We start from the raw sequence: 115,343 nt of genomic DNA on the forward strand, positions 1-115,343 counted from the left end.
TGTTTTATAATAGGCATGGTAGTCCTTCACAAATTGTGGAGCATCGGCAGGCAACGGGTCTACTACACCTCCTCCAAGAGCAAATGTACCGTTTCTATAATCCTCCGTACGCTGAGCATTAAGCTGGCGCCGCAATTCATGCCGTGCATCGGCATTCATAGAATCGAAATAACCGTTAGCATTGACCCGGCTCATGTCGTACATGGTTACCGTAACTGTAGCCTTGATGCGAGTATCGATAGCCGCTGCATTAAGCGCCATGCCTCCCCATCCACAAATACCGAGAATGCCGATGCGCTCTGCATCTACATCGTCACGGGTGGAAAGATAATCGACCGCTGCACTGAAATCTTCCGTATTGATGTCCGGCGAAGCCACATAACGGGGCTGGCCGCTACTTTCTCCCGTATAGGATGGATCGAAAGCAATCGTCAGGAATCCACGTTCTGCCAATGTCTGCGCATACAAGCCCGAAGCTTGTTCCTTCACGGCACCAAATGGGCCACTGATGGCAATGGCAGGCAATTTACCCGTCACATTCTTGGGTACATACAAATCGGCGGCAAGTGTAATGCCGTAACGGTTGTGGAAAGTTATCTTTTTATGGTCTACTTTATCACTCTGTGGGAATGTCTTGTCCCACTCTTGAGTCAGATTCAAATTCTCTTCCATAAATTTATTATCATTATTAGGATTATTTTCTGTTGCAGACAAATGTCCTGCAGCACAAAGGCTAATAACCATCGCCGCACATATGTTTTTTACCATGTTCTTCATCTCTACTTCTTTAAGTTTCGGTTGGAAATTCATTTCTTAATCCATTGCTTGACAGTTTCCCGGCTCGCTCCATTCAGCAGCCTGCCTTTTCCCCAGTTTATGCCGGGGTAATTCGTCTGCAATTCCTTTTCTGCATTAGAAATACTGCTGCTTCCCGAAGTGGCGAATGGAATAACCGTTTTACCTGCAAAATCACCGCTTTCTATAAATGTATTGATGATTCTTGGAGCCAAATTCCACCAAATAGGAAAACCTATATAAATGGTATCATACTCCGCGAGACTTCCCAATTTAGAATACAATGCAGGACGTGATTTGGAATCCGACATCTCCACACTGCTGCGCGAAGCTTTGTCGTGCCAGTCCAAATCAGCAGCCGTGTACTTTTTCGCAGGCTGTATTTCGTAGAAGGTCCCATCAACAGCTTCTGCCACCAACTTGGCAGCCCTTGCCGTTGTTCCCGTTGCCGAGAAATAAGCTACCAGTGTCTTACCACCTTTTTTCTGTGCGTTAACAGTAATAGACAACAGCATAACTGCCATCATAAACAACACCAATCTTTTCATACGATATATTATTTAGTTGAAACATATAAATCCAATTGTTATAGCGATACAAAAGTAGCGGGTATTATTATTACATAGGTATCCAGATTACTGATTATATAACCCAAATTACTGATAGATGTCCGAGAAGAGAAATAAAAAATCCCGTAAAATCAAGGTTTTACGGGATTTGTCATACTTTGAATCCTTTTTGTCTTTGGAGCTCTGCGGAGAGACAGGGATTCGAACCCCGGGTGCCTCGCAGCACAACGGTTTTCAAGACCGCCGCAATCGACCACTCTGCCACCTCTCCTAAAACTTCCTTTTCGGGAAGTGCTTTCCTCTTTAAAGCGGTGCAAAGGTACAAATCATTTTTAATTCTGCAAACTTCCTTTCTCTTTTTTCATGAATTAATAGTACTTTTGCACCATGATATATCCGCAGAACTTTGAACAGAAAATAGGTTTCGACCAAATACGCCAATTGCTGAAAGAAAAATGCCTCAGTACACTTGGCGAAGAACGGGTGATGGACATGGCATTCTCCGACCACTTTGGAGAGGTAGAGGAGCGTTTGGACCAAGTCACTGAATTTGTACGCATACTCCAAGAAGAAGACAACTTCCCGGCACAATACTTTTTTGATGTACGCCCGTCACTGAAACGCATACGTGTGGAAGGCATGTATCTAGATGAACAAGAACTCTTTGACCTACGCCGTTCACTAGAAACCATACGTGATATTGTACGCTTCCTACAGAAAAGCGACGATGATGAGGAAGAGGGCGCTTCCCCCTACCCTTGTCTGAAAAGACTGGCAGGAGACATCACCGTTTTCCCACAGCTCATAGCAAAAATAAACGGCATCCTCTCTCCTTACGGAAAAATCAAGGACAATGCCTCTACAGAGTTGGCACGCATCCGCCGGGAACTGGCAAGTACTATGGGAAGTATCTCCCGCTCACTGAACAGTATTCTACGAAATGCCCAGTCCGAGGGCGTTGTGGACAAAGACGTAACGCCCACCATGCGTGACGGCCGTCTGGTCATTCCCGTTGCACCGGCACTGAAACGGAAAATACGCGGTATTGTACACGACGAGTCGGCCAGTGGTAAAACCGTATTCATCGAGCCTGCCGAAGTAGTGGAAGCCAACAATCGCATACGAGAACTTGAAGGTGACGAACGCAGAGAAATTATCCGCATCCTGACGGACTTCTCCAACCAGCTGCGCCCCTCCATCTCCGACGTACTGCTATCATACGAGTTCCTTGCCGAAATAGACTTCATACGTGCCAAAGCATTGTTTGCCGAGCAAATATCCGGACTCAAACCGGCTCTCGAAAACAAGCAACTACTGGACTGGACAATGGCGGTACACCCACTCTTGCAACTTTCTCTCGCCAAACATGGCAAAAAAGTCGTACCGCTTGACATCGAACTGAATGAAAAGCAACGTATCCTCATTATCTCCGGTCCGAACGCAGGCGGCAAGTCCGTCTGCCTAAAGACAGTAGGCTTATTACAATACATGCTGCAATCCGGACTACTCATCCCGATGCACGAACGCAGTCATGCCGGAATATTCAGCAGTATATTCATCGACATCGGTGACGAGCAGTCCATTGAAGATGATTTGAGTACCTACTCCTCCCACCTTATGAACATGAAAATCATGATGAAAAGCTGCAATGAACGGAGCCTCATCCTGATTGATGAATTCGGTGGTGGAACGGAGCCCCAGATAGGAGGCGCCATCGCCGAAGCCGTATTGAAACGCTTCAACCAAAAACAGACGTTCGGTGTCATCACCACACACTATCAGAACCTGAAGCATTTTGCCGAAGACCATGAAGGTGTAGTAAACGGCGCCATGCTCTATGACCGCCATCTGATGCAAGCACTGTTCCAGTTGCAGATAGGCAATCCGGGCAGTTCGTTCGCTGTAGAGATTGCCCGCAAAATAGGTCTGCCGGAAGATGTCATCGCCGATGCCTCGGAAATTGTGGGCAGTGAATACATCAATGCCGATAAGTACCTGCAAGACATTGTGCGCGACAAACGCTATTGGGAAGGCAAACGCCAGACAATACGCCAGCGTGAAAAGCACATGGAAGAGACTATCGAGCGCTATCAAACCGAAATCGAAGATTTGCAGAAATCCCGGAAGGAGATTCTGCGCAAAGCGAAGGAAGAAGTGGAGCAACTGATGCAGGAAGCCAATGCACGCATCGAGAACACCATACGCTCCATCAAAGAAGCCCAAGCAGAAAAAGAAAAAACACGCCAGGCCCGCCAGGAGTTGACGAACTTCCGTGAATCAATGGAAGCGCTTGCCAACAAGGAACTGGAAGAAAAAATCGCCCGCAAAATGGAAAAGCTGAAAGAGAAGCAGAACCGGAAAAAGGAAAAGAAAGCGGGCAAAGGAAAAGAGAACGGACTGTCTGCCCAGGCTTTGGCAGAACAGCAGGCGCGGAAAGAGGCAGAACGCCTTGCAGCCATCACCCCCGGCTGCAACGTCAGAATAAAGGGCCAAACCTCTGTGGGCGAAGTAATGGAAGTGAATGGCAAGAATGCGGTCATCGCGTTCGGCAGCATCAAGACTACCGTAAAGCTGGACAGGCTGGAACGTACCAACGCGCAGCCTAAACAAGCTGATGTGTCCACCAAAAGCACTTTCATCAGCGCCCAGACCCAGGACAGCATGTACGAGAAGAAACTGCATTTCAAACAAGACATTGATGTCCGCGGCATGCGTGGCGACGAAGCCTTGCAAGCCGTTACCTATTTCATTGATGACGCCATCCTTGTCGGCATGTCACGCGTGCGTATCCTTCACGGAACGGGAACAGGCATCCTGCGCATGCTTATCCGTCAATATCTGGAAACTGTCCCCGGAGTGCGCCACTTTGCCGACGAACATATACAGTTCGGCGGAGCAGGCATCACCGTTGTGGACTTGAGTTAATGGATAATTGACAGTTGATAATTGATAGTTAAAGCTAAATCATAAATCTGAAATATATGAAATCAATCAAAGAACTCTACCGTATCGGTACCGGTCCATCCAGCAGCCACACCATGGGACCGCGCAAGGCAGCTCAGATATTCCTGGAAAGGCATCCCGAAGCAGCCGCATTCCAAGTAACCCTATACGGAAGCCTCGCCGCTACCGGCAAGGGACACATGACCAATGTTGCCATCACCGAGACACTGCAACCCGCAGCACCGGTAGAAATAATCTGGGAACCCAAAATATTCCTGCCCTTCCATCCCAACGGCATGAAATTCGTTTCTTTGGACAGCGAAGGCAAGGAGACCGACCAATGGACTGTATTCAGTGTCGGCGGCGGTGCCCTGGCAGAAGAGAATGACGGAGCATCATCCGTAAACACCCCGGATGTATACGAAATGAACAGTATGACCGAAATACTACAATGGTGTGAACGTACCGGAAAAAGTTACTGGGAGTACGTCAAGGAATGCGAGGAAAGCGACATTTGGGATTACCTGCAGGAGGTATGGAAAACCATGCAGGCTGCCGTAAAACGGGGATTGGATAGTGAAGGAGTCTTGCCTGGCCCTCTGAATCTGCGCCGAAAGGCTTCTACCTATTATATACGTGCCAGTGGCTACAAGGCTTCCCTCCAGTCGCGCGGACTAGTATTTGCCTATGCCTTGGCAGTAAGTGAAGAAAATGCGTCAGGTGGGGTCATTGTCACTGCACCTACCTGCGGTTCGTGTGGCATTGTACCGGCAGTGCTCTATCATCTGCAAAAAAGCCGGGAGTTCAGCGACACACGCATACTCCGTGCCCTTGCCACAGCCGGACTGATAGGAAACATCGTGAAGACCAACGCTTCCATTTCGGGAGCGGAAGCCGGATGCCAGGCAGAGGTAGGCGTAGCATGTTCCATGGCATCAGCCGCAGCCAACCAATTGTTTGGAGGCAGTCCGGCACAAATAGAATATGCCGCTGAAATGGGATTGGAGCATCATTTGGGAATGACCTGCGACCCGGTTTGTGGGTTGGTACAAATCCCGTGCATCGAACGTAATGCCTACGCCGCCGCACGTGCCCTGGATGCCAACCTTTACTCCTCCTTCACCGATGGCATGCACCGCGTATCATTCGACAAGGTGGTGGAAGTCATGAAAGAAACCGGAAACGACCTGCCCTCCCTCTACAAAGAAACCAGCGAAGGAGGACTGGCGAAGGATTATAAGCCGATGTAGTTAGAGATTACGGATTACGGATTAAGGATGAAGGATTAGGGGTGTGCAATCATATTGAACCTTAATCCTTCATCCTTAATCCGTAATCCCTAACCCCTCATCCCTAATCAAGTTTTACCGGCCAATGCGTATCATCCCTATTACCGCTCACATCTTTTGTCTGTAGCAAGCCGCCTTCTTCCGAATAGAACAATTGATACTCTGCATTTCCCTTTTCAACTTCAATGACAAACTGCATAGGCACTACCGGATACTCCAAAAGAACAATCTCCTCTATCTTCCAACCGGCATACTCACTGGCGCTGAAAGAGGTCTGTACTGTTCCCGGAAGATTATTCCAAAGCAATTCGGTTTCCGTCAGTTGCCATTCCGCCTGATTATTGAACCATACATCCTTTTCCTGCCCATCCACTTTACAATCTGCAACGAAATAGCCCCCTTTCTGTTCCCATTCCACATGGATTGCGGAAGGGTATTTGGACTTCAATGCTTGTGACATTGCTTCGGGCACTTTGACATCATCCTTGTCGTCATCATCACTGCATGCACCAAGTGCCAAGGCGGCGATGAACATCATCGCCAACATTTGAATCTTCATTCTCATCATTTCTCTATAAAGTTTAGGTTAATAGTTACTGGAGAATCAATCGTCCATGCTGACGAACTTTCCCTTTTTGTTGAACTTCAAAGAGTAGTCATTACCCAATTCAATTTCCACACCGGTACGTCCGCGTTCGATTTTAGTAATAATCTCTCTCGGGAAGTTAGCCTTCACATACTCCTTTACCGGAACCGGAATCAATGCTTCGGGAACAGCGGACTTCTTGCAATCCACTTCCAACCAATTTCCTTTCTTGTCGAAGTCTATTTCCGTACGGTCTGTCAACAGCACTTCATATTTTTTAGTCTGCAATATTTCACTTTCAATCTTGATGTGTGAAATGTGCGGTTTCGAGAAATACTGGTTGATAAAATTGCGTGCCGTCAGCGGAAGCTGCTTGGTATCCTGAGTGATGACATCACCGGCAAAGGCAAACTGAACAGCTACAAGAGCCAACACAAGAATAGACAATACTTTCTTCATAATCGTTATTTTTTAATGTTACTAATAAATTTCATATTATTCACACTGCAAATAACGGTAGAGAATTAGGAAAGATTTGGGAATAACCGCAGTTAACAGTAAATTTTACTTTCTTTAACCAGACGGAAAGTATGCATACCGTCCTGCCATTCATACGTGAGCTTCAATGAAGACGACAACGCAATGGAACGCGCTATGGCAAGCCCCAGTCCGGTGGAGTCCTTCTTGCCATCCATGCCATGATAGAAACGCCGGAACAACTTCTCTCCATCCAAAGGGGCATCCCCCGTATTCCTGATGACCAGAGAAGCGGGAGTAGTAAACACCTGCAACTCTCCCCCTTCCCTATTGTGCAGCAACGAGTTCTTCACCAGATTGGAAACCAGTATTTGCGCCAGCGAATGGTTGCAACGGATGATAAAAGGCTGCTCCTCCCGTTTTCGTATCAGTCTCACCTGCTTATGTTCATAGATATCCATCAGGTCGGGCAAGAGTTCATCCAATATCTCATCCACCGAAACATCTTCCATCTCGGTATACTGCCCGTTCTCTATACGGGAAAGCAACAGCAGGGACTTGTTCAGTTTTACGGCACGCCCCAGCGTGGCATATATCTCGTCCAGCTGCTCCATTTGCTGTTCCGTCATCCCTTCACTCTCAGCCAGCAGTTCCACTTTTCCCCTCACGATGGCAAGCGGTGTCTGCAACTCATGCGAGGCATTCTCGATGAACTGCTTCTGCTCCTCGTATGCCTTGTAGCTGCGGTTGCCCATATCCAATGCAGCATCGCTCAACTGGCGGAACTCCCGTATCTTCGTCGGGTTGTCCAATGGAGGCACCTCCTTGCCGGGCTGAATGCAGTGCAGCCAGTCAAGCAACCTATGTAACGGACGGAACACTCCCTTCAGCACCAACTGGATGCCGATGGAAGTACAGATGAGAAACAACAGGAACAGCGCTCCCAGATACCAAAGCATAGCCTCCACCATGTCATCCCGCTCCAAAATGGAAATCATCAGTTTCAACTCATAATATTGCCCGTCGGGCATACGGAAAGCGGTACACATGACACGCACCGGTTCGTCTTCATCCTCCAGTTCGATATAAACCGTAGCATCATAGAACACTTGTCTGTAATGCCGCCCTTCCTCTTCGGATATAGGGGTGAACTTATAGAAAGACATCAACGAGCCTTCCGTTTCGAGTATCGAGGGGTCGTGAAGCGCACTCTCCATCAATATCTCACCGTAATTCTCCAACGTATCGTCCGTCTCATCCACCACCTCGTCAATGATTGCGTAATAGAACAGCACACCCCACACTGCCATCAACAGAAACAGCAGCAATGCAAGTTTGCGGTAGGTGTAGCTCAGCAGCTTCATCGTTCGGAGAGTTTGTAGCCGAATCCATAGACAGCCTTTAATTCTATGGTAGCCTCAGCTTGTTTCAATTTCTTACGCAGATTCTTCACTTGCGAGTAGATAAAATCCAACGAATCCGCCTGGTCTATATTGTCTCCCCACACCGACTCGGCAAGGCTCATTTTATTGATGACCCGGCCGGGGTTGACTACAAAATAATAAAGCAGGTCGAACTCCTTGCGGTTCAGCTGCAAGGGCTTTCCGTTTATCTCTACCTGCCGTTTGTCGGGGTAGAGCAAAAGATTTCCAAGGGTGACGGTCACATCTCCCTTCGCCTGCCGCCGACGTATCAATGACTTGACACGTGCATTGAGTTCTGCCAGATGGAAAGGCTTTGTAAGGTAATCGTCGGCTCCCAGTTCCAGCCCGTCCACCTTGTCGTCCAGCGAGTCTTTGGCCGAGATAATAAGCACACTGTCACTGCGGTGCAGCTGTTTCAGCTCACGCAGCAAGTCCAGACCGCTCCCGCCAGGCAACATGATATCCAGCAGAATGCAGTCGTAATCGTAGTCATTGATTTTATCCAATGCCGAAAAATAGTCGGCAGCGGTCTCTACAACAAACTTTTCTTTCAAGAGCGAAGTGCGGATGGTTTCCCGCAAATCTTGCTCATCTTCTACAATCAGGATTTTCATACCGGCAAAGATGGTCTATAAAACTGGAAACAATCTGGAAAACTATCCACTAATCAATGCTGTCTGTCTGATAGTCCTCCATCAGTTCTTCTTTTGCCATGGAGATTTTCCCGTCAGCCGTAATGGTCAGTCTGATGGGAACATAAAGGTCGGATTGCGGATAGCAGACGCTGGCCGCGTATATGATTCCTTGCGGAGTGGTCTTGTCATAGACCAGCCCCTCAAGAATAGAGTACTTCATGAACTTGGCATCCACCAACGAAGCAAAATTATCTTTGGTGAACACTTTATCCACCACCTGCTTCCCGCCGCACGTGATGCGCAAGGTGATACGGTTATCCACAAATTTCTCCCCCTGCTCGTTTTTCACTATCGGCAGAGATTCATCCGGCCGGCGCACTACAGAAGACTGATACTCTTTTCCCTTATACGTAAAGGATGTTTTTACATCAGACACCTGCATGCGCTGTGGGCCGGCAATTTCTGTACTATCCTGCATCAATACCTGCGTACCGTCTTTCTTATTCTTGTCTTGAGACGAACAAGCAGTGAAGAAGATGACCGATGCACACACTAAAATATAGACTATATTCTTCATCGTTCTGTTTTTTAGTAGTTGACCGGACAAAAATAGTACAAATTGAATGCAATAGAAAATTTATTTTCTTTTAGATTCCATTTTTGCTTTTCTATCCTGCACTTTCTTGCTGTATGCAGCATATTGTTCTTCCGTCATAATCTTCTGGAGTTGTGAATCATAAGCAATACGGGCAGTCTTCATCTCTTCACGCTTCTTTTCCATCTCCGCTTTTTTCTGCGCGCGTTGCTCATCCGTCAATTGATGGCGCTTGCCATCTCTCTTATGATGCTTGTGTGCTTTGGCACGATGTATCGGCATATCTCCCATTTTCTCAACCAATGCCAGATTTGCCTCCAGCAGTTGTTGTTTCTGCGTATCGTTCAAGGAGTACTCTTTCACCATCCGTTCCGTCATGCGCTCGGCACGGACTTTCGGTTCGGGCATTTTATCACTGTGGCGGGCATGTTGTGCCATTGCCATGCCACCCATCAGGAAGGCGGCCATCCATATCAGAACTATTCTTTTCATCATTTTTCTCTTTTTTTAATTAATACCTTATGTTAGTTATACCTATTGTGTTGCAACGTATCTATGACAAAAACAAAAGCGGGAAGTTTAACCGCAACTTCCCGCTTTAACATAATAAATGAGGTTGAAAAGAATATTAAGGTTCGTCCAGATACTGTACGATAAGACTCACCTGCTTCGGCATGAATGTCCGTGTCCTTACATTGTACCCGGTATGCGCCAAGGCTTCATACAGTTCATGATTCCGTTTTATCCACCGCGTCAGGGTGCGGATGGCGCAACGTGCAGTAGCATTGGGGCAATAGAGGCATGCCAAATCTTTCTTTTTATAAGTCGTGATACGAAAGCCATTTTCTGTTTCCATAGCAGTTTGTCTGATTTTTAAATGATTGATGTAAAGATACGATATTCAAAAGGCGAAGTCAAGTATTTCAAGGAGAATATGAACCTTTTTCTGAGAAAGTTCATATTCTCCTTATTTACAGAATGTTTATCCTAACGGATTTTCTCCCTGGTCGCCATCGGAACCGCCGCCATCCGGATTTGGTTTGGAGCTACCCCCGCCAGAAACGGTGCCGTTGCCCGACCAATCCATCTTCTCTACGCTGGCGCGGGTCAGCATGTCCCTAAAGTAGAAGCCCGGGGTGAAGATAATCTTGCGGCGATAAATCGTGCTTGCCGTCACGTCTTCCAGTTTGTCCTGGCTCTTGGCATTGATGCCGGGACGGAAACAGCCGAACTCACCCAGCTGTACTGAAAATCCCTTGTTGATATCCATATTCAAGGTGTCGATCAATCCGTCCAGCACCAACTTCACCACACCGCGAGGCGCCATGCCTATCTTGGAAACCTCGTCGCATAAATCCTTAAAACCTACCACACCCAAAGTTTTCATCTGCGCCACGTACTTTTCCGTTTTTGTCTCGTCAAAACCGAATACTCTCTTTTTTACTTCATAATTCAAAGCCATAGTTTTTTAATTTTAAGTTGATTAATAAAAGTCGGTCTTGTTCGCTCGTCAGTCTGCAAAACCAGTTTCTTTGTGACCACGATGCAAAGATACAATAGGCAGAAAACGGGGTGGTGCTTTAACGGAGGTTTAAGGAGGTTTTCGTAGGATAAAAAAGGATATTGGAGAAAAAGAAAGGAACTGATAGACAATGACTAAGAAATTTTATTCCTTAATCATACATTGTTTTTATCCTTTACGGCATCTTTAATTGACAGCGTAAAAAAGTTCAGGTTCTTTTCTCTCTGAATTTGCGCTTGCAAACTCCAAACTCTTTTTTCCGAAAAATGGATAGTGGTAGTTTCGTGAGCCGACAGGACATAGGGCAATGCACCTTCCACATGAAATACATTGACTTTCATCTGTCTTTATGGGGTTCTCCGACGCAATGGCACGTGTCGGGCACTCTTCCTGAATAGGACGGCACGCCTACGACCAACAATGCATTGCGTCCCAATCTCAAACCGGGGGATTAAAACATTACTCGTAATGTCATGTTGGATATTATCGGCGTGCAGCTGCTTGACGATACCCTGCACGATGGCTTTGGTAGTAAATGTAGCACTGAAAAAAACAGAATGGACTTTATGTATCTCCATAAATCTTAATTTATCCGATTAAATTTCTAATAACCGTAAATTTATTGGTATCCGTTCAAGGTCAGGCAGAAGAAGTCACTGTCATCATACGGATAATCGTATTCGATGGGGAGTTCTTCTTTCTCTATTTTCTTGAATCCGGCTTTCTCATAAAACAGATGTGCTCTGTCCGTATTCTTGGGGGTGTCGAGAATGATTTGCCTCCAGCTTTTTCAATATGCGGAATAACAGCCCTTTATCCATATTGAGCTCACGGGATATGTCCTTTGCATTTCGATTCGGATACAAATACACATCTTGAATTTTACCTCTTTCTGGCATACACCACACTCGGCCCCATCCCATGCCTCATCAGCACCCCTTCTTCTATAAACCTATTCAAATCGACAACAGCCTGCTTATAACTACGTCCTGCCAGCCGTGCATACTGGGAGCGATTGATGCAGGGATACTGCTGCAAATACTCATCCAGCAACTGCCAGCGCTGCTCCACGCCCAACGCCTCATCGGCAGACGAAGCAGGCACCGATGCCGATTGCGGACAACGCTCCAACTGCATCTTACCTTTCAAATCCTTATAGAACTCCCTGCCCAGACGGAAATTCAACCCGCGCAAAGCGATGGAGGCAGCACGAAGCTCTTTCTTGTCCGTCGCCTGGCGGGTACAACTCAAAGAGGGGGTGAAGTAACCCAGTTCGCCCAGCTCCACCGTCCAGCCATTGGCAAGGCAGTCGCGCAACTCATCCATAAAGCCTGCCATCGCTCCTTCCAGCAGGCTGCGGCTGAGACCGGTGAAAAGATGTACACGCTCTATAAATTCCTTGCGGTCGATGGTGCCCTTGGGGACAAAGCGGGCATAAAGGGATTGTTGCTCGCCGGTCTGGCGGACGTCGGGTTTCTCGAAAAAGGTCGTAATACGCACTCATATATATTCTGTTTTTAAATGGTCCTGCAATTCCGTCATTTCTTCTTCCACGGCATTAAGGAGAAGAAATGCTATTCTTTAATCATTCCACCATGGAGAAAATATCATTCCACCACGGAAGAAAAATCGTTCCACCATGGTAGAACGATTTTTTCCACACGATGGAACGATTTAATAGTAGCATACAAATATACTAATCGAAAGGAGGAAAAACAAGAAAATTCCCATAAAAAACATATCTTTACGCTGGAAATGAAACATATAAAAAATACACACCAAACTCACTTTAGAGTCATGAAGAAAATATATCCCAAAAAATGGTTGGAACTGCATCCGTACAAGCAGACAAACAGCGTTGACCAGTACTACGTCGGCATTGCAAACGAAATCCACAAAAGACTTTACTCTTCAACGATAGCCGACGCCTTCGAAGAAGAGGAAAACATACGCTATACAAGCCTCTGCCTCGCCGCATGGTTTGAGGACGTCATCTCCCAGACCGGCATCTGGCAGGCATTCACTGCCGAGTGCCGGAAGCGATACGGAGCCTATCTGCCCTTCTACCCCATCAAAGGCGATTATTTTCCGGATGAAATCAATCTGGAGGACATACGCTTTCTGCTTTGGCACCATATACAATATCTGTGCCGGGGAATAAGCGCCATCAACCCCGAGAATCCCGGAATAGAGCAGACTGCACAAGAGATATACGGACTGCTTGCAGAGGAATACGAAACCGCTCCCGAAAATGAAAGGATGCAGGAATTTCTATACCACTCTGCCATGGGAGAAGAAGACTTCTTCCGCTACCGGGAGATACTGGATTGGTTTCACTACCAATGCTACTTCAACATCGAAAATGTCGCCCAATGCCGGGACGAAGCTGAACGGTTGCTGGATGATGAAAAGATTACTCCCGAAATGGCAGAGACCCTCATATATGCCACACGCACCTCACTGACGTTCAAAGGCCGCCGCAACCTGCTGTCGCTGACCTCACCGGAATGGCTGGCTCTCATCGGAAAAGCCCATCCCGAACATCAGCTTTGGGGCAAGGTGAAGGCACGGGAAAACAGTTGCTATCTGCTGGAGAAAGAAGACGATGAATTTCTGTACGTCAAAGATTTGTGCAGTGAGGACGAAGGCGAATTCAAGATAACCAAGAAGTCCTTGAACCTTTCGGCCATCCGTAGCCGAGAGGCAGGGAAAAGCACCCTTATCTGCGAACTGATTTATTTTGGCAACGCATGGTGGCAGTGCGGCATGCTTCTCGAAAACAAGTACGACCAGAAAATGGCGGAATATGTGGACGACTTGACGAAACAGAAAGAAAAGACGAATGAAAAGGCTACATTCCATGATTTCATAAAAGCATCCGGCGGGAAATCTTTTGTATTCTGCCAATCGCAAGAGGAAATCTCTGATTTTCTGCTGAACAAGATGGGATACGGCTTGAAAGAAGACCTGGACATACCACGCATACATACAGAAACCGGAGCCATGCTGATGGCCAACCCGCACACCGGCCTACATATCCAATTCAAGCTGTGCGAATGCATCAAATCTCCGGACAACCCCAATTATAATAAGGAGGAAGCAGAGAAAAACGCCATTATGTTCATCGTCAACCCAGACATTATCCCCTACCAATTGAGTTGCATCCTGCAAGACGAAGGCATGCTTCCGGATGCTTATCTGAACAGTTTGCAAAGAAAAGAATACGGGCAAGAGTTCATACGCAAGAATGCACACTTCCTGACTGATTATTTCCATTATCGGTGTCGGGAGAAAGACTTTGATTAGTTGAAAATGGGGGGTGAATACCACTTTTGACACATTTCCAACTACCAATTATCATAGTGCTTTCCAGAACTTCTGGAAATCCTTATACCGTCCGTAGCACACTAACTGGTCGCCGGCTTGTATCTGGTCATTTTCCGGCAGTTCGTTCAGTACATTGTGTTCCACATACGAGACGCCCAGGCAATTCTTCAAAGTCTCGGCACGTTTCAAGGCGAGCATCTTCAGGCCAAACTCCTTATCGAGATTCAATTCATTGGCATAATAGCCAATGAACTTGTCCGGAACGGTGAACTTGACTACATAATAATCCGGTGCCACGCGGAAGGTCTCCATATCGGCACCGAATTCCAGCAACTGTACCAGTCCGCGTGCGGCATCCTCCTCGGGAGTAAGAATGCGTTCCAGCTCAAAGGCCTCGAGCACGGAACGGTGGACAGCGTCAATGGCGCGGGCATAGATATGCTGCACCTTCTTCTGCTTCAGCAAAGCCACTACACGGATGGATGCACCGAAATTCTCGCCGATGGCAACAATCACCACATCCACACTGTTCAGCGGCAATACGGACAAGGCCTGCTCGTCCGTAGCGTCGATGACAAAGGCTGTGGCAATCTTTTCCTTCAGACTATCCACCCGGCCGACGCTCACGTCCGCACCTATCACTTCGTGCCCCAGTGCAGAAAGCTCTTCTGCCAGCACGTGACCATAATTCCCTAAACCGATAATAATATACTTCATCTTATTTAATTGATTATAATCTGACCACTCGGATACTGATACTTCGTATGCTTCTTCTGCTTGATGATGCCAAGCATCAGCGTAATTAGTCCCACACGCCCCACAAACATCAGCAGTGCCACCAGCAGCTTGCTGTCGTCTCCCAACCGCGGGGTAAGGTTCAAACTGGACCCCACCGTGCTCAATGCCGACACACACTCGAAGGTAATGGCCAAAAGCGACGTACCCGGCTCCAGAATGCTGATGATGAAAATAAACAGCAACAAGACGCCGAACGACATCACCACCGTGGCATTGGAACGACGGATAGAATCGTGTGACAGCTCACGGCCAAACACCTCTACCCGTTCCGTGCCGCGCAACACAGCCACCAGATTCAGCACCACTACCGCAAAGGCATTTACCTTGATACCGCCTGCCGTAGACTGTGAACCGCCTCCCACCCACATCAGAAACAGATATATAAGCAATGTCTGTACCCCCAAGCCTGCCAAGTCCACACTGGTAAAGCCTGCCGTACGGGGACACGTGGCATTGAAAAACGCCTGCGTCCACTTGTCTGCCACCGACATGCCGGCGAAGGAGGCATTCCACTCAAAGACAGCAATGCCCACCGTGCCCAGTACCAGTAGCAGGAAGGTGACTATCAGTACAATCTTTGTATTCAGGTTGTACAGATGGTAAAAACGCTTGCCGTCCCAATGCCACGTACGCAGAAAGTGCCACAGACGACGCAGATGGTAAAGAATAATATCCTTGAAATTCACCAGTATGGGGAAACCGATACCCCCCAAAATAATCAGCAGAGATATATAGATGAAGAACGGATTGTGCCCCGTCATCACCAACGGATTACCCAGATTTCCGGGCAACGTGGAGAATCCCGCATTGCAGAAAGCGGAAATGGCATGAAAAGCGGAAAAGGCCAGCTCTTCCTGAAGGTCCATCCCCATCGTCCCGTGGATGTCTCCCCAGATAGCAAGCATCCCTATTCCTTCAATCACCAGCGTAAAGGCCAGAATATAGACCAGGGTGGAGAGCAAGGAATTCAAGGAATTGGAACTCACCATGTCGCGCACCACCAACTGATTGTACAACGAGGTATTACCCATGAAGAACATGGCAAAGAAGCTCGTCAGTGTCATCACTCCCAGACCGCCTATCTGAATCAGCAGAATGATTACCACAAAACCGGTCGGGGTAAAAGTGGACGCCACATCGACAGACGTCAGCCCCGTGACGCACACCGCACTGGTGGATATGAACAGCGAGTCGACCCACGATATGCCGTTCATCGTGCAGCGCGGCAACATCAACAGCCCCGTGCCTATCATTATGATTATCAGGAAACTTGCAGCCAGAATAAGCGAAGGGTTCGTACGCCGCCCCAACAACCGTACCAGCCCGTTGGAAAGGCTGAAAAAGGAAAACACCAGCAGCAGGACAAGATGATAGGCCTTGCCATGCAGAAATTCCCAGAACTGCAAGATGGCGCCCTCCTCCTCCGGACGATGGAAAATGACCGGAATAAGGGTCAGATAGAGCAGAATGGTCAGTATCCAGGTGAGCTTACTGAACGTGCGCCGGGTATCCTTGTATTCCAGCAAAATGCGAAGGGTGACATCTACCAGAAAAACAATCCACACCCCATGGTACAAGCGTTGGAGCTGATGCGCCTCGACCTCTGAAATCGTAAAGCCATGCTCATAGACCACGCCGACAATCAGCAGGATGGAGGCCAAATAAGTGATGGAAGTCATTACTCCCACTGTCATCCGTACGTAAGGGTGAATCCATTTATTTTGATACAAAAGGAATTTATGATAAATCTTCATAAATGCATCGATTAATGAAACGCGGCAAACTTAGACAAATATACCTTGATATACAAAAAACAAAAGGAAAAAGAAATTGGTTCAAAAATAATAGCTACATTTGGGCATTGAATTATTAATAATTTTAACCACTATGAGCAACAAAAAGAAAAGATTCATTCTCCCGGAAGAGGAAATCCCACAGTACTGGTATAACATACAAGCCGATATGGTGAACAAGCCCATGCCACCGCTTCACCCCGGCACCAAGCAACCGCTGAAAGCAGAAGACTTGTATCCTATCTTTGCCGAGGAACTCTGCCGCCAGGAACTGAATCAGACCGACACGTGGATTGAAATCCCCGAAGAGGTCCGCGAAATGTACAAATACTACCGCAGCACTCCGCTGGTGCGCGCTTATGGATTGGAGAAAGCGCTCGGCACACCGGCACATATCTACTTCAAGAACGAGAGCGTCAGCCCGATGGGCTCGCACAAGCTGAACTCCGCCATCCCGCAGGCATACTATTGCAAGCAGGAGGGAGTGACTAACGTGACCACCGAAACCGGTGCCGGACAATGGGGAGCTTCCCTGGCATATGCCGCCCGCCTCTTCGGACTGGAAGCCGCTGTCTATCAGGTAAAAATCAGTTACGAGCAAAAGCCCTACCGCCGCAGCATCATGCAGACATTCGGTGCGCAGGTTACCCCGTCTCCCTCCATGTCTACCCGCGCCGGAAAAGATATACTGACCGCCCATCCCAACTATCAGGGCTCGCTGGGAACAGCCATTTCCGAAGCCATAGAGCTGGCACAGACCACTCCCAACTGCAAATATACCCTCGGCTCCGTATTGAGCCACGTGGCCCTGCACCAGACCGTCATCGGACTGGAAGCCGAAAAGCAGATGGAAATGGCGGGTGAATATCCCGACACCGTCATCGCCTGCTTCGGAGGAGGTTCCAACTTTGGCGGTATCGCCTTCCCCTTCATGCGCCACAACATCCTCGAAGGAAAGAAAACACGCTTTGTCGCCGCCGAACCTGCTTCATGTCCGAAGCTGACACGCGGCAAATTCCAATACGACTTCGGAGACGAGGCCGGATACACTCCGTTGCTGCCCATGTTTACACTGGGACACAACTTTGCCCCTGCCAATATCCATGCCGGCGGCCTACGCTATCACGGTGCAGGTGTCATCGTATCACAACTGCTGAAAGACGGTTATATGGAAGCGGTGGACATCAAGCAGCTCGAATCATTCGACGCCGGTTGTCTGTTTGCGCAAGCAGAGGGCATCATCCCCGCCCCCGAGTCCTGCCATGCCATTGCCGCCACCATCCGCGAAGCAAACAAATGCAAGGAAACGGGTGAAGAGAAGGTGATTCTGTTCAACCTTTCCGGTCACGGACTTATCGACATGGCATCCTACGACAAGTATTTGTCCGGCGATTTAGTGAATTACGAGCTGACGGATGCCGACATCCAGAAGAATCTGGACGAGATAGGCAATCTGGCTTAATAGATATTCGCCATACTGACAAGCGGTTCATAGAGTTTCTCTATGTCCTGCGAGTCCATCTCAATCTGTACCTGGTCCCCCGGAATCAAACGAGTTCCTGCGGGGACCAGATTTTTTCCATCCCGATGTACATTGATAATGACGCAACGCTCCGGCAGGGACAGTTCGTCCACCAGTTTCCCGTCCAGATAAGAATCCGTCATAATCTCCACTGAAAGCGTATAGCGTTTCTCTTCTTTAAAATCGGGAGCATGAATCATATCTTCATAGAGGGAGACGTTGGAAGGCTTCATTTGCAGAAGTTCCGTAAAATAGTAGGTCAACCCACCAACAACCACCGAAGGGTAAAAGACCTCAAAATGCCCCGTAATCTCCGTAATCAGCACAATGGCCGTGAGCGGTGTACGGACCACGGCCACCAGAAAAGCCGACATGGAAACAAGCATGATATAACTGACATTCTCTTGCCCGATGACACCGTACCTCACTCCTACCAGACCGACAATCTGCCCCAACAACCCTCCCGTAACCAGCGTCGGAATGAAACTGCCGCCCGGCAATCCGGAAGAGACAGAGAAAACTGAAAAGACAAAATGCAACAACATGACGGCCGTCACCCACATAATCTGCGTACTGCCATTCTGTGCCTGGGCCAGCAGAAACTGCTCCCCGCCTCCGGTCAGATTGACCTGCATCAGCGAAATGATGTAGGCCACCAGCACCAGATATAACATCTTGACATACGCCGGAGAATTGACTTTGGCATACACATGCCTGAAAGCATTCATGGTGGAGGAGTAGAACTTCCCGCATACGGAGACAATCACCGCCAATATCAAGAAATACTTCACCTGGACAAAGAAGGCGAAAACCGGTTCCGTTACCTCTATCAGATGGTAAGGATTCACGGGAAAGACCATGCTTGCCACGGCTCCTGCCACAACACCCGCCAGCAAGGTAGTGATGGCCGTCTTAGGGGCATCGAAGCGTTCAATGGATTCTATTACAATGAGCGAGGAAGCCAGTGGCGCTGCAAAAGCCGCAGCGAGCCCCGCTCCCGCTCCGGCTGCCAGCAACTGTTTCTGTTCGCCTTTCAGGATATGGGTCCAGCGGGATACCAGGCTACCCACATAGGAGCCTATCTGCACGGAAGGCCCTTCGCGCCCCAAAGACAGCCCCGCCGAGAAGGACAAAATGCCCCCTACGAACTTGGATACCATCTCGATGAAAGGATGCCGGTAAGTGATGCGCCCGTTAATCACGCCGCGTGTCTGCGGAATACCTCCCCCGCCGATAAGCGGCATTTTCCCCACGAGCCACATGACGAAGACGAGAATGCCCCAAGAAAACAGAAAGAGTGGAATGTGCCAGTACCAGGCCGGATGCGAAGCGAAAAAAACACTGCGGAGGTGGAACAGATAATAGAGAAGATAGTGATAGGGCACAGCGACCAGTCCCGTCAGCAAACCGACGAACATGCTGACGAAATACAACCGGGCATCCACCAGCTTCAACTTCCAGATGTGCCAGCCGCGTACTGTTTTCCAGTTCTTGACCCTCGTCCAAAGACGTTCTGCCTTATCCCATAGTTCCATAACAAAACAACTCCCGTTAACTTGCGCTTTACAACAACAAGCAACGGGAGTTGTTTTATACAGAAACATTATTTACCAAAATCTGTTCTTTGCAGGATTATACTCAAATCCCACGAGCTTCAATTTTCGTACAATGTCCTCTTTCTCTACGTTCATATCCTCGCAGAGCGCGTCCAGCGAAGGATAGAAATCACGCAGTTTCATGTTGATGAAGCTGTACAGCATCACCGGGTCCTCAGGTAATCTCATAGTTACAATCTTTAAATTTAAACTAATACCGGGGACAAAATTACAATAAAAAAACAAAATAGAGATAATTTTAGTGTAGAATATACAACCTACCCACCGCAAACGATTGAGGGCCATGTTTACGGAGCTTCCGTCTGCTCTATCTTCAGGGAGACCTTCTCGATAATCTTTCCAAGCTCCTCTTCCAGCGGAATCACATTGAAGTCGCCCCAGAAATCGGCGTCATACTTGAAGTCGGTTTCAGAGAAGACGGTATGCACCGGCAGCCGTTCCGCACGCGGGAAGCGCGTCACGTTCTCCCCGTCAATCCGGCAGGTCACCATCTCGAACCAGGTATACAGAGTGGGATTACTGAAGAGCATGCGTTTTCTCTTCATCTTGAAGTAAAGGTCGCCACGGATGTGGTGGACATAATAGGTACCGTTCCAGGGTTTGTATGAGACGGTATAGACAAGTTTCTCCGTTGTCAGCCTGATTTTCGGAGCCTGGCGTATCACGAAAAGCCGTGTGGCGGCCTTCACATACCGGGGATGAATCTCGAAGCGGGCACGCAGCAAGGCGCTGTTCTCCGAGTCTATATAGAGTTCTCCGCAGAACAAAGGCTCCTTTACCCCACGTTTCTGCTCAAAATAGACGACGTTGGCAGTACGGTCGTCCACCGATACGATGTCGCCCGAAGTATAGGTATAAAGTTCCTCGCCGGATTCCAGCAAGAGGAAGTCTGGAAGATTCTTCATGATGTCCAACTGCAGACATGCCTCCACCCCGGAGCTGATTTTGGCAAGCACACTGTCCGTCTGCTCCCGGTTATCTATCTTGCTCATCTTGAGCAGTTTCACCTGGTCTTTCTGTCCGGGTTCCATCGTCGGTGATTTGTAGACCTTGAAAACGGCCTCCGTCAGGCTCTGGAACTTGTTCTTCAGTTGTACACCTTCCCGGTAGAAGGTGGTCAGATAGACCGGAGAAGTGGAGCAGTTCCTATCCCGGTGCTCTATCATCTCGCGAAGCAGCTTTTTAGGCTCCACCAAGCGGATAAGCACTTCTTGCAAGGAAATGACTTTCGGCTCAAGGCTCAGGACATTGCTGCGTCCTTCCAAAGCAGAGGCTTCCACCGTTTGCCCCACATAACCCAGATGGGAGAAGGAGAGCATGCAGCGCCTCAACGAGTCGGGCAGGTTGAGCCGGAATTCACCGTTCTGGTTGGTAATGTTACCCAGTGAGGTTCCTTGTGCGATGACCGACGCACTGACGACGGGCTCTCCCGTCTCCTTGTCCAGCAGGATTCCGGCAATGGTGGAATATGCCGGTCGGGGCGGCAGGGGTACCGTTTCTTCCATACTCTTCCTTTCTGCCGCCCGTGTTATCAATATATGGTTGCCTAATACCTTCAATTCGAGGTTCCGGCTGCCGGTTATCCTATGAATGGCCTGCCTCACGGAACACTCCTGCTTCCTGACCCTCACCACTGAGTCGTTATGGATGACCTTACTATCATAGATAAACAGATAGCCGGACTGCTCCGAGACTTTCCCCAACAGCGCATAAACCGTTCCCTTCATTCCAGGCAGCCGGACGATGCGGTCCAGCACATCGCCTCCGTCCGCTCTTGCACTGCCTGCCAGGAAGAAAATGAAGAGTGGCAAATGGAGAATGAAGCATTTCATTGAATTCATTGTTCCGACAATATCAGTCTATTGCCCTGACGTGTACACTTCAAGTCGAACGTCCAGCATATCAGCTCGGCCACAGACTCCGGGGAGTTATTCGAAAATTCGACCGTCAGCCGCCGTTTGCCCAGGGTTGGCGACGCGGCTTCTATCTGCCAGCCGGCAGACTCCTTATTGATGGCACGCAGCACATCCTCCAGGCACTCGTCCTTGAAACGGATGTTGCTGGTGTAGCGGTCAAAGAGCTCCGGATTCTCCGTCTCGCTGACGAGCAGACTGCCCCCCTGCAAGATAACCGTTTCTCCCGCCTCTACAAAGACCGTCTGTTCCTCTTGTTTCAGCAGCACCTTCACCTTCCCGCGCTTCACGGACAAGCTGAAGGGGACCCCTTCATTGCTCCTGACATTGAAAGCCGTGCCCAGTACCTCCACACGCACCCTTGCCGTCTCAATCGTAAAAGCCTGCTCGGGTTTCTTTGCCACATCAAAGAAGGCTTCGCCCTGCAGGTTCACTTCCCGCTTGTCTTCCGCAAAATGTTCAGGATACTTCAGCGTGCTTTCCTGCGCCAGATATACCACCGAACCGTCTTCAAGGGTCTTGACCAGTGTGGGCTTCTCCCGGTTCTCCTCCGTCAGCAAGCTACGACTGTCCCCACCTTGTTCCGGTACGGCCCACCATGCGGCAAAACATACGATTCCGGCAATCACGGCTGCCGAAACGCTCCCCCACTTGAGGTAAAGCCTGCGGTGCGTTGCCGAAGCGTGTTCCGCATCTGCCGGCAGCAGGCAGTCCGTTTCGAAGCGGGCATAAAGCCGTACCCATGCCTCGTCGGTCCTTGTCTTCTTTTTATCTACTTCCATCATTGTGTCCGGATATAATTATCAATTTCATTTCGTAAGGTTCGGAGTACCTTGGTCATTTCCGCTTCCACCGTCTTGACGGACAACGAAAGCGACAAGGCAATCTCTGCATATTTCTTCCCCTCCATGCGGTGCATCCTGAAAATCTGCTGCCGGCGCCGGGGCTGCTTGTCGAGCGTATGCCGGATGAGAGTCCGTAGTTCCTCGTACTCCAAATGCGCGTGGGGGTCGGACGAATAGCCCGGCCCGGACTCCGTACGGACAGATGCCCGATAGCGCTCCTTGACCTCCTGATGCTCACAAAACTGCACGGCTTCATTTCTCACAGAACGGTAGAGATAGCTTTTCACGGACTGGAATACTTGTAACCGCTCCCGGTTCTTCCACAGCACGTAGAACAGCTCCTCCACAATTTCCTCGGCAGACGCCGTATCACCCGTGATGCCCGCAGCATACCAGCAAAGAGGGGAATAATACCGGCGGAAGATTCCTTCGAACGCCTTTATATCGCCCTCCTTTATTCTGGCCAGTATCATCAGTTCGTCCAGCATACACGGTGTTTTTTCTCGGTTGCTCCAAATATAAGGAAAACTATCAGATAATCAATTGGATTGTTTCCGCAATTTATTGACTGCATTCTCCAGGGATTCCGTAGGTTCTATGATATTGTAGTTCCTCCAGAAGTCTTCGTTCCAATACTCATCCACCAGGTCGTAGAATACCTGCTTCCGTTTGAAGGTGTTCTTGTTGGAGATGCCGGAGAGAGGGCTTTCCGTCCTGTCGGTCACCACCATTTCGGAGAAAGCGGTGTAGCTGGAGGAGAACAGTCTTTTTTTCCAGTCGCATTTAAAGCGGATGACATTCCGTATATAGTTCAGGTAAGTCTTGGTCCCCTGCTGCTTGTAGGTCACCAGATAGGCGACTTCCTGCGGGCGGAACCGCAAGCCGACGGGCTTCTTATGCAGAATGGCCTCCACTGCCTTCACCCGGTTTGCCATGTCCAGGCCAAACTCGGCACGTGTAAAGGAGAGCCGTTCGTAGTCTATATACAGTTTCCCGATGAACAAGGCATACATCAGGCTGACCCGCGGACGGAAGCTGACTACATACTGCATGCGGTTATCCAGATTGACGGGGTCCTCCATACGGAATTCATAATAGTCCAGATTGTCCGTGCTCAACAGCGCATCGCCATTCTTCACAATGTCCAGATAAAGGGACAAATTGGGGCCTCCCACCACTTTCACAGCCAGCGTGTCACTCTGCTTTTGGCTCAGCAGGCGGCGGCCTTTCAGCAGCTGCACCTTGTCGCGGTCCACATCGCGGGAGTTATAATCCGTCTTATAGACATCCATCACTGCCTCGGACACGCTGATATAGCGGCGGCGCTTCTGCACGGTTTCCCGATAGAAGGCGGTCAGCATGTTGTCATTGCCAGAATAGTTTACTGGAATTTTCTTGATGGCCTCTTCCACTATGACGCGGGGATTATTGCCATAGACCACAATCTCGCTCAAAAGATTGGGAGCCGGTATCATCCAGATGGTCAGCCCGCCCGTTTTTTCAAGTTCTTCCAGAGAGAGGTGTGTAGTGAGATAGCCGATATGGGAGACTTCCAGTCCACGGAAAGCTTCCGCTTCCGCTACTTTCAAGGAGAATGTGCCGTCGGCATTGGTCACCGTTCCGATATTGTTGCCGACAACAGAGACGTTCACGTTTTCGAGTTTCTTCCTGCTGTCCTTATTCTTGACCGTACCGGTGATGACGAGCTCGTTCACTGCCGCGTCCTGCGCCATCAACGGGGTGATACCCGAAGATAAGAATGCAAACAAACACCCAAGTGTAAATCCTACAAAGTTTTTCATAAGGCATGTTTTTAAGGGGTTTCTATTAATAAGAGCGGTGAGAAAGATAAAACCCTATGGAATGGAGAGAAAAACACCAAAAAAGTAGTACGTTGATAATCAGAGAGAAATTTTGCCAAGACATTGCCATAGGTTTGGCAAAACTTTGCCATGCCTATGGCAAAAGTTTGCCAACGCGGTGGCAAAGTCTTGCCAATAGTAAGGCAAAACCTTGTCAAACTGTTGGCAATAGCTTAGTTGAATTGTTGGGGCTTCCGCTGGCTCAGAATAACGTAGATGATGACCGGCGCACCGATAATGGGCGTGACGGCATTCAAGGGGATAATACCCGCTTCGCCGGGCAAGACGCAAATCAAGTTGCAAAGCAGTGCCACTGCACCGCCACTCAGGATGGTGACCGGCAATAGGGAATTGTGATTGGCTGTCCCCAATATCATGCGGGCCACATGCGGCACGGCCAGGCCGATAAAGGCGACCGGACCACAGAAGGCGGTGGTGACAGCCGTCAAGAGCCCGGTGATAATCAAAAGCCAGTTGCGCACACAGCGGATATTTACACCTAGATTTTCGGCATAGCGCTCTCCCAGCAACAAGGCGTTCAGGGGCTTTATCAACAATAATGAGCCGAACAGTCCCACAATGGTGACCAGCGCAAAGGCCGGCATCTGCTGTAGGGAAACTCCACCGAAGTTGCCCAGCCCCCATATCATATAGGACTGCACCCCCTCTGCCGTAGCAAAGAAGTTCAGCAGGGCAATGGCCGAAGAAGCGATGTAGCCTATCATGATACCCGTTATCAGCAGCATGACATTGCTCTTTATCAGCGTGGAAAAGAAAAGGATAAGTGCCATAATCAGCATGGCTCCGATAAATGCGCCAAGCAGTACGGAGAAGAAGCCGGACAGACTGAACACCCCTGCCGTGATGCTGCCGCCAAACAGCAGCATGACGAAGGCCACTCCCAGACTTGCCCCGGCGTTGATGCCCAGAATGGATGGTCCTGCCAGCGGATTCTTGAAAGCCGTCTGCAACATCAGTCCGCAGACAGCCAATGCGCCACCGCAAAGCAGCGCCGTCAGCGCTTGGGGCAAACGGGATTCCCAAAGGATGAAGCTCCAGCTTGCCTTCTCCCCCTCTCCACCGAGCAGGATACGGAAAACATCGGCAGGCGGAATCGAAACCGACCCCACCAGCAGATTGCCCGCAAAAAGCAATAAGATTACTACTCCCAGCCCGATACCATATTTCCAGCCTTTACTCATAGTTACATTATTTAGCACACAGAGACACGGAGGCACAGAGTTTTCTATTACTTTCACAAAAGTTCCGTATCTCTGTGTTCATCACTCCTTCAGTCTGCAAAAATAGCGCAAGCCTCCCAAATCTCCTATTTCGGGATGCAGAATCTGTATTAGGTCGGATAACAAATAATCGGGACGGAACGGAGTCTCCTCGTAGAAAGGAACTTTCGCCGTATTACAACCATAGACATTCCGGGTCTTGAAAGCCTTAAAACCGGTGTAGCCGATATAATCCGCCTCCAAATCAGCGTAGGTCATATCGCGGTCACGGTTGTACTTCACCAACCAGACGTCGGCATCGCCCGCCTTGTCGAAAACGGTCTCGAAAGCCAGAGGAACAGAGCCGCTGTGGGTATCGTCGGCAAAGGCGTAACGCCCGCAAGCATCCTGAAAAAGCCTTCCTATGGTGCTACGCCCTCCCGGTACGTACCATGCCGAGCCGCTTTTCAACTCACTGACAACGGAGAACGAGGTGGATGAAAGTTGCGCACGCATCTTGAGGCGTTGGTAACAACTGTCCACTTCAGCAAAAAGGCTGTCGGCTTGTGGCGCAACCCCGAAGAGCAGTCCGTAGAAACGCATCCACTCGGCACGTCCCAAAGCGGAGGTTTCCATGTAGTCGGCACATTCGATGATGGGAATATCCAGTTTCTCGATACGGCCATAACCGCCACTGTTCTCGAACGGAGACAGAAGGATGGCATCGGGATGCAGGTCGATGATGCGCTCCATATCGGGATTCATACCGTCGCCACAATCGGCGATGGCACCCCGGCGGCAGGCTTCGTGCACGGCGGGTAGTTTGATGTACTTCAAGTCGCAGACACCGCCGATGCTACCAAACACACCCAGATTATCCATCAGTCCGCAGTGGACGGAAGAGTAGATGACTGATTTGGAGAGCGGGGTACGTACCACAGTACCTGCCGGAAGATGTGCCGGGAGTTCGCGGTCTTTCGGGACCAGTATATAGGTATGTAGCGTGTGCAACGTATCCCAAGGATTGCGCAAGGTGGCAAGGGTATAGCCGGGATAGGACACTAAGGTAAGATTCTCTGCATAACGTAAGGGAATGGTGTCACCGTTGGCCAAAGCAGAGGCAGTCTTGCCCCTTCCTCCGCAGGAGGAAAGAAACAGGACTGCGAACAGACAGATAAGTAAACTATTTCTTTTCATTGATATTAATTGAAGAAGATAGCAGAATTAGGATTCATACCTCCTGCATCGAACTGCTCTATAAAGGTACCGTCTTTCTTGAAACGATAAATGGTGCCGTTCGTGGTATATTCAGAAGTACCAATATAGAAATCACCGTTATTATCATTTACTTCCAACATATAAATCGTAGAAGTTTTCAACTTTTCCGGTATATCCTTCAAGAAAGAAGCTTCATCCATCTTTCCAGTCTTTATATTATAAGTAAAAAAAGAAGCGGTAGGATTGGTGTAATTTGAATAAGTCAAATAGAGAATATCATCAGTAGCACACATACGGGTGGCACTGCCTAATTCCGTCACCTTATTGTTGGCAGCAGGGTCTATCATCTGTAATGAATAGCCAATATCAACATAATTACCCCATGAAATCAAAAAAACCTTATCATCCTCTTCAACCAAAGCATTGGGGTTCAAACCTACCGTCAACGTCTCTTTCAACTTGAAAGTACGCAAATCTATCACCTTTACGTCATTGTGATAAGTGCTCCAATCAGCAGTACAGCTATTCGCCACATAAAGCATATCCTCGCAGATTGCCACACCTTCCAGATTGTCGCCAAGTCCGGTCAATTTATCCACTACCTCCAACGTTTTCGCATTGATTTTAGCTACAGCTCCTCCGTAGAAGGAAGCATAGATATATCCATCCTCAGCATCGATATAACGAATGCCTGCACTGAGGTCGTTGTCGTCTACAAACGAAACACGTTTCAACTCCACACCCGCAGCATTCAGCTTAGTCAGATAATTGGAACCACTTACAGCTATATATATTTCATCTTCATACTCAATCATACTCTGACCAAGGTCACCCAACTTGGCGTTGTTTTGAGTCTGGTAAATATCACTGATGAAATCCGCATCCTTATTGGGTGCATAAAAGGCAAGTCTTGCGTTATTAGCTCCCCAACCACCCTCATTCAGAATATAAACACGCGTCTGCGGCAGTGTCACCTTCGACCCGCCGTCATCCAGAGAATCGTCATCGTCGTCACTACAAGATGCCAAAGAGGCACCCAAAGCAAGCATGCAGAGCATACCGAATAATAAACTTCTTACTTTCATAATCACAGTTGTTATTGTTTATAATTAGTTTTTGTTGTTCATAAATAGATTATTCAAAACTTGAAAGTACCCGTCAACCGCCACGAACGACCCGGCATAGGATAATATTTTATCACGTCATACTGTTCATCGGTCAGATTTATAATCTCGGCCTGCAACAGAAGCCGGCAACCGCCCAAAGCAAACTCATGAGAGAGGCTCATCGTATGCTCCAGATAGCCCTCAATCTCATTCTCCGGAATGTTCTGCGACAAATAGTAACGCTTTCCCACTCCTACCGCCGAGTAGCCCACATTCACCCACGGCGTTTCTACAATGGCGGACGCGTTTCCGCTATGAAGAGGAGTATAAGGCAATTGGTCCTTATAGTTCTTCGCGTCGGAATCGGTCAGGTCAATGGCCTTTTGCCATGTATATCCGCCCGACATAATCAGTCTTATTTTCTCCGTCAATGGAACGGTTGCCGCCAAAGTGGCATCCACACCTGCGGCATGCACCTTGCCGTAGTTCGCCATCTTCCACGCATAGGTGGTGGGAAAAGCCACAATCTTATCCGTCACATCATTATAGTAACCGTCGAGCGTAACGGAGATATAGTCGAACACAGACAATCCGGATTTGCTCCATGTGATACCGACATTATATTCGTCTGCCTTCTCGGGTCGCAGATTACGGTTGCCCAGCCGGTAGTAATAGAGGTCGTTGAAAGTGGGCAGACGGAACGTACTCTTATACATCAACCGGAAATACAGCGACTCGTCCTGCCAAGGCTGCATACTGACTGATAAAGAGGGGGCAAAGCGATGGAAGTCATCGGGGACCGTACCTTTCTCGGCATGCTCCGAAGTGGCAGTATGCACCAGCGAAGCCGTGGCCGTGAGCCATCCTTGCCGGTAGCGTGCATTGAAGGCACTGATGGAAGTATATCTTGTAGGGAAAGGACATTCCGGCAAACTGTTGCGCAACTTGTTTATCACCCCATCCTGCGCCAACGAAAGGGTCAAAGCTTCCAAAGGACGGTAGAGAACGGTCGCGGAAATATAATATTCGTCTTGCCGGTGATTTTCCCGATAATATCCGTCGGCATATTCCTTGCCCTCATCCTTATATTGGTTCCAGCCATGATTATACTTTGCCTGTGCCTGCAAACTCCACCGGGGCGAAAAATGCTTCCTATAACGTGCCTGCACAAAAGTATTCTCATCCCAAAGCGTTTCATCGGAAAGGGGATTATAGAGCGTAACCGCCCCTGGAAGTCCCCGGCGGGAATAGAAGTAATAACCCTTCACATCCAGTTCGCTGTCATCCTTGAAAGTATGATAAAAGGTAGCTTCGCCCTGCCAGGAATAGATGCCGGAGTTGTTACGTTTCTCTTCCGTCACGTATTTCCCATTGACCAGCGTGAAAGGGTAATTACCGTCTGCCCTCATATAACCGGCATCTACCGCCACGCGTGTACGGCAGCCCAGTTTCTGCCACCAGCGCAGCGAGGGGCTGACCATGCCGAACGACCCTCCGCGCACCCGTGCCTGAAAAGCGGCATTGCGCCCGTCATCAAAATGAGGTTTTTCCGTCTCTATGCCCAGCACACCGGCCGACGCATACAAGCGGGCGGACTGCAACAAGTCCTCCGACTGCCCGATGGCGAGCGAAAGCATGGAAACATTGTCCAGCGAAAAACGCCCGATATCTATCTGCCCTGCCTGACAATTACTCACCGCCACCCCGTCATAACTGACAGCTGTATGGGCTGCTCCCATATTGCGTATGGAAACCGTTTTCAGTCCTCCAATGCCTCCATAGTCCTTTACATTGGCTCCGGCAAAACGGCGTACAGCATCTGCCATATTCTGTATTCCCAGCTGGCTGATATCCTGCCGTGACATCGTCTGTATGGGTACGGCAGAAGTCACTTTATTGGGCGACCTGCGTGCTGTCACTGTCACTTTCTCTATCTGATGCACTTTCCCCGTAATCGTATCTCCCCCCACCTCCTGGGCAGAGAGCCGGAGTATACTTGCACCCAATGAAACAGCACAGACCAGTAATACCTTAGTCCTTCCTGACATAGAATAAATGAAGATTATCTTAAACCATTTGCGCACTGCCCACTTTCCTCGAATGGACAATTTTTCGACTTTGTTTTGCAGGTCTTCTGACTCGTTCCCGGTACATCGCCTTCCCGTTCTTCCCGAAGAACAGTGGCACAAGTATGATACACCGAGCATGGAACTCACAGCAGCGGGACTGTTCGGGACTTTCACCCGATTCCCTTTTCATCCGCTTCTCCGGATAGAGAACGCGGAACAAAACGTGGACAAAGATAGGATAAATAAAAGAAGTTTCAGTAAACAATAAAACGAATATTACCGTTTTAACAGTCATTTTTTTAACTTTGTAACATAATAACCCCAAAATCGAGTTGCCATGAAATATAAGTTATTGGTTCTTGATGTAGATGGAACGCTACTCAATGATGAAAGAGAAATTAGTAAAAGGACATTAGCTGCTCTGCTAAAGGTCCAGCAAATGGGAGTGCGCATAGTTTTGGCATCCGGTAGGCCGACTTATGGATTGATGCCACTGGCCAAAACCCTCGAACTCGGCAATTATGGAGGGTTTGTTCTCTCCTATAACGGTTGCCAGATAATAAAAGCACAGAACGGAGAAATATTGTTTGAACGACGCATCAATCCGGAAATGCTGCCTTATCTGGAAAAGAAAGCCCGCAAGAACGGCTTTGCCATCTTCACCTACCACGATGATACCCTCATTACGGATAGTCCGGACAATGAATATATAAAGAATGAAGCCCTGCTAAACAATTTGAAGATAATCAAGGAAGATGAATTCTCTACTGCCATAGACTTCGCACCTTGCAAGTGCATGCTGGTGAGTGACAAGGAAAAAGCTCTGATAGGGCTGGAACAACATTGGGAAAAACGCCTGGCAGGTACTCTGGATGCTTTCCGTTCCGAGCCTTACTTTTTAGAGGTGGTGCCCTGCGGAGTCAATAAAGCGAATACGTTAGGCGCCCTATTAGAGCATTTGGGAGTAACACGGGAAGAAGTCATTGCCGTTGGAGATGGCGTATGCGATGTGACCATGCTCCAATTGGCCGGCATGGGGGTAGCTATGGGACATTCACAAGATTCTGTAAAGGTCTGTGCAGACTATGTGACCGCATCGAATGAAGAAGATGGAGTGGCCCTGGCCGTAGAAAAACTAATATTGGCAGAAGTGCGTGCAGCAGAGGTGCCTCTTGATTTACTGAACGAACGGGCACGACACGCATTGATGGGAAACTTGGGCATTCAATACACATACGCTTCGGATGAGCGCGTAGAAGCAACCATGCCGGTCGACTACCGTACCCGCCAACCCTTCGGCATTCTGCATGGCGGTGCCACCCTTGCCTTGGCAGAAACCGTTGCCGGGCTCGGCTCCATGATTATCTGCGAACCTGATGAGATTGTCGTGGGAATGCAAGTCAGCGGAAATCATATTTCTTCTGCACACGAAGGAGATACCGTAAGGGCAGTGGCAACCATCGTTCATAAAGGGCGTTCATCCCATGTGTGGAATGTGGACGTATTTACTTCCACCAATAAACTGGTTTCCTCTATACGGGTAGTGAATAGTGTTATAAAGAAAAGATAAAATAACTGTTATAAACTACGTAATGTAAATGCATGAAAATCAAAAGGGAACGAGGGGGTTAACCAATTCCTCGGTTTTATCCTTACTTTTGTAAACTATATTAGAGAGTTATCCCGAACAACAAAAAGAAAACGATGCAGATACGCAACAATACATTGATAACGGAATGTTCAGCTTATGATTTCAAGGAAATGTTGGAACGTAAGAAAGTGAAGTCATGGCTTAAATCCGTGTCGGCTTTTGCCAATACGGAAGCATCTTCTTTCTTCACTACATTCTATAATCTGAATTGGGGAAAGAACGAAAGAATACCCGTAGAAGAAGTGGCCGAAAGGGTAAACAGTCCCCTCAAAAAGTATCCTGCAAACGAAGAAAGTTCGGTCGAAAAGTTCGGTGTAAATGCGAAAATGTTCGGTGTAAACGACAAAAGTTCGGAGACAAGGTTCGGAGAGAGCACAGATGCCCCTAAAAACATAGGAAAGACAGCACAGAAGATTATCGATTTCGTCATTTCCGATCCTCCTATGTCAGCCGAAACTATGGCTTACAAGATTGGTATAAGTTCTCGTGCCGTAGAAAAACAAATTGCAAAATTGCGGTCTATGGGTATCTTATCTCGTGAAGGTGCGGACTTTGGTGGCTATTGGCGCATTGTCATTAATCCTCAAACTGAAAAATAAGTATATAAGATTGACTTGAAATTCAAAAACACAAGAGGCGTGCAACTTAATGGATTACACGCCTCTTTTTTCTATAAAATCACCTATTGCAACTTACTTCACTTCCTCAAAATCAGCATCCTGCACATTATCGCCATGCTTTGTATTATCCTGAGCACCGCCTTGTTGACCTGCATTCATATCAGGACCAGCCTGTGCACCACCCTGAGCACCGCTCTGGGCATACATTTCAGCACTTGCAGCCTGGAATGCCGTATTCAGTTCGGCCATGGCAGAATCTACGGTAGCCAGGTCTTGAGCCTTATGGGCATCTTTCAGCTTCTGCAAAGCAGCTTCAATCGGAGCCTTCTTGTCGGCAGGGAGCTTGTCGCCGAGTTCCTTCAACTGATTTTCGGTTTGGAAAATCATAGAGTCGGCCTGGTTCAACTTGTCTACTTTCTCACGCTCTTTCTTATCTGCTTCGGCATTGGCTTCGGCTTCGGCTTTCATCTTTTCGATTTCTTCCTTGCTCAAACCGCTGGAAGCTTCGATACGGATAGCCTGTTCCTTACCGGTAGCCTTATCTTTGGCAGACACCTTCAAGATACCGTTGGCGTCGATATCGAATGTCACCTCAATCTGAGGAATACCGCGACGTGCCGGAGCAATACCTGTCAGGTTGAACTGGCCGATTGACTTGTTCTGTGCAGCCATCGGACGCTCACCCTGCAATACATGGATGGTAACCTCCGTCTGGTTGTCGGCAGCAGTAGAGAATGTCTCGCTCTTCTTGCAGGGGATGGTAGTGTTGGCATCAATCAGCTTCGTCATCACACCACCCATAGTCTCGATACCCATAGACAGCGGAGTAACATCCAGCAACACAACGCCCTTAATTTCGTCCGTCAAAACGGCACCCTGCACGGCAGCACCTACGGCTACTACCTCATCCGGATTCACACCCTTGGAAGGAACTTTACCGAAGAAGTCTTCTACCAACTTCTGTACAGCCGGGATACGTGAAGAACCACCTACAAGGATTACTTCATCGATGTCCGCATTGTTCAGACCAGCATCGCTCATAGCCTTCTTACAAGGTTCCAAACAAGCTTGAATCAAGTTGTGAGCCAGAGCCTCGAACTTGGCACGGGTCAACGTCTTCACCAAGTGCTTGGGCACACCGCCTACCGGCATGATGTACGGCAAGTTGATTTCAGTGCTTGTAGAAGAGGACAGTTCAATCTTAGCCTTTTCAGCAGCTTCCTTCAGACGTTGCATAGCCATCGGGTCTTGAGTCAGGTCGGCACCTTCGTCGTTCTTGAACTCCTGAACCAGCCAGTCGATGATTACCTGGTCGAAATCATCACCACCCAGGTGAGTGTCACCGTTGGTTGACAATACTTCGAACACACCGCCACCGAATTCGAGGATAGAGATATCGAATGTACCACCACCAAGGTCGAATACGGCAACCTTCATGTCCTTGTGAGACTTGTCAATACCGTAAGCAAGAGCTGCGGCAGTCGGCTCGTTCACAATACGCTTCACTTCAAGACCTGCAATCTGACCGGCTTCCTTCGTAGCCTGGCGTTGGGAGTCTGAGAAGTATGCGGGGACGGTAATTACAGCTTCTGTCACTTCTTGTCCCAGATAATCCTCGGCAGTCTTTTTCATCTTCTGCAGAATCATTGCAGAGATTTCCTGCGGGGTATAGAGACGTCCGTCGATGTCTACACGCGGAGTATTGTTGTCACCCTTTACTACTTTATAAGGCATACGGCCGATTTCTTTCTGTACCTGGTCCCAGTTTTCGCCCATGAAACGTTTGATGGAGAAAACCGTACGGGTGGGGTTCGTGATAGCCTGACGCTTGGCAGGATCACCGATTTTACGTTCGCCACCATCAACAAATGCTACTACTGAAGGAGTGGTGCGCTTGCCTTCACTGTTTGCAATTACTACAGGTTCGTTACCTTCGAATACTGCAACGCAAGAGTTTGTTGTTCCTAAGTCAATACCAATAATTTTTCCCATGATCGTTATTTTTTTATTTGTTATTATTCTGTTTCGACGTCCGCCTCAGTGGCAGACGCCAATAAAAAGACAAACGTTGTGCCAAATTGTTCAGAGCAGCCGCAGATTTATACTTGTGGCAGTTTATCTGTCAGTTTGGCAGAATTAAAATCATTTTTTCTGTCGGAAATTACCATTTGTTAATTTCCATTCCATTCAAAAGCTCTACTTTTGTCGCCCGAATCAGAGATGATAAAACATGAACAACATTAATCATTTCCCTTGCATACCTTTAACCGTTCCTCCATGGAGAAAATATTGTTCCACCGTGGAGAAAATATCATTCCACCACGAGGGAAATATCGTTCCACCATGGTGGAACGATTAAGGATTAGTTAACATTGGGCTTAATCGTAGCAACGGAAATGATTGGTTTTCACATATTAAAGAAATAAATAAGATGAGTATGGAAAAGATGAGAGACAGTATCGACTTCAAGAACACGGACATCAAGACATTGTTCCGCAAACTATTGCTCCCTACTGTACTGGGGATGATTTTCTCCGCACTATTCGTTATCACCGACGGCATCTTTGTCGGAAAAGGAATCGGCAGTGATGCTTTGGCGGCGGTCAACATTGTGGCACCGCTATGGTTGTTTTCTACGGGTGTGGGACTTATGTTCGGCGTCGGCGCCTCTGTGGTAGCCTCCATTCATCTGTCACACGGAAAGGTCAAGGTGGCACGCATCAATATCACGCAGTCGGTAGTCATATCTTCCTTGTTGCTGATGTGCACCTCCACCCTATTCTGTTCATTTGCCCCGCAGGTGGTAAAGCTGCTCGGAGGGTCTGAACGGCTCACGCCATTGGCTGTGGAATACATGCTTTGGTTTGTGCCTTTCTCTCTGTTCACGGCATTGCTCAATTCGGGTATGTTTTTTCTGAGGCTGGACGGTTCGCCCAACTTCGCCATGATGTGCAATGTGGTGGCTGCCGTTCTGAACATCCTATTGGATTATCTGTTCATCTTCCCCTTTGGCTGGGGAATGTTCGGTGCTGCACTGGCAAGTGCCATAGGTACCACGGTAGGTGCATTGATGATAGTATTCTATCTGATGCGCCGCCGGTGCGCACTGCGCTTCCACCCCATTAAGATGAGCCGGAAAAGCATGCAACTGATGCGCCGCAACATTGGCTATATGTGCCGATTGGGTTCCTCCGCCTTCTTGTGCGAGGTGGCGATTGCCTGCATGATGTTTGTCGGCAACCAGGTGTTCATCCATTATTTGAAGGAAGACGGAGTGGCGGCATTCAGCATTGCCTGCTATTTCTTTCCTATTATATTTATGGTATATAATGCCATTGCGCAGTCGGCGCAGCCGATTATCAGTTATAACTACGGCCTGAACGAGAGCCAACGTGTCTGCCGCGCCTACTTGCTGGCACTGAAAACGGCCATAGGCTGCGGTGTATGTTTTGCCCTGGTCACAATATTCTGCAGTCCTGAAATTGTCGGTATGTTCATAGACCGCAGTTATCCGGCTTATGACATAGCGGTAAAAGGGTTGCCTTTGTATGCCACCGGCTTCGTGTTCTTTGCCGTCAACATCGTATCCATCGGCTATTTCCAGAGTGTGGAGCGTGCCAAATACGCCACAGTTATCACCCTGCTGCGTGGTTTTATCCTGCTGACAGCCTGCTTTTTCGGACTGCCCCTGCTATTGGGAGACCGGGGAATCTGGCTTGCCACTCCTCTTGCAGAAATGCTGACAACCCTCTTTATCCTCGTGATTTACATATCCGGGAAAAAGGAACATAAAGAAAAATCCGTATCTTTAGACAAGATGGGCTGCACCCCAACATAACTTTTTCATGCAAGCATAAAAGTCCTGTCTTCGGTTTACACTATCTTTGCAGCATGGAAACTATGATAAAGAAATTCTGCAAGAAGTATAAACTACCGGAAAACACTTTGCACGAACTTCTGTCACACATGGCAGAAGTTCGTTTCAGCAAGGGAGAACTCATTATCAGCGAAGGGGAAAGGAACAGCAACTTCTATCTTTTGAAGAAAGGCATCTGGCGCGCCTACTACCTGACAGACGGCACGGAAAACTCCCTTTGGTTCGCCGCACCGGGCGACACAGCTTTCTCATCGTGGGGATATGTGGACAGCGAGGTTTCCCTCATCAACATCGAATCGGTGAATGAAAGCATCGCCTATTGTATCAGTAAGCCTGAGCTGGAAGCCCTTTTTTCGCATTCCATAGACATGGCCAACTTCGGCAGAAGAATCTTTGAGCGGGAAATTCTGTCGGTAGACAGTTCCACAGTAGCCTACGGCACCCCTCCCACTGCCAAAGAAAGGTACATGACGCTGATGGAAGAGAATCCGGAACTGCTGCAGGATGTACCGCTCAAGTATCTGGCTTCTTATCTCTACATCACTCCGCAATCCCTGAGCCGGATACGCGCAGGATTAAAGAAAAAGTAAAAGACCTTTTTATGTCAAGATGCAAAAAAGGCTCTTAGCAGATTATTTCTGTAAGAGCCTTTTTTATTTCAACCTATCTTGTCAGTTCTTCACCAACACCATCACCAGGTTATTGTCAGCATCGTACAGCCCGATGCCTCCGCCTGCCAGCTTGCCAAAAGACTGAACGGAATTCAAGGCTTTCAGCACACGGCCTTCCACCTCCATATCAGGGCATGCCATCATGGTACTGATAACTTGCGGGAAAGAGATTGCCGACGGGTTTTCATCATCAACCTGGAAAGCGCCGTTAATCAGATTGCAACCCGCATTGCCGTGCAAGCGCTTTTCTGCAATATTAAATTCAATGAACGGCTGCTTCTCCATTCCGTCGGGAATAGCCTCGCCCGCAGCCTCACTAATTATCCACTTTCCTTCCAAATCAGACAACTTGGAAACGGATTCTTTCTTCTGCAACACGACTATGGGACGATTGGAAGCACCGCATAAAGCTATATTTTCCTTTCCCAGCTTCTTATACTTTTTCACTTTGTTCAAAGCCGACAACACATTATTTTCTACAGTCATATCCGGACAAGCCATACGGGTACTTGCCAAAGCGCCAAGGTCAATCGTGCCGGGCTTGGCATTCACGTCAAACGAACCCATCATACGGTTGCAACCACTGTTGCCAAATACTTTTCCAGTCTTTGTGTCAAAACCGATATAGGGAAATTCCTGACCCGGAGCAGGGACTACGGCAGTACCATTCACTTCAATAATATTCCACTCACCGCTGATGGAAGAAAGAGTTGCAGCATTTTTGGTTGATGCACAAGAAGACAAGCCCATCAACACGCTTGCCATGCATAGGGAAACAAATACTTTTTTCATTGTTATTCGTTGTTTAAGTTAATTTATTCAAGGGGCAAATATATAGAAAATAACCCAAATGCAAGTAATTTGTTTAATATTTGAAGCATTTGCCCCAAAGTATTTAGCAGGATTTTAATGTTTATCTAAGAATTAACCCTTATATTTGCTCTCCGTATTTTTTATAAACCTAATATAATAATATAGTACAAAGAAATGGGTAAAGTTCTTATTATCGGTGCAGGCGGTGTAGGTACCGTTGTTGCGCACAAAGTGGCTCAAAATCCTGATGTGTTTACAGAAATCATGATAGCCAGCCGCACCAAGTCCAAATGTGACGCTGTTGTCAAGGCAATCGGTAACCCGAACATCAAAACCGCCCAGGTAGATGCCGACAGCGTGGACGAACTGGTAGCACTCTTCAATAGTTTCAAACCCGAAATCGTCATCAACGTAGCCCTCCCCTACCAAGACCTCACCATCATGGAGGCTTGTCTGCAAAGTGGAGTCAACTATCTGGATACCGCCAATTATGAGCCGAAAGATGTTGCCCACTTTGAATACAGTTGGCAATGGGCCTATAAGAAACGCTTCGAAGATGCCGGACTGACCGCCATCCTCGGTTGCGGTTTCGACCCGGGAGTGAGCGGCATCTATACTGCATACGCCGCCAAACATCATTTTGACGAAATACAATATCTGGACATCGTAGACTGCAATGCCGGAAATCATCATAAAGCATTCGCCACCAACTTCAATCCGGAAATCAATATCCGTGAGATTACACAGAACGGCCGCTATTATGAAAACGGAGAATGGGTGACAACCAAGCCGCTGGAAATCCACAAAGACCTGACTTATCCGAACATCGGTCCGCGCGACTCCTACCTGCTTTATCACGAAGAACTGGAGTCTCTGGTGAAGAATTTCCCCACCATCAAGCGTGCACGCTTCTGGATGACGTTTGGACAAGAGTATCTAACCCACCTGCGCGTTATCCAGAACATCGGCATGGCACGCATAGACGAAGTGGAATATAACGGCATGAAGATTGTTCCGCTGCAATTCCTGAAAGCCGTCCTCCCCAACCCGCAAGACCTGGGCGAAAACTACGAAGGCGAAACATCCATCGGTTGCCGCATCCGCGGACTAAAGGATGGCAAAGAGCGTACCTACTATGTATATAACAACTGTAGCCACCAGGAGGCCTACAAGGAAACCGGTATGCAGGGCGTAAGCTATACCACCGGTGTGCCCGCCATGATTGGTGCCATGATGTTCCTCAAGGGATTGTGGAAAAAACCGGGTGTATGGAATGTTGAAGAATTCAATCCGGACCCATTCATGGAACAGCTCAACAAACAAGGCCTGCCTTGGCATGAGATTATCGACGGAGACTTGGAAGTTTGAAATTAATGATTAAACATTAATCATTATCCACTAATCATTAAACATTAACAAAGTGAATATAGGAGATAAAGCACCCGAAGTATTGGGTATCAACGAAAAAGGTGTAGAAATCCGCTTGAGCGACTATAAGGGAAAGAAGATTGTACTTTACTTCTACCCCAAAGACATGACATCCGGCTGCACGGCACAAGCCTGCAACCTGCGGGATAATTATGCCGACCTGCGCAAAGCCGGTTATGAAGTCATCGGCGTCAGTGTGGACAGCGAAAAGTCACACCAGAAATTTATTGAGAAAAACAATCTGCCTTTTACCCTGATTGCAGACACCGACAAGAAGCTGGTAGAACAATTCGGAGTATGGGGCGAAAAAAGCATGTATGGCCGCAAATATATGGGAACGTTCCGCACAACTTTCATCATTAATGAAGAAGGTATTGTAGAGCGTATCATCACTCCGAAAGAAGTGAAGACCAAAGACCATGCGGCACAAATTTTATAATCATTAAACATTAACAACGTGGCAAAAAAAGACGAACTGAATTTTGAAAATGGCAGCAATCTGGCATCGGGCGAGAAACTGAAAGCCTTGCAGGCTGCCATGGACAAGATAGAAAAGAGCTTTGGTAAAGGCTCTATCATGAAAATGGGCGACGAAAGCGTCGAACAAGTAGAAGTTATTCCCACAGGTTCCATCGGCCTCAATGTGGCTCTTGGCGTGGGAGGATATCCCCGCGGACGTATCATCGAGATTTACGGCCCGGAATCTTCCGGTAAGACAACCCTTGCCATTCATGCCATCGCTGAAGCGCAAAAGGCAGGAGGCATTGCCGCATTCATTGATGCAGAACATGCTTTCGACCGCTTCTATGCAGCAAAACTGGGTGTGGATGTGGACAATCTGCTGATATCACAGCCGGACAATGGCGAACAAGCACTGGAAATCGCAGAGCAACTGATCCGTTCCTCCGCTATTGACATCATTGTAGTGGACTCTGTGGCTGCCTTAACCCCGAAAGCTGAAATTGAAGGCGATATGGGTGACAACAAAGTAGGTCTGCAAGCCCGACTCATGTCACAAGCCTTGCGTAAACTGACGGCAGCTGTCAGCAAAACACGCACCACTTGTATCTTCATCAACCAGTTGCGCGAAAAAATCGGTGTCATGTTCGGCAATCCCGAAACAACTACCGGCGGTAATGCACTGAAGTTCTATGCCTCCGTACGTCTTGACATCCGTGGAAGCCAAGCCATCAAGAACGGCGATGAAGTAATCGGCAAGCAGACCAAAGTGAAAGTTGTGAAGAACAAGGTAGCTCCTCCTTTCCGTAGAGCGGAATTCGACATCATGTTCGGTGAAGGCATCTCCCGTGCAGGCGAAATCATTGACTTGGGTGCAGAGCTTGGCATCATCAAGAAAAGCGGTTCATGGTTCAGCTATAACGAGACGAAAATTGCCCAGGGACGCGACGCCGCCAAGCAGGTCATCCTTGACAATCCGGAACTGGCAGAAGAGCTGGAAGGGCTTATCTTTGCAGAATTGAGAAAAGACAAATAACAAAAAAACTTGCCAATAGAAAAACAAAACATTCTATTGGCAAGTTTCCCTAAAAAGGTTACCGCTTCCTATTCCATTTTTTCCAAACGTTCTTCCAAAGCCTCCATGCTTTTTTCAAAACGTTTCCATGTATCGGTATCCATTTGTTCTTTCAGATACTTGTTGTCTTTCAGTTTAGCTACATTTTCCAGCCCTTTCAATGCCAGTTCTTGCGAATGCTTCAATTCTCCAAGCCAATCGCGGTTCTTCAGCTTCTCTATCTCCGCCCAGTTTATATCCGGAAGCTGTATATTCACATTGTTCCCATTCCAGCTGGTATTCTGATACATCATGATATTCTGTATATCCTTCAAAGTCATATCACCTTCCAAATAAACAAATTTCAGAGTGGCTGCACCATCTACAATCATAATCAGCTCCTTCACCTTTTCCCCTTTACGGCTCATGTAGAATTCAGAACTGGAGACTGTTCCCTTCTGCTTCATCAGCAATTCATATCTGGAAGACTGCACCAAAGAACGAAGATCCTTACGCATTTCTTTCTTTACATTATTATCCATTGTAGAAAGTACCTGCACAGAGTTCAACTGTCCGGACACTTTCCCAATATAAACATCTTTAGTAAACAAGTTGGGATTCGTTTCTATCATTGCCTTGGATATGTAGACGGACGACACGCCTTTCATATCTCCATACTTGTTGAATAGGTTCTTCTGTGCCTGGCAAAGCAAAGGCAACATCAGCAGTACACCTGCCAAAATAATTTTCATTGTTTTCATATCAGATTATTGTTGAATTTCTTTTCTTACTTCCTGGTTCACCTTCGTTACGTCTATCCGCGTTTCCTCTATCTGCTCAATTCCCTTGTTCAGATTCGCAGACACCTCGATTAAAGTGGCCTGCAATGCCTTATAAGCAGCTTCCGGATCAGAGAAAGTGTCCTGAGGTGTAGGAGGACGCATATCCTCTCCCATGTTCGTAATGCCATAACCTACACCTACAAGAACCAGAATGGTGGCAGCAATACCTCCTATCCAGCGCCAATTACGTTTGGCCTTGTTCCGGTGGAAAAAACGTTGTTCCTCTTCAGCCTTTTCATCAATCATCCGGCTCAGTTTATCCTCCAATCCGGCGGGAACATTATCCACCACTTTCCCGGGAAAAAAGCTGAGAAAGAGTTTCTTGTCCTTCTGCAAGTGCTCGGGCACTTCTTCGGTTCTGAAAGCTTCCTTCAACAACTCTTCTTCCTGCTCGTTGGTATTCCCTTCATAAAATTCGGCGAGCAGCCTTTCAATTTCCTCGACTGTCATAGTTACTCCATTTATTAAATTCCTCACGTATCTTTTTTCTTGCCCGGGACAACAGTACACGGACATTGGTAGCATTCAATCCCGTGACCTGCTCTATCTCTTCATAAGAACATCCCTTGACATCACGCAACGTTACTATTTTCTGCTGTTGCACCGGCAGATGGGCAATGATGTGCCTTACCTGCTGCGCTTCATCCCTCACTTCAAAGTTATCTGCTTGAGACATATTATGCACTTCGGCCAACTCCACACTCTGTCTGCTCAAAGTATACTTTCCCGAACGAAGCAAATCAAAGCACATATTTTTCACCAGAGTAACGCTGAATGCTTCCGGATTACTGATAATGGCCAGTCCTTCCCGCTTGTCCCACAACTTCAGATAAGCTTCCTGCACCAAATCTTCAGCATCGGCAGCATTCTCCAATAGTCTATAAGCTATGCAGTACAACTTGCGATGATATGGCAGAAACTCTTTTTTAAAACTTTCAGCGTCCATGGGCTATTTATCAATAGTAGATTCCTGTTTATACCCTTCAGACGTAGGAGGAAAGGATTTTGTTACACGGCCAGGAAGAAAAAATGGAAAAAAAATGAAAACACCAATAGCACCAGCCCAAGAGTGCGTTTATTTCAAGACATCAGCAATCCGCTTTTTAAGATTCAATTTTGCAATGTCTTCAGGCTTCAGCTCAAGCTCCACCAACACCTTCGCTGTGGAGAGTCTGTATTCCTGCTCTAACGTATCATAATTTATCTGTTCCTTATGAATGGAATACAACAAAGCAAAATCGTAGTTCAAGGCACGTGAGACATTATACAACGTATCCGTATCAATACTTTTTCTCGTAAGCATATAGTCTACACTTTGAGGCTTAACTTTCAGTCTTCGTGCAAGTTCCGCCTTGGTAACCTGCTGTTCAAGCATCACGTTCTTGATTATCTCTCCGATGTATATATTACTTTTTTCCATTTATATGAAGGTACAAATTAATCATTCATATTATAAGGAACACCAATACCAATTTGTCTGTATGTATCGTTCTTTTTATTCATAATTCGTTTGTTTTATCAAATATTTTATGATACTTTTGCAACATATTCATATAAACAAACAAATAATATCTGCTATCATGAATTTACTGACATGTATTCTCATAGCCATCCCTATCGGCATTATTTTTATTATGCTATGGATATACAATGACTACCGGAAATATAAGAAGAAAAATAAGCTGGCCATTTTGCTGTTTCTCCTATTTCCAACCACTTTATCTGCACAATACGTTGATGCGGGATGCCAAGTATCCTTTAAATGGCTGGAGAACCAAAAAGGAAAATTAGAGTATACAAAAGATGGGGTTGCTTATAAGTTTATTCCAAACGACTCCCAATGGGAAATTATAATTTGCAACAACTCTTCAGAAGATATCCGAATAAACTGGAAAAATATGCAATTCATTGTGGATGGAAGAAGCTCAGAAGTCAAATACCCCATACTGGCAGAAGCGGAAACTCCCTTTGCAATTATAAAAAGCCAGGCAGAAACAAGCCAAAAGATTGGTGTGACAACTTATACGGCAAATAACTCTCAAATATACAACAAGAAAGATATTCGGAAAGGAAGGAATTCCTCCATTACCATTATCCTTCCCATATCTATCGGTAAGCACCCTCAATTCTTCACCTCTTTCGACTTTATCATCAAAAAAGTGAACTAACTATGACTTCTCAAGATATAAAAAAACAGCTGAAAGAACCACATTTCTGGAACATTGTATTAACTGGTCAGCACGCCGAACCGAGGACAAAAGCAATGCTGGAAGCAAAAGGTATCATAACCTGGCTTCCACTTGCTCCGGTCCGGCGTCAATGGGGAAGGATATTAAAAGAAATACACACCCCGGTTATCCCGAGATGTGTATTCGTCTATATATCCAATGAGGAAAGAAATACGTTGCAAAAATCCTACCGACTTCTTCCACCGGAAGTTATACTTCAAGAACTGCCGGACCGATGCAATCAGAACAAGTAGATATATGCCAACGTGCTCACACTAATCACTATCCACAACAAGGTGCCTTGTATCAAGGGCTTGATGCCTACTGCCTTCAGTACATCACGTGACAGAGAGGCACCGATAAAGAACAGAGTGATAGTCAGCGTCTTGCGAGCCAAAGAATTGATTCCCTCCCCAATCATGGCACCCGTTTCGGTAGTGCCCAGCACATAAGTATTGAAAATCATAGCCAGCACAAAGAAGAAGATGAACCAGGGAATACTGATTTTCTGTCCCTTACTCTTAAAGATGAACGAAGTTACCAGAGCCAAAGGAATAATCCATAAGGCACGTGTCAGCTTTATAGTCGTTGCCACCTTCAGGGCCTCCTCGCCATATGCGGCACCTGCCCCCACTACCGAACTCGTATCATGTATGGCAATGGCCGCCCATGTGCCGAACTCATGCTGGCTCATGTTCAAAGCGTGGCCTATCACCGGGAAAACAAACAATGCAATGGCATTCAATATAAAGATGGTGCCCAATGCCACAGACATCTCGCTATCCTTTGCCTTCAACACCGGCCCCACAGCCGCAATGGCACTGCCTCCGCAGATAGCCGTACCGGAACTGATAAGATAGGAAGTGTCACGGTCCACTTTCAAGAACTTACGCCCTATGAGCCAGCCTATGAGCAATGTCCCCACTACAGAAATAATCGTGAACTCCATTCCCTCCTTACCCGAAGCCAGGGAAGCCTGCAGATTCATTCCAAATCCTAACCCTACCACAGAGTATTGCAACAGGTACTTTGAAGTCTTCTTATTGAACTTCGGATGTGCCTGCCCACACAGCAACGCAAAGGCCAACCCTAAGAACAACGCCAACGGCGGAGTGACCCACGCCGAATAGGCATGCATACCGGGCACATAATCCAGCAGCAGAAAGAAGGAGAGGACAACCAGAAGAGATACATAAATAAATTTATTATTACTTTGAAGAAAAGGCATATTAATGCTTTTAGCCAAAACTCGATTTGAAGCCATACTGTTTATTTTACTATTATTACTAATGTTTATTCCTTAATTTTCCGGGTGCAAAGGTAGTTCTATTTTAGTACACCCGCCAATCGTTTCTACTTATAGACTATAACTTATTGTTATCGGGACATAAACATATAGTTCATAAAGGCTTGTGACAATCCTACTTCCTGCCCTTGCAACTGGACAAAGCAGAAGTCGCGAAGCATGGGCATATCCTTTATCTCGACCACGCGGAAAGTGCCTGCAGCCAGTTCCTTGCAGATGGAACGGATAGACACGATTCCCATGCAATCGGAGTTTTCAAGAAAGAGCTTGATGCTTTCGGTACTACCCAGGTACATCAGTACATGGAGTGAGGCAAGCTTGACGCCGTGCTTCTGGAGCGAGCGTTCTATCACGTCCAGCGTACCCGAACCGCGCTCACGAAGCACTAAAGGAATAGCGGGCAAATCCTGGGGAGTAATCTCTTCGGGCAATTGTAAACGGCTTTTGGAATGGACTACCGCTACCAGTTCATCCTCAAGAAAAGTAGTATACTTCAGATTGGGAAGGCGGAAAACCCCTTCCACCAATCCCAAGTCAATGCGGTGTTCCTGCAAAGCGGCTTCTATTTCCCGGGAGTTTCCATTGAGCAAGGACAAGTTGACCTGCGGAAACTTGCCGATAAAACTGCCCAGCAACGGAGGAAGCACATACTGCGCAATGGTAGTGCTGGCTCCCAACTTGAGTTCTCCAATATATTCGTTATGTAACAAGTGCATTTCATATTCCAGCCGTTTATAGTCCTCCAATATCCGTTCGCAATGCTCCAAAAGCAGCCGGCCTGACTCGGTCAAACTGATTTTACTTCCCTGCCGGTCGAAAAGCCTCGTCTGATAAGTGGCCTCCAGCTCCTGGATATGCTTGGTTATAGCCGGCTGACTTACAAACAACTCTTGCGAAGCCTTTGTAAAACTCAAGTTCTTGGCAACAGACTGAAACACTTTTAAACGGAAATCACTCATATACTTCTTATATCTTATAACTCGTCAGACTTGATGCCGAAAGCATGCGCCAAAGAATAAAACACCGGCTCCAGGCGGCAATACACCGGGCTCAGAGGTTCCTCCGTAATGAAGTACACAGCTTTGCCCCGTTCTTCCTCATTCTTGTCTTTGAAGAAACCCGCCAGCTTCTCCTCCACTCCATTACCATATACCTGATGGAAAGGCAACAGCATCAAACACTTCACATCTGCAGAATCAAGTGCCAGGTTCATCAGGTCAAGAAACAACTCTTCGGTAGAGACTAAACCGGAAGAGGTGACGGAAGAAAATGTAAATTCGCCCAGTGGCGTACGGCATGCCTGGTGATTCAGTTTATTCACATCGGATGGTTCACAACACTTCAGCACGTCCGCTGCAGGAGTATGCACCAACAACACTTCTACCTCATTTTCTTGTTCTCTCAAGCCGGCATCCAATGCCAGATAGCTCAACCATGCCGGCAGGTCAACATCGGGTAGCTTCCTTCCCAACTTACCTTCCAAAAAGTTCTTTGCACCATATACCACTTCATTCAGAAATGCAACATCTATCAATATCACATTTGCCGGAAACTTTATCTTATCCTCCATTATCTCCTATCTTAATACATAATTATACATAATGCTCCTCTGCAAGCGGAGCTCCGAAAACCTACCACACAGAAAGCACAAAACTTTGAAGCAGTAAAAGTACGACAAATTTATCAATAACTTGTATCATCCCAAGCAATTAATCTATATCTCCGAAGCGGAAAGAGAATATCCTTCCCCCGCAACACGGAAACCTTGGAGCTGGAACACGAAGACTTAGCTACTAAAACATATAGGCCCTCACTACATAAGATGTGCATCTCGTACTACATGAGATGTACACCTCGTACTACATGAGATGCACATCTCATGCATGACATCCTTATTTGCCCTTCTCTTTAACCAATAGAGTTTAATACGAAAAGGAACTTTGCTCCAACTTCTTATCTAAAGAAGTAGAAAGAAACAAAACGACTGATTTACAGACAATTTGTCATTTTACATATTTTATATGCAGACAATTTGTCCGAAATGTGCCAATGGCAAATCTTTTGCGCCTTCCCAAGTGTTATGAAACTGATAAAATAGAAAGGAGAACAAAATATGAACTTTAACAACTTTACCATTAAAGCGCAAGAAGCAGTGCAGGAGGCTGTGAACCTGGTACAAAGCCGTGGACAGCAGGCCATCGAGCCCGTGCATGTACTTCAAAGCGTGATGAAAGTAGGTGAAAATGTCACCAACTTCATCTTCCAGAAGCTGGGCATGAACGGTCAGCAGATAGCACTTGTACTGGACAAGCAAATTGATTCTCTGCCCAAGGTATCCGGCGGAGAGCCATACCTGAGCCGTGAAACGAACGAAGTGTTCCAGAAGGCCACCCAATATTCCAAGGAAATGGGTGATGAATTCGTCTCCCTGGAACCGGTACTGCTGGCTTTGCTGAATGTGAAAAGCACTGCATCCACCATTCTGAAAGATGCCGGGATGACGGAACGCGAACTGCGGGAAGCCATCAACGAACTGCGAAAAGGAGAAAAAGTAACTTCACAATCCAGCGAAGACACTTACCAGTCATTGGAAAAGTATGCCATCAATCTGAACGAAGCAGCCCGCAGCGGCAAACTGGATCCCGTCATCGGCCGTGACGAAGAGATACGGCGTGTCCTGCAGATTCTGAGTCGGCGTACCAAGAACAACCCGATTCTTATCGGTGAACCGGGTACCGGTAAAACAGCTATCGTAGAGGGACTTGCCCACCGTATCTTGCGTGGAGACGTCCCCGAGAACTTGAAGAACAAACAAGTCTACTCCCTGGATATGGGTGCACTGGTGGCTGGCGCCAAGTACAAAGGCGAATTTGAAGAACGTCTGAAGGCCGTTATCAACGAAGTGAAGAAGTCGGAAGGAGACATTATCCTCTTCATTGATGAAATCCATACCTTGGTGGGTGCCGGCAAGGGCGAAGGTGCCATGGATGCCGCCAACATCTTGAAACCCGCCTTGGCACGCGGTGAACTGAGGAGCATCGGGGCCACTACCCTCGATGAATATCAGAAGTATTTCGAAAAGGACAAAGCGTTGGAGCGCCGCTTCCAGATTGTCATGGTGAACGAACCGGACACGCTGAGCACCATCTCCATTCTGCGTGGTCTGAAGGAACGTTATGAGAACCATCACCACGTACGGATTAAGGACGATGCCATCATCGCCGCCGTAGAGTTGAGCAACCGTTACATCACCGACCGTTTCTTGCCGGACAAGGCTATCGACCTGATGGACGAAGCCGCCGCCAAGCTGCGTATGGAGGTCGATTCCGTACCGGAAGAGCTGGACGAGATTTCGCGTAAGATAAAGCAGCTGGAGATTGAACGTGAAGCCATCAAGCGCGAAAACGACAAGCCCAAACTGGAACAAATCGGCAAAGAACTTGCCGAGCTGAAAGAGCAGGAAAACTCGTACAAGGCGAAATGGCAAAGTGAAAAGACCCTTGTCAACAAAATCCAGCAGAATAAGGTGGAAATAGAGAACCTGAAGTTCGAGGCCGACAAAGCAGAACGGGAAGGCGACTATGGCCGGGTGGCCGAAATCCGTTACGGCAAACTGCAAGCGCTGAACCAGGAGATTGAAGAAACGCAGCAAAAACTGCACGAAATGCAGGGTGACAAGGCCATGATTAAAGAGGAAGTGGACGCTGAAGACATCGCCGACGTAGTATCCCGCTGGACCGGCATACCGGTAAGCAAGATGCTGCAAAGCGAAAAGGACAAACTGTTGCATCTGGAGGCGGAACTGCACCAGCGGGTTATCGGGCAGGACGAAGCCATCGAGGCCGTATCCGATGCCGTACGCCGCAGCCGTGCCGGACTGCAAGACCCGAAACGTCCTATCGGCTCATTCCTTTTCCTGGGAACCACCGGTGTAGGTAAGACGGAATTGGCAAAGGCGCTGGCGGAGTTCCTCTTTGACGACGAGACGATGATGACCCGTATCGACATGAGCGAGTATCAGGAGAAACACAGCGTTTCCCGTCTGGTAGGAGCGCCTCCGGGATATGTGGGCTACGATGAAGGTGGACAACTGACAGAAGCCGTAAGGCGGAAACCGTATTCTGTCGTCCTATTCGACGAAATCGAGAAAGCGCATCCGGACGTATTCAACATCTTGCTGCAAGTGCTGGATGACGGACGTCTGACGGACAACAAAGGGCGTACGGTCAACTTCAAGAATACGATTATCATCATGACCTCCAACATGGGCAGCGGCTATATCCAAAGCCAGATGGAGAAGCTCAACAGTAGCAATAAGGAGCAAATCGTAGAGGAAACCAAAAAGGAAGTGATGAATATGCTGAAAAAGACCATCCGCCCGGAATTCCTGAACCGTATCGACGAAACCATCATGTTCCTGCCACTGACAGAGCCCGAAATCAAGCAGATTGTGGTGCTCCAAATCAAGAGTGTGCAGAAGATGCTTTCCGGTAACGGTGTGGAACTTGTTCTGACAAATGCCGCCATAGACTTCCTTGCCAATGCAGGTTATGACCCTGAATTCGGCGCCCGCCCGGTGAAACGTGCCATACAGCACTATTTGCTGAACGACTTGTCGAAGAAGCTGCTGTCCCAGGAAGTAGACCGCAGCAAGCCTATTACAGTGGATGCCAATACCACTGACGACGGACTGGTTTTCAGAAATTAAAAGCAATCCTTATCCCCCCAATAAAAGAGGCGATTCCCGACTATTGAGAATCGCCTCTTTTATTTTGTATTTCAATCCTTCTCCGATTACTCGGCCTTGCTTTCCTCCTTCGTTTCTGCCGCAGGAGTTTCTTCAAAATCCGTCATACCGCTTGCCACCAGCAAATTATACCAAACAATCAATTTCTTGATGTCGGACGGATATACGCGGTCGCGATCGAAGGTAGGCAATACCTCTGCCAGGTAAGCACGCAAATCGTCGGCAGTAGCCTTCTTTAAGTCCATCACTACGGCAGCGCCGTTTTCCTTTTTCTTCATGGAAAGAAGCACTTCCTTCAAAGGAACATCTTCCGTATCTGTATACATGGCGATATCGCCCAAAGAAGTAATCTTCTCATTACCATAGGCAGGGAAACGTTTCTTGTCTGCAAGCGACTCTACAATCAACATATTTTTTCCCTGAGAAACAAGCTTATACAATCCCGGTTTACCGGAAATGGACAAAATAGTCTTCAACATAATATATTCTGTTTTGATGATTAGTAGTTATTTTTTTCGGGGGGCAAAGATAATGTAAGCCGAAGACAATACAAAATAAGCTTGCTTATTTTTATTGTTAAGGAGATGCCTATTTGCGTAACAGATAGTGCATTTTTTCAGATAGCGAACCGATTAGCTCTAAAACTTGCGGAATCAATGGGGTTTCGCCATCATTTACAATGACAAAATCTGCATATTTACGCTTTTCTTCGTCATTCATCTGGCTACGGATACGCTTTTCTATCAATTCGCGCGAGGAAGCATCCCGCCGGACGGCACGTAAAATGCGCACCTCTTCGGGCGCATAGACCATAACAATAGCATCCACTTCACCCGCAAACCCCGCTTCGACCAGAATGGCCGATTCTATACCGACAATGGGAAAAGCGGTGCGGCATTGTGTCCACCGCCTGAAATCCTCCTTTACACGAGGATGCACAATACAGTTGATTTCTTTGGCATGCTCCGGACTGCCGAAAAGATAAGACGCCAACAAAGGCTTGTTCAGCGTGCCACCGGCATACACTTCCGCACCAAGCAAAGCTGACAGTTCCTCGCGGATAAATGAGTCGGAAACCATCAACCTCTTCGTTTCCAAATCCGAGATATAGACGGGAACACCCAATACCTCCAGCAGCCGGGATACCGTACTCTTTCCGCTACCGATACCACCGGTTATACCTATCTTAATCGCCATAATCAGGAGAAACTTGCTCTATCAGAAAATCCACTTGTGCCGGATTGAAGCGTACCTGGCTCACCCCTTTCGGCAGATTCTTAATCTTTACCGTATACTTGTCGGAACCCAGACGGAGCAGTTCCTCATAGGACACGTAAATATGAAAATCATCAGCGTTAATCTGCCTGAAATGACTCAGACCAACCTGAAACGTGACCTGCACCTTGGAAGGGAAAGCGCGCAGCACCTTGTCGGCAGGAAAGTTAACGCCACGCAACGGCACCTCCACTGTCTTTTCCGTATAAATATCCACCGGAAGCATCATCTCAATGGAAGAAGGCACAAACTTCACACCTTTCTGGATACGCAGGGGGACTTGCTGCCTCAAGGTATCCGATATATCTTCCAGCTTCACCGGTTGCGTATAGGCAACAGCAATCGTATCCAGCACGCCTTGCGGCGCATACACCAATACGGAATCGGGACTGAATATCGTATCCGAAAGATAATACTCACGTCCGGCACTCAGCGTGCCGCGCAGCTTCACCGGCACCAGTTTGGAGGCTCCCGTCGAATAGATGTACTCCAATGTATCCGGCTTCATGGAAAGCAGGCGGGTAGAGGCATTCAGCTGGTTCAGCACTTTCTTTTCAAACTGCGAGGGATATATCCTTACTTGATTATCCACGCCCTTATAATCGGCATAATCGAGAATAACGGGATAAAAGCTCTTTCCCAACATATAGTTGAGCAGTACCGTTCCCTTATCCTTTACCTTGATACGGAGTTCTGAAGCAGGTTCAGAGGTAATCACCACATTATTGGGCACTCCCTTCAGCCGCACCGGTATAGAAAAGTCCGCCTCATAGTCGTTGTTCAAGGTCTGCAAGAGCCAGAAGCCACCGGCTACAAAGAAAAAAAACAAAAAAATGAAGAACTCCCTGCTTTTATCGCTAAGCAGAAAGTCCTTCACTTCTCTTGATATCTTCAGATATGTACGTTGTATGTTCCTACGTTCAAACATAGGCTCACATTTCTATTATTTAGATGCCTGACTGCTGTTCGCATCAGCAGCTGCAGCAAAAATAGAATTCTTGTCTATACGAATCTTAACGTTAGAAGCGATTTCAAGCACCACATCATTGTCGTTGATTTCCTTGATAACACCATGGATACCACCAGCTGTGATTACTTTCTGATTCACTTGAAGCGATTTACGGAAGTTTGCTATTTCCTTTTGCTTCTTGTTTTGAGGACGAATCATAAAGAAATACATAATAACGAACATGGCTATCAGCATAATCCACATCATGCTACCACCACCGGCAGGGCCTGCAGCGGGAGCCTGCAGGAAGAATACAGTCATTAAGTTCATAAATACTCAGTTTTGGTTTCTATTATTAAACAAAGGTATTAGTTTTTCGTTAACTTACCTTCTTTTTTTAATTGATTAACTATTCCATCCAATGTACCGTTCACGAAGCTGCCACTTTTGGCCGTGCTGTAAACTTTGGCAATATCGACATATTCGTTCAACGAAACACTCACCGGAATGTTCGGGAAACTTAATATTTCGGCCAAGGCACACTGCATGATTACAACATCCATAAAGGCTACACGGTCCAAGTCCCAATTACGCGTATTCTCGCTGATGAGGTGACGGTAATAGTCACAGTTCAAGATGGCACGGCGGAACAAACGGCGTGCAAATTCCTGGTCTTCCTCATCCTTGAACTCTGGTAGAAGTTCCTGATTGGCACCATTCTTCTCTTCAAAGCGCTTGATGGTTTTCAGTACGAAAGTATCCACAATCTCCTTGTCGTCATTCCAGTAGAGGCTCTGGTCTTCGAGCACATTGTCCAAGGCTTCGTTGTTGAAGACAAAAGTCTTATACAGCTTTCTCCACAATTCACGGTCGTATTCGTAAGAATTGTCCGAAGAAGCCATATATTCCTTATATATATCTGATTCCACAATTTTCTCATACAATCCCTTGACAAAGTCTTCATCATTGGCCCACGTGCGCTTTTGGTTGGCAATGAATTCCGTCAATTGTTTGTTCACTTCCAACTGGGCTATGAACTTGTTTTCCACAAATTTCATGTTGGGATACAGCTCCTCGGCAGTGGGAGCCAGCTTAGCTTTTGCCGCATCAATACGTTTTTGTGCGTAGTTCGTCAAAGCTATCATCAGCATCAGCAGGTAGTTGTAGAGGTCGTATGCCTTTGAAAGGCTAAAGAACAATTCTTTCTCCGCTGAGTCTAAATTTTTACTGCCATTCTGATAATAAGCATATACAATCTGTATAATCTTAAGACGAATAAGAACTCTGTTGATCATAATTCTAAAGTAAATACTAGTGTTTTAACAAGGCGCAAAAGTAGGCATTTTTAATGAGTTTACATAAATAAATCACATTTTTTAATGCAGATATTGATTATCCGGTCTTTTTCTTTTGACAGTTTAAAAAAAATCGTCAATTTTGAGCCCGATAAAGAGCTAAAAGCTACGAGATACGAGTTTTAAGGTGATAATATCAAAATTGAGACCTATTATAATATGGAAGACTTTAAGAAGAAAAACGCAGCGGACATGAATGACAAGGAGATTGTATTCTCCCAATCCATCAAAGCAGGTAAGCGCATCTACTATTTAGACGTCAAGAAAAACAGAAAAGACGAAATGTTTCTCGCCATCACGGAAAGCAAGAAGATTGTGATGGGCGAAGGAGACGACTCGCAGGTAAGTTTCGAAAAGCACAAAATCTTTCTATACAAAGAGGATTTTGAAAAGTTCATGAACGGACTTCAGCAAGCCATCGGCTTCATCCAGGAACAGCAAGGCTGCTATACAAGACATACCACTGACGAAGAGGCTGAAAGTCCCGAAACGGGAAAAGAAGAACTGCCGAAAGAGGAAAAAGCGTCTTCATTGGAAGGAGAAATCAAGATAGACATTGAATTTTAAGTTATAACCTTTTGATAATTCAAAAAGAAGCTGTACTTTTGCACCGCTTTTTTGCAACATCGTGTGGCAAGCCACATCGTGTGATGGTGAATTAAGCAAAAAATTTACTTAATTTAGAGTAACACAAAAATTTTTAAAATGAAATCAATTGAAGTAAAAGGAACTGCAAGAACTATTGCAGAACGTTCTTCGGAACAAGCAAGAGCTTTGAAAGCTATTCGTAAAAACAACGGTGTACCTTGCGTACTTTATGGTGCAGGTGAAAATGTTCACTTCACTGTACCTGCAGAGGGTCTGCGTAACTTGGTTTACACTCCGCACATCTACGTAGTTGACTTGGTGATTGATGGCAAGAAAGTAAACGCTATCATGAAAGATATCCAATTCCACCCCGTAAAGGATACTATCCTGCACGTTGACTTCTATCAAATTGACGAGGCTAAGCCTATCGTTATGGAAGTTCCGGTACAGATGGAAGGTTTGGCAGAAGGTGTTAAGGCCGGTGGTAAGCTGGTACTCCAGATGCGTAAGCTGAAAGTAAGAGCTTTGTATAACGTAATTCCTGAAAGACTGATTATCAACGTTGCCCACTTGGGACTTGGTAAGACTGTTAAAGTTGGCGAATTGCAATATGAAGGATTGGAATTGCTGAATGCCAAAGAAGCTGTTGTATGCGCCGTTAAGCTGACTCGTGCTGCAAGAGGTGCCGCTGCTGCTGCAGGCAACTAATCGATTCTTTTCAAGAAAGACTAAATATTCGGGAACGCGGATTAACGCAGCCAACGCAGATTTCATACTGATTTCCGCGGAAAGTTGCGATAATCCGCGTTCTTTTTACGGCTCACGAGAGTGTATAATTCACCACAGATTACACAGATTTGCACAGATAGACATCTTTGATTATCGGTACATTAAATTCATTCTGTGTTAATCTGTGTAATCTGTGGTGAATACTAGTTTTAACACCCTCATAAACAGGAAGCACTGACTATGAAATATTTAATTGTAGGATTGGGCAATATCGGCCCCGAATATCACGAAACCCGCCATAACATCGGATTCATGGCAGTAGATGCTCTGGCCAAAGCAGCGGGTGCCACTTTTACCGACGGACGTTATGGTTTCACCACAACACTGTCAGTCAAGGGACGCCAACTGTTACTGCTGAAGCCTTCCACCTTTATGAATCTCAGCGGCAACGCCGTGCGCTACTGGATGCAAAAAGAAAACATTCCATTGGAGAATGTGTTGGTAGTGGTAGATGACCTGGCACTGCCTTTCGGCACACTGCGCCTGAAAGGTAAGGGAAGCGATGCGGGACATAACGGCCTTAAGCATATTGCATCAACGCTGGGCACCCAGAATTATGCACGCCTGCGTTTCGGCATCGGCAATGACTTTCCCCGTGGTGGGCAGATTGACTATGTGCTGGGACATTTTACCGATGAAGATTGGAAAACAATGGGCGAGAGATTGGAAACAGCCGGAGAAATCATCAAAAGTTTCTGTCTGGCGGGAATAGATATCACCATGAATCAATATAACAAGAAATGAACGAAGCCAGAATTGACAAATGGATGTGGGCCGTACGCATCTTCAAGACACGTACCATAGCCGCCGAAGCCTGCAAAAAAGGACGCATCAGCATCAATGGCGCACTGGCAAAGGCTGCCCGTACAGTGAAACCGGGAGACGTCATCCAGGTGCGCAAGCCCCCCGTCACCTATTCCTTCAAAGTTCTGCAGCCCATCGAAAAGCGTGTCGGCGCAAAGTTAGTGGCCGAAATGATGGAGAATGTAACGACTCCGGAACAGTATGAACTGCTGGAGATGAGCCGTGTCAGCGGTTTCGTCAACCGTGCCAAAGGTACCGGACGGCCAACGAAAAAAGACCGCCGGAGTCTGGAAGAATTTACAGAACCGGAATTTCTGGATGATTTCGACTTTGAATTCGATTTTGAGGAAGAGTAAAATAAGGGAAAGATTATGAGCGAGAGAATAATTAAATGGGGATTCATCGGTTGCGGAGAAGTGACCAAATACAAAAGCGGACCGGCATTCCAGAAAATAGAGAACTCCGAAGTAGTGGCCGTCATGAGCCGAAATGGTGACAAGGCCAAGACCTACGCCAAGGAAAGAGGGATTCCTAAATGGTACGACGATGCCCAGGAGCTGATTGACGACGAAGAGGTGAACGCCGTGTACATTGCCACTCCTCCTTCTTCACATGCTACGTACGCCATCATGTCCATGAAGGCAGGTAAACCGGTCTACATAGAGAAGCCGATGGCCGTTACCTACGAAGAGTGCTGCCGCATCAACCGCATTTCCCAAGAAACGGGTGTTCCATGTTTTGTCGCGTATTACCGCCGCTATCTGCCCTACTTCCTGAAGGTAAAGTCACTGGTAGAGGAGGGACATATTGGCAATGTCATCAACATTCAAATCCGCTTCGCCCAGCCTCCCCGCGACCTCGACCATAACAAGGAAAACCTACCGTGGCGCGTGCAACCGGACATTGCCGGCGGAGGATACTTCTATGACCTTGCGCCCCACCAGATAGACTTGCTGCAGGAAATCTTCGGATGTATCCTCGAAGCCAGCGGCTACAAGAGCAACCGTGGCAGACTATATCCTGCCGAAGACACTCTAAGCGCATGTTTCCAGTTTGACAGCGGACTAGTAGGCAGCGGCTCCTGGTGTTTTGTCGCCCACGAATCCGCCCGCGAAGACCGTATAGAAATCATTGGAGACAAAGGCATGATTTGTTTCTCCGTATTCACCTATGACCCCATTGCGCTGCACACAGAAAGAGGGCGTGAGGAAATCATTGTCGAAAATCCCACCTACGTCCAACAACCGCTTATACAGGCAGTGGTAGACCACCTGCTGGGCAAGTCAGTCTGCGGCTGTGACGGCGAAAGCGCCACTCTGACCAACTGGGTAATGGACAAAATACTGAACAAACTCTGATTAGCGTTCATGGGGTAGACCTTACCCCATGTCGAAACCTTCACATTTCCAGCCGACCAGCTTGTACACATCGGCACTCTCGCCTACAATCCATACCACATCTCCCTCCACAAAAGGTTCATGCGGGTCGGGAGCATGCAAGGTCTCCCCTCCCCGCTCCACACCGGCAATCAGGCAGTGATATTTCTCGCGTATCCCTGCTTCTTTCAGGGTCTTGTTCAGGAAAGGGGACTGCCCGTCCACACAGAACTGGCGTAGAATCATCTCACTCTTCTCTATCACATCCGCATTCATGGCAGACACCTTATCCATCTCCTGGCCGAAGATGTTCAATTCCTCATCCGTGGCAATTACTTGTATCTTGTCCTGCGGGAAAAGGCGGACAGACGCTCCGGGAATATTAATCCGTTTCTTGCCCCGAAGGATAGAGACCACATGGATACCGTATTTCTTTCCAAAATTCAGCTCCGCCAATGTCCTGCCCACCCATGCCGACTCGCCGGGGATTTCAAAATCCGTCAGGTGCAGGTCGCGCGACAGCAGACGTCCCGCATACTCCGGTTTCTTCTCTCCCATATACTCGGCACGCATGTCGCGGTACCGCAGATTCTGGAAGAATGTCCTCTCTATCATGATGGACTGCTTCTTCAACTGGCGGGAGAGTATCATCAGGGTCACCAGCAGCACCGCCACTCCAAACACCAGACCGACGGACATCTTGAACAAACCGGCTATTACGAACATGACGAACGAAACGCCCAGCAGCAGACGCAGTACAATGGTGGCCACCAACGGTGCCCGGTTTCCACGGTTATCCTTCCATAAAGTCACGAACTCTTCCGAGTGGTTCTTTTTAATCATGATGGCACGCAGGAACGGAGCTATACACAGAATGATGATAAAGGCAGCCAACAGAGAGCCCCATACCCCGGGCAGACTGTCGTGCACGAAAGGCACCAGAAAACGGAACGCCAAAGCTATCACCGCCACGCAAATGATGGAATACACCACCGTAATCCTGACCAGCGCAAATATCAGTTTCTTCCACAGACTCTCGTGGTTCATGGTCTGCGAACCTGAAGCATAGCGGGTCAAGAACTTTCTCCATTTTTCCGGCAAATGCGTATCCACAAGATTGGAAGCCGGTTCTGCCAAACGAATCATATAAGGAGTGAGGAAAGTGGTGATGACAGACACCGCCACCACAATAGGATACAAGAAATGGCTGGTGACATGCAGTGACACGCCCAGCGAAGCTATAATAAAGGCAAACTCACCGATTTGCGTCAGACTGAAACCGCATTGCATAGCCGTCTTCAGCGGTTGCCCTGCCAGCAGCACACCCAGCGTCCCGAAGAGGGATTGCCCGAGGATGACCGCCAGAGTAATCACGACAATAGGTCCCGCATACTCCACAATCATGGCCGGGTCTACCATCATGCCGACCGATACGAAGAAGATGGCGCCGAACAAGTCCTTGACCGGCTTCACCAGGCGCTCTATGCTCTCCGCCTCTACCGTCTCGGCAAGAATGGAGCCCATGATGAACGCGCCGAAAGCAGCCGAGAAACCCGTGTGCGCGGCCATCACCACCATACCGAAACAGAGTCCGAGAGAGACTATCAGCAAGGTTTCCTCGCTCATCAGCTTCCGGCACCGCTTCAGCAATCCGGGGATGAGGTATATCCCTACGACGAACCAAAGTATCAGGAAGAACAGCAGTTTGGCAATGCTCCCCAGCATCTCCGTACCCTCGAAGTTATGGCTGACTGCCATCGTGGAGAGCATCACCATCAATACGATGGCAAGAATATCCTCCAGGATAAGCACACTGAGCACCAGCCCCGTGAACTGTTTCTTGCGCATCCCCAAATCATCAAACGCCTTATAGATAATGGTAGTGGACGACATGGCAATCATACCGCCCAGGAAGATACAGTCCATCCGTTGCCAGCCGAACCCGGTACCTACCGCCACTCCCAACAATATCATACAAAAGATGATGGTACACGCAGCAATAATCGCCACGCCTCCCACCTTCACAATCTTCTTGAAGCTGAATTCCAATCCCAGTGCAAACAGCAGGAAGATAACGCCTATATCCGCCCAGGTCTGTATATTAGCCGTGTCCATCACCGACGGTGTATAGGCCATGTGAGGGCTGGCAAGGAATCCTGCAACTACATATCCTAACACCAGCGGTTGCTTCAATTTCTTAAAAAGCAGGGTCATAATCCCCGCACAAATCAATATCAGAGCTAAATCAGCTATCAAAGGGGCTAAATGTGACATAACACTACTTATCTATTAATCAGAGATATACAACTGCAAAACTCTGCAATACATCTACAGTAGCTCTGCAATACATCTGCAGTGGCTCTGCAAAAGGTATGCAGTAACTTTGCAGCAGTTGTCTGTACGATTCTACAACACTCCTTTCGAGCTTGGCAGTTCAAAGTGATAAATATCCCTTTTCACCGCCATCTTCAGCGCACGTGCCAGCGCCTTGAAGATGCCTTCTATCTTATGATGTTCGTTCTGCCCTTCGGCTTTTACATTAAGATTCATCCGGGCGGCATCACTCAAGGACTTGAAGAAGTGCAGGAACATTTCCGTAGGCATGTCGCCTATCTTCTCGCGCTTGAACCCGGCATCCCATACCAACCACGGGCGACCGCCGAAGTCGAGGCACACCTGGCAGAGACAATCGTCCATAGGAAGGGCATAGCCGTAGCGTTCGATGCCGCGCTTGCTTCCTAAGGCCTGATAAAGGCAGTCGCCCAGAGCAAGAGCGGTATCCTCGATGGTGTGGTGCTCGTCCACTTCGAGGTCGCCTTTCACACGGATGGTGAGGTCCATGCCGCCGTGCTTGCCTATCTGCTCCAGCATGTGGTCGAAGAAGCCCAGTCCGGTCGCGATGTCACAATGCCCGTTACCATCCAGATTCAAGGATACGTATATATCTGTCTCCTTGGTAGTACGACGTACTTCCGCCGTACGCTCACCGGCAAAGAGGAATTCGGCAACCTTATCCCAATCCCTGGTGGCGAGGGCGCAGTAATCTTCAAGTCCGTCACAAGCGGCACCGCCACCTTCGGAAACGGGTTTCAATAATGCCGTGTCATCTTGCAGAAGAATGGCACGGCAGCCCAGATTCTTTGCCAGTTCCACATCCGTAGGCCGGTCGCCAATGACGAAACTGTGGGACAAATCGTAGTCCGGGTTATCGAGGTATTTGGCAAGCATTCCGGTACGCGGCTTGCGGGTCGGTGCATTGTCGTCGGGCATGCTGCGGTCTATGCAGATGTCGTCGAAGGTGATGCCTTCGCCTTCCAATGTCTTCATCATCAGGTTGTGTGCCGGCCAGAAGGTCTCTTCCGGAAAGGAGGCGGTGCCGAGACCGTCCTGATTGGTCACCATTACAAAATCAAAATCCAGCTTGCTGCGGATGAAGCCAAGATTGCGCATCACTTTCGGATAGAACTCCAGCTTCTCCAGGGAGTCCAGCTGATAATCAATGGGCGGCTCAATGACTAAAGTCCCGTCACGGTCTATAAAAAGTAGTTTCTTCATTTTAAAGGATATTTTTTTTGAGGGAATAAAGGGAGTTATCGGGAGTTAGAAGGAGGTAGAAGGAGTTAGAGGAGTTAGAGGCCAGTAGTTCTGCTTGCATAAGCATTACTTGTATAGAACAGCAGTATCGGCCTTTAACTCCCTTTTAATCCCTTTACCCCCCTTTTACTCCCTTTAACTCCTTCTACATATATTCCTTCAGCGCTTCAATCAATTTTTCATTCTCTCCTCTCGTTCCCACCGTCACCCGCAGGCAATTTCCGCAGAGTGACACGGAGTTACGGTTGCGGACAATGATACCCTTGCCTACCAGATAATTGTAAATCTTCACGGCATCCGTCACACGGGCCAGGAAGAAATTGGCATGGGAAGGGAACATCTTCACCGTACATGGCAGTGCGGCGAACTCGGCTTCCAGATTCTCCCGTTCTTCTTTCAAGGTCTTCACCCAACGTTCTATTTCATAATAGCGGTGAAGCATTTCCACTGCCTGCTTCTGTGTCAGCTGGTTCACGTTATAGGGATATTTTATCTTACTGAGGATGCCGATAATCTCCGGTGAGGCAAATGCCATGCCCAGACGGATGGCAGCACATCCCCATGCTTTGGAGAAGGTTTGCAGTACAATGAGATTCGGATACCGATTCAAATTTTCGAGGAAGGAAGGTGCTTCGGAGAAGTCATTGTATGCCTCATCCAGTATCACCAACCCATCAAACTGGCGAATCAGCGTTTCAATCTCGCTACGGAGCAGGTCATTGCCGGTAGGATTGTTGGGAGAGCAGATAAAAATCAGTTTGGTATGCTCATCCGCAGCAGCCAAAAGCTTGTCGGCAGAGAACTGGAAATCCTCATCGAGCAGCACCTTGCGGTACTCCACATCATTAACGTCGGCACAGACTTGATACATGCCGTAGGTAGGGTCGATAGCCACTACATTGTCCACACGGGGTTCACAAAAAGCACGGAACACCAAATCGATAGCTTCGTCACTGCCATTCCCTAAGAAGATGGAATCGGGACTCACCTTTTTAATTCTAGACAATTCTGTCTTTAGCTCCCGCTGCATGGGGTCGGGATAACGGTTGTGGGGCATGTTATAAGGATTCTCGTTTGCATCGAGAAAAACGGATGCCGCAGCACCATTATATTCATCACGTGCTGAAGAATAAGGCTTCAGACGCCAGATATTCGGACGGGTAAGTTCTTGTAATGTTTTCACCATGTTATTTATGATTTGACAATTTACGATTAAAATTACTTTAAGCCATCAGCTCTCAATTTTCAACTTTCAATTTTCATTCTCCAACTGCCCCAGTCTCACACTCACGGCATTCTTATGCGCATCCAGCTGTTCATTGGCAGCCATCAGCTCGATGGCAGGGCCGATGATATTTAATCCTTCCGGCTTTATCTCCTGAAAAGTTATCTTGCGGATAAAGCTGTCGAGGCTGACACCGCTGTATGCTTTGGCATAGCCGTTTGTCGGCAGGGTATGGTTTGTGCCCGAAGCATAATCTCCCGCACTCTCCGGAGTAAGAGAACCCAGGAATACGGAACCGGCATTCACGATACGTTCTGCCACGGAAAGATAATCCTCGGTTTCTATGATAAGATGTTCGGGAGCATACGCGTTGGTCAATTCAATGGCTTCTGCCATGCTGTCCACTACAATCAGTTTGCTATTGGCAAGAGACTTTTCGGCAATCTCTTTACGTGGCAGTAAGGCCAGTTGGCGTTCCACTTCCACCTTTACAGCTTGTTGCAATTCGACAGAGGTCGTAATTAATATAGCCTGACTGTCCACTCCGTGTTCTGCCTGGCTCAACAAGTCGGCGGCGACAAAAATCGGATTAGCTGTTTCGTCAGCCAAAACTTCTACTTCCGAAGGTCCTGCCGGCATATCTATCGCCACATCACGCAAGCTCACAAGCTGTTTGGCAGCCGTGACATACTGATTTCCCGGACCGAATATCTTGTAAACCTTAGGCACACTTTCCGTTCCGTATGCCATAGCGGCAATGGCTTGTATGCCGCCAGCTTTGAAAATCCGGTTGACACCTGCCACTTTTGCGGCAAACAACACAGCGGGATGTACCTTTCCGTCACGTCCCGGAGGGGTGCAGAGAACAATCTCCTTGCATCCGGCAATCCTGGCGGGAACGGCCAGCATCAGTACCGTAGAAAACAGCGGAGCCGTTCCTCCGGGGATATACAATCCCACCTTTTCTATGGCAACCGCTTTCTGCCAGCAGGTCACCCCCGGCTGAGTCTGCACTTTCTTGCCCTCAAAGCGTTGTGCGGCGTGGAAAGTCTCGATGTTCTGCTTTGCCAGGCGAATAGCTGCTTTCAAGTCTTCACTCACCAGGTTTTCCGCTTCCTGCTGTTCCTCTTCCGACACTGCCAGCGAGGCCAACACCACTTTATCAAATTTTTCTTCATAATCCAGCACAGCACGGTCTCCCTCCTCCTTCACACGGTCAATAACACTCCGCACCGTATCAAACAGATTCTCCGTATTCATCACCGGACGTTTCAGAATCTCTTGCCACTGGGATTTATCGGGATTACTAATCAATATCATAATGACATGTTTTTAAAGATTTATGCATAAACCATGATATTATTGGAGGTGTGTCAAAACTCTCTGAAGACTTTCTTTTAGGCGCTGATTACGCGGATTTCACGGATTTATTTTACCGAATCCGCGCTATTTCGCGTAATTCGCACCTAATGTCGTAACATAAAGAAAGCGTTTATATACTTTTGACACATCCTCGAGGCTTTAAATTATCATTTTCTCAATCGGCAGCACCAGAATGCCTTCCGCCCCCAATGCCTTCAACTTTCCGATAATCTCCCAGAAACACTTCTCGTCGAGTACGGTATGTACTGAGCACCAGCCTTCTTGTGCCAAAGGCATCACCGTGGGGCTCTTCATGCCCGGAAGTACAGAGACAATCTCATCCAGTTTCTCTTTCGGGGCATTCATCAGCACATACTTCTTATCTTCGGCTGTCTTCACAGCATCCATACGGAACAACAGCTCCCTCAATATCCCTTGCTTTTCCTCGCTCAGGTTCCTGTTACCAATCAGCAGGGCTTCGGACTTCATCACAACCTCCACTTCCTTCAGGCGGTTGCTCACCAGCGTAGAACCGGAACTTACAATATCGAAAATGGCATCTGCCAGACCGATGCCCGGCGCCACTTCTACCGACCCCGTAATGACGTGTATCTCCGCATTCACCCCATTCTCTTTCAAAAAGCTGGAAAGGATACCCGGATAAGATGTCGCAATCTTCTTTCCGTGAAACCACTTCACCCCCGGATACTCAATATCCTTCGGCATGGCAAGAGACAGACGGCATTTGCTGAATCCCAGACGCTTGATTATCTCTGCATCCTCATTCTTCTCAACAAATTCATTCTCACCCACAATTCCTATATCAGCCACTCCGGTAGCCACAGACTGCGGAATGTCGTCATCCCTCAGAAACAACACTTCAAGAGGAAAGTTTGACGACTGCACCAACAACGAGCGCTTCATGGCACTCAACTTTATATCCGATTCTCCCAAAAACGACATGGTCTCGTCATACAGACGACCCTTAGCTTGTACTGCAATTCTTAACATAAGGTTATTTACTATTTTACGATTTACTATTTACTATTTTGAATGAGATGACAGAAAACAAAACGAGGCTTACCAATATTCGGCAAGCCTCGTCTGTTATGTCATCTGTTGTACATATACACTCATACGCCCACCGAGTTATTCGTTAGGATGATGATGGTGATGATGTGCAACGATATTCTTCATATTTTTTGGATTTTAATGCGACAAAAGTAAACTAAAAGTTTGAAACTCCAAAAGATTTATCACAAAAAGTTTATTTTTTCTTTCAAATTCATCTTAGTTCACCACAAATTACACAGATTTGCACAGATTATTTTTATTCCAATCTATGCAAATCTGTGTAATCTGTGGTGAAACAATTAAATCAACGGCAATATTTCCTCCTGCTCTACTTCGCAGCTATGGAAATGCATTTCCGCTTCCGCCTTCTCCTTCGGAAAGGTAAAGTAGGTGCAAGTGGCTTCTGTGCAAAGTTCGCCCATGCTATTATACAGGCGTGCTTCTATGATAGCAATATTCCGCTTCTGCTCGCGAAGCGAAGCCCGCAGCACCACATGCGTGTCGTTGGTCGATATGGATTTGCGGAAGCGGGTTTCCATTTTCGATGTCACCCCGCCGGTCTGCAGCTTGCGGAACACGACCCAGCCGCAGATTTCATCCAGCAATACGGACTGGATGCCTCCATGCAACGTATTCAGCCACCCTTGATACTCCGGACGCGGCTTCCAGATGCTCACCACCTCGTCACCGTCCTCATAAAACTCCATTCTCACACCGGCTTCATTGTCAGGAGAGCAACCGAAACAGTTGTAGCCCTCCATATCTTTCCACGGATTGATAATCTTCTTCATATCGTATTCTTCTTTATCTGGTTTTGATTCATAAAGTCTCTCAATAAGACGTTCAATATTAGTCATTCCGATTGAGAACTACAAATTATTGATGCCTTTTTCAGAGAAAAATTAGCGGGATACTGTTCAAAAACCGGTTATTTTATTTAGCTTTGTATAAATGAGAGAGAACAACAAGATGCAAAGAGGGGCCTTTTTCTGCTTATGGATATTATTTACATTCTCATTGTTTGCGCAAAACAAGGAGAACGGTTCTGTCGCATGCGACAGCATCGTATATAAAAACACCTTCGGAAAAGCATTGAAGAAATTCCTCAACTTCAGCGACTTCGACACTACCTATATCAGTCCCAACCGATACAATTACGCCCTGATGCTCGACCATTTCACCAATTACGAGTATTACTCCGTGGGCAATGACGACCAGCGGCTCCGTTTCTCGCCCAACCCTCACAACAAGATAGGCGCTTACTTCGGATGGCGTTGGATATTCCTGGGATGGGCTGTCGATACGGACTGGCTCTACGGAAAGAAAAGCAAGAAAAAGCGCGGTACGGAGTTTGATCTCAGTCTTTACAGTTCCAAACTGGGAGTCGACATTTTCTATCGCAGCACCGGAAACGACTATAAGATACACAAGGTATCCGGCTTTTCCGACGAGATTCCCTCCAATTATTCCGAAGACTTCAACGGATTGAAAGTAAAGATGAAGGGATTAAATCTGTATTACATTTTCAACAATCGACGTTTCTCCTATCCAGCCGCCTTCAGCCAGTCCACCAACCAGCGCTGCAATGCAGGTTCTTTCATTGCCGGATTCTCCGTATCCACCCACAATCTGAACTTCGACTATACCAAGCTGCCCGAAATCATTCAGGAAACCATGAACCCGGGTATGAAGGTGAAACATATCAAATACACGAACATCAGCCTCAACGCCGGCTATGCCTACAATTGGGTGTTTGCCCGCAACTGCCTCGCATGCCTGTCGTTCAATCCGGCTGTCGCCTACAAGACATCACGCATAGAGAAGACAGAAGAGCGGGAAGCGGACGACTGGTACAAGAATTTCAATATCGACTTCATTCTGCGTGCAGGTGTGGTATACAACAACAGCAAATACTTCGTGGGTACCTCATTCGTAGGACGGACATACGACTACTACAAAAACAGTTTCTCCCTGAACAACGGGTTCGGTACCCTCCAAATATATGCCGGATTCAACTTTTATCTGAAAAAGGAGTACCGGAAGAACAAAAAGTAAAAAAAGGCTTTCAGCCCTCATCTCCCCTCAAAAGCTATAAACACACTCCACCCCTACTATATCCTTCCGCTTATCCTTCTCCCATTGCCTGCAATAGAAGATGTCTGCCTCCCAGCGCTCGGACAAGGGCAACGTAATACCCCCACGATAGCGCATCCGCTTTACTCCGAAGTGCTCTGTCTTATTCAAACCATTATACATCTCGGCCGAAGCATACGGTTCCAGCTTGCACTTCGGAATGTCATAGGCAAACTTCGCACGCGAGCGCAAGCGGAACTCATCTCTATGCCCATCGAACGTATGCTGAAAGCGCTCACGCAAGGACAGTTTCACCCTTTGCACACGGGCAGACAGAGTGCCTTCCAAACGGTAGCGGTGCCGGAACTTCCAGCCATCTGCCCCCCGATTGCGGTAATGCGTCTCATACCCAGCTCCAAGCTTCAGGAAAGGCAACAGCTTATAGCTTCCCCCCACCTTCAGCCCCCACCGGTCTGTCTTTCCCAAATCATCCTTTGTACGCCACTCCAGCCCACCGGAAACAGTAAATGCCGGCTTCAACTTATATTCGAAACCGGCATTCGCCCAAGTGGCAAAATCCTTCTCCTGCGCCCGCAGGGAAAAAGACGAAACAACCCATAGAACTATCGGCAAAACAAGTACTTTCGTGCATGAAGATATATTACTTACCATACGCTTATTCTGTTAAAGTGTCAAAGGTAAGGATAAATTCTGTAACAATTCTGTAATACTACAAATCTTGTCTGCACATTTCCGATTTTTCAATGATACTTAAAAAACAGAAACCGAGATACAAAAAACAACTCAAAGTTGCCATATATGTATGGCATCATATATATATATATTTGTAGCATGAAAAAACACCCTTATAAGCGTTTCATAGATTATTTATTTGGGGTGATTCATTTATGTGAAATCTCTTTCAAATACTCCTCCACCTTTCCGAAGAAGGAGGTCAAATGAGAACCGTCGACAAAAGCATGGTTCACATAAATGGAAAGAGGAAATACCAGACGGCCTTCACGAGATACGGCCTTGCCGGCAGTCATCAACGGATAACTGCAACCGTTGCCTGCTTCGGCAAGTGTATAGGTTATCGAGGTGAAATACATTTTGGGAACCGCACTCAGATGGACCACATCGTAATCGCCTTGCTCGGCAAGAATCTTTTCGGCTCCATAAGGGTCACCGTCCTCGGGCATGTTTGTTATCAAGGCGTAGGCTTCGGCATAGAAACGTTCAAAGTCTTCGTAATAGGGAATGCGCACGGTATAGAATGTTTTCCCAGGAACGGCTATCGGAGAAATGATGTCCACCCGGTCGTGAAAAACAACCCGGCCTTCCTTGTCGGTACGGTAACGGAGTTCATCGACTTCATTGGCCGAACGCACCACAGCATACAGATAATAAAGGAAAAAGGAGCGCTTCGCGGCCCGGGCGGCGGCACTGGCTTCCGTGCAGTCAATCTCTGTGGTAACGGAATACCAGGAGTTGACAAAACTGCGGAAAAAACCGTAGTTGTCCCGGCGTTCCCAGGCATCAATATCTATAATGTGTTTCATACAAAAAGGGGATTCTGTGAAAAAAGGATGCCCTTTTACAAGCATCCTTTCTCCGATTCTATTTATTTCTCTTTCTTATAATTCTCCAGTCCGGTCTGCAGGAACTCAATATATTTGGGAATATCCTCGTCGTAGGAGTAGGACTTGTTGAGCGGCTTGCCTTCGTTGTCAATCAGCACATAGAAGGGCTGCGCATTGGCACCGAACTTGACACGCTGCAGATAACTCCACTTGTCGCCTACGGTACGCAGTGTACGTTCCGTGCCGTTCTCCACAATCTTCACGGGAGAAGGAAGCGGGGTCTTGTTGTCCACGTAGAGCGTGATAAGCACATAGTCGTTGTTGATAATGTCACTCACCTTCGGGTTTGTCCATACGGCAAGCTCCATCTTACGGCAGTTCACGCAACCATAACCGGTGAAGTCGAGCATCACGGGCTTGCCATGCTGACGGGCATACTCCATACCGAGGTCGTAATCATCGAACTTGGCATGCACTTCATTATTGTAAAGATTGAAGTCTTGCGTCTGCATGGGCGGCGCAAAGGCACTGACAGCTTTCAACGGAGCTCCCCACAAACCAGGAACCATATACACCGCAAATGCCAGTGAGGCCAACGCCATAAAGAAACGGGGTACACTAACCTTTGAATCGTCATCATCGTGCGGGAACTTGATTTTGCCCAACAAGTAGAAACCAAGCAGTGCAAAAAGTACAATCCACAAAGCAAGGAACGTTTCACGGTCGAGGATGCGCCAACCGTAAGCTAAATCGGCTACCGAAAGGAACTTCAGGGCAAAAGCCAGCTCCAGGAAGCCAAGCGTCACCTTGATGATATTCATCCATCCACCGGATTTGGGCATGGACTTCAACCAGGACGGGAATAAGGCAAACAGCGTGAAAGGCAATGCCAATGCAATGGCAAAGCCCAGCATGCCAATAGCGGGAGCTACCACGCTGCCCGTCGTGGAAACCTGAACCAGCAGGAATCCAATAATAGGTCCCGTGCAGGAGAAAGATACCAGCGACAAGGTAAACGCCATCAAGAAGATGCTGAGCAGACCACTTGTGGCCTCAGCCTTACTGTCTACGGCCGTACTCCATTTGGAGGGCAACGTTATTTCGAACGCTCCGAAGAAGGAAGCCGCAAACACAACCAACATCAAGCAGAAAAGGATATTGAATACTGCATTCGTAGAGAGTGCGTTCAGTGCGCTGGCTCCGAAAATCAGCGTAATGGCCAGTCCGAGCGTCACATAAATCACTACGATGGAAGCACCATACGTCCATGCATCACGGATGCCTTTCTTCTTATCCTTGCTACGCTTCAAGAAGAAGCTGACCGTCATCGGGATGATGGGCCATACACAGGGGGTGAAGAGCGCCAGCAGCCCGCCGGCAAATCCCGTAATGAAAATATAAATCCAGGACATGTCTTCCTGCGAAGTGGTTTCGCCCAAAGAATTCAGTTCACTGATGACCGGCTTCCATAGGTCCACCTTGTCCGCCACCTTGATTTCCGTCGGCCCGTCCGCACCGCCGATGGCAGCCACGGGAGCCGTGCCGGAGACAGTCTCCTGCTTTGCGGGCTGTTCTTCGGCTTTCGTTTCAGCGGCAGCGGCGGCAGCTTCTTTGGCAGCCCCTTCTGCCTTGCCGGAGAACTTGAAAGGAACTTGTGTGGGCGGCAGGCAGTTTTCATCGTTGCAAGCGCCATATTCCAGATAGCCTTCTATCTGATAAGCGCCACCCGTCAACTTCAGCTTCTGCACAAATTGCGCCGTATTCTCAAAATAGCGCACCTTCATTTCGAACAACTTGTCGAAAGTAGAGATTTCCTTGCCTACGGGCTTCAGTTTGCCCACCACTTCCGCTCCGGAGATTTTCTCCACATTGAAAGTCGCCGAGATAGGCCCTCCATCGCCCAAGTCGGTGGAATAGACATGCCAGCCCTTGTCAATAGCAGCCGTAAAAACGACCTCCGCTTCATCGGCAGCCAAAATCTTCAGTTCGGAATTGAACTTGACGGGGTCTTGTATCTGTGCCTGCACCGCCACAGCGAAGAGCAACAGAACGAAAGGGAACAGTAATTTCTTCATGTTCTCTGATTTAATTTTTAATTTTCAATTATCTCGTAGTCCACGCAGGCACGGCTCTCTTTCACAGCAGCGATAAGCTTGCCGGCAGCTACATGGTCGGGATGGGTAGCATAGTATTTCACGTCATCCAACGTATCGAACTCACTGTAAAGAGCGATGCTCCAAGCCTCGGCAGGATTGATGTTCAATCCGACTTCAATCTTGCGGATAACGGATATTTTAGCCGGAAGCGCTTCGATAGCTGCCTTGAAACTGTTCATCGCAGCCAACTTTTCGTCAGCCGGTGCCTCATCTTTTAACTTAAATAATACAATGTGCTTTACCATAACTTTGCCATTTAAATGATTTATCACTATATTTGTCAGCCTAAGCGGCTGTTTTAACAACTGCAAAAATACTGGTTTTGTTTCAAATATACACTTAAACGGATGTTAATAATAGGAATTGCAGGCGGAACCGGCTCGGGAAAGACCACCGTCGTACGTAAAATTATCGAAAGCCTACCGGCTGGTGAAGTGGTATTGTTGCCACAAGACTCTTACTACAAGGACAGCAGCCATGTGCCCGTGGAAGAACGGCAGAACATCAACTTCGACCACCCCGACGCTTTCGAGTGGAGCCTTCTTTCCAGGCATGTCGCCATGCTGCGCGAAGGAAGAAGCATAGAACAGCCCACCTACTCATACCTGACGTGTACCCGGCAGCCCGAAACCATCCATATCGAGCCCCGGGAAGTCATCATCATTGAAGGCATCCTTGCCTTGTGCGACAAGAAGCTGCGAAGCATGATGGACCTGAAGATATTTGTAGACGCCGACCCCGACGAACGCCTGATTCGTGTAATCCAGCGCGATGTAGTGGAACGCGGACGTACGGCCGAAGCCGTTATGGAACGCTATACACGCATACTGAAACCCATGCACCAGCAATTCATAGAGCCCTGCAAACGATATGCAGACCTCATTGTGCCGGAAGGCGGAAACAACCAGGTGGCCATTGATATATTGACCATGTACATCAAGAAGCACTTGGGGAGTTAATTTGTAATGGAGAATTGATAATGGAGGATTAAGAACGCACTAAACCCTATGAGATATGAACAGCCTGTTTTCTTTCGCCAGACATAAATCATCCTTTATCAATTCTCCCGTCCCCATTATCTTGCTGTTGTTGTGCTGCATCGCAGGATGCCGTGGAGGACATCCTGCCGAAAAAGAAGAAGCGGATGACCTGCAACAGATTAAGGACAGCGGAGAACTGGTCGTATTGACACTGTACAGCTCCACTTCCTACTTCATCTACCGTGGCCAGGACATGGGATTCCAGTATGAGCTGAGCGAACAGTTTGCCAAGAGCCTGGGAGTGAAGCTGAGAATAGAGGTAGCCCGGAATGTGCACGAACTCATAGAGAAGTTGCAGGCAGGCAAGGGAGACCTCATTGCCTACAACCTTCCCATCACCAAGGAATGGAAAGACAGCCTGCTTTATTGCGGCGAAGAGGTCATCACGCACCAAGTCATCGTGCAACGTAACGGCGGACGCACCAAACCACTGAAAGACGTAACGGAACTCATCGGGAAAGATGTATATGTAAAGCCGGGAAAATATTATGAACGGCTGGTCAATCTGGATGAAGAGCTCGGAGGAGGTATCCACATCCATAAAGTGACCAACGACAGTATCAGTGCAGAAGACCTCATCACCCAGGTGGCACAAGGGAAAATCCCCTATACCGTAGCAGACAATGATGTGGCACAGCTTAATACGACCTATTACCCCAACCTGAATATCGGACTCTCCATCAGCTTTGACCAGCGTGCATCGTGGGCAGTCCGGAAAGACTGTCCGCAACTGGCAGCCGCCGCCAACAAATGGCACGAGGAGAATATGACTTCACCTGCCTATACGGCAAGTATGAAACGATATTTTGAAATCGGCAAGGCCATTCCCCACTCTCCTATCCTCTCCCTGCGCGAAGGAAAAATTTCCCATTACGATGATTTGTTCAAGAAATATGCTCCCGAAATAGACTGGGACTGGCGTCTGCTGGCGTCTCTGGCGTATACAGAATCCAACTTCGACTCCACTGCCGTATCTTGGGCGGGTGCCAGGGGGCTGATGCAACTGATGCCTGCCACAGCCAGGGCTATGGGGCTACCCGAAGGAAAGGAACAGAACCCTGAAGAGAGCATAAAGGCTGCCGTGAAATACATAGGCGCCACAGCCAAAAGTTTTTCCAAGATACCCCAGGAAGAACGCATCAACTTTGTGCTGGCATCTTATAATTCCGGTATCGGCCATGTGCTGGATGCCATGGCACTGGCCGAAAAATACGGCAAAAACAAATATGTCTGGCGTGATAATGTAGAAAACTTCATTCTGCTAAAAAGCAATGAGGAATACTTCACCGACCCCGTCTGCAAAAACGGCTATTTCCGTGGCATCGAAACTTATAACTTCGTAAGGGATATTACGTCACGCTTCGAGCAATACAAGAAAAAGATAAAAAAATAGGGATTAAGGATTAATCCCTAATCCTTATTTTCCTTCCTATTTAAAACAGATTCAGTTTGTTCTTTCTCGCTTCTTCCAGGGAAACGGTTGTCACTTGTTTCTCCCGGTTCTTTTCGCACAACTGCCGATACTTCTCATGCAGTTCTTCTTCCAGCTCCTCCTTTGTCTTAGGATTCATCAGCTTGGCTGCTACTGTAGCATTCTGTGAAGCGTCCTTCAGATGGATTACGGGAGCATGATAGACCGGAGCAATTTTCAGAGCTGTGTGAAGCGGTGAAGTCGTGGCACCACCTATCAGCAGAGGAACGTCCAGACCTGCCTTTTCCAGCTCAATGGCTACATGCACCATTTCATCCAGCGAAGGGGTTATCAAGCCACTCAATCCTATCATGTCTACCTTTTCCTCTATGGCATGCTGTACAATGGTTTCGGCAGGCACCATGACGCCAAGGTCCACTATATCGTACCCGTTGCAGGCCATTACTACCGAGACTATATTTTTGCCAATGTCGTGCACATCACCTTTCACCGTAGCCAGTAGTACCTTCCCGGCAGCAGTCGCACCTTCTTCTTTCTCCGACTCGATTACGGGCTGGAGGATGGCAACCGCCCTCTTCATGGTGCGCGCCGTCTTCACTACTTGCGGCAGGAACATCTTGCCTGCCCCAAACAAGTCGCCGACATGATTCATGCCTGCCATCAACGGACCTTCAATGATAGAAACAGCTTTGGGATACAGCTTCAACGCTTCGGCAAGGTCTTCTTCCAGATAATCGCCGATACCCTTTGTCAAGGCGTACTTCAACCGCTCTTCCACAGGAGTCCCCTCTCTCCAGGCAAGTTGGGAATGGGCGGCAGCCTGCCGCTCTCCTCCAGAAGTTTTTGCCGCCTCTGCTTCCGCTTTCAAGCGTTCGGCAGTTTCTATCAGGCGCTCGGCAGCATCGGGACGACGGTTCAAGACCACATCCTCTATGCGCTCCAATATATCAGCGGGAATATCGGTGTAAAGAACGGAGGTAGCCGGATTGACGATACCCATATCCATGCCCTCGCGGATGGCATAGTAAAGGAATACGGCATGCATCGCCTCGCGAATGTAATTATTGCCGCGGAAAGAGAAGGAAAGGTTACTCACTCCTCCACTGACATGCGCACCGGGCAGATTCTTGCGTATCCATCCGGTGGCACGGATAAAGTCTACAGCATAATTGTTGTGCTCGTCCATACCGGTTGCCACGGCAAGTACATTCGGGTCGAAAATTATATCATGGGGATTGAAACCTATCTTGTCCACCAAAAGACGGTATGCCCGTTCGCAGACCTCAATCTTACGTTCGTACGTGTCTGCCTGCCCTTTTTCATCAAAAGCCATCACCACGGCTGCCGCACCATATTGCTTGATGGTACGCGCATGCTCCAGGAATTTATCTTCCCCCTCCTTCAAGGAGATGGAGTTGACGATGGACTTGCCTTGCAAGCATTTCAATCCGGCCACAATCACTTCCCACTTAGAGGAGTCTATCATGACGGGAACACGGGCAATCTCCGGTTCCGAAGCTATCAGATGGAGGAAAGCCGTCATCTCCACTTGAGCATCCAGCAGTCCGTCGTCCATATTTATATCGATGACCTGCGCACCGTCTTCCACCTGCTGGCGGGCAATGCTGAGCGCCTCGTCATATTTCTTTTCATTAATCAGACGCAAGAATTTGCGCGAACCCGCAACATTACAGCGTTCACCCACATTCACGAAGTTATTTTCCGGCTTCACTTCCAGAAGTTCAAGCCCGGAGAGCCAAAGATTTTCCGGTCTGGGAACCGGCTGATGGGGCGTTGCACCGGCAATCAGCGAGGAGTACTCGGCAATGTAGGCATCTGTCGTTCCGCAACAACCACCGATAATATTCACCAATCCCTCATGGATATACTCTTTTACTTCATGTGCCATATCGGCAGGAGTCTGGTCGTATGTGCCCAAACTGTTGGGCAGTCCGGCGTTGGGATAAGCACTGATATAATAAGGTGCACGGACAGCAAGCTGCTCCAGGAAAGGTTTCAGCTGGCGGGCGCCAAAGGAGCAGTTCAACCCAACTGAAAAAATATCGGCATGTTGCACGGAGGCGAGAAAAGCATCCAAAGTTTGTCCCGACAGAGTACGCCCTCCAATATCAGAAACAGTCACAGAGAGCATCAAGGGTACATGAACTCCTACAGTTTCCATCGCCTGCCCGGCGGCAAAAATAGCAGCCTTGGCATTCAGCGTATCAAAAATGGTTTCTATCAGCAAAGCATCCACACCACCTTCGAGCAATGCTTCCATCTGCTCACGGTAGGCATCGGCCAGTTCATCGTAGCTCAAGGCACGAAAGGCCGGATTGTTCACATCGGGACTCATGGAGCAGGTCTTGTTCGTCGGTCCTACGGAGCCTGCCACAAAACGGGGTTTGTCGGGAGTAAGAGAAGTAAACTCATCTGCCACTTTGCGTGCCAGGCGCACTGCGGCAAGATTCATCTCACGCACATAGTCCTGCACATGATAATCGGCCATACTGACGCGGGTGGAACTGAATGTATTTGTTTCGATAATATCTGCACCTGCCGCCAGATACTTGCGGTGAATGTCTTGTATCACATCGGGGCGTGTCAGACAAAGCAGGTCATTGTTACCTTTCATCTGTCCGGGAATCTGCGAGAAGCGTTCATCCCGAAAATCTTCCTCTGTCAAGTTGTATTGCTGTATCATGGTGCCCATTGCACCATCCAGAATAAGGATGCGCTCACGCACCAAACTACCAAGTTTACTCATATTATCTTTTAAACATACGCGCCATATCGCGTTTGTCATCTTTTTCCTTCAGTGATTCGCGCTTATCATATTGCTTCTTACCTTTGGCAAGTGCCACCACAAGTTTGGCCAGCCCTTTTTCATTGATAAACAAGCGCACGGGAACAATGGTGAAACCCGGATCTTTCGTGCCGCGCATCAGTTTTTCAAGTTCCTTCTTATTCAACAAAAGCTTGCGCTCCCTGCGTGCATTGTGATTGTTGTACGAACCATAGAAGTATTCGGCCACATGCATGTTCTTCACCCACAATTCGCCGTTGGCAAAGTAACAGAACGTATCGACTAAGCTTGCTTTCCCCAACCGGATGGACTTGATTTCTGTGCCCGTAAGCACAATGCCAGCCGTATAGGTGTCCGTCAGTTCGTAATCGAACGTAGCACGCTTATTCTTTATATTTACAGGAGCTTGTTTCATAACATTTATCAGTTTAGCACTACCGTCAGCTTATTGAATATCCATTCAATGGCCACCGGACAAGCTATTAACAAAATAGAAGAAAGAATGGTGAAACGCAAACGGTCTTTTTCCGCTATCTGCATCACCTTTTTGCTTCCTTCCCACACAACATACACGATATAGAATTGGAGCAACAGAGCCATAATGCCGAAATCAGGCAATATGCCAATAACAATCCGCAGCATGAACACTACTACCAGTGCATAACCAGCAAACTGTTGCGCCAAAGGAATATCACTGTCCAGCATAAACATGCGGACACGCAACCCGTTGATGAGATAGGCTGCCAAAAAGTATCCTCCAAACAAGGATACAGCCACCGCACAGCATTGTGTCATGGCATATTGAAAGCTTTGCGGCCCGTCCCATCCCATCTTCATCAAAGAGCCGATGAAAACGGACAACCCGCATAAACCAATCATAGGATAGACAAAAGCAGTAAATACTTTTCGCCTATCCTCTAAACTAATTTCCTCCCAGGCACGAGCCGGAGAGGAAATCAGTAGTATTGCTATATGAAATAAATCTTTGTAATTCAATATCAATTTATTGATTAGTAGACGCAATTTTGTATTCTACAGTATATTCCGTATAGTTTTCCGGTATTTCTGTATTGCTATTATTTCCACTTTCATGCGACTTAATAACTAATTTAGTAGGAAGATTTCCTGCTTTTTCTTTAAACCTTTCTAAAGCATTTTTTATATCATACCCATACCAATTAGAATAATAAACATCTGTCTTATCATCAGCACCCTTATCATGACGTAGATAGAAAACAAGGTCTGTGGCCCCTGCTTCAATTTCATCCAGTACACAAGCTAAAGCAAATTTATGCATCTTAAACTTATCGTTGTCATTTTGCAGTCTCCAAGCTATAGGAGTTACAAGTATATCCTTGTTATACAAAAATGGCTGAACTGACCCATTTTCCAATTTCAAAGTTATCACCGGTGCTGTTTCCGGCGCATCAACAACCAAGCTTTCTGCTGTCATTGATACGACAGCGTTTGCAAAAGAAATAGGCTGAAAATTCTTCAAAGTGAAGTTAGTAGTTTTAGATTTTTCATTCGTCTCAGGTTCTATGCTCTTTCCTAAGATGATTCCCATTCGAGAATCTGAAATCTTCAAACTCGAATTTGCCTCAAATTGAGTAACAGAAGCCGATGTAGGTTGATAAGTGTTACCCGCAGCATCTTCAAAAGAGAGTAATCCCATATAGTTATTCACTAAAACCATGCCATAAATGTCATCATACTCTCCGTCATCCGAATTCAGACACGAAGTAAACGCAATGCCCATCAACAATGTCAAGGCAACCATCAAGAATTTTAATTGTTTCATCTTTCCTATAAATATTAGAGTTTGCAAATTTAGATAAAAGAATTGAGTAATATAGCACTCTCCTCGTTTTTTCATTGTTTTTAAGATTAAATGAAAGATTAATCTAAATACTGCAAGCCCCAATATTTATTTAACATTTATAAACAACCATAATTTAGATAATCACATTATTCTAAAACATATTCTCCTACCAATTTCCCTGTTGTTGGATTATATGTTCTAGCTTTGAAAAAAGAAAAGCAGTCTCCACTCCATTTTCCTTTAACTCTAAACGTTTTAGTATCCCCTATTTTCCTTAATGTAGCAACGTAAGTCAAACTACCTTTGTACATGATTAACACCGCATCAAGTTTTACAGTTTCACCTGGTTGAATCGGGATTTGTCCAGTTCTTGTTTTTGTTACCGTTTTACTATCACGTGTACCATAAGTCCAAGATTTATTTGTCTGTTGCTGTACAGAAACATTAATTCCAAGCGAAGAATCATCTCCTAACACATTAGGTATACCCACGCTCAATCCTCCTGATATAGTGACACTTACCCCTTCTGTTTTTGAAAAATTGGATTCTTCTGTATAGCTTGTAGATAAAGAATAGTTCCATGTATCAACGCTTAAATGTTCATTTGTATATTCATCATGGTCACAAATCACTTCTGTAGGTTCAAAGTTGTCAACTGTAGTCCGTACATATTCCAAATTTACAAGTTCATATTCACCGATAGGAACTATTTGCCACTGAGCTAAATTTGAAGAATTATCAGTTTTAAGCTTTATAGAAGTGGATGTTGAAGATTCAGACCACAAATAACAACTAGCAAACATACCACTATTTATCCACAACTTTGATATCATACAAGTAGCATTTGTACCAAAATCAAAATTAAAGCCCGGCAAAGGAAAACTAGATTTTGCCCAATAAGACAGTTTAAGATGGTCAGGCTTTTCTGAAGGTAAATCTGTATTGGAAGTTATAACCCCATAAGTATTAGCCGTAATTCCTTTATTACCTCCTGCCGATATTATAGAACTATTCCTTAAATACCACCTTTGCCTAAAAGTACCATCATCCTTATTTACTAAACTAATATCTGTACCTTTTGCCTCACACGAAAGATACTTTTGTCTTACATTACCAACATTCAAAATGTTCACAGGAATTTCTACGAGTTCACTTATCGGGTCAAAATCTGCAATTGAGCTAGCCGCTCTTGTCTGCAATTGAGTTAAATCATTATCTATAAAATCACCCAATTCCTCTTGCTCACAAGAAAATAGAGCTAACACTCCTACCAATAATAAACAAATCTTCTTCATAACCATTACATTTTTTAGTTAACAATATATCATAATTCAAAACAGCCATATACATATGCCCCATTATCTCCTTTAATTTCTATACAATACTCCCCTGATACTCCGAAAGGAAGTTGCAAATATTTCCGAAGGGGAGATAAAATATTCTCAGAAGAAGAATAAATCACAGAACCACTTTGAGAAATGACAATTTCCACAACCCCGATTCCTTCTATAAAATCCAATTCTATGAAATAATTAAAGTCATCGACGAATACAACAAATGGTACTAATGGTACAACGGAACGGCTTCCATCTTCTTTTCCCGTAGTCAGAATTTCAAAAGGAATATCATTTGAATACAAAAAGACTGCCACCCTTCCAGAAGCAATACTTTTATTGGCCAAAGAATTAGCATCGACCTTTAATAAAGAAAATAGCAACAATACAGATAAGATAATTCTCAGTTTCATAGTCTTTCATTTTTTATTTATACAAAATTAGGGACTATTCAACAATAATTCAGCAATAACTATGCGGACAAAATAGGGTAGGTAACAAAATACATATCAACACATTACAAAGAAACATATAGGACAAAAAACGTTTTTTTCTCAATACATCATTATCATTTGCTCTAAAGAATCATTCTTAGTAAGTCCTAAATCTGCTTTTAGTCTTTGTCTGTTTTTATATATGGATTTCATTTCACAATCAAAAACAATCATTAATTGCTTGTTAGAGAATCCCACTTTCAGCAACGCAGCCAACAATAATTCATTTTTTGTTAAATCAAACTCTTGTTTAAGTCGAGTAATAAAATTCGCATGAACCAAATCCAAAAAGTCAAATATATGTTGCCGTTCAGCAATAGTCATATTACTAATAATCAAATTTCCTTGCTTCAATTCCTCTAATACAAACAAGGCGTCAACACTCGAATTCTCACATACTCGCTTATTTTCTGCTATTAAACAAAGGATTTTTCTATTCAGGATTCCTATTTCCTCTTGTTTAGCCTGACGTTCCTGTAAGCTCACATTCTCCAATTCTGCAATTCTACAAGCATATCTATTAATAATTGCATTATTATTTCCAATAATCTCGACATTACGCAACAATTTTGTTCGATACCTTTTCCTAACCAGAAAGAAAGCGATGATGCCCAACCCTAATATGAATACAAATAAAAACAAATAAAAATAAGTCTGTTTCTCATTTTCCAGCCTTATCTGTTTATTTTCCAAAATAAGCTTATCATTTTCATACTTATTCTGCAAATCCAACAACTGCTTTTGCAGTTCAGCATTACGAGTCACCTCTAATAATGAATCAGACTTCTCTTTATACAAAAACGCTTTCAAATAATTACCATCTTTTTTATGCATATCAGCCAAATAGTAATATGCACCCGAAGACACAAAAATATTAGTTGCATTGATACAAGAAACAAAACAATCTTCAGCTTTTTTCTTTTGACCTACTTCAGAATAAACACGTCCCAAAGACAAACTATAACGATATTTATCATTTAAATTATCACAAACTTCCATTGCATTTGAAAAATACTCTATTGCTTGTGGATATCGTTTTTCATTATTGGCAATAAGTCCTAATAAATGTAGAAAAGATGCCTTCATACCACTAACAGTGTCACTCAACACAAGCCCTTTTTCAGCATACCAACCTGCACTATCATTATGATGTACCGAAAAATAGCCTCTTGCCATATTCCTATAACCATATAAAATACGACGTCTATCACTCGCCAGTTCATAGTACCTGATAGAATGTTTAAAATTGTCTATAGAATTTTCATACAATCCTTGAACCGAGTTCAAATACCCTATATATTCCCAGACCATCCCTTGTACTTTATAATCCCTAGTTTCTTCCAAGAGACTCGATGCTTCCAGATAAGCCTGCATAGCATCTGAGAAGCGCTCCTTTAACAACATCACTTTTCCATAATAAAAGTAAGCCTTCCCTGCCTTCAATTTATCACCTTCCTGTTTATAATATTCTACCGCTATCATTATCAATGAGTCTGACTGCAAACTATCCAAATAGTTTTTATCCAAAGCCTGCGTTAAAAGCAAAGCATAATCTGCTCTCTGTTGTCCTCTCAAACATTCGGGACAATCAATTTGACTCAGAAGCGACAAGGCACTATCAGGAAATAATTCCATACACGCTTCCACACGGCTTAAGACATTATCGTCCTCTTTTTCTTGTACACATGAGATAAACAATACAAGAATCATCAATAAATTAATTCCATTTTTCATCCCGGCATTCATAGCTCGCATATTTTAGCTTTCAGATAGAACATCTCTCCAATACCGAGAGGCAAGAATGGGTATAGGCTAATATGACTTTCCTCGTTACTCTCTATCACACAATCTTGGCAAACAGCTCCAAATGCTCATCCACATAGCCGGCAACCAAAGCTGTATATTCCTCCTCTTTTTCCAAAAATTCATCTTCCAGTTCATCGAAAGCCTCATATTGCTCGTACATTGCCATAAATTCCTCGTCTGTGCGTTCGCGTTCCAAGTCGTCACGATGGCTATCGTATATTTTCTTGGCAGCATAAACCAACTTGCTCAAATCGCCCACTCCCCACAAACGCATCACTTTGGCAAACGGATTGTCGAAAATATAACCGCCATAACCATTTTGAATCAGTTGGCAGAAGCCTCCCTCCATCACTTCATCACGGAATATCTGATAGGCCAACAATGAATGCTGTTCACCGGTAAGCAAAGACATCGTCCCGGCAGTCATTTCTCCGCCTATTTCTTTCTTATAAGCACCGGTGAATACGCCGATGAATGCATCCATCCCTTCACCGGCAGCCTGGCGCAATGCCACATCTGTAACTTCTATCATAGTTTGTATTTTATTTAATGTGCCACAAAGGTAAGACTTTGCAGCCATAGTCAAACACGGACTCCCCTTTATTTTCTTCGCCTTGCCAACCAGTTGGCAGGATTTTGCCTTACCATTGGCAAGACTTTGCCACCGCGTTGGCAAAACTTTGCCATAGGCATGGCAAAATCCTGCCAAGACGCAAGCAAGGGGTTGGCAAAATTACTTCCTGATTAACAAGCACATACCTTATTGATTCACAAACCCTATCAGAGACGAGAAAAAACAGTCAACTGCAAACTCCACTTTACATTCCGCAGAAATTCAGCTTCTTATTACTTCTTTTTAATAAAAAAGTCAAATTGAACAGTTGGCAGAAACGGGGAAAACAACTAACTTTGCACCCGACTAATAAAAGTGGACTACGTTTTTTTTAATTATATCACTTAAAAAAAGAGCTAATTATGACTTATTCACACGAAGTGGAACACATGTGTGTTGTGAAGAAAGGTCCTAACCACGGACCGGCTCCTATTCCCGAAGAAGGTAAATGGGTAAAAGCTAAAGAAATTGTTGACATCTCTGGTCTGACACACGGCATTGGCTGGTGTGCTCCTCAGCAAGGTGCATGTAAATTAACCCTCAATGTAAAGGAAGGCGTTATCCAGGAAGCTTTGGTTGAGACTATCGGTTGCTCCGGTATGACTCATTCTGCTGCTATGGCATCAGAAATCCTCCCGGGAAAGACTATCCTCGAAGCATTGAATACTGACCTCGTTTGCGACGCTATCAACACAGCTATGCGCGAACTCTTCCTGCAAATTGTTTACGGTCGTACTCAGTCTGCTTTCTCTGAAGGCGGTTTGATGATTGGAGCTGGCTTGGAAGACTTGGGCAAAGGTCTGCGCAGCCAGGTAGGCACATTATACGGAACGTTGGCTAAGGGTTCTCGTTACTTGGAAATGGCAGAAGGTTACATCAAGACTATCGCTTTGGACAAGAACGACGAAATCTGCGGTTACGAATTTGTTCATCTGGGCAAGTTTATGGATGAAATCAAGAAAGGTACAGACGCCAATGAAGCATTGAAGAAAGTTACCGGTACATACGGCCGCTTCACTGAAGAGCAAGGTGCAGTTAAACACATTGACCCACGTCACGAATAATATAAGGAGGAAAGACATATGATTAGAGAAGTAAAATTTGAAAGCCAAGACCGTCGTATCAAGCAGATTCTTGCTGCATTGAACGCAAACGGTATCAAAGACATCGAAGAAGCCAATGCTATCTGCGAAGCTCATGGTCTCGATCCTTATAAGACTTGTGAAGAAACTCAGCCCATCTGTTTCGAAAATGCAAAATGGGCATACGTTGTAGGTTGCGCCATCGCCATTAAGAAGGGCTGCAAGAACGCTGCTGAAGCTGCTGAAGCTATCGGTATCGGTCTGCAGGCATTTTGTATTCCGGGTTCTGTAGCTGACGACCGCAAGGTTGGTATCGGTCATGGTAACTTGGCAGCCATGTTGCTGCGTGAAGAAACCAAATGTTTCGCTTTCTTGGCAGGTCACGAGTCATTCGCTGCTGCCGAAGGTGCTATCAAGATTGCCGCTAAAGCTGACAAGGTACGTAAAGAACCTCTGCGTTGCATCCTGAACGGTCTCGGCAAGGACGCTGCACAGATTATCTCTCGTATCAACGGCTTTACATACGTTCAGACTCAATTCGATTACTATACAGGTGAACTGAAAGTAGTTCGTGAAATCGCATACAGCGACGGTCCCCGTGCCAAAGTAAAATGCTACGGTGCAGACGATGTTCGCGAAGGTGTGGCTATCATGTGGAAAGAAGGCGTGGATGTATCCATCACTGGTAACTCTACGAATCCGACCCGCTTTCAACACCCGGTTGCAGGTACTTATAAGAAAGAACGCGTATTGGCTGGCAAGCCGTACTTCTCAGTGGCATCCGGTGGTGGTACTGGTCGTACTCTGCACCCGGACAACATGGCTGCCGGACCGGCTTCTTACGGTATGACCGACACCATGGGTCGTATGCACTCAGACGCTCAGTTCGCTGGTTCTTCATCAGTTCCTGCCCACGTAGAAATGATGGGATTCCTGGGTATCGGTAACAACCCGATGGTAGGATGTACAGTGGCTTGTGCGGTTGACGTGGCTCAGGCTTTGAGCAAGTAAGTAGCAAGTAAATAATTACATAGAAAAAGAGGATAGCCTTCATTGGCTATCCTCTTTTTCTATCTACCCACAATCGCCACCTTTATCACCCCCTCCAGCCTATTCTCAAAAATACGGTAGGCTTCGTCAATTTCCTCCAACGAGAAACGATGTGTGATAAGCGGTGTGGTATCTATCTGTCCCGCCGCTATCAGGCGCAGTATCTCGGCACAATCGCACCCATCCACACCACCGGTCTTGAAGACAAGATTCTTGCCATACATCTCCGGCAAGGGCAATAACTGAGGCTGGTCATAAAGCGCCACAATGGTGACAATGGCATTGGGACGGGCACACTCCCATGCCAAGCGGAAAGTATCTTCCGTGCCGGCAACTTCAAGTACGACATCTGCCCCACCATGGTCGCTATGCTTCCTCACAAAGTCTTTGCAGTTTTCCGGCCCAATGACCAGCACCTCCGGATAATGCTCGCGGACAAAACGGATTCTTTCGGCCGACTGCTCGCAGACAATAATGCGACGGGGCTTCTTCAGCATGGAACAAAGCAGGGTACAAATACCCGTCGGCCCGGCACCGATGATGAGTACAGTGTCTTCCTCGGTTATTTCGGAGATACGGGCAGCCCAGAAGCCGGTGACCAACACATCGCCTACCAAGAGCGCCTGCTCGTCGCTTACCGTATCGGGAATACGGTTCAGTCCCTGGTCGGCATAAGGCACACGTACATATTCCGCCTGGCCGCCATCGATACGGCACCCCAAAGCCCAACCGCCATTGGTGTCGGTACAGTTGTTCACATATCCGTGACGACAAAAGAAACATTTACCACAAAAAGTCTCCACATTCACAGTCACACGGTCGCCGGGCTTTACCGACTCAACTTCGGCACCCACCTGCTCTACGATGCCCACCATTTCGTGTCCTACCGTAATTCCGGGTACGGCGCGCGGTACACTTCCATGCTTTATATGCAAGTCACTGGTGCATATGCTACCCAGTGTCACCCGCACAATAGCATCACGTGCATCTTCCAATACCGGTATCGGTTTCTCAAGCAATCCGAACTTTCCGTGTTCAATATAAGTATATGCCAACATAATATATGCTTTTTTGAGTTATCACTTCTAAACGCGAAGTTGCCAGAAAGCAACAGCCGCTGCGGCCGCCACGTTCAGCGAATCTACACCGTGCGCCATGGGGATACGAACCACATAGTCGGCTCCCGCAATCGCTTCGTGCGAAAGACCATCTCCCTCAGTACCCATCACAATAGCCAACCGGGGCTCGGTCTTCAAAACGGGATTGTCTATGGAAATGGAATTGTCCGTAAGCGCCATGGCCGCCGTGCGGAAACCCAACTCACCGAGCGTATCCAGAGGACCGTCCATCCACGTCCACGGCACAAGAAAAACCGTTCCCATTGAAACCCGGACCGCACGACGGTTCAGAGGGTCGCAGGAATTACGCGTCAACAGCACAGCATCCATGCCAAGAGCTGCCGCCGAACGGAAGATGGCCCCAATATTGGTGGTATCCACCACCCCGTCGATAACCACAATACGCCGGGCTCCCCGGCAGACGTCCTCCATACTCTTCGGAACCGGACGGCGCATGGCACAAAGAACACCACGCGTCAAAACGTAGCCGGTCAGCTCGGCAAGCAATTCCCTACCGCTTGTGTAGACGGGTATATCGCCACAACGCTCAATGATTTCAGCAGCATCCCCATAGATGTGCTTGTGCTCACACAAAAGGGCCAAAGGCTCGTAGCCGACATCCAGAGCCACCTTGATAACCTTAGGACTCTCAGCTATAAACAGCCCTTTGTCCGGCTCAAGGCGGTTGCGCAACTGGGCTTCGGTAAGGGTACTGAATATCTCCACACCGGGATGGGTCAAAGATGATATTTCGATAACAGGCATCGGATGATTTACTATTTGACGATTACTATTTACAATTCATGGCAGAAAGCCCTATAACCCCTTTATTGTCTTCATCAGTTGTTCTCCCAGTCCGATGGTGTATCCTTGCGATACAAAGACCACCCGATTGAAAGTATCGGCTATGATGAACATCGGCAGGCTCTCTTTATGCTTCAACTTCATGCTTTCTGCAATCTGCGCAGCGATACCGTCCGTATCTATACCATAAATAATGGTAGAGGGCAAATCGGGGAATGACTCGCGGGCGAACTTGCCGGCTTTGGCCTCATTAGGGAACAGCAACACCATCTTACGCCCCCACTTCTCCAAATCAGCCTTGAATGAAGCGATGTCGCGCAACGCATGATTGGTTGGCTCTTGATTGACACCCAGAATGCCTACGACAAAGTAACCGCGCCCACAAGCCTGCAGCAGACTCTGCCGGGCTGCGGAGCCGGCGTCCGGCAGCGGAGTGAAGAGAGACTCCGAATTAAAGTTCCCGATAACCTGCACCTCATCCTCGCTCTCGCGCATCACCAACTCAATTTCCGTTGTCTTCTCCGGCAGAATATTGAAAAAGGTGGTTTTAGAAAGTACCGCACCGCTGGCAAGGCGTGTACCGGTCACCAAAACATAATCTCCGGCCTCCAGAGCAGTTCCTTCCTTCAGCAGATTGCTCCATGTAGTACCGCCGCCCATATCTGCATCGCCTTCGTCATAGGAAAGCAATTGCAAACTGCCCTGCGGGGTCTGTTTGGAAAGAGTGAAATGAGAATAGTATTTCGGGTTATCCAACGAACGGATAGGCTTATAGGAAGCCACCAACTTTCCCTTCGAAGCAATTCCTTCTGCCATAAAGACCGGCTCTTCCGGATGATGGTTCAAGTCCACATCCATCGCACCATCATCCCCTATCAACTGTACTTTGCCGGTCACTCCGTTGATACGGGCAGGGATTGCCATGCTGCGTGCCATGGAGACGAAGAAAATGTCACGACTATGGGCATCAGCCACACGGGCCTTCCAGACCCCTTCCGGAGAAATGGGAGCCCCTCCCAAATTACAGTCATTGTCTACCCGGATATTTTGGGCCACCCATGCCACCAGTTTCATCGGCTCTGCCTTGTATGCCTCAGCATCTTCCTTTGAGACGGCTTTCTTGAAAAATCCTTTATAGGGGGTCAGTATCTCGTTGCTTACGCGTGGATTGCGCACATATCTGCGGAAATGGTCGGCATTCTTGCACATACGGGATTGCATGTGGTCCATCAGAACTTCCAGTGTAACGTCGCGGAGGTCTTTTGCCGAAATCCGTTGGAGCAGGTCCAGACCTCCTCTTTTGGACTTTTCAGAGCGCAACCGTGCCATGAAGTCGGCAATGACCCGATGGTTTCCTCTGGAAGCGACCAGTATCCGTGAAACGGCATCTTCGTCGAGCTTGTACTGCCGGGCAAAATAACGCGCCGTCTCATCCGTCATGAACATAGACACATAAGCGTTGCGGATGGAATCTTCATGGACCATGCGGCGGTCATTCGCCGCACGCTGTTCGGGCGTAACCGCCGGCAACTCCGCATTTTCGGGGGGCGGCACAAGTTCAAAATCTACCGCATGGCCGTCGCCGGCAGTCTTATCCATCTTCACAACCAGTTCATGGTCCTTACCGAAAGAAAGTTTGGCATAGCCGAATTTTCCGTCTTTGGAAGCCCATACCAGCATGTCACCCTTACCGGCCGTCAAAAAAGCCTTTCCCTCTGCATCGGTCTGCTTCCGGGCTACAGTATAGAACTCCGCATAATTATAGAGCTTGAACTCCACACAAGCATCAGACACCGGATTTCCATGTCCGTCCATGACCGTAACTGTGGCCTTAGCCGTCGGTGCATAGTTACCGATTACATTGATTTCCGTATAAGTAGGAGTGACAGACATCACTTCCTCCGCTCCTTCATAACGTCCGAAGACCTTGGTATGCATCAGCATACCGCGACTGGCCGGAGCATTGAACCAACCAAGGTTGAGTACCGGTTCGGGTTCGCAGGCTCCAAGAAAATACCATTTCCCGTCTGCCCATGCTTCTACCCACGCATGATTGTCGTCGGTATGCGCCCACCGGGGTGTGTAGACCTGACGGGCAGGGATACCCACCGAACGCAAGGCGGCAACCAGCAAGGTAGATTCCTCGCCACAACGCCCGTATGCCGTGCGTACCGTTGCCAAAGGCGAACTGGTACGGGCATCGGAGGGAGTATAGATAGCCTTCTCGTGGCACCAGTGGTTCACCTCCAGAATGGCATCATAGAGGGACAGAGACTTGACACGATTCTTCAGTTCTTCGTAAAACACTACCCGTGCACTGTCCAGATGCTCATTGTTGACCCGCACCGGAAGTACAAAATGACGAAACAAATCCTCAGGAATAACTTTTCCCCAAGGCATCTCATCGGCAGCCTTTTGGGAGGCGCGCACGTTCATCAGATGAAATTCTCCGGAATAATCGGCAATGTCTGCCAAAGGCATATAGGCATAAAGGAACTCCAAAGCTTCGCGTTCGTACGACGTCAAGTCCGTATCGAATATGGCAAACAAATCGCCCTGCGGCAACCTTTCTTTTTTTTGATTGAAATCCTGCTCCACACGTTGGCGGTAAGAAGTGTCTGTAATGAAAGAACGTTTGCCGCAAGAGGCAAGCAAACATACCAGTCCGAGAAATCCCAGAAGTCGTGCAACTCGTTTCATAATGCAATTATTAAGGTTGAGCCACAAAAATAGTGTAAATCGTCCGCAAAAGAAAATTAATTCCCGTTTTTACTTACATAATCACTCTACTTCAGATGTATCACCAAAGTCGTGTCTCCGGAAAAAGTGAAGCTGCATTTGTCATAAGACGGCGGGCCCATAACGCCTTGAGCATCATTACTGAACCCGTACTTCTCTGTAGGAATGCCGAAAACGGCAGTATCCAGTTTCCCGTTTCCGTTCTCGTCTTGAAACAGCGAAATGGCATACGTACCCGCAGGTAACCCCTGGCAAGGAATGGAGAGCGACGTATCTTTCACATCTATCCGGAAGGCGGTCAAGGGTTTCTTCATGAATGTTTCTTCCGAATTGTAGATGGCGACATAGAGATGCCCCTCCACCTTTTCAATGTCACACACTTCAATAGTCAGGTTCTGGGCAAAGAGCAGCTGGGCGGCACTTTGCATTACAAATACTAAAAAAATAATCATTGCTTTCATCTTTGTTTATTTTAAAAAGGGTTATTGTCTAAAAATTGGATACATCGTAGGCGGCCTTCTTGCCTAAAGTCACATATACTCCTACATAGAAAAAATGGTCGCTGGAAGCCAGGACAGCCTTGTTATCCACCTTACCGAACTCATTCTTCCGGCAAAGGATATTGCTGGCGGAAGCATGGATAATTACCTTCTTGCTTGCCAGGAAGGTCACACCCAAATCCAGACTGTTATAAGGCTTCACTTCATCGTTCATCAGACCCGGCAGCATGGGGTTATGATAAGGACGTCCGCTACTGAAACGGTCGGTCACGCTGACAATGGAACGCAGGCGAGGCAAGGAATACTTCACCACCCAGGCTGCATTATGCCGTGTAGCATACTGAGGAGTAGTCAGTTCCAGATACTCCCGATATTTACGTTTGGCTATATTATAGGTATAGGATAACTGGTATTCCAGATTCTTGAAGGACGCTCTATCACGGAAGAACAAGTCTATGCCTTTGCTGTGTCCATAACCGTTGGAGGTCAAGAATACAGCTTTCGTATCGGCATCCGTTTCCTCCAATGCCAGACGGTCATAATCCTTATAATAAAGTTCAGCTTTACAGAAACGCCCTTCATAGTCGTACTGAACGCCTAAATTGTACTGCATACATACTTCCGACATCAACTGCGGCCGACGCACCAGACAGTTGTTCTCGGGCAACTGTGTGTATCGCCCTACAATCCCCGACAGCATCATGTTTCCCCAATAATAGTTCGCCGCCAGCCGGGGAGAGAAATTCATCTTACGGTTCGGAGAAGTGTATTCCGTGCGAAAAGAAAACTCCATCTTCAATTGTTCCATCGGATAATAAGCCATCGAAAAGAAACCCGCACCAATGGTAGGCGACATGCGATTGCTGTCATCCGTCCCGCACAACAGATAATGATTCCTGTAATTGCGGATATAGCTCTCTATCCCCATATCCAGGCGGAATACCGATGACAGCCGTTTGGAAACTTTAGCCTTCAGATGCGTCTCTTGCTGATGTTCCAGCCAGTTATCACCCGAAACAACTGCTCCTCCCATTCTCCGGTTATAGTAAGAATAGGCCGCCCCTGCAAACCAACTCCACTCTCTGGAAGTATGCCTGCGAAAGGTTGCATTTACATAGATATTGTCTTCACCCAGCCCGAACAATCTGCGGTTATCCCCTTCGTAAGTGGAAAAGTCCGTCCGGTCGTATTGTGCGTAAACCTTCCATACCACTCTTTCATCAAGAGTATAACGGAACTGGACAGCTCCGGAAAACATCCGGTAAGGCTTCTCGAAATCCCTCCTGCCCGAATAAACCTTGTCATACAAACCCAGGTTCTGATAATTCAAGTCAACAGACAAGGATCCTCTGTCAAAAGTCTTTGTGCCCCCTCCACCAACACCGACAACGGAAGCGTTCACTCCGACTTTATCGACCTTGCTGTAATCTTTTGTTTCCAATGGCAAGACTGCCGAAAGCGCTTCTCCATATTCTTGTGAAGCGCCTCCCGAAGCAAGGTTTACCCCACTGAACATAAATGTAGAGTAACGGCTGCGAGCAGGGGTATTTATTCCGTTCGAAGTATAGGGATTCAGTACATGCATTCCATCAATAAAAGTCTGCGTCTCGTAACTGCCTCCACCACGTACCAGCAATTCACCGGTTTCACCCTGCACTTGCGTACCGGGCAAAGTCTGCAATGCCTTGTATAAATCACCGTTCGCACCGCCCACCGTAACCAGTTCCACCGGATGCATATCGCTCCAACGGCTGTTGGCAGCAGGAGTTCTGGCTCCTTTTACCACTACTTCTTCCAAAGCGACACTGTCTATATTAAAATTCAGACGTACTGTATCGGTCACTGATTTCTGCGCTACGGAAGGCTGTGTATAAAGTAATACGCCCAATATCCCAAAGACTGTTTCCCGTTTCATATCTTTACATTCGTTGTGTTTCCTGCCGCAAACATAAAGGAAGGGTATAAGACAAAAAAATATCCGGGACAGACAGCCCGGATATGTGACAACCAACAAACTCTTTGTGACGAACAACGTATTTCTGTGACGAGTGACTAACTCTTTGTCCGGTTTTCAATCAATGCTTTCACCTCTTTGGCGTATGCGCGTGAAACCGGAACCTCTTCTTCGCAACCCTCCAGATTCAGCTTATATCCCTGAGAGTTTCCATCTACTTTCACCACCATCCGGATGTTTACAAGAAAGGCCCTATGGCAACGGATAATAAAAGGGCAAGCAGAGACAGCTTCCTCTGCCTGCTTCATGGTGGCACGCAACAATCTCCATGTAATTTTCTTTTCTTTATCCGAATCTGAACGGTAACCTACTTTTACGTAATTCCCCTTTGCCTCTGCATAAAGGAAATCTCCGGCCTTTACTTCCAGCATTTCTTTGGTGCCACCGGCAAACACCAACGCTTCTTCCGAGGAAAACACCTTGTCTTCCAAGCTCGCTATCCCAACTTCCGGGGATATTCTCCTTGAAAGGTGACCGTTCATCTCCATAGCTTCTTTCAGATTGCGGGTCAGTTGCAAATTGCGGTTCCACATCAGAAAAAATATGGTAGGAAAAGGTGCCAGCACCATTACCCAAGACAAAGCCAGAAAGAACAACCGCTTGTCCAACCACATTCCCATCAACCATGATTGATAGGCCCAAATCCCCACTGCTATCAGCAACAACATCAGCAGCAAATTCAACACATGCTTACCCAATGTCCAGTTCTGCTCCTTGTAATAAGCAGGAAATAATGCCGGAAGCAAATAGGTGAAAACTCCCGAAGCACCTGCCGCAATCAATGCAGAACCGGCAACCACCCCAAACACACTTCCCTTTATCCGGGAAATACCGAACGGCTGAAGTATATATAATATCAGAAAAATAATGGCCGAAGGTATCACTACTGCCTTCCAGCGTTGATAAAACGTAGGATAAGGACTCCGCCAAAGTTCCACCAATTTCCCCATAAGTATATAGTCTCTCTTGTTTACATGGTAATATATGCAAAGATAATACATTTACTCAACACATGCTCATACAGATACTATATTATCAATCTGTTTTATCACACGACAAGGATTTCCCACTGCCACACAATTCGCAGGAATAGAACGGGTAACCACACTCCCCGCCCCGATAACGCTGTTCCTCCCGATGGTGACACCAGGCAAAATGACAACCCCTCCACCAATCCATACTCCATCCTCTATTCGTACAGGTAAGGCATACGTACGGCAGATTTCTTGTTCTTCCGGACAGTCCTGCACCATACGTTCATCTACTTTGGTAGAATGGGTTGCCGTATATATCTGTACATTAGAGGCTATTAAGACGTTGCTACCTATGTCAATACGATTGTTGTCCACAAAGGTACAATTCATGTTGACAATTACCTTGTCGCCCATAAAAATATGCTTGCCACATTCACAATGGAAGTCAATATCCACATGCACATTCTTGCCTACATGTCCCAACATCTCACACAACAACTCCCTCCTGCGCTTGCTATCGGCATAATCTGTGGCATTGAATTGTGCCAGGAGACGTTTTGTACGCAAAATCATCTCCACTATTTTCGGATCCCTGCTTCCTATAAAAGGTTCGCCAGCCATGCACTTTTCATATTCTGTTTTCATACGCATCCTGTTTTTGCGGACAAAAATACAAAACTCTAATGTATAGGAATTTATCCTATGTTAAAAAATACCCCTTTGCCCTGATACGACTCAATGATTGTTGTGTAATGCCAAGGAAAGAAGCGATATGTCCCAAAGTCACTCTATGAAAAAGGGCCGGACACTCACTCATTAATTTTTCATAACGCTCATACGCAGACAAGTTGAGGCGAGATATATGAATATCTTGTAAGCGAAGAAAATTTTCCTGTTGTAACACCCTCATCCAATTTGCAATATCTATATCTGACTTATACAACTCATTAAGCGTTTCAATGGAAATAGAATAGACCAGTGTTTCTTCCAATGTTTCCACGTATTCAAAGCCTGCTTTGTTCCTATATAAATCCCACGAGCCACAAGCTACATCACCTTCCATAGAGAACCATGTCGTTACTTCTTTTCCATCGTGCAAGGTGTACGAGCGTGTCATTCCCTTCTCTATGAAGTGGACTTGCCTATCAAATTGTCCTGCACGGATAATAAGTGTTTTGACAGGAAACACTTGCTTTTCAAAACCATGTGCCAATGTCGCCAATGCTTCATCTGAAACCGGATAATAAACTCTTATTGTTCTGACAATATTCTCCATACTAAAATATCCCTTTTTACAAAGGTATAAAACAAGGAAGAGTTTGCGAAACTTGCGTAACATATTTGTCATATATAGATTGCAAAATCTAGTATTTCTAAAGAAAATAAAGGATGAATGGCTATTTTTTATGTTATAAAACACATTTCTCGCAAACATTTCGTATCTTTGCAACGTTATAAGATAAAAGAAAAGATGTAAAAACCCGCTTTCCGAAACGCGGAGAGCACAAAAAGATGAGAATTATGAAAAAGAATGCAAATGAAATTTTTATGTTACAGTACCAAATCAAACGCTATCAGGCAATGGGTAATGGAACAATGTGTCAAACACTGAACGGTAAACTACAAAAGCTGCTTGCAAAGCAGTCACTCGTAACCATGTAAAAAAACACCTTTAAATACAATGAATAAAGGGCAGGGAACTTTTCAGTTCTCTGCCCTTTTTCTTTTTTATCCATCTATACTAATGGTTAGCACCAACAACAAACTCACTTTGCATCCTTATCTCCCTACCGTCAACCGAAATTCCTTGTAGGGTAATTATATATATTCCGTTCATATCCGAAGTATAAAAGTTGAGTGTACCCATAGCGGAAGTTATCTCCGGATTCCAATAAAGTGTATGCCGAAAATCCGGTAAGCGAGAACCGGCTTGTTTCTCTGAATTGTATGATGGAGCAACAAATGCGATTCTCTTTTGTGGAAACTCATAAGAAAACATCTGTGAATTCTTATCCAAACGTATATCAGGCAATGTTCCCCGATGGGTTATAAACGAAACAATTCCATCATACAACTCCCCGCCAAAAGTATATTTGCCAGTATAACGATGTATATAGTGTATCAAACGGGCATCATAGTTCAGAATGGTTTCATGGTCATCAAACGGAATCCCGTCTAACAACACCAGTGTTTTCATATTACTGAATCTCCTTATATCCGGTTGCAGTATCCGGATGACATCTTTACCTTCCAGCTGACTGATACGTATTCCCTTGACAAATTCCACAAAAACATCCCTCACAGTCCTGAAACGAACATACTCATCCAGATTATAAGTGGAAGCGGGAACAAAATCATAAAGTTGTTGCAATATACTCTTGCTATACGAAGAATCTACCGGCAAAAGAGAATGTAATTGCGCGCTGAAACCACGCTCTATCAAGTCTTCTTTCCGAAATGACACACAGACTTTAGGAAGTTTTTCCGCCAACACCCCGACAAAAGGAGAAATAAGCTCCAATCGGCAGGGACTTTCCTCCTCCGGTAATGCAGTTAATACAATCTCCTGCATATCCGTTATTCCGGTCGTATAAAAAGCATAAATAGCGTCAGCCTTAGGCTGTCCGCCAAAGACACGAATATCCTTGCCCACACATGCCAGACGTGCATTTACATTGTCAGCAGGCGCTCCCATCAGCCTGCCGGTTACAATATGCCCTTCACACTCTGCAGCAAATGACCGTTCCGGAACACTTGTATAGTTCTTCTGCCCGTCGGCTGATATTGGAAACCCCTTTAGCACATAGTCTTTTCGTACTACGGACAAAGTAAGCTCCTTGACATCAGCAGGCAGATTGGGTAATGTCAAGGCTACTTTACTCCGGTTCCCATAGACCGATTTATCTGTCCATAAGTCCGCTCCGGAAAGCTGATTGCCGGAAGCTTGTGAAACGGTAATGGAATCCGTGAAAAGTTCCACATTATCCTCCTCTGTTGTCTGAACAGTATTAAGCAAGGCTATATACTTCTTTGGGAAACAAGCCATAGGATAGTTCCTCATATAACGCGTATATGCCGTCAGTTGGTAAGCTCCGGTATGCATGACTTGCGGAAGTCTGATACGTCCCCATCCATTCCCGTTCTGCAAGTCGATTTTACCTTGTGCGTATACCAGCTTCGTGTCACTTATCTCTACATAAGCTACTTTGCTTAATACGCTTCCACGAGACAAGGAATCCGTCACACAAACTTTTATCCACAAATCTTCTCCAGCCACATAGCAGTCCTTGTCTGTATAAATACGCATATTCTCAACAATTTGAGCGTGTAATCCCAATACAAGAACCCAACCTATAATACAAAATATCACTCTCTTCATATCATTTCAATATTAATTCATTTCATCCGGCCAGAAGGAAGGCTTTTCCAAGCTGGCACCTAAATAGCGTACGTCTGTACAACCTCCGGAAACCCATGCATAACCTACCATCAATGGATAAGCAATAGCATATCCCATCACATATAAATCCATGTACGAATCTGCCCAACCTCTAAATTCTTGGCAATAACCGTCAGGAAACCTATAATATATATCATCGGCAGAAATGAAAATACGATATTTTGCCACATTCATGCTAACTCCCACATAACCAACTACATTTTTGCCTGAATTGTTGCAAATAATATTCGTAGGAAGTTCTGAAGGCTGAGGAATAAACAATCCACCCATTTCTTCATTGATTTTTATTTTCTCCTGATAATATTCGTACTCGCCCCTCGAAATCTTACGCTGTTTCACCAAAGTGCTATAATGATGAAAGACACGGTTATTATCTGCCTTTATAGAATAGAGCCACTTATCCTTCAATTGAGTATCCTTATTTGTTCCTATATTACCTACTATGATTTTAGCCGACTTATCATGACACCATCCCCGTGCATATGATGTAGCATCAAAATCAACCACCTCATCAGTGGTAGGGTCATAACGGAACTTGGGATTATATACTGCCCTCACTTCCCAATCTTCCTCGTAACTCCAGAAATAACATCCGCCATCTTCACTCCGCATAGAAAAGCGGATAGAGATGTCACCGTATTTTTCCGGTTGCTCGTAGGTAACGTCATTTATTGTTTCTGTCTCCAATGGATATTGAGGCTCCGAAGTATAAATATCCCCTTCATACACAATTTTCAGACTATAGCTGGCATCTTTATTCAAAGAGCCAATTACAACTTGGTATTTTCCATCTCCCAAAGAAGTGCCATTAAAACAAGAACCATCACTTCCTACTACACTGACTTCTGCATCTATCTTGTTATAATCCTGAGGAATTCCTTCTACATTCAAAGGAAAGGAACAGCTCAAGGAAAAAACGACTGTACTATCTGATATGATGTTACCTTCAACTATAAGCACCCTCGTACTACTCTCCGGCAAGTGCGCATTGAATTTATCCACACAACTGCCAATAGTGAGCCACAACAAGCATATCCATGTTACTATATATTTTGCATTATTCATCGCTTTTTCTTATTAAAACAGATTGATTTCAACTGGCCAGAAGGAAGGCTTTTCCAAGCTGGCACCTAAATAGCGTACGTCTGTACAACCTCCAGAAACCCATGCATAACCTTTGAATCCCGTACGTGGGTCCGGGTCCGGATATGCAATGGTATACCCCATCAAGTATAAATCTAAAAATGTATACTCTTCTTTCAGCCCTTTCGCTCCCTGACAATACCCCTCAGGAAGCCTATATTGTATATTATCTGTAGAAATGAAAATGCGATATTCCGCCACATTCAAACTGACACCAACATATCCAATGGCCTGTTTATTTGAGCTTTCACATCTAATGTTCGACGGCAATTCCGAAGGCTGGGGAACAAACAACCCGCCCATCTCCTCATTAAGCTTTATTTTCTCCTGATAATATTCATATTCACCCTTCGAAATCTTACGTTGTTTCACTATAGTACTGTAATAGCAAGAAAAACGAATATCGTCTGCTTCAATGGAATAGAGACACTTATCCTTTACACGATTATCCTTGTTTATTTCCATATTACCTATTATTATCTCGGACGATTCACTATGACACCATCCGCGTGAGTATGGTCTAGCATCATAATCAACGATCTTATCTGTTTCGGGGTCATAAGCACACATAGGATTGTATACGGCCCTCACCTCCCAATCTTCTTCATAACTCCAAGAATAACATGCAGCATCTTTGCTTTGCATAGAGAAACGGATACTGACATCACCATACTCCCCTTGCTGTTCGTAGGTGACATCGTCTATGCTTTCCGTTCCTATCGGATATTGAGGTTCGGAAGTATAGATATCTCCCTCATAGACAATCTTCAAGCTATAGCGGACATCCCTATGCAATGTTCCGACAGCAACCCGGTACTTTCCATTACCCAACGCAACACCCCTAAAACTGGAGCCATCCTCACCGGTTACACAAACTTCAGCATCCACCTTATTGAAATCAGGAGGAACCCCTTCCACATCCAAGGAAAAGGAACGGCTCAAAGAAAACACGACAGCACTATCCGATATTATACTACCTTCAACTATGAGAAGGCCGATACTACTTTCCGGCAAGTGGGCATTGAACTTATCCACACAATTACTAAGGAACAACCATAACGGACATATACATATCACCCAATATACTTTATTCTTCATACCCTTTCAGAATTTAATATTATAAGTAACAAAAGGAATGGGAGCACCGAATATGGACATCTTGTATCCTTGAATCCTACCCTCCTCGGACACAAAATAGACAGAGTACACATTCTTCCTTCCGGTCAGGTTATAGATACCGAAAGAAAGGGAACTGTGGGTCAACAATGTCAGGTGGTGACTGGGTTCAATATTGAACGACAAATCCATACGGAAATAGTCGGGAACACGATAACTGTTACGGTCGGTATAGTAAACCTGCATTTTCTTCAAACCCTGGTCGTAGTATTGCCCGGCAGGAATTGTGGTGGGACGGCCCGTACTGTAATCCATATTGAAAGACATGCTGTAACGGCGGGTAAACTTGTAATTGCCTACAAGCTTGAAGTCATGCGGCTTGTCATACTCGGTCGGATACCATTCTCCACCATTGATGGGACGGGCTATGCGCGGATCATTCTGACGCAAGAAAGTGCGCGAATAAGTATAGCTCATCCACCCGTTCAGTTTTCCAGCCGGTTTTTTCACCTGGAATTCCACGCCGTAAGCATATCCCTCCGTATTGATGACATCCGTCTCCAGATGGTGGTTCATCAGGATTTGGGCGGAACTGCGATAATCCAGATAATCAATCAGCTTTTTGTAATATCCTTCTACAGATAATTCCAGAAGTTGCCCCGGCGTATTATAGTAGGCGCCTGCCGCCACCTGCCAGCCACGTTGAGGCTTGATATTGGGGTCGCTCAGCTTCCAGGTATCTGTAGGAGACATAACGGCAGTATTCGATACCTTATGGATATACTGCCTCATCGTATTGAAACCGGCCTTTACGGAAAAATCATCTGTAAAGGCATAACGTGCCGACACTCTGAATTCCGGTCCGTGATAGGTCTTGATGACCTTTCCATTCCCCGCCGTGATAGAATCCGCCACCGAAGACATGGAGGGCAGTATACCTTCCTGATATGTATAGTAAGTGCGCGGTCCCAAAGCATTGAGCATGGAATAGCGTATACCCGCATTGATGGAGAGCCTGGAAGTTATATCCCATTCATCCCCTATATAAACGGCACTTTCCAGTGCTTTATCCTTTTGCAGTTCATCATATCTTACCAGCGAATTAGGCCCCACCGGCTCGTAGGTCCCGGAATTCACATTATACAGCTGGCTCATCAAACCGAAGTTCACCGCATGGCTATTGCCGGCTTGATAAAGAAAGTCCGCTTTTCCAAACCATTGGTTAATGGCAAAAGACAGCCGTGCGGCAGACGCTTCCTCCACCGTTTCATCATTTCGGTAATCGTAGTGGTCATAACCGAAAGAGAAGTTTCCGGTCAGCTTTTCTGCAAAGACGGTCCTCCAGTTTGCCGAGAAATTCATATTGTTGTAGGCATACTTCTCATTGTCATTAAAGGCAAAACGGTCGTGACTATAATAGCCATAGACATTCAGCTTGTTGCGCTCGTTCACCGTATGCGAGAAGACAGTCCCCAAATCATAGAAACCGGCTTTCCCATCACGATACCCGCTTTTGTTGGGCAATGTCTTCATTATCCAGTCCGAATAGGTCGTACGTCCACTCAGCAGAAGGGAAGTCTTTTCCTTAATGATGGGAATCTCGAGATTCAACTTACTGGTCACAAGCCCGATACCTGCAGAACCGGTAAACTTTTCCTTGTTCGCCTCCTTGCTGGTGATGTTCAGTACGGAAGCGATACGCCCGCCATACTGGCTGGGGATACTGCTCTTATAAAGTTCCGCATCCTTTATCATGTCCGAATTAAAAGCCGTGAAAAAACCGAAAAGATGATTGGGGTTATAAATCGTTCCGTTATTGAAAAGAAGCAGGTTCTGGTCAGCGGCACTCCCACGCACATTGTAACCGCTTGATGCCTCCCCCACTGTCTTGATGCCGGGAAGTGTCTGTATCATCTTCAGCACATCCACCTCACCCATAGCCGTAGGAATGTTTTTCAGCAGGGCAGGCTGCAGCTTCTCCATTCCCAACTGCACACTTTTCACGTTCTGTATACGCCCCGAAACAATAAGCACCTCATCCAGCATATGGTCTTCCTCTTCCAACTCGATATGGACAATGCCTTCACCATAAAGCATAAATTGCCGATGGGTCACTTTGATATTCATCCCACTGATTTCAAGAATATTATAGCCTGCAGGCAGGTCAATGGTAAATTCCCCCTGACGGTTGGTCGTCGTAGCTACCCACGGCTCTCGATGAATGATGTTGATACCATCCAGATTCTGGCCGGTCTTAAAGTCAGAAACTCTTCCGGTCAAAGTTATCATATCTCCGGGGGCAGGCTTGTACTTGTTTCCTATCTCATAGACCTTGTTTTCTGAAGAAGACTTCACAATAGGAATGTATGAAGGCAATAGTTCCTCATCCGTCTCCAACTTTTCCCCCATCAATACCGGTGGCAGCGAGGTGGCCAGAAAAACCTCCGGCAAGACAAATATTCTGTCACCATAAACCGTCACCTTATAGATAGTAGCTGCCAAAGCCTCTCTCAAGTACTCGGCAGTGGGGTTCTTCACCTCTGCCCGCTTCACTTTAAAAGGAACCGTTATCGTTGTATAAATACGGCAAGACGTGCCCTTTTCTACTGCATCCATCAATTCGAATATGGAAATGCTGTCCATAGCCATCTGTTGCTGTGCAAACATGCCGAAAGGCGACAATAGGAGGAAAAAGGCTACTGTATATTTAAGATTATGTGCTTTCATATTATTTTCCATGAATTAAGGAATCAATATATTCCGTTAACCGAGTCATTGCCCGGACACCGCCATCTTCCTTGAAGTCCAGCCGCTCTTTCCGGCAATAAGCCTTCAACTGCTTCTTGTATGTAGGAAAAAGTTTCAAGAAACCCGAACGGGAAGTTATCACATAATCGGTTCCGCCACTGCGAAGACTGAAATAGCTCTTTTTCTTGAACCGGCTGTAATAAAGATCGTTTTTCTTCACCTGAGACTCCATTGTGGATACGATATACTGTGTCAGGCACATTTGCGGACTATCATATAGCAACGCAGCGAAACAGTCACCCTGCGGTACAAACTTCTGTCCTTCTATGACAAAATAATCCACTTTCCGCATATCTACCTGCAAGGTTATCCGTTTCTCCGGAGTAACCACAATCAGACTCTTTTTATAGGTATCATAACGGAGCTGCAAATCCGAGTAAAGCCATCTGCCATAACAGACAGCCCCCTCGCGAAATTCATCCGTATTCCAATAGGGATGGTTAAGATACTTCTGCTGGTTATAATTTTCCTCTGCCTTACCGGAGTAAAGAGCAGCATAATCTCCTGCCGCTTTTCTGAATTCATCAAAAACGGCTTGTTGTGCACAAACCAAAGATGGAAAACATAGGACGCATAGTAGCGTGTAAAGGTGTGTTTTTCGCATATATGTGAAGTGTTATAGGTGAGGATAATCACAAATATAACATTTCACTTTTAAAAATAAAATTATTATTATATATAATTCAAATAAAAACAAAAAATAGAGCCATAATCGGATGCTAAACACAAAGCTAAACATTTAGCATGCAAGCAGAAGCACATTACAATAAGATTAAAGCACCATTCATCCTCCACCATCAATTATACTTACATATATTTATAAAAAAACGATACAGCACAATCGCTCAAGCCGCAACAATATCCTTCCCGAAAGGAGTCAATGCCAGCCCTGCCAGCTTAAAGTGTTGGATACCGAAAGGAATGCCTATAATGGTGATGCACAGCAATAACCCGAATCCCAAGTGCGAAAGGCAAATCCAAATGCCGCCCAAGAATATCCAAAGAATATTCATCAGCACATAGAGGCAACCGTTGGAACGTTCCCCGCTACGAACCTCTTTGCCGAAAGGCCACAAGGCAAGGCTTGCCATTTTCAAGGTCTGCATACCGAAAGGGATGCCAATAATGGTGAACATCATCAATAAACTTGCAATAAGATACTCCACAGCAGTGATGATACCTCCAAACATCAACCACAAAATATTCATAAAACAGCCCATAGCTTTCCTTTTTTTAATACTGAACACAAATATAGCATTATTTATTTGAATGGTCCGTCTCCCAGTCACTAAATTCAAAACTCAGTTGTTCCCAGACTCCCTTCTCCTCCTCTTCACGGGGATTGGAAACGGAAAGTCCAATCAAACGGATAGGATGATGTTCATAATCCACTTCCTGCAGCAACTGCTTTGCCAAAGGCAGAATCACGTCAAGGGCACCCAGCTCCTTTGTTTGGGTCATACTGCGGGTAATCTGGCTAAAATCATGAAACTTGATTTTCAGCGTCAGCGTATTCCCGCGGAAATTGGTGTGCTCCAGTCGCCCCACCAGCTCCACTGCCGCATGGTACAGCTCTATAATGACGGATGAACGCTTGCTGATGTCCTTCTCCAACGTATGTTCGCAACCCACAGACTTGCGGATGCGGACAGCCTCTACCGGACGGGTATCGATGCCACGGGCAAAATCATAATAGACTGTCCCCACTTTGCCAAATTCGCGGGTCAGCATCTCCAAAGACTGCATACGCAGCTGTTCCCCGTTGTGAATCCCCAAAGTGTGCATCTTCTTCGCCGTTACCGGTCCCACTCCCCAGAAACTTTCAATGGGCAGCCGGGCAACAAAGTCCAGCGCCTGGGCAGGATGTATGGTGCAAAGCCCGTCCGGCTTGCGGTAGTCCGAGGCTATCTTGGCAAGAAACTTATTATAGGATATGCCGGCAGAAGCCACCAGATTCAACCTCTCCCGCACCTTCCGCTTTATCTCCTTCGCGATGTCTACAGCCAATGGAATGCCCGGTTTATTCTCCGTCACATCCAAAAAAGCCTCGTCCAGCGAAATGGGCTCGATGACATCCGTATATTCATGAAAGATTTCGTGTATCTGGCGGGAAACGGATTTGTAGACTTCCATCCGTCCCGGGATAAAGATAAGTTGGGGGCACAGCCGCTTTGCCTTCAGTGACGACATGGCAGAACGCACCCCGAAACGCCGTGCCTCGTAACTGGCTGCCGCCACCACTCCCCGTTCCTCCGCATGGCCCACGGCAATGGGCTTGCCCCGCAATGCAGGATTATCACGCTGTTCTACGGAGGCGTAGAATGCGTCCATATCGATGTGTATAATTTTTCGTCCGGTCATTCTTCTTTCAACTCCCCGATACAAAGATACACTAATTTTTCTTCATCCGAAGTATCCGCCGATAGACATAAATGAAGGCTGGTATTAAAAAGGCATCTGCAAAAATCCATGCAGTAGGGTCACCAAAACACACGGCCAGATAGCCGAAAGCCGGAACAGCCAGCAGGCTGACCAGTATCCGGGCAATCATCTCCGAGACACCGGAAAGCATGGCAAGATTGGTATATCCCACCCCCTGGATAGTGTATCGCAGGATGCAGAGCAGTCCCAGAACCGGGAAAAAGGAAACGGAAATGTGCAGGAACAACTCCGTATTCTTTAAAATCTCCAACTCAGAGGCATCTACAAAGAGCAGGGCAAAAGTCCTGGCACCGAACATCAGTACACAGAAAGTGAACGCCCAATAAACAATCATCATCAGGGTGCTTGCCTTGACTCCCATCCAGATACGTTCCGGCTTGCCCGCACCGTAGTTTTGCCCGCTATAGGTGGCCATTGCCATGCCCAGACTCTCGAAAGGACACATGAAAAACATCTTGATACGCATGGCTGCCGTGAATGCAGCCACACAAGCCGTACCCAAAGCATTATTGGCGCTTTGCAGCATAATGCTGCCAATGGCAGTAATGGAAAATTGCAGTCCCATGGGTACGCCGATGTACATCAGTATGCGTGCCAAAGCACCGTCGAATTTCCGCTCGGCTGGCGTTGTCTTCAGAATGTCGAAACGACGCATCATATAGATGTAGCACAATATGGCCGAGACGCCTTGTGAAAATACGGTAGCGATGGCAGCTCCTGCCACTCCCCAACCCAGTACCAGAATGCAGAACAAATCGAGCAGGATATTCAGTACCGTAGAGAGAAGTAGAAACCAAAACGGCGTCTTGCTGTCACCCAATGCACGGATAATACTGGACAGCAGATTATAGAAGAAAGTAAAGGGAACCCCGATAAACGTGACAAGCAGGTAATAATAGGCTCCCGTGAATATGTTCTCCGGCGTACTCATCATGTGCAGAATATCTGCACAGTAAATGCTGGTAACCACGGCAATGACAACAGACATCACCGCAGCCAGCTGCAGGCTGACAGCCACATAACGGCGCATCGTGACATAATCCCGCGCACCGAACTTTTGCGCCACGGGAATGCCGAAACCTCCGCAACAGCCATTGCAGAATCCCAGAATAAGAAAAACGACCGAAGTGCTTGCCCCGACTGAAGCCAAGGCGTTGATACCCAGAAAGCGCCCCACGATAGCTGCATCTACCAATGAATAGGTCTGTTGCAGCAGATTGCCGAGCAGTAAAGGCAAAGTAAAGTTGAAAATCAACGGAAGAGCCCGTCCTTCCGTCATTTCTCTGGATGTTGCCATAAATCTAATACCTCCGAAATTGGGTGCAAAAATACGAAAAGATAGCGTTTACAGACTTGACGAAGGTCAAATTTAATAGGGAAGCTTAAGGAGAAGGAAGGCGAAGGACAAATCGTTCCATCATGGGGAAAATATTATTCCACCACTAGGAAAAAATCGTTCCACCATGGTGGAACGATTTTTCCTCCACGATGGAACGATTAAATCTATGCAGATTCGGAGCTTAGTATTTACACTCGCGAATTATCTCTATCAGCTGCCGGAAATCTTCGGGATGAACATCTCCGATATTGCCGATACGGAAAGTGTCGGCTTGCGAAATCTTTCCCGGATAGATGACAAATCCACGTTCTTTCAGTTGTGTGTAGAAAGTTTTGAAGTTGAAATCGGCATAAGGATAGAGGAAAGAAGTAATAACGGGCGATTGAATCTCGTCCGGCAGCAACGTTTGGAAACCGAGGGAACGCATGCCGTCCACCAGCACGCGGTGGTTCTCGCAATATCTGTTGTGACGGGCCTCCACACCGCCCTCCTCTGCCAGTTCGTCCATGGCTTGCTTGAAGGCGCGGACCACGTGTGTGGGAGAAGTAAAACGCCATTTGCCATGTCCTTTCTCCATGGCTTCCCATTGGTCGTAAATGTTGAGAGAGAGTGACTTGGAGACGCCCTTGCAGTGCAACAGCTCGGAACGGCGGGCGATGATGAAGCCAAACCCCGGAACGCCCTGGATGCACTTGTTGGCACTGCTGATGAGGAAGTCTATGCCCAGTTCGTGTACATCGAGGGGAACACCGCCGAAGCTGCTCATGGCGTCTACAATCAGTTTCTTGCCGTGCATCTTGACGAGGTGGGCTATCTCCTTGAGGGGATTGAACACGCCGGTAGTGGTTTCGCAATGCACCACGGCAACGTGGGTGATTTCGGCATTGTGCGAAAGATAGTCGTCGACGTAGCTGACGGAGACTTGCTCTGTTTCGTCAAAAGCAAGCATGTCGTACGAGATGCCGTGATACTCGGCGATGTTGCCCATGCGGTCGCCGTAGGCGCCGTTGCTCAGTATGAGAAGTTTGTCGCCAGGCTTGATGACGCTACCGATGACGGCTTCCACACAGTACGTGCCGCTACCTTGCAGGAGGATGGAAGTATAGTCGCCGGTATGCTGGGTGGCGAGGGAGACGAGGGACTTGCGGATTTCTTCCACAATGTGGAGGTTGTAGGCTTCGTCCCAAGTACACCAGTCGGTCAGCATGGCTTCCTTGACGGTTTGTGAGGTGGTAAGGGGGCTGGGGGTAAGGAGAATGTAGGGTTTCATATGCATTGAGTTTTTAAGTTTATACGTTTATAAGGGTTACAGAATCTCAAGTTTACGGTTTATCTCGGCGATGACTGCGGGGAGCTCGGCAATGGTATCGACCACATAGTGGGCACCGGCGGCAAGCATGCGGCGGCGGACATCGGCCTTACGGGCTTCGAGCTCATCGGCAGGCAAGGAGGAGACTTCCTCTTGTGTCAGTCCCAGTTCGTTACTGCCGAGGACTACGCCGACGGTCCATGCTTTGGCATTGATACCCTCCTTGATGTCGGCGATGGTGTCGCCATACTTCAACACACAATCTACGGAGGGGATGGCGAAGTCTGCCATATTCTTATATATCATGTAGGGAGCAGGACGGCCTGCAGGCAACCCGTCGGGAGTGACGCAATTATCTACCGCATAGCCTTTGGCTGTGGCGGCAGGCAGCACAACATCCATCATAGAGCGGGTATAGCCGGTGGTGGAGCCAATGCGGATACCTTGCGCACGCAGTGCGGAAATCGTTTCCACCACACCGGGAATAGGGTCGGTATAATCTTCGAGCGAGGCAAACAACACCCGTTGGAATTCGGCATAACGTGCCTGCACGTCTTCCTCACCGGCGGGACGGCCGAATTTCCGTTCAAATTCCGCACGGACACGCTCTATATTGAACAGTGCACGGATTTCTTCTACTTTGGTCAGCCCCATGTGCGCACGTGTTTCGGCAGCAGTGACGGGAACGCCGATGGCCCGAAAGCTCTCGACAAAGGCGGCGACGGGAGCAAAACAACCGTAATCGACGGCAGTTCCTGCCCAGTCCATAATGATACATTCAATTCTTTTCATACGATATATTATTATTATTCAGTCTCAAGAAGCAAGGAATTGCCCGGCCGGGACCAACGGCGCAAACGGAAAAGGGAAGAGTCCAACGGTCCCGAAGCATTCTCCTTGCGATAGCGCTGCACCAGGTAGACAGCCGAGCATAGGAAAGCCACGCTGCACACAATGCCGACATAGCCCGACATCAGGTTATAGAAATCCAGCCAGTTGATGTCCGGATTGAAGAATTCTTTGAATACCAATACCACCACCGTACCGGTATACCCGATAAAATCGAGTGTGACGATAAAGAACCCCACATTCCCCTTGATGCGGAAGCAGGCGATGAAACGCTCGAAGAACAACGTCTGGAAGCTGAGGTAAACAGTATAGAGCGACAAACTCTGGAGGAACAGCCACGTCATGGGTGGCAGTTGCAACCCATCGTAATTGAAGGCCACGAATCCCAAGGTCGCTGTGCCGCACGTCACAAGCACCAGCAGCAGGCACAGCACCTTTATATTACTCCTCACCGCGGACATCAGCCCGAAAAGCAACAAGATAATCAGTGTCACCACCGCATCTACCTTGGCAAATGCCCACGACGACAGCCCCGCCGCCTCCACATCCAGAATCTTCACCAGGAAGTCCTCCTTGATGTCCTGCAAGACGGTGATGAACAAGTTTGCCGCAAACAGCATCAGCAATACCGGCATGAAGCTCTTGAAGAGGTCCGCACGCGCCCTGCCGTCCAGCGTCACCCGTTCCGAGCGCAGTGCCCGGTCTGCCGCGGTAGGTTGCGGCATTCTCGTCATCAGCCAGCCCAGCAACGACAGCAGCGGGAAGGCAAAGGCACCGATAAAGGCAGGCATCCAGAACTCACTGATGTGGAGATGCTCCATCACAAACAGCCCGACGGACTTTGCCGTGCCCGAACTGATGGCAATGCTCAGCCCCATTAGGCTCGCCAGCAGGTCCGTCACCCGCCGCCCCTCGAGGAAACTGAAAATCACTCCCCACATGCATCCCAACGAAAGCCCGTTGAAGAACAGCGCAAAGACATTCAGCGGCCGGGGCAACGCTCCGAACAGCACCAGCGAAAGCTCGGCCACCGCCACCGAGAGGATGATGAACTTCAGACGGTTCTCCTTCTTCAGTTCCGAAATTACCTTGATGCCAATCAGCTTGGAAATAAAATAGCCGGAAATCTGCACGATGCTGGTTGCCGTCTTGTAATCCATCCCGAAGAAGTCGAGCCCGTCGAAGCCCGCAGCCGTAAACGGCTTGCGCAGCGCATAGACCAGTGAATAGGAGAGCAAAGCCGCTCCACCCGCCCAAAGGATGAATAAGGCATCAGCCAGTCTCTTGCTCTGTATTATCTGTTTTTTCTCACCGTTGAACATAGTGTGTCGTTTAAGTTGGTTCTTGATTTCGGCGGCAAAGATAGAGGCGGGTGCTGACAGCAAAAATGAATTTCCATTATTAATAAACTTCATGAGATGCTCCACTCGGCGCAGGAAGTGTACAATTACAGCGGCATCTACATCAGTTACAGCCTCTCTTCCTCCTCCAATGCCTTAAAGGTAGAGCCTTACCTGATAACCCCTGCCGACAGCAACGACCACGTCAAAGTGGTGCACATGAGCGCCTACAACACCACCCACTTCGGCACTGCTGTCTTCAACAACCACCAGAATGCCTATATCTTCTTCAACGAACGCGAGGCGCCCCAACTGGCCTTGTTCACCATCTACCTGCAACTGCCCATGTACGACTTTCCCCACCTGCTCAAAGGGCTCTACCTCTGTCTGGACTACAACCGCAACCCCATAGCCCGCCGCATCCTCTTCATCAAACACTCGGACAGCACCTCCATGGACGACTTCCTGGAACTGAAAGGCCAGCTCATCCCCCAAGACCAGCTGACCGACGAGCAACGCCCCTACTACAACTACACCTGCCAGCCGGGCGACTTCATCAAAACCTGCTCCGTCCCCTCTCCCCTGCTGAACGAGAAAGACCTGGAACGGGAGAAGCGGATGCTGGAAATCTAAGACAGCCCGGACAGTCCGGGAATTTTCACTTTGCAACCAAGTTGCATCTCCTTTCCGCTACCTTTGCTGCAGAAAATAGAAAATAGGAGGAAACAATATGAGTTGCAAATGCTGCTGCACACACGGACATACAGCGATACAAGAAAAAAGAAACAGTCTGCTGAAAGATTATTGGAGAATCATCCTCTCCGCCCTATTGCTCTTCGGAGGGCTCATCCTGAATGCTACTGACACCACCTTCTTCAAGGGAGAGTATGTACCTTTTATATGGTACTTGCTTGCCTATCTCCCCGTAGGCCTCCCGGTGATGAGGGAAGCCTGGGAAAGCATCCTGCAAAAGGACGTGTTCAGCGAATTCACCCTTATGTCCATCGCCACCCTCGGCGCCTTCTATATAGGCGAATATCCCGAAGGCGTTGCCGTCATGCTCTTCTACTCCTTGGGAGAGCTCTTTCAGGACAAAGCCGTAGACAAAGCCAAGCGTAACATCAGCGCCCTGCTCGACGTACGTCCCGAAACGGCAACGGTCATCAGAAACGGCAGTACACTTGTCGAAGCTCCCCAACGTGTGCAGGTAGGCGAAACCATCGAAGTAAAAGCCGGAGAGCGCGTCCCCCTGGACGGAACGATGCTGGACGAAGTTGCCGCCTTCAACACCTCCGCACTGACGGGAGAAAGTGTTCCCCGCAACATCCGCCAGGGCGGGGAAGTGCTTGCCGGAATGATTGCGACCGACAAAGTCGTACGCATCCAAGTCACCAAACCCTTCGAGAAAAGTGCTCTTTCCCGTATATTGGAACTGGTGCAGAATGCCTCCGAGCGCAAAGCGCCGGCAGAACTTTTCATCCGTAAGTTTGCCCGTATCTATACGCCCACCGTCACCGGACTGGCGGCATTGATTGTACTGCTCCCCTTCCTCTATTCGCTGGCAGATGCACAATTCTCGTTCATCTTCAATGACTGGCTATACAGGGCATTGGTCTTTCTGGTTATCTCCTGCCCGTGCGCCCTCGTCGTAAGCATTCCGTTAGGCTACTTCGGAGGCATCGGCGCCGCCTCCCGCCTGGGTGTCCTCTTCAAAGGTAGCAACTACCTCGATGCCATCACCCAAGTCGACACGGTGGTATTCGACAAGACGGGTACGCTGACCAAAGGCACCTTCGATGTACAATCCTGCCAGGCACAACCGGGAGTTACGGAAGAGAAGTTGATACAGCTTGCCGCCTCGGCAGAGCGAAACAGTACGCACCCCATAGCCAAAGCCATCGTAAGCTATGCCAAACAAAGAGATATAGAGCTGATTGCCACAACGGACGTTACGGAGATTGCCGGCCACGGACTGCAAGCCACTATGGATGGAACGCGTGTCCTGGTGGGCAACACCCGCCTGCTGACTAAGTTCGGGATAGAATATCCCGATGAATTGTCATCAATTGTCGATACGATTGTGGCCTGCGCCATCGGAACAAAATATGCCGGTTATCTGTTGCTATCAGACACATTAAAGGAAGATGCCGTCAACGCCGTCAAAGAATTAAAAGCTTTAAATATCAATAATATTCAGATATTATCGGGAGACAAACAAGCCATTGTTACTAACTTTGCAGAAAAGCTAGGCATCACCCAGGCATACGGAGACCTGCTGCCGGACGGAAAGGTGAAGCACATCGAGGCACTCCGCAGCAACCCTGCCAACCGAATAGCCTTTGTGGGCGACGGCATCAATGATGCCCCGGTTCTTGCCCTTAGCCATGTGGGCATCGCCATGGGCGGACTTGGCAGCGATGCCGCCATCGAAACCGCCGATGTAGTGATACAGACAGACCAGCCTTCGAGAGTGGCCACCGCCATTCATGCGGGCAGGCAAACCCGCCGGATTGTCTGGCAGAACATCTCGCTGGCTTTCGGAGTGAAGCTGCTTGTCCTCATCCTCGGTGCCGGTGGAATCGCCACACTTTGGGAAGCTGTCTTTGCCGACGTAGGCGTCGCCCTCATTGCGATAGTGAACGCCATACGCATACAGAAACTTATTAAATAGAAAAAATGGAAGAAAAGAAATATTTGGACCTATTGGCCAAAAGGGACATACAGCCCACTGCCATCCGCATCCTGGTATTGCGCACCATGATGCAGGCAGGCCGTTCCGTCTCATTGCTCGACCTTGAAACCATGCTGGATACGGTGGACAAATCCACCATCTTCCGTACCCTTACCCTATTCCTCTCCCATCATCTGATACACAGTATAGATGACGGGACGGGTTCCTTCAAGTATGCCGTGTGCAGCGACAGTTGCTCTTGCGACGTAAGCGACCTGCACACCCATTTCCATTGCGAGAAATGCAACAAAACCTTCTGCTTCACCAACATTCCCACTCCGGTGGTGAAGCTGCCTCAAGGATTTACACTGAACAGCATCAACTATGTACTGAAAGGCATTTGTCCGGACTGTGCAGCAGAAGTCAACCGGGAGGCTTAGTTAAAAAATAAAAATCCATGCAGTCATTCATGTTCTTCTCTATCCTTAAGAAATAACATTGAGACAAACACATGGATACAAAAGCTCTTGTCACTTTATGCCAGAAGGGAAACGGGCAGGCCTTGAGCCTGCTCTACGAAAACTATTCAGAGAAAATGCTGAAAGTATGCCTACGCTATATTCCCGACCCAACGATAGCCCAAGATCTTCTTCACGACGGTTTTGTCATCATATTCACTTCCATTCATTCGCTGCGCAACCCGGAGAAACTGGAATACTGGATGAAAAAGATTATGAGAAACCTGGCACTGCAATACCTCAACCATGCCAATGCCAACCCCACCATCCCATTGACAGATATTCCGGAAGAGGAAGAGCCTGCTGAAAATCCTTTTTGTCCGGATTTCATTTCGTACGATAAGATGCTGGATATAGTGGAGAGCCTTCCGGAGGGCTACTGCAAGGTATTTAAACTGGCAGTACTGGAAGGATTGTCCCACAAAGAAATCGGAGATTTACTGGGTATAGCGCCACACTCCTCTTCCTCCCAATTGTTCCGGGCGAAAATTTTACTTAAAAAGATGCTGGCAGGATACCGTGTATTCATTGTTTTGACAGTATTGCTTCTCTTTCCAACGCTATATGACTATCTGTACAGAGAGAAAAAGAGTATCAGGGAAAACCGTTTGTCCAAAGTTTCTTCCAGGCAAGCCGGGAGTACGCAACAAACAAAGAAAGCCGATACTCCCCGAACCGACGAACAATGCTATACCAAAGAAAATCTGAACAAAAGGGAACGAATCATCCCTCCCGTTCCAGTTTCCACAGAATGGCCCCTTGCCATACCCACAATGAAAGATAGTATCCACAAATATCCCATACCTTCTCCATTCACCGGACAGACCATCACCAACCGACAGATGGCTTTCGTCTTCTCCCCTTCCCTGATGCCGCCAACCCGCAAGAAGAAATCCGGAAAATGGAAGTTGATGCTGGCAGGTTCACTCGGACCGCAACTGGCACAGAACTTATATAAGCTGATTGCCACTCCACATACCGACGGCATTTCAAGTGACTTCCCTCAACAAGTCAGCACGTGGGAAGAGTATTATTCTTATCTGCACACCCGCTATCAGCAGGGTACTCTGGGAAAAGATTCCATCGGACTCATGCAGATTGCCCAGAATAACAGCGGCAGGATTGTTGAGAACCAGCAACATCATGCCCCCATCGTCGTGGGACTCTCTCTCAGCAAGAAATTGAATGAGCGTTGGAGTCTGGAAACCGGATTGCAATATACGCTTCTCAGGTCGGAGTTCACTACCGGCGAAGCATTCCGCATTCAAGACAACCAGAAGTTGCATTATATCGGCATTCCTCTCCGGCTTTCCTACCGTTTCTGGCATTACAAACGTTTCTCCAGTTATGCCACGGCAGGCATGCAGGTGGATATCCCCATAAAAGGGACACTCCAAAGCTTCCATGTCACGGACAGTATTCCACACAAGCTCGACAGCCAGCCGGTAAGTGCTCCCTGGCAGTGGTCGGTCAACACAAGTATAGGCATACAATATCGCCTCACACCCCAGGCAGGCATCTATCTGGAGCCGACTGTAAACTATTATATCCCCGACGGCAGCCAACTGCGCACCATCCGAAAGGAACATCCGTTCACATTCACCCTCCCGGTAGGCCTCCGCATTTCCTGGTAAAAAAACGATGTGCCACGCAGTCTTTTACCCGACTGATTATCTATTTATATGGATAATCAAACTCAAGAAGGAACAAAGAACATGCAGAAACGACATACCGACCGGGAAAGCTACTTTGGTGAACAGTCACAGACCAGCAAGAACTATTATATCCCCTACATAAAGGAAGTCATCGGACACATCCCCGATAAAGTGCTGGAAGTGGGCTGTGGAGAGGGAGGCAATCTGCTCCCCTTTGCCGAAGCCGGTTGCCGGGTGATGGGCGTAGACATTGATGCCACGCGAATAGAACAAGCCAGAACCTTCTTCGCCCAAAGGCATCAGCAGGGACAGTTCATTGCCACCGACATTTTCCAGCTTAAGGACAAGGCTACGAATTTTCCCCTAATTCTTCTACACGATGTGATAGAGCATATCAGAGACAAAGAACGGTTCCTCTCCGGCCTACAAAAACATTTGTCTGCCGACGGAGCTATATTTGTAGGATTTCCCGCCTGGCAAATGCCATTCGGAGGCCACCAGCAGATAGCACACAGCCACATTGTTTCACATTTCCCTTTTCTCCACCTCCTTCCCCGCACTTTATACAGATGGATATTAAGACTATGCGGTGAGCAGGAACGCGTAATCACGGAGCTACTGGATATAAAGAGCACCGGATGCACCATCGAACTGTTCAATCGCATCGCCCGGCAAGCCAACTATCAAATCATTGACCGGAGACTGTACCTTATAAACCCACATTATAAAATCAAATTCGGCTTGTCCCCACGAAGGCTCAACGGAGTTATTGCTGCTATCCCGTACATAAGAAACTTCTTTTGTACAAGTTGCTTTTACATATTAAAGAAAGGGACTAAAACTGTTAATCACTACTGATTTCCCAGCTTTAGAATTGATTCCGAACCATCAATTTAAGATTATATATTCAGAAGAAACCATTAAATTTCTGAATAGCCCTGATGAAAGAGGGGGTGTAGAAACCCTCATAAACTAAAAAATCACCCTCGCTGCAGATGGTTGTAGCGAAGGTGATTTCAATAAAAGGGGAACTTGCACTTCCTCCCTTTTAATGTTTTTACATCGTTACTTGGTTCATTACAGCCTCGTCAGGTGTCGTTCCTATTTCATCGGCAAATAATATGTGGGTGATAGACCCTCTCGGGGTCGGAGTTTCGATTTTAATTCTTTGACCTTGGTACATCTCCGGAATATCCACCAGCTTACATCTATGGGCTTCGTTATTGCCAAAACTGACATAATAATCTTCCCCTATTACCAGCTTTACAGGTTTACGTTGAGAGAAATGAGTCGGACAAACAGAGCTATCCACTTTTATATCTATCACAAAACCAAGAGCGGATGTTACCTTAGATAGTATATCAATGCTCACATTATAAGCCCCTTTCTCTATCTTGGCTATATTAACACGATTAACGCCACAAAGATTAGCCAATTCCTCTTGGGTCATATTTCTCTTCTTGCGAAGAATGGCTAACCGGTTACCAATCCGTTCACGTTCTTTCAAAATCTTCTCTGTACATTTTCCTTCGTGAATTTTCATAAATCTGTTGCAGAATTTAAAGTGTTGCCCCCACTTCTAATAGTTATTGGTTTTTGAACAGACAAAAGTAGATATTAATTTTGAATTGTAGCACATTTACTACAACTGTTTTCTAAATGAATATAAAAGGTAGGGGGAGTAGAAGAAAAGAAAAAGCCCCTGAATTACTGGAATTCAAGGACTTACAAACTTCTTTTTACTATTTCCGTGGAGCTGGAGGGAATCGAACCCTCGTCCAAACGAGGAAATCATAAGCTTTCTACATGCTTATCTTTGCCTAAATTTTCGTGCAGCGGCAGAACCAAAGCCATCAACCGTTGCCTTATCCTCTAAATTTTCACCCGCGCCACGAGGCTGACACGAACTATCCCCGATTTGACTGCACCACTTTATCGGAATGCTTCGGAGCAACAGCTTCCGAGTGATGTCACGTCCCAGCACCTGGTGCCGGGATTAAGCTTCAATCTACTATACTTCGATTAAGCAGCGAGAGCGTAACGAGTTTCGCCAGATAAAATTTTGAGGACTGAGATTAAAGTGCAAATCAACGACGCACTGCATGCTTACTTACCATTTCTGCCCGCTGTCAAATCCAGTCAACCCCATGACTTTGTAACGGTCTGAAATTTAAAAGATTGCGTAACTCATTGCTAAGTAGGGAGGGTGAAAAAGGGATAAATGCTACTTTATTTTTCATCCTCTACCGCTTTCTTTGGCCCAAAGATACATATTCTTTTATTAGCAATCACCATATATTTACAAATATTAGCTAATACTGACTTTTCGTGATAAAAACAATAATCTTCCATACATAGAATATGTGCACCCCATTGTCATCAATGTTCAAACAGCTACCAAAGCCAGTATCCGTTGACGGAATTACCCCCTGCAAGAGGGAATATCTATCTTCTGTAATGGATATTTGCACAAAAGAGATGGGAAGTTAACGGAAAAAGTCTCTGAAGTTAACTGAAAAACCGGAAAGAATTAAGGAAGCAATCTATCCCAAACTTTGGTTTTTCCATACCCAACCTTGGGATGTCTAAACCAAGGTTGGGTTTAGACATCCCAAGGTTGAAAAGAAAGTTCTTCCGTACAAGCAACAATTCCGCCAACAGATTCCTATTATATAAATACACCCTCGTTTAACAGATGTAGCCGTAATACTTGTATACACCGCGATTGCATCTACTTTTCAGGTTATTATAGTGTTCTCTCTTTCTTTTTAAAAGTGAATGATATGTTTCGTCTAATAATGATTTGAATTCCCCGGTAGCGTCTTGGAGGATATTTTTAGTAAGAGGAAGACCCTTCGGACAATAAAAGCCGATACTTCGGACTATTTTATCCCTTTATTTCACACATTAGCCGTATTTTTGTCAACAAAAGAAACAATAATAACCAAGAGATTTTTAGAACATATCATGAAGAACCTTATTGCCCTAACCCTGCTGCTTGGAGGAAGCACACTGCTCTGCGCACAAAAGCCTGCCAAAACA

At 47.0% G+C, this 115,343-nt stretch carries 104 protein-coding genes, 1 tRNA gene, 1 other RNA gene, 4 pseudogenes and 1 riboswitch (2 of these 111 running past the window's edge); of the genes and pseudogenes, 31 read left to right on the top strand and 79 right to left on the bottom strand.

The window, feature by feature from the left end; all coding sequences use genetic code 11:
- The 3 genes from NQ510_RS17255 to NQ510_RS17265 form a co-directional block, all read right to left on the bottom strand.
- Window positions 1-777, bottom strand: partial view of an alpha/beta hydrolase gene (locus NQ510_RS17255; RefSeq protein WP_008664986.1) — the 5' portion only. The gene continues 300 nt to the left of window position 1, outside the view; only the first 777 of its 1,077 coding nucleotides appear in the window; it begins with the start codon at window positions 775-777; its stop codon lies off the left edge, out of view.
- A gap of 29 nt (window positions 778-806) precedes the next feature.
- The gene (locus NQ510_RS17260; RefSeq protein WP_005831687.1) at window positions 807-1,343 is read right to left on the bottom strand and encodes a flavodoxin; all 537 of its coding nucleotides are present in this window, start codon (window positions 1,341-1,343) and stop codon (window positions 807-809) included.
- A 207-nt stretch (window positions 1,344-1,550) separates the two neighbouring features.
- A tRNA-Ser gene (locus NQ510_RS17265) sits at window positions 1,551-1,635 on the bottom strand.
- 116 nt (window positions 1,636-1,751) lie between these two features.
- Between NQ510_RS17265 and NQ510_RS17270 the strand changes: the two genes are divergently transcribed.
- Both NQ510_RS17270 and NQ510_RS17275 read left to right on the top strand, forming a co-directional pair.
- Window positions 1,752-4,289, top strand: a complete 2,538-nt coding sequence (locus tag NQ510_RS17270; RefSeq protein WP_005831691.1) for an endonuclease MutS2 — start codon at window positions 1,752-1,754, stop codon at window positions 4,287-4,289.
- Window positions 4,290-4,345: 56 nt separating this feature from the next.
- The gene (locus NQ510_RS17275; RefSeq protein WP_005831694.1) at window positions 4,346-5,557 is read left to right on the top strand and encodes an L-serine ammonia-lyase; all 1,212 of its coding nucleotides are present in this window, start codon (window positions 4,346-4,348) and stop codon (window positions 5,555-5,557) included.
- A 103-nt stretch (window positions 5,558-5,660) separates the two neighbouring features.
- Here the strand turns inward: NQ510_RS17275 and NQ510_RS17280 are convergent, their stop codons facing one another.
- The 11 genes and pseudogenes from NQ510_RS17280 to NQ510_RS17325 form a co-directional block, all read right to left on the bottom strand.
- A complete protein-coding gene (locus tag NQ510_RS17280; RefSeq protein ID WP_005831695.1) occupies window positions 5,661-6,164 on the bottom strand; it encodes a PepSY-like domain-containing protein in 504 nt (167 codons plus the stop codon).
- Between the two features lie 36 nt (window positions 6,165-6,200).
- On the bottom strand, window positions 6,201-6,641 hold the full coding sequence (locus NQ510_RS17285) for a PepSY-like domain-containing protein (protein ID WP_005831697.1): 441 nt from the start codon (window positions 6,639-6,641) through the stop codon (window positions 6,201-6,203).
- A 92-nt stretch (window positions 6,642-6,733) separates the two neighbouring features.
- Window positions 6,734-8,023 carry a sensor histidine kinase gene (locus tag NQ510_RS17290; RefSeq protein WP_005831698.1) on the bottom strand — a complete coding sequence of 430 codons (1,290 nt, stop codon included), beginning with the start codon at window positions 8,021-8,023 and terminating at the stop codon, window positions 6,734-6,736.
- Window positions 8,020-8,697 (bottom strand): response regulator transcription factor, encoded by a 678-nt coding sequence (locus tag NQ510_RS17295; protein WP_005831699.1) that lies wholly within the window; start codon window positions 8,695-8,697, stop codon window positions 8,020-8,022. Before NQ510_RS17295 ends, NQ510_RS17290 begins: the two co-directional genes overlap by 4 nt.
- A 49-nt stretch (window positions 8,698-8,746) precedes the next feature.
- Complete coding sequence (locus tag NQ510_RS17300; RefSeq protein ID WP_005831701.1) at window positions 8,747-9,295, bottom strand: DUF4738 domain-containing protein; 549 nt, start codon at window positions 9,293-9,295, stop codon at window positions 8,747-8,749.
- A 60-nt stretch (window positions 9,296-9,355) separates the two neighbouring features.
- Window positions 9,356-9,805, bottom strand: a complete 450-nt coding sequence (locus tag NQ510_RS17305) for a DUF4890 domain-containing protein (RefSeq protein WP_034526091.1) — start codon at window positions 9,803-9,805, stop codon at window positions 9,356-9,358.
- Between the two features lie 136 nt (window positions 9,806-9,941).
- Window positions 9,942-10,169, bottom strand: coding sequence for a DUF4248 domain-containing protein (locus tag NQ510_RS17310; protein ID WP_005831704.1), 228 nt, complete (start codon window positions 10,167-10,169; stop codon window positions 9,942-9,944).
- Between the two features lie 126 nt (window positions 10,170-10,295).
- Window positions 10,296-10,775, bottom strand: a complete 480-nt coding sequence (locus tag NQ510_RS17315; RefSeq protein ID WP_005831707.1) for an HU family DNA-binding protein — start codon at window positions 10,773-10,775, stop codon at window positions 10,296-10,298.
- 215 nt (window positions 10,776-10,990) lie between these two features.
- Window positions 10,991-11,176: a hypothetical protein gene (locus NQ510_RS17320; protein WP_005831708.1), complete on the bottom strand. Its 186-nt coding sequence runs from the start codon at window positions 11,174-11,176 to the stop codon at window positions 10,991-10,993.
- A pseudogene (locus tag NQ510_RS18920) lies at window positions 11,151-11,231 on the bottom strand (hypothetical protein); the annotation flags it as partial. The gene NQ510_RS17320 and the pseudogene NQ510_RS18920, both read right to left, overlap by 26 nt.
- Window positions 11,232-11,717: 486 nt before the next feature.
- Window positions 11,718-12,339, bottom strand: a pseudogene (locus NQ510_RS17325) (HU family DNA-binding protein).
- Between the two features lie 293 nt (window positions 12,340-12,632).
- Between NQ510_RS17325 and NQ510_RS17330 the strand changes: the two are divergent.
- Window positions 12,633-14,141 (top strand): DUF3843 family protein, encoded by a 1,509-nt coding sequence (locus NQ510_RS17330; RefSeq protein WP_034526093.1) that lies wholly within the window; start codon window positions 12,633-12,635, stop codon window positions 14,139-14,141.
- Window positions 14,142-14,192: 51 nt separating this feature from the next.
- Here NQ510_RS17330 and NQ510_RS17335 read toward each other — a convergent pair whose 3' ends face one another.
- On the bottom strand, window positions 14,193-14,879 hold the full coding sequence (locus tag NQ510_RS17335) for a potassium channel family protein (RefSeq protein WP_005831720.1): 687 nt from the start codon (window positions 14,877-14,879) through the stop codon (window positions 14,193-14,195).
- Window positions 14,880-14,884: 5 nt separating this feature from the next.
- The gene (locus NQ510_RS17340; protein WP_005831722.1) at window positions 14,885-16,714 is read right to left on the bottom strand and encodes a TrkH family potassium uptake protein; all 1,830 of its coding nucleotides are present in this window, start codon (window positions 16,712-16,714) and stop codon (window positions 14,885-14,887) included.
- 133 nt (window positions 16,715-16,847) lie between these two features.
- Here NQ510_RS17340 and NQ510_RS17345 point away from each other — a divergent pair, with 133 nt between their 5' ends.
- Window positions 16,848-18,215: a TrpB-like pyridoxal phosphate-dependent enzyme gene (locus NQ510_RS17345; protein WP_005831725.1), complete on the top strand. Its 1,368-nt coding sequence runs from the start codon at window positions 16,848-16,850 to the stop codon at window positions 18,213-18,215.
- Here NQ510_RS17345 and NQ510_RS17350 read toward each other — a convergent pair.
- The 10 genes from NQ510_RS17350 to NQ510_RS17395 form a co-directional block, all read right to left on the bottom strand.
- Window positions 18,212-19,810: a ClC family H(+)/Cl(-) exchange transporter gene (locus NQ510_RS17350; protein ID WP_005831727.1), complete on the bottom strand. Its 1,599-nt coding sequence runs from the start codon at window positions 19,808-19,810 to the stop codon at window positions 18,212-18,214. The two genes, NQ510_RS17345 and NQ510_RS17350, sit on opposite strands and share 4 nt — an antisense overlap.
- A 72-nt stretch (window positions 19,811-19,882) precedes the next feature.
- The gene (locus tag NQ510_RS17355; RefSeq protein ID WP_005832662.1) at window positions 19,883-20,059 is read right to left on the bottom strand and encodes a DUF4250 domain-containing protein; all 177 of its coding nucleotides are present in this window, start codon (window positions 20,057-20,059) and stop codon (window positions 19,883-19,885) included.
- A gap of 119 nt (window positions 20,060-20,178) precedes the next feature.
- Entirely contained in the window at window positions 20,179-21,732 is a 1,554-nt protein-coding gene (locus tag NQ510_RS17360) for a carboxypeptidase-like regulatory domain-containing protein (protein WP_005831730.1), read from the bottom strand.
- Window positions 21,729-22,589, bottom strand: coding sequence for a FecR family protein (locus NQ510_RS17365; protein ID WP_005831732.1), 861 nt, complete (start codon window positions 22,587-22,589; stop codon window positions 21,729-21,731). Before NQ510_RS17365 ends, NQ510_RS17360 begins: the two co-directional genes overlap by 4 nt.
- Window positions 22,586-23,137 carry an RNA polymerase sigma-70 factor gene (locus tag NQ510_RS17370; protein ID WP_005831734.1) on the bottom strand — a complete coding sequence of 184 codons (552 nt, stop codon included), beginning with the start codon at window positions 23,135-23,137 and terminating at the stop codon, window positions 22,586-22,588. Before NQ510_RS17370 ends, NQ510_RS17365 begins: the two co-directional genes overlap by 4 nt.
- Before the next feature lie 51 nt (window positions 23,138-23,188).
- The gene (locus tag NQ510_RS17375) at window positions 23,189-24,451 is read right to left on the bottom strand and encodes a carboxypeptidase-like regulatory domain-containing protein (RefSeq protein ID WP_005831737.1); all 1,263 of its coding nucleotides are present in this window, start codon (window positions 24,449-24,451) and stop codon (window positions 23,189-23,191) included.
- 233 nt (window positions 24,452-24,684) lie between these two features.
- Window positions 24,685-25,713 (bottom strand): iron ABC transporter permease, encoded by a 1,029-nt coding sequence (locus NQ510_RS17380; protein WP_005831741.1) that lies wholly within the window; start codon window positions 25,711-25,713, stop codon window positions 24,685-24,687.
- 81 nt (window positions 25,714-25,794) lie between these two features.
- A complete protein-coding gene (locus NQ510_RS17385; protein WP_034526096.1) occupies window positions 25,795-26,928 on the bottom strand; it encodes an ABC transporter substrate-binding protein in 1,134 nt (377 codons plus the stop codon).
- Between the two features lie 5 nt (window positions 26,929-26,933).
- Window positions 26,934-28,034 (bottom strand): YncE family protein, encoded by a 1,101-nt coding sequence (locus tag NQ510_RS17390; protein ID WP_005831744.1) that lies wholly within the window; start codon window positions 28,032-28,034, stop codon window positions 26,934-26,936.
- 53 nt (window positions 28,035-28,087) lie between these two features.
- Window positions 28,088-30,103 carry a TonB-dependent receptor plug domain-containing protein gene (locus tag NQ510_RS17395; protein WP_034526139.1) on the bottom strand — a complete coding sequence of 672 codons (2,016 nt, stop codon included), beginning with the start codon at window positions 30,101-30,103 and terminating at the stop codon, window positions 28,088-28,090.
- A gap of 59 nt (window positions 30,104-30,162) precedes the next feature.
- Window positions 30,163-30,361: riboswitch (cobalamin riboswitch) on the bottom strand.
- A gap of 100 nt (window positions 30,362-30,461) precedes the next feature.
- On the opposite strand from NQ510_RS17395, the gene NQ510_RS17400 reads away from it, so the two are divergent.
- Both NQ510_RS17400 and NQ510_RS17405 read left to right on the top strand, forming a co-directional pair.
- Window positions 30,462-31,694, top strand: coding sequence for a Cof-type HAD-IIB family hydrolase (locus NQ510_RS17400; protein WP_005831746.1), 1,233 nt, complete (start codon window positions 30,462-30,464; stop codon window positions 31,692-31,694).
- Between the two features lie 245 nt (window positions 31,695-31,939).
- Window positions 31,940-32,374: pseudogene (locus NQ510_RS17405) on the top strand (HTH domain-containing protein); the annotation flags it as partial.
- A 93-nt stretch (window positions 32,375-32,467) separates the two neighbouring features.
- Here NQ510_RS17405 and dnaK read toward each other — a convergent pair.
- Window positions 32,468-34,387 (bottom strand): molecular chaperone DnaK, encoded by a 1,920-nt coding sequence (gene dnaK / locus NQ510_RS17410; RefSeq protein ID WP_005831748.1) that lies wholly within the window; start codon window positions 34,385-34,387, stop codon window positions 32,468-32,470.
- Between the two features lie 445 nt (window positions 34,388-34,832).
- Between dnaK and NQ510_RS17415 the strand changes: the two genes are divergently transcribed.
- Both NQ510_RS17415 and NQ510_RS17420 read left to right on the top strand, forming a co-directional pair.
- Window positions 34,833-36,233 (top strand): MATE family efflux transporter, encoded by a 1,401-nt coding sequence (locus NQ510_RS17415; RefSeq protein ID WP_034526101.1) that lies wholly within the window; start codon window positions 34,833-34,835, stop codon window positions 36,231-36,233.
- Between the two features lie 53 nt (window positions 36,234-36,286).
- Window positions 36,287-36,862, top strand: coding sequence for a Crp/Fnr family transcriptional regulator (locus tag NQ510_RS17420; RefSeq protein WP_005831755.1), 576 nt, complete (start codon window positions 36,287-36,289; stop codon window positions 36,860-36,862).
- Window positions 36,863-36,943: 81 nt separating this feature from the next.
- Here NQ510_RS17420 and NQ510_RS17425 read toward each other — a convergent pair whose 3' ends face one another.
- Window positions 36,944-37,735, bottom strand: a complete 792-nt coding sequence (locus NQ510_RS17425; protein WP_005831757.1) for an META domain-containing protein — start codon at window positions 37,733-37,735, stop codon at window positions 36,944-36,946.
- A 195-nt stretch (window positions 37,736-37,930) separates the two neighbouring features.
- Here NQ510_RS17425 and NQ510_RS17430 point away from each other — a divergent pair, with 195 nt between their 5' ends.
- Genes NQ510_RS17430 through recA form a run of 3 tightly spaced genes read left to right on the top strand, consistent with a single transcriptional unit; the run spans window position 37,931 to window position 40,679 of the window.
- Window positions 37,931-39,124: a saccharopine dehydrogenase family protein gene (locus NQ510_RS17430; RefSeq protein ID WP_005831761.1), complete on the top strand. Its 1,194-nt coding sequence runs from the start codon at window positions 37,931-37,933 to the stop codon at window positions 39,122-39,124.
- 52 nt (window positions 39,125-39,176) lie between these two features.
- Window positions 39,177-39,623, top strand: coding sequence for a thioredoxin-dependent thiol peroxidase (gene bcp, locus NQ510_RS17435; protein WP_005831763.1), 447 nt, complete (start codon window positions 39,177-39,179; stop codon window positions 39,621-39,623).
- A gap of 18 nt (window positions 39,624-39,641) precedes the next feature.
- Window positions 39,642-40,679, top strand: a complete 1,038-nt coding sequence (gene recA / locus NQ510_RS17440) for a recombinase RecA (RefSeq protein ID WP_005831765.1) — start codon at window positions 39,642-39,644, stop codon at window positions 40,677-40,679.
- A gap of 68 nt (window positions 40,680-40,747) precedes the next feature.
- On the opposite strand, the gene NQ510_RS17445 is transcribed toward recA, so the two are convergent.
- From NQ510_RS17445 to NQ510_RS17460, 4 genes are all read right to left on the bottom strand, one after another.
- Window positions 40,748-41,458 carry a DUF4252 domain-containing protein gene (locus NQ510_RS17445; protein WP_005831766.1) on the bottom strand — a complete coding sequence of 237 codons (711 nt, stop codon included), beginning with the start codon at window positions 41,456-41,458 and terminating at the stop codon, window positions 40,748-40,750.
- 6 nt (window positions 41,459-41,464) lie between these two features.
- The gene (locus NQ510_RS17450; RefSeq protein WP_005831768.1) at window positions 41,465-41,989 is read right to left on the bottom strand and encodes a hypothetical protein; all 525 of its coding nucleotides are present in this window, start codon (window positions 41,987-41,989) and stop codon (window positions 41,465-41,467) included.
- Window positions 41,970-42,485 (bottom strand): RNA polymerase sigma factor, encoded by a 516-nt coding sequence (locus NQ510_RS17455; RefSeq protein ID WP_005831770.1) that lies wholly within the window; start codon window positions 42,483-42,485, stop codon window positions 41,970-41,972. The genes NQ510_RS17450 and NQ510_RS17455 overlap by 20 nt, the downstream gene beginning before the upstream one ends.
- 129 nt (window positions 42,486-42,614) lie before the next feature.
- Window positions 42,615-42,959: a helix-turn-helix domain-containing protein gene (locus NQ510_RS17460; RefSeq protein ID WP_005831772.1), complete on the bottom strand. Its 345-nt coding sequence runs from the start codon at window positions 42,957-42,959 to the stop codon at window positions 42,615-42,617.
- A gap of 160 nt (window positions 42,960-43,119) precedes the next feature.
- On the opposite strand from NQ510_RS17460, the gene NQ510_RS17465 reads away from it, so the two are divergent.
- Both NQ510_RS17465 and NQ510_RS17470 read left to right on the top strand, forming a co-directional pair.
- Window positions 43,120-43,707: a hypothetical protein gene (locus NQ510_RS17465; RefSeq protein ID WP_034526103.1), complete on the top strand. Its 588-nt coding sequence runs from the start codon at window positions 43,120-43,122 to the stop codon at window positions 43,705-43,707.
- A gap of 2 nt (window positions 43,708-43,709) precedes the next feature.
- Window positions 43,710-44,021 carry a transcription termination/antitermination NusG family protein gene (locus NQ510_RS17470; RefSeq protein ID WP_005831778.1) on the top strand — a complete coding sequence of 104 codons (312 nt, stop codon included), beginning with the start codon at window positions 43,710-43,712 and terminating at the stop codon, window positions 44,019-44,021.
- Here NQ510_RS17470 and NQ510_RS17475 read toward each other — a convergent pair.
- The 3 genes from NQ510_RS17475 to NQ510_RS17485 all read right to left on the bottom strand — a co-directional run bounded on the left by NQ510_RS17475 (window position 44,009) and on the right by NQ510_RS17485 (window position 46,643).
- Window positions 44,009-45,031, bottom strand: coding sequence for a YeiH family protein (locus tag NQ510_RS17475; RefSeq protein ID WP_005831779.1), 1,023 nt, complete (start codon window positions 45,029-45,031; stop codon window positions 44,009-44,011). The two genes, NQ510_RS17470 and NQ510_RS17475, sit on opposite strands and share 13 nt — an antisense overlap.
- Window positions 45,032-45,144: 113 nt before the next feature.
- Entirely contained in the window at window positions 45,145-46,032 is an 888-nt protein-coding gene (locus tag NQ510_RS17480; RefSeq protein ID WP_005831781.1) for a LysR family transcriptional regulator, read from the bottom strand.
- Between the two features lie 14 nt (window positions 46,033-46,046).
- Complete coding sequence (locus tag NQ510_RS17485) at window positions 46,047-46,643, bottom strand: DUF6621 family protein (protein ID WP_005831783.1); 597 nt, start codon at window positions 46,641-46,643, stop codon at window positions 46,047-46,049.
- Between the two features lie 543 nt (window positions 46,644-47,186).
- Here NQ510_RS17485 and clpB point away from each other — a divergent pair.
- Entirely contained in the window at window positions 47,187-49,781 is a 2,595-nt protein-coding gene (gene clpB / locus NQ510_RS17490; protein WP_005831786.1) for an ATP-dependent chaperone ClpB, read from the top strand.
- An 86-nt stretch (window positions 49,782-49,867) separates the two neighbouring features.
- Here clpB and NQ510_RS17495 read toward each other — a convergent pair whose 3' ends face one another.
- From NQ510_RS17495 to nusB, 5 genes are all read right to left on the bottom strand, one after another.
- Window positions 49,868-50,299 carry a DUF5606 family protein gene (locus NQ510_RS17495; RefSeq protein ID WP_005831788.1) on the bottom strand — a complete coding sequence of 144 codons (432 nt, stop codon included), beginning with the start codon at window positions 50,297-50,299 and terminating at the stop codon, window positions 49,868-49,870.
- Between the two features lie 109 nt (window positions 50,300-50,408).
- Window positions 50,409-51,017, bottom strand: a complete 609-nt coding sequence (coaE, locus tag NQ510_RS17500; RefSeq protein WP_005831790.1) for a dephospho-CoA kinase — start codon at window positions 51,015-51,017, stop codon at window positions 50,409-50,411.
- Window positions 51,007-52,023: a CdaR family protein gene (locus tag NQ510_RS17505; RefSeq protein WP_005831792.1), complete on the bottom strand. Its 1,017-nt coding sequence runs from the start codon at window positions 52,021-52,023 to the stop codon at window positions 51,007-51,009. Before NQ510_RS17505 ends, coaE begins: the two co-directional genes overlap by 11 nt.
- Window positions 52,024-52,038: 15 nt before the next feature.
- On the bottom strand, window positions 52,039-52,374 hold the full coding sequence (gene yajC, locus NQ510_RS17510; RefSeq protein ID WP_005831794.1) for a preprotein translocase subunit YajC: 336 nt from the start codon (window positions 52,372-52,374) through the stop codon (window positions 52,039-52,041).
- 38 nt (window positions 52,375-52,412) lie between these two features.
- Window positions 52,413-53,339 carry a transcription antitermination factor NusB gene (nusB, locus tag NQ510_RS17515; RefSeq protein WP_005831796.1) on the bottom strand — a complete coding sequence of 309 codons (927 nt, stop codon included), beginning with the start codon at window positions 53,337-53,339 and terminating at the stop codon, window positions 52,413-52,415.
- Between the two features lie 219 nt (window positions 53,340-53,558).
- On the opposite strand from nusB, the gene NQ510_RS17520 reads away from it, so the two are divergent.
- The 5 genes from NQ510_RS17520 (at window position 53,559) to NQ510_RS17540 (ending at window position 56,938) form a co-directional block, all read left to right on the top strand.
- A complete protein-coding gene (locus tag NQ510_RS17520; protein ID WP_005831798.1) occupies window positions 53,559-53,966 on the top strand; it encodes a PUR family DNA/RNA-binding protein in 408 nt (135 codons plus the stop codon).
- 138 nt (window positions 53,967-54,104) lie between these two features.
- Window positions 54,105-54,695, top strand: a complete 591-nt coding sequence (locus tag NQ510_RS17525) for a 50S ribosomal protein L25/general stress protein Ctc (protein ID WP_005831799.1) — start codon at window positions 54,105-54,107, stop codon at window positions 54,693-54,695.
- Between the two features lie 261 nt (window positions 54,696-54,956).
- Complete coding sequence (gene pth / locus NQ510_RS17530) at window positions 54,957-55,520, top strand: aminoacyl-tRNA hydrolase (protein ID WP_005831801.1); 564 nt, start codon at window positions 54,957-54,959, stop codon at window positions 55,518-55,520.
- Window positions 55,517-55,936: an RNA-binding S4 domain-containing protein gene (locus tag NQ510_RS17535; protein WP_005831803.1), complete on the top strand. Its 420-nt coding sequence runs from the start codon at window positions 55,517-55,519 to the stop codon at window positions 55,934-55,936. Before pth ends, NQ510_RS17535 begins: the two co-directional genes overlap by 4 nt.
- A gap of 15 nt (window positions 55,937-55,951) precedes the next feature.
- A complete protein-coding gene (locus NQ510_RS17540) occupies window positions 55,952-56,938 on the top strand; it encodes a Gfo/Idh/MocA family protein (RefSeq protein ID WP_005831805.1) in 987 nt (328 codons plus the stop codon).
- A 21-nt stretch (window positions 56,939-56,959) separates the two neighbouring features.
- Here the strand turns inward: NQ510_RS17540 and NQ510_RS17545 are convergent, their stop codons facing one another.
- The 6 genes from NQ510_RS17545 to NQ510_RS17570 all read right to left on the bottom strand — a co-directional run bounded on the left by NQ510_RS17545 (window position 56,960) and on the right by NQ510_RS17570 (window position 65,002).
- Window positions 56,960-59,230, bottom strand: coding sequence for a cation:proton antiporter (locus NQ510_RS17545; protein ID WP_005831807.1), 2,271 nt, complete (start codon window positions 59,228-59,230; stop codon window positions 56,960-56,962).
- A gap of 132 nt (window positions 59,231-59,362) precedes the next feature.
- Entirely contained in the window at window positions 59,363-60,511 is a 1,149-nt protein-coding gene (hisB, locus tag NQ510_RS17550) for a bifunctional histidinol-phosphatase/imidazoleglycerol-phosphate dehydratase HisB (protein ID WP_005831809.1), read from the bottom strand.
- A gap of 184 nt (window positions 60,512-60,695) precedes the next feature.
- Window positions 60,696-61,736: a histidinol-phosphate transaminase gene (hisC, locus tag NQ510_RS17555; RefSeq protein WP_005831811.1), complete on the bottom strand. Its 1,041-nt coding sequence runs from the start codon at window positions 61,734-61,736 to the stop codon at window positions 60,696-60,698.
- A 66-nt stretch (window positions 61,737-61,802) separates the two neighbouring features.
- Entirely contained in the window at window positions 61,803-63,095 is a 1,293-nt protein-coding gene (hisD, locus tag NQ510_RS17560; RefSeq protein ID WP_005831813.1) for a histidinol dehydrogenase, read from the bottom strand.
- Window positions 63,096-63,296: 201 nt separating this feature from the next.
- Window positions 63,297-64,148 (bottom strand): ATP phosphoribosyltransferase, encoded by an 852-nt coding sequence (gene hisG, locus NQ510_RS17565; RefSeq protein ID WP_005831815.1) that lies wholly within the window; start codon window positions 64,146-64,148, stop codon window positions 63,297-63,299.
- A gap of 362 nt (window positions 64,149-64,510) precedes the next feature.
- Entirely contained in the window at window positions 64,511-65,002 is a 492-nt protein-coding gene (locus NQ510_RS17570; RefSeq protein ID WP_005832726.1) for a PaaI family thioesterase, read from the bottom strand.
- Window positions 65,003-65,162: 160 nt separating this feature from the next.
- Between NQ510_RS17570 and NQ510_RS17575 the strand changes: the two genes are divergently transcribed.
- The gene (locus NQ510_RS17575; protein ID WP_005831819.1) at window positions 65,163-66,266 is read left to right on the top strand and encodes a DUF4421 domain-containing protein; all 1,104 of its coding nucleotides are present in this window, start codon (window positions 65,163-65,165) and stop codon (window positions 66,264-66,266) included.
- 27 nt (window positions 66,267-66,293) lie between these two features.
- Here NQ510_RS17575 and NQ510_RS17580 read toward each other — a convergent pair whose 3' ends face one another.
- From NQ510_RS17580 to NQ510_RS17595, 4 genes are all read right to left on the bottom strand, one after another.
- Window positions 66,294-66,956 (bottom strand): DUF2490 domain-containing protein, encoded by a 663-nt coding sequence (locus tag NQ510_RS17580; protein WP_005831821.1) that lies wholly within the window; start codon window positions 66,954-66,956, stop codon window positions 66,294-66,296.
- A gap of 230 nt (window positions 66,957-67,186) precedes the next feature.
- On the bottom strand, window positions 67,187-67,846 hold the full coding sequence (locus tag NQ510_RS17585) for a CatA-like O-acetyltransferase (RefSeq protein ID WP_016272851.1): 660 nt from the start codon (window positions 67,844-67,846) through the stop codon (window positions 67,187-67,189).
- A gap of 62 nt (window positions 67,847-67,908) precedes the next feature.
- Entirely contained in the window at window positions 67,909-69,942 is a 2,034-nt protein-coding gene (locus tag NQ510_RS17590; RefSeq protein WP_005831825.1) for a protein-disulfide reductase DsbD family protein, read from the bottom strand.
- Between the two features lie 17 nt (window positions 69,943-69,959).
- Window positions 69,960-70,268 (bottom strand): Dabb family protein, encoded by a 309-nt coding sequence (locus tag NQ510_RS17595; protein ID WP_008665385.1) that lies wholly within the window; start codon window positions 70,266-70,268, stop codon window positions 69,960-69,962.
- 102 nt (window positions 70,269-70,370) lie between these two features.
- Here NQ510_RS17595 and udk point away from each other — a divergent pair, with 102 nt between their 5' ends.
- Together udk and NQ510_RS17605 are read left to right on the top strand one after the other, a co-directional pair.
- Window positions 70,371-70,982: a uridine kinase gene (gene udk / locus NQ510_RS17600; protein ID WP_005831829.1), complete on the top strand. Its 612-nt coding sequence runs from the start codon at window positions 70,371-70,373 to the stop codon at window positions 70,980-70,982.
- Between the two features lie 55 nt (window positions 70,983-71,037).
- Window positions 71,038-72,456, top strand: a complete 1,419-nt coding sequence (locus tag NQ510_RS17605) for an MltF family protein (RefSeq protein WP_005831831.1) — start codon at window positions 71,038-71,040, stop codon at window positions 72,454-72,456.
- Between the two features lie 40 nt (window positions 72,457-72,496).
- On the opposite strand, the gene metH is transcribed toward NQ510_RS17605, so the two are convergent.
- The 8 genes from metH to NQ510_RS17645 all read right to left on the bottom strand — a co-directional run bounded on the left by metH (window position 72,497) and on the right by NQ510_RS17645 (window position 81,289).
- Complete coding sequence (gene metH / locus NQ510_RS17610; RefSeq protein ID WP_005831833.1) at window positions 72,497-75,262, bottom strand: methionine synthase; 2,766 nt, start codon at window positions 75,260-75,262, stop codon at window positions 72,497-72,499.
- 1 nt (window position 75,263) lies between these two features.
- Window positions 75,264-75,716 carry an SsrA-binding protein gene (gene smpB, locus NQ510_RS17615; RefSeq protein WP_005831836.1) on the bottom strand — a complete coding sequence of 151 codons (453 nt, stop codon included), beginning with the start codon at window positions 75,714-75,716 and terminating at the stop codon, window positions 75,264-75,266.
- A gap of 8 nt (window positions 75,717-75,724) precedes the next feature.
- Window positions 75,725-76,297 carry a Yip1 family protein gene (locus NQ510_RS17620; RefSeq protein ID WP_005832772.1) on the bottom strand — a complete coding sequence of 191 codons (573 nt, stop codon included), beginning with the start codon at window positions 76,295-76,297 and terminating at the stop codon, window positions 75,725-75,727.
- Window positions 76,298-76,304: 7 nt separating this feature from the next.
- The gene (locus NQ510_RS17625; protein WP_005831838.1) at window positions 76,305-77,177 is read right to left on the bottom strand and encodes a hypothetical protein; all 873 of its coding nucleotides are present in this window, start codon (window positions 77,175-77,177) and stop codon (window positions 76,305-76,307) included.
- Between the two features lie 92 nt (window positions 77,178-77,269).
- A complete protein-coding gene (locus tag NQ510_RS17630) occupies window positions 77,270-78,418 on the bottom strand; it encodes a hypothetical protein (RefSeq protein ID WP_229031918.1) in 1,149 nt (382 codons plus the stop codon).
- Between the two features lie 29 nt (window positions 78,419-78,447).
- The gene (locus NQ510_RS17635) at window positions 78,448-78,870 is read right to left on the bottom strand and encodes a DUF3244 domain-containing protein (protein ID WP_005831840.1); all 423 of its coding nucleotides are present in this window, start codon (window positions 78,868-78,870) and stop codon (window positions 78,448-78,450) included.
- A gap of 141 nt (window positions 78,871-79,011) precedes the next feature.
- Entirely contained in the window at window positions 79,012-80,706 is a 1,695-nt protein-coding gene (locus tag NQ510_RS17640; RefSeq protein WP_005831842.1) for a tetratricopeptide repeat protein, read from the bottom strand.
- An 85-nt stretch (window positions 80,707-80,791) separates the two neighbouring features.
- A complete protein-coding gene (locus NQ510_RS17645; RefSeq protein ID WP_008665373.1) occupies window positions 80,792-81,289 on the bottom strand; it encodes a DMP19 family protein in 498 nt (165 codons plus the stop codon).
- Window positions 81,290-81,732: 443 nt separating this feature from the next.
- On the opposite strand from NQ510_RS17645, the gene NQ510_RS17650 reads away from it, so the two are divergent.
- Both NQ510_RS17650 and NQ510_RS17655 read left to right on the top strand, forming a co-directional pair.
- Window positions 81,733-82,434 (top strand): iron-sulfur cluster assembly scaffold protein, encoded by a 702-nt coding sequence (locus NQ510_RS17650; protein ID WP_005831848.1) that lies wholly within the window; start codon window positions 81,733-81,735, stop codon window positions 82,432-82,434.
- A gap of 18 nt (window positions 82,435-82,452) precedes the next feature.
- A complete protein-coding gene (locus NQ510_RS17655; RefSeq protein WP_005831851.1) occupies window positions 82,453-83,463 on the top strand; it encodes a GGGtGRT protein in 1,011 nt (336 codons plus the stop codon).
- A 59-nt stretch (window positions 83,464-83,522) separates the two neighbouring features.
- Here the strand turns inward: NQ510_RS17655 and NQ510_RS17660 are convergent, their stop codons facing one another.
- From NQ510_RS17660 to NQ510_RS17695, 8 genes are all read right to left on the bottom strand, one after another.
- Complete coding sequence (locus NQ510_RS17660; RefSeq protein WP_005831853.1) at window positions 83,523-84,560, bottom strand: alcohol dehydrogenase; 1,038 nt, start codon at window positions 84,558-84,560, stop codon at window positions 83,523-83,525.
- 27 nt (window positions 84,561-84,587) lie between these two features.
- Complete coding sequence (locus NQ510_RS17665) at window positions 84,588-85,385, bottom strand: TrmH family RNA methyltransferase (RefSeq protein ID WP_005831855.1); 798 nt, start codon at window positions 85,383-85,385, stop codon at window positions 84,588-84,590.
- 51 nt (window positions 85,386-85,436) lie between these two features.
- Window positions 85,437-88,124 carry a transglutaminase domain-containing protein gene (locus tag NQ510_RS17670; protein WP_005831857.1) on the bottom strand — a complete coding sequence of 896 codons (2,688 nt, stop codon included), beginning with the start codon at window positions 88,122-88,124 and terminating at the stop codon, window positions 85,437-85,439.
- 86 nt (window positions 88,125-88,210) lie between these two features.
- Entirely contained in the window at window positions 88,211-88,624 is a 414-nt protein-coding gene (locus NQ510_RS17675) for a DUF2141 domain-containing protein (protein ID WP_005831860.1), read from the bottom strand.
- A 28-nt stretch (window positions 88,625-88,652) separates the two neighbouring features.
- Window positions 88,653-90,578 (bottom strand): TonB-dependent receptor plug domain-containing protein, encoded by a 1,926-nt coding sequence (locus NQ510_RS17680; RefSeq protein WP_005831861.1) that lies wholly within the window; start codon window positions 90,576-90,578, stop codon window positions 88,653-88,655.
- A gap of 137 nt (window positions 90,579-90,715) precedes the next feature.
- Window positions 90,716-91,627 carry a LytTR family DNA-binding domain-containing protein gene (locus NQ510_RS17685; protein WP_005831863.1) on the bottom strand — a complete coding sequence of 304 codons (912 nt, stop codon included), beginning with the start codon at window positions 91,625-91,627 and terminating at the stop codon, window positions 90,716-90,718.
- 66 nt (window positions 91,628-91,693) lie between these two features.
- On the bottom strand, window positions 91,694-92,296 hold the full coding sequence (locus tag NQ510_RS17690) for a sugar O-acetyltransferase (RefSeq protein WP_005832814.1): 603 nt from the start codon (window positions 92,294-92,296) through the stop codon (window positions 91,694-91,696).
- A 55-nt stretch (window positions 92,297-92,351) separates the two neighbouring features.
- Window positions 92,352-92,927, bottom strand: coding sequence for a Crp/Fnr family transcriptional regulator (locus NQ510_RS17695; protein ID WP_008665297.1), 576 nt, complete (start codon window positions 92,925-92,927; stop codon window positions 92,352-92,354).
- Between the two features lie 245 nt (window positions 92,928-93,172).
- Here NQ510_RS17695 and NQ510_RS17700 point away from each other — a divergent pair, with 245 nt between their 5' ends.
- Entirely contained in the window at window positions 93,173-93,313 is a 141-nt protein-coding gene (locus NQ510_RS17700; protein ID WP_005832819.1) for a hypothetical protein, read from the top strand.
- 79 nt (window positions 93,314-93,392) lie between these two features.
- On the opposite strand, the gene NQ510_RS17705 is transcribed toward NQ510_RS17700, so the two are convergent.
- From NQ510_RS17705 to NQ510_RS17755, 11 genes are all read right to left on the bottom strand, one after another.
- Window positions 93,393-94,958: a hypothetical protein gene (locus NQ510_RS17705; RefSeq protein WP_227212788.1), complete on the bottom strand. Its 1,566-nt coding sequence runs from the start codon at window positions 94,956-94,958 to the stop codon at window positions 93,393-93,395.
- A gap of 84 nt (window positions 94,959-95,042) precedes the next feature.
- A complete protein-coding gene (locus NQ510_RS17710) occupies window positions 95,043-96,176 on the bottom strand; it encodes a DUF4249 domain-containing protein (protein ID WP_005831875.1) in 1,134 nt (377 codons plus the stop codon).
- A gap of 12 nt (window positions 96,177-96,188) precedes the next feature.
- Window positions 96,189-97,352 (bottom strand): DUF4249 domain-containing protein, encoded by a 1,164-nt coding sequence (locus tag NQ510_RS17715; RefSeq protein WP_005831878.1) that lies wholly within the window; start codon window positions 97,350-97,352, stop codon window positions 96,189-96,191.
- Window positions 97,353-97,358: 6 nt separating this feature from the next.
- Window positions 97,359-100,097 carry a TonB-dependent receptor gene (locus NQ510_RS17720; protein WP_008665291.1) on the bottom strand — a complete coding sequence of 913 codons (2,739 nt, stop codon included), beginning with the start codon at window positions 100,095-100,097 and terminating at the stop codon, window positions 97,359-97,361.
- 1 nt (window position 100,098) lies between these two features.
- Entirely contained in the window at window positions 100,099-100,782 is a 684-nt protein-coding gene (locus NQ510_RS17725; protein ID WP_005832827.1) for a hypothetical protein, read from the bottom strand.
- A gap of 241 nt (window positions 100,783-101,023) precedes the next feature.
- On the bottom strand, window positions 101,024-101,398 hold the full coding sequence (locus tag NQ510_RS17730) for a YccF domain-containing protein (protein WP_005832831.1): 375 nt from the start codon (window positions 101,396-101,398) through the stop codon (window positions 101,024-101,026).
- Window positions 101,399-101,435: 37 nt separating this feature from the next.
- Entirely contained in the window at window positions 101,436-102,539 is a 1,104-nt protein-coding gene (gene dinB / locus NQ510_RS17735; protein ID WP_005831892.1) for a DNA polymerase IV, read from the bottom strand.
- A 31-nt stretch (window positions 102,540-102,570) separates the two neighbouring features.
- On the bottom strand, window positions 102,571-103,917 hold the full coding sequence (locus NQ510_RS17740; protein WP_005831894.1) for an MATE family efflux transporter: 1,347 nt from the start codon (window positions 103,915-103,917) through the stop codon (window positions 102,571-102,573).
- A 223-nt stretch (window positions 103,918-104,140) separates the two neighbouring features.
- Window positions 104,141-105,229 carry a 2-aminoethylphosphonate--pyruvate transaminase gene (locus NQ510_RS17745; protein ID WP_034526107.1) on the bottom strand — a complete coding sequence of 363 codons (1,089 nt, stop codon included), beginning with the start codon at window positions 105,227-105,229 and terminating at the stop codon, window positions 104,141-104,143.
- 36 nt (window positions 105,230-105,265) lie between these two features.
- Window positions 105,266-106,060 carry a phosphonoacetaldehyde hydrolase gene (gene phnX, locus NQ510_RS17750; RefSeq protein WP_005831899.1) on the bottom strand — a complete coding sequence of 265 codons (795 nt, stop codon included), beginning with the start codon at window positions 106,058-106,060 and terminating at the stop codon, window positions 105,266-105,268.
- A 14-nt stretch (window positions 106,061-106,074) separates the two neighbouring features.
- Window positions 106,075-107,532, bottom strand: a complete 1,458-nt coding sequence (locus tag NQ510_RS17755; protein ID WP_005831901.1) for a DUF5690 family protein — start codon at window positions 107,530-107,532, stop codon at window positions 106,075-106,077.
- Here NQ510_RS17755 and NQ510_RS17760 point away from each other — a divergent pair.
- The 5 genes and pseudogenes from NQ510_RS17760 to NQ510_RS17780 all read left to right on the top strand — a co-directional run.
- A pseudogene (locus tag NQ510_RS17760) lies at window positions 107,533-108,090 on the top strand (hypothetical protein); the annotation flags it as partial.
- A 97-nt stretch (window positions 108,091-108,187) separates the two neighbouring features.
- Window positions 108,188-110,128, top strand: a complete 1,941-nt coding sequence (locus NQ510_RS17765) for a heavy metal translocating P-type ATPase (protein ID WP_005831907.1) — start codon at window positions 108,188-108,190, stop codon at window positions 110,126-110,128.
- Window positions 110,129-110,133: 5 nt separating this feature from the next.
- Complete coding sequence (locus NQ510_RS17770) at window positions 110,134-110,568, top strand: Fur family transcriptional regulator (protein WP_005831909.1); 435 nt, start codon at window positions 110,134-110,136, stop codon at window positions 110,566-110,568.
- Between the two features lie 71 nt (window positions 110,569-110,639).
- Window positions 110,640-112,280, top strand: a complete 1,641-nt coding sequence (locus tag NQ510_RS17775) for a sigma-70 family RNA polymerase sigma factor (protein WP_005831913.1) — start codon at window positions 110,640-110,642, stop codon at window positions 112,278-112,280.
- Between the two features lie 81 nt (window positions 112,281-112,361).
- Window positions 112,362-113,159, top strand: a complete 798-nt coding sequence (locus NQ510_RS17780; RefSeq protein WP_034526109.1) for a class I SAM-dependent methyltransferase — start codon at window positions 112,362-112,364, stop codon at window positions 113,157-113,159.
- A gap of 199 nt (window positions 113,160-113,358) precedes the next feature.
- On the opposite strand, the gene NQ510_RS17785 is transcribed toward NQ510_RS17780, so the two are convergent.
- On the bottom strand, window positions 113,359-113,844 hold the full coding sequence (locus NQ510_RS17785) for a helix-turn-helix domain-containing protein (protein ID WP_005831917.1): 486 nt from the start codon (window positions 113,842-113,844) through the stop codon (window positions 113,359-113,361).
- 205 nt (window positions 113,845-114,049) lie between these two features.
- Window positions 114,050-114,448, bottom strand: a transfer-messenger RNA (tmRNA) gene (gene ssrA / locus NQ510_RS17790).
- 820 nt (window positions 114,449-115,268) lie between these two features.
- On the opposite strand from ssrA, the gene NQ510_RS17795 reads away from it, so the two are divergent.
- Window positions 115,269-115,343, top strand: the 5' portion of a protein-coding gene (locus NQ510_RS17795; RefSeq protein WP_008665263.1) for a beta-glucosidase. The gene runs 2,754 nt beyond the window's last position; only the first 75 of its 2,829 coding nucleotides appear in the window; the start codon lies at window positions 115,269-115,271; the stop codon falls past the right edge of the window.

The organism is Bacteroides uniformis (assembly GCF_025147485.1).
In the GTDB taxonomy this organism is placed as follows: domain Bacteria; phylum Bacteroidota; class Bacteroidia; order Bacteroidales; family Bacteroidaceae; genus Bacteroides; species Bacteroides uniformis.

Coding starts and splice junctions, on each gene's coding strand:
- NQ510_RS17260 (WP_005831687.1), bottom strand. CDS start 1,343: ATGAAAAGATTGGTGTTGTTTATGATGGCAGTTATGCTGTTGTCTATT.
- NQ510_RS17270 (WP_005831691.1), top strand. CDS start 1,752: ATGATATATCCGCAGAACTTTGAACAGAAAATAGGTTTCGACCAAATA.
- NQ510_RS17275 (WP_005831694.1), top strand. CDS start 4,346: ATGAAATCAATCAAAGAACTCTACCGTATCGGTACCGGTCCATCCAGC.
- NQ510_RS17280 (WP_005831695.1), bottom strand. CDS start 6,164: ATGATGAGAATGAAGATTCAAATGTTGGCGATGATGTTCATCGCCGCC.
- NQ510_RS17285 (WP_005831697.1), bottom strand. CDS start 6,641: ATGAAGAAAGTATTGTCTATTCTTGTGTTGGCTCTTGTAGCTGTTCAG.
- NQ510_RS17290 (WP_005831698.1), bottom strand. CDS start 8,023: ATGAAGCTGCTGAGCTACACCTACCGCAAACTTGCATTGCTGCTGTTT.
- NQ510_RS17295 (WP_005831699.1), bottom strand. CDS start 8,697: ATGAAAATCCTGATTGTAGAAGATGAGCAAGATTTGCGGGAAACCATC.
- NQ510_RS17300 (WP_005831701.1), bottom strand. CDS start 9,295: ATGAAGAATATAGTCTATATTTTAGTGTGTGCATCGGTCATCTTCTTC.
- NQ510_RS17305 (WP_034526091.1), bottom strand. CDS start 9,805: ATGAAAAGAATAGTTCTGATATGGATGGCCGCCTTCCTGATGGGTGGC.
- NQ510_RS17310 (WP_005831704.1), bottom strand. CDS start 10,169: ATGGAAACAGAAAATGGCTTTCGTATCACGACTTATAAAAAGAAAGAT.
- NQ510_RS17315 (WP_005831707.1), bottom strand. CDS start 10,775: ATGGCTTTGAATTATGAAGTAAAAAAGAGAGTATTCGGTTTTGACGAG.
- NQ510_RS17320 (WP_005831708.1), bottom strand. CDS start 11,176: ATGAAAGTCAATGTATTTCATGTGGAAGGTGCATTGCCCTATGTCCTG.
- NQ510_RS17330 (WP_034526093.1), top strand. CDS start 12,633: ATGAAGAAAATATATCCCAAAAAATGGTTGGAACTGCATCCGTACAAG.
- NQ510_RS17335 (WP_005831720.1), bottom strand. CDS start 14,879: ATGAAGTATATTATTATCGGTTTAGGGAATTATGGTCACGTGCTGGCA.
- NQ510_RS17340 (WP_005831722.1), bottom strand. CDS start 16,714: ATGAAGATTTATCATAAATTCCTTTTGTATCAAAATAAATGGATTCAC.
- NQ510_RS17345 (WP_005831725.1), top strand. CDS start 16,848: ATGAGCAACAAAAAGAAAAGATTCATTCTCCCGGAAGAGGAAATCCCA.
- NQ510_RS17350 (WP_005831727.1), bottom strand. CDS start 19,810: ATGGAACTATGGGATAAGGCAGAACGTCTTTGGACGAGGGTCAAGAAC.
- NQ510_RS17355 (WP_005832662.1), bottom strand. CDS start 20,059: ATGAGATTACCTGAGGACCCGGTGATGCTGTACAGCTTCATCAACATG.
- NQ510_RS17360 (WP_005831730.1), bottom strand. CDS start 21,732: ATGAATTCAATGAAATGCTTCATTCTCCATTTGCCACTCTTCATTTTC.
- NQ510_RS17365 (WP_005831732.1), bottom strand. CDS start 22,589: ATGATGGAAGTAGATAAAAAGAAGACAAGGACCGACGAGGCATGGGTA.
- NQ510_RS17370 (WP_005831734.1), bottom strand. CDS start 23,137: ATGCTGGACGAACTGATGATACTGGCCAGAATAAAGGAGGGCGATATA.
- NQ510_RS17375 (WP_005831737.1), bottom strand. CDS start 24,451: ATGAAAAACTTTGTAGGATTTACACTTGGGTGTTTGTTTGCATTCTTA.
- NQ510_RS17380 (WP_005831741.1), bottom strand. CDS start 25,713: ATGAGTAAAGGCTGGAAATATGGTATCGGGCTGGGAGTAGTAATCTTA.
- NQ510_RS17385 (WP_034526096.1), bottom strand. CDS start 26,928: ATGAAAAGAAATAGTTTACTTATCTGTCTGTTCGCAGTCCTGTTTCTT.
- NQ510_RS17390 (WP_005831744.1), bottom strand. CDS start 28,034: ATGAAAGTAAGAAGTTTATTATTCGGTATGCTCTGCATGCTTGCTTTG.
- NQ510_RS17395 (WP_034526139.1), bottom strand. CDS start 30,103: ATGTCAGGAAGGACTAAGGTATTACTGGTCTGTGCTGTTTCATTGGGT.
- NQ510_RS17400 (WP_005831746.1), top strand. CDS start 30,462: ATGAAATATAAGTTATTGGTTCTTGATGTAGATGGAACGCTACTCAAT.
- dnaK (WP_005831748.1), bottom strand. CDS start 34,387: ATGGGAAAAATTATTGGTATTGACTTAGGAACAACAAACTCTTGCGTT.
- NQ510_RS17415 (WP_034526101.1), top strand. CDS start 34,833: ATGGAAAAGATGAGAGACAGTATCGACTTCAAGAACACGGACATCAAG.
- NQ510_RS17420 (WP_005831755.1), top strand. CDS start 36,287: ATGGAAACTATGATAAAGAAATTCTGCAAGAAGTATAAACTACCGGAA.
- NQ510_RS17425 (WP_005831757.1), bottom strand. CDS start 37,735: ATGAAAAAAGTATTTGTTTCCCTATGCATGGCAAGCGTGTTGATGGGC.
- NQ510_RS17430 (WP_005831761.1), top strand. CDS start 37,931: ATGGGTAAAGTTCTTATTATCGGTGCAGGCGGTGTAGGTACCGTTGTT.
- NQ510_RS17445 (WP_005831766.1), bottom strand. CDS start 41,458: ATGAAAACAATGAAAATTATTTTGGCAGGTGTACTGCTGATGTTGCCT.
- NQ510_RS17450 (WP_005831768.1), bottom strand. CDS start 41,989: ATGACAGTCGAGGAAATTGAAAGGCTGCTCGCCGAATTTTATGAAGGG.
- NQ510_RS17455 (WP_005831770.1), bottom strand. CDS start 42,485: ATGGACGCTGAAAGTTTTAAAAAAGAGTTTCTGCCATATCATCGCAAG.
- NQ510_RS17460 (WP_005831772.1), bottom strand. CDS start 42,959: ATGGAAAAAAGTAATATATACATCGGAGAGATAATCAAGAACGTGATG.
- NQ510_RS17465 (WP_034526103.1), top strand. CDS start 43,120: ATGAATTTACTGACATGTATTCTCATAGCCATCCCTATCGGCATTATT.
- NQ510_RS17470 (WP_005831778.1), top strand. CDS start 43,710: ATGACTTCTCAAGATATAAAAAAACAGCTGAAAGAACCACATTTCTGG.
- NQ510_RS17475 (WP_005831779.1), bottom strand. CDS start 45,031: ATGGCTTCAAATCGAGTTTTGGCTAAAAGCATTAATATGCCTTTTCTT.
- NQ510_RS17480 (WP_005831781.1), bottom strand. CDS start 46,032: ATGAGTGATTTCCGTTTAAAAGTGTTTCAGTCTGTTGCCAAGAACTTG.
- NQ510_RS17485 (WP_005831783.1), bottom strand. CDS start 46,643: ATGGAGGATAAGATAAAGTTTCCGGCAAATGTGATATTGATAGATGTT.
- clpB (WP_005831786.1), top strand. CDS start 47,187: ATGAACTTTAACAACTTTACCATTAAAGCGCAAGAAGCAGTGCAGGAG.
- NQ510_RS17495 (WP_005831788.1), bottom strand. CDS start 50,299: ATGTTGAAGACTATTTTGTCCATTTCCGGTAAACCGGGATTGTATAAG.
- coaE (WP_005831790.1), bottom strand. CDS start 51,017: ATGGCGATTAAGATAGGTATAACCGGTGGTATCGGTAGCGGAAAGAGT.
- NQ510_RS17505 (WP_005831792.1), bottom strand. CDS start 52,023: ATGTTTGAACGTAGGAACATACAACGTACATATCTGAAGATATCAAGA.
- yajC (WP_005831794.1), bottom strand. CDS start 52,374: ATGAACTTAATGACTGTATTCTTCCTGCAGGCTCCCGCTGCAGGCCCT.
- nusB (WP_005831796.1), bottom strand. CDS start 53,339: ATGATCAACAGAGTTCTTATTCGTCTTAAGATTATACAGATTGTATAT.
- NQ510_RS17520 (WP_005831798.1), top strand. CDS start 53,559: ATGGAAGACTTTAAGAAGAAAAACGCAGCGGACATGAATGACAAGGAG.
- NQ510_RS17525 (WP_005831799.1), top strand. CDS start 54,105: ATGAAATCAATTGAAGTAAAAGGAACTGCAAGAACTATTGCAGAACGT.
- pth (WP_005831801.1), top strand. CDS start 54,957: ATGAAATATTTAATTGTAGGATTGGGCAATATCGGCCCCGAATATCAC.
- NQ510_RS17535 (WP_005831803.1), top strand. CDS start 55,517: ATGAACGAAGCCAGAATTGACAAATGGATGTGGGCCGTACGCATCTTC.
- NQ510_RS17540 (WP_005831805.1), top strand. CDS start 55,952: ATGAGCGAGAGAATAATTAAATGGGGATTCATCGGTTGCGGAGAAGTG.
- NQ510_RS17545 (WP_005831807.1), bottom strand. CDS start 59,230: ATGTCACATTTAGCCCCTTTGATAGCTGATTTAGCTCTGATATTGATT.
- hisB (WP_005831809.1), bottom strand. CDS start 60,511: ATGAAGAAACTACTTTTTATAGACCGTGACGGGACTTTAGTCATTGAG.
- hisC (WP_005831811.1), bottom strand. CDS start 61,736: ATGGTGAAAACATTACAAGAACTTACCCGTCCGAATATCTGGCGTCTG.
- hisD (WP_005831813.1), bottom strand. CDS start 63,095: ATGATATTGATTAGTAATCCCGATAAATCCCAGTGGCAAGAGATTCTG.
- hisG (WP_005831815.1), bottom strand. CDS start 64,148: ATGTTAAGAATTGCAGTACAAGCTAAGGGTCGTCTGTATGACGAGACC.
- NQ510_RS17570 (WP_005832726.1), bottom strand. CDS start 65,002: ATGAAGAAGATTATCAATCCGTGGAAAGATATGGAGGGCTACAACTGT.
- NQ510_RS17575 (WP_005831819.1), top strand. CDS start 65,163: ATGAGAGAGAACAACAAGATGCAAAGAGGGGCCTTTTTCTGCTTATGG.
- NQ510_RS17580 (WP_005831821.1), bottom strand. CDS start 66,956: ATGGTAAGTAATATATCTTCATGCACGAAAGTACTTGTTTTGCCGATA.
- NQ510_RS17585 (WP_016272851.1), bottom strand. CDS start 67,846: ATGAAACACATTATAGATATTGATGCCTGGGAACGCCGGGACAACTAC.
- NQ510_RS17590 (WP_005831825.1), bottom strand. CDS start 69,942: ATGAAGAAATTACTGTTCCCTTTCGTTCTGTTGCTCTTCGCTGTGGCG.
- NQ510_RS17595 (WP_008665385.1), bottom strand. CDS start 70,268: ATGGTAAAGCACATTGTATTATTTAAGTTAAAAGATGAGGCACCGGCT.
- udk (WP_005831829.1), top strand. CDS start 70,371: ATGTTAATAATAGGAATTGCAGGCGGAACCGGCTCGGGAAAGACCACC.
- NQ510_RS17605 (WP_005831831.1), top strand. CDS start 71,038: ATGAACAGCCTGTTTTCTTTCGCCAGACATAAATCATCCTTTATCAAT.
- metH (WP_005831833.1), bottom strand. CDS start 75,262: ATGAGTAAACTTGGTAGTTTGGTGCGTGAGCGCATCCTTATTCTGGAT.
- smpB (WP_005831836.1), bottom strand. CDS start 75,716: ATGAAACAAGCTCCTGTAAATATAAAGAATAAGCGTGCTACGTTCGAT.
- NQ510_RS17625 (WP_005831838.1), bottom strand. CDS start 77,177: ATGAAAAAACGAGGAGAGTGCTATATTACTCAATTCTTTTATCTAAAT.
- NQ510_RS17630 (WP_229031918.1), bottom strand. CDS start 78,418: ATGAAGAAGATTTGTTTATTATTGGTAGGAGTGTTAGCTCTATTTTCT.
- NQ510_RS17635 (WP_005831840.1), bottom strand. CDS start 78,870: ATGAAACTGAGAATTATCTTATCTGTATTGTTGCTATTTTCTTTATTA.
- NQ510_RS17640 (WP_005831842.1), bottom strand. CDS start 80,706: ATGCGAGCTATGAATGCCGGGATGAAAAATGGAATTAATTTATTGATG.
- NQ510_RS17645 (WP_008665373.1), bottom strand. CDS start 81,289: ATGATAGAAGTTACAGATGTGGCATTGCGCCAGGCTGCCGGTGAAGGG.
- NQ510_RS17650 (WP_005831848.1), top strand. CDS start 81,733: ATGACTTATTCACACGAAGTGGAACACATGTGTGTTGTGAAGAAAGGT.
- NQ510_RS17655 (WP_005831851.1), top strand. CDS start 82,453: ATGATTAGAGAAGTAAAATTTGAAAGCCAAGACCGTCGTATCAAGCAG.
- NQ510_RS17660 (WP_005831853.1), bottom strand. CDS start 84,560: ATGTTGGCATATACTTATATTGAACACGGAAAGTTCGGATTGCTTGAG.
- NQ510_RS17665 (WP_005831855.1), bottom strand. CDS start 85,385: ATGCCTGTTATCGAAATATCATCTTTGACCCATCCCGGTGTGGAGATA.
- NQ510_RS17670 (WP_005831857.1), bottom strand. CDS start 88,124: ATGAAACGAGTTGCACGACTTCTGGGATTTCTCGGACTGGTATGTTTG.
- NQ510_RS17675 (WP_005831860.1), bottom strand. CDS start 88,624: ATGAAAGCAATGATTATTTTTTTAGTATTTGTAATGCAAAGTGCCGCC.
- NQ510_RS17680 (WP_005831861.1), bottom strand. CDS start 90,578: ATGAAACGGGAAACAGTCTTTGGGATATTGGGCGTATTACTTTATACA.
- NQ510_RS17685 (WP_005831863.1), bottom strand. CDS start 91,627: ATGGGGAAATTGGTGGAACTTTGGCGGAGTCCTTATCCTACGTTTTAT.
- NQ510_RS17690 (WP_005832814.1), bottom strand. CDS start 92,296: ATGAAAACAGAATATGAAAAGTGCATGGCTGGCGAACCTTTTATAGGA.
- NQ510_RS17695 (WP_008665297.1), bottom strand. CDS start 92,927: ATGGAGAATATTGTCAGAACAATAAGAGTTTATTATCCGGTTTCAGAT.
- NQ510_RS17700 (WP_005832819.1), top strand. CDS start 93,173: ATGAAAAAGAATGCAAATGAAATTTTTATGTTACAGTACCAAATCAAA.
- NQ510_RS17705 (WP_227212788.1), bottom strand. CDS start 94,958: ATGCGTATTTATACAGACAAGGACTGCTATGTGGCTGGAGAAGATTTG.
- NQ510_RS17710 (WP_005831875.1), bottom strand. CDS start 96,176: ATGAATAATGCAAAATATATAGTAACATGGATATGCTTGTTGTGGCTC.
- NQ510_RS17715 (WP_005831878.1), bottom strand. CDS start 97,352: ATGAAGAATAAAGTATATTGGGTGATATGTATATGTCCGTTATGGTTG.
- NQ510_RS17720 (WP_008665291.1), bottom strand. CDS start 100,097: ATGAAAGCACATAATCTTAAATATACAGTAGCCTTTTTCCTCCTATTG.
- NQ510_RS17725 (WP_005832827.1), bottom strand. CDS start 100,782: ATGCGAAAAACACACCTTTACACGCTACTATGCGTCCTATGTTTTCCA.
- NQ510_RS17730 (WP_005832831.1), bottom strand. CDS start 101,398: ATGGGCTGTTTTATGAATATTTTGTGGTTGATGTTTGGAGGTATCATC.
- dinB (WP_005831892.1), bottom strand. CDS start 102,539: ATGACCGGACGAAAAATTATACACATCGATATGGACGCATTCTACGCC.
- NQ510_RS17740 (WP_005831894.1), bottom strand. CDS start 103,917: ATGGCAACATCCAGAGAAATGACGGAAGGACGGGCTCTTCCGTTGATT.
- NQ510_RS17745 (WP_034526107.1), bottom strand. CDS start 105,229: ATGAAACCCTACATTCTCCTTACCCCCAGCCCCCTTACCACCTCACAA.
- phnX (WP_005831899.1), bottom strand. CDS start 106,060: ATGAAAAGAATTGAATGTATCATTATGGACTGGGCAGGAACTGCCGTC.
- NQ510_RS17755 (WP_005831901.1), bottom strand. CDS start 107,532: ATGAAGTTTATTAATAATGGAAATTCATTTTTGCTGTCAGCACCCGCC.
- NQ510_RS17765 (WP_005831907.1), top strand. CDS start 108,188: ATGAGTTGCAAATGCTGCTGCACACACGGACATACAGCGATACAAGAA.
- NQ510_RS17770 (WP_005831909.1), top strand. CDS start 110,134: ATGGAAGAAAAGAAATATTTGGACCTATTGGCCAAAAGGGACATACAG.
- NQ510_RS17775 (WP_005831913.1), top strand. CDS start 110,640: ATGGATACAAAAGCTCTTGTCACTTTATGCCAGAAGGGAAACGGGCAG.
- NQ510_RS17780 (WP_034526109.1), top strand. CDS start 112,362: ATGCAGAAACGACATACCGACCGGGAAAGCTACTTTGGTGAACAGTCA.
- NQ510_RS17785 (WP_005831917.1), bottom strand. CDS start 113,844: ATGAAAATTCACGAAGGAAAATGTACAGAGAAGATTTTGAAAGAACGT.